Genomic DNA, 115,343 nt, shown 5'->3' with positions numbered 1-115,343 from the left:
TTTTTCAATTGCAACGCCTGCTTTCATTGTTATTTTTAATTTATTGAAAGCTTCACCGTCTTTGACTTTTAAAAGCTGTTCCCAACTGAATTCTCCTGTCATGTATTCGGGAAGCAAAACACGGTTATAAAACGGATTCATTTCATTAGAAAAAACAATAATTTCATCAGTTGAATTGAATTCGCGATAGTTCTGAATGAATCGGAAAGAAGCCGCGCCAGCACCAACAATGGCAATTTTCTGAAATGGTTTTACGTATTTTTTAATCGAAACGGTTGTGAACTTAAAATCAGGTTCTTTTGAAATTGGATCGACAACAGTATTCGTTAAATTGTTGGTTCTATTTAAATCATTTTCAAGCTGTTTCCCCCAATGCATGGGTAGAAAAACGACCTTTTCTTTGATCGAATCGGTTACTTTTGCTTTTACGCGAACTTCTCCGTTTTTGCTTGAAACCACCACAATATCTCCATTTTTAATATCGTTTTTAAAAGCATCAATCGGATTTATTTCTAAAACAGGACTTGGAATATGCGTTAACAAACGAGAGACTTTCCCAGTTTTGGTCATCGTATGCCATTGATCGCGAATTCTTCCCGTCGTTAAAATAAAAGGAAATTCGTCGTTTGGCTGCACCGAAGTATTTTCGATTGAAACGGGAAGATTAAAAATCGCTTTTCCTGAAGGCGTATAGAATTTTTTATCGGTAAATAATCGTGGAGTTCCCGGATGATTATAATCTGGAACGGGCCACTGAAAAGTTCCTTCGTTTTTTAAACGATTATAATTTAAAAATGAAATATCAATATTCGTGTTTTTGGTAAGTGCACAATGTTCTTTGTAAACTTCTTCGGCGCTGTTGAAATTGAATCCGTTAAAATTCATTTTTTTAGCAAAGCGAATTAAGATTTCAATATCTGGAAGTGCTTCTCCAGGAGCATTGATTCCTTTTGGCAGATATGAAATACGGCGCTCCGAATTGGTCATTGTTCCTTCTTTTTCTAACCAACCCGCAGCAGGCAATAATAAATCGGCAAATTTGGCTGTATCAGCATTATGCGAAATATCTTGAACAACTACGAATTTTGCATTTTTAAGCGCTTTTTCGGCTCTTCTAGAGTCAGGTAAACTCACAAGCGGATTGGTGCAGATAATCCAAACAGCTTTCATTTTACCAGATTCTAAGGCTTCAAACATTTCTGTTGCCGTTAAACCTGGTTTGTCTGAAATTTCGTCAACGCCCCAAAAATCAGCAACTTCCTTACGATGTGTTGGATTGGCAATGTCTTTATGCGCTGCCAAAAGTGTTGCCATTCCGCCAACTTCGCGTCCGCCCATTGCGTTGGGCTGACCTGTTAATGAAAATGGCCCAGAACCTGGTTTTCCAACTTGTCCAGTTAACAAAGATAAGTTCAGCAATGCCGTATTTTTATCAACGCCAACAGCACTTTGATTTAATCCCATCGCCCAAAGCGAAATAAAACCTTTTGCTTTTCCGATAATATCGGCAGCAAGTTTAATATCGTTTACAGAAATTCCGCAAAGCTTTGAAGCTTTTTCAAGAGAAGTTCCTAAAACAAGGTCTTTATATTGTTTGAAATTTTCGGCGTGATTTTTAACGAAATCATTATCGACGTGACCTTTTTCGATAATGCGTTTGGCAATGGCATGATATAAAATAATATCTGAACCTGGAATAATCTGCAAATGTAAATCGGCAAAAGCAGCTGTATCGGTTCTTCTAGGATCGATACAAATTATTTTGGTTTTCGGATTTTTCTCTTTGTGTTTTTCTAATCTTCTAAAAAGAATAGGGTGGCACCAAGCAGGATTTGCTCCTGTAATTAAAAAAGTGTCCGCCAACTCAATATCATCATAAGCAATTGGAACAGAATCTTCTCCAAAAGTTTTTTTATAACCCACAACCGCAGAACTCATACAAAGTCTGGAGTTGGTGTCTATATTGTTGGTTTTTAGAAACCCTTTTACAAGTTTATTAACTAAGTAATATTCCTCAGTTAGACATTGTCCAGAAATATAAAATCCAACACTATCTGGTCCGTGTTTTTTTATAATAGAAGAAAAAACTGCAGCAGCGCGGTCAAGAGCGGTATCCCAACTGACGCGTTCCAATGGATAGGATTTACTTCCGCGCATTTCAGGGTACAAAATTCTGTCAGAGGTATCATTAACTACGTAGTGCAAGTTCATCCCTTTAGAACATAACATTCCTTTGTTTACAGGATGATCTTTGTCGCCTTCGACCATTACTCCATTTTTTGCATCGTTGGTCACAATTATACCACAGCCAACGCCACAGTAGGAACAGGTAGTTTTGATCTTCGTAGTTTGCATTAGAGTTCTATTTAGAGATACTATTTTTATTGATTGATCTGACTTTAGAAAAGTACTTACGCAAAAATAAGTATTTTTACGTATTAATACGTATTTTTTAGATTTATTTTTTTAATTTTGGTAAAAATAAATGAGGAACAACAAATTAGTTTTTAATGTGCTAAAATTTATGACTCATGAAAGAAGAGCAAACCGTTTGTTATTCCTGCGTCAATGAAAATTGTTTTATCAAGAAACATCTGCATTTAGAACAGATGGCAGGTTATGTTTCTAAAAAACAAAGTATTACTTGTAAAAAAACAGATCAGTTTATTACAGAAGGTGCGCCGTTGCAAGGTCTTTATTTTATTTGCAAAGGAAAGGCTAAAACAGTAAAAACCGGAATTAACGGTCGTGAACAAATTGTTCGTTTAACCGCAAATGGTGACATTATTGGTTTCCGTGGATTTGGAACGAGCAAACGTTATCTCATTGGTGCTTATGCGCTGGAAGATACGGTTTTGTGTAACTTCAGCAACGAAACTATGCAGGAAATTTTACAGCAAGTTCCTGAATTTACTTATGCTTTGATGCTGTTTTATGCGGAAGAATTGAACAAAAGCGAAAACAATATCCGCAAGATTGCACACATGAATGTTCGCGAACGTGTAATTGATTTGTTGCTTTACATTCATCGCAAATTCGGACAAACGAATGGTTTGATTGATATCGAGCTTTCGCGAAAAGAAATTGCAGATTTTGCAGGAACTACAGAAGAACAAGCAATACGTATTTTATCAAGCCTTAAAAAAGAAGCATTGATTAAAACAGAAGGAAAGCGTGTTGGGATTTTAGAAGTTTTAGAGTTGAGATCTGAAATTATGGAGCATAAGTATTTTTAATCTAAGTTGCTAAGATTCTAAGATGCTAAGGTTTTATGTTGATGTAAAAATTTTGATTTTTTTTTTGTAGAGACGCACTGCAGTGCGTCTTTACCGCATGCGTCTCTACCGTCGAGTGTGATTTATTTTTTTCTGCCAATAAATCGAATTACAGAGCCAGTTCCGTTATGGAATAAGCCTTCGTTGAGTTCAATTTCTTTTTCTTCTAATTCAATGATTTCATAATTAGGGAAATCAGCTTTGATTTCTTCTAGTGAAAATAAAGATTCGATATCTTTTGGTCCGCCAACTTTTTCGTTTTTGGTAACGTATTCTAAATGCTTTTTACTGAAAGCTTCAAAAATTAGAATCCCATCTTTTCGTAAAAGTTTGTCAAGTTGTTTATGAATTTCAGATTTTATGGTAGCGGGAAAATGTGCATAGATTAAAGCAATCGCATCAAATTGTCCCTCCTGAAAATCTAAAGTTTCCAGTTCGCCAACTTGATAATCAAGAGAAACATTATTGTTTTCTGCCAAACGAAGCGCTTTGTTTCTGCCTTCTTCGCTAATATCAAAAGCGGCAACTTCCCAGCCTAATTTCGCTGCAAAAATGGCATTTCTTCCTTCGCCTTCAGCAGGAAAAAGAATAGTGCCTGTTTCTAATTTTTCAATTTGTTCTTTTAAATAATTGTTGGGTTCTTCGCCGTATGCGAATTCTTCGCTTTTATAACGGTCATCCCAACGCTGAGTCCAAGTGTTGTTCATTTATTAAATTAAATTTAAAGTTTATTTTTAAGAAACCCACGTTTCTTCAATTTTATCTATTATCCACTTTTGATCTGTTTTTTTTATATAAATTCTAAATCCCTGTCCACAAAGCCTTCCGCATGCAAATCCACCATTTAAAACACCAAATTTTTTATTTTGATCAAATTGTATTCTCGAAAAGAAAATAGCACCTGAAAAATTGAAGTTGTATTTAGTCAGCCAAATTATGCCTCTTTCTTTTGGGAACTGATTTATATGTCGTAGTTCAAATCTGTTATTGAGTTTGATTTTTTGAAAGTCAAGGATGTATTCATTGTAAATTTTTTCTTTTGGAACAAATGCTTTGGTATTTTTAAAGTGTTTTTCAAGATATTCTTTTAAATCTTCGTTGCTATATTCAATTATAGGATTAAATGCTATTATGATTTTAGAAGTGTCCTTTTTAATTTTTTCAGTATTAATTTTCCATTCCAATAATTTTTGTTTTTGCTCTTTTGTTGCTTTTGTGCTGTCAACACCAATATAATGCCCTGTTTTATCAAATATTGATTCACCATACTCAGGAGGAAAGTTAGTAAATAGCCTTGTATCCATGCAAGTTGAATCAATTAAGCTCGGAAAAATTTCGGTCATTACTTTTTTTTCAAATTCCAGATCTGAAATTTCCTTTTTACAGCTTGTAAATAGTATAATAGAAATAATAAATAGTAAGGCTGCGAGTTTCTTCATTATTGTATTATTGATTTGATGTTCAGACATATTTTAAATTAAAGGTCTCAAATTATAAAGTAAATTTAACGATTAAAGGTTTGTGGTCGCTGTACAAAGTCCAGTCTTTATAAGAACCAACTTCCACGCTTTCTAAAGTTTCCATAAAATCATTTGAAGCAAAGCAATAATCAAGATGATAGGGTTTATTTTCATGACGATACAAATACCAAGTTGGATGTTCTTCTTTGCCTTGAATCTGATTGAAGTATTTATGATAAGTGCTAAAAATATTCTTTTCGGCCAATTTATTTACAACTGTTGTATGATTTCCTTCTCTTCGAGGTTTGTCCCAAATCGTATTGCTGTTGAAATCGCCAATTAGTATGGTTTTATTTTCTTTGATTAAATCTTCATAAAAATGAATTGCTTTCCAAATTTGATTTATATAAGCGCCCTCTTTATCTGCGGGATTATTGGCCCAAATAGCAAATAAAGTGAAGTCAATTTTTCCGCCTGTTACGGCAATTGGAAGAATGTTTTTGAAAGTTGGATTATGACATCCTAACAATTGAAATCTATAATCTCCGAATGAAAAAACGCCAATTCCTTTATTAGGATTTGCACCGTACCAAAGAATATCCGAAGGTAATTTTATCCCATCTGGAAATTTGAGTTTTTCAGGATTTTCACACTCAGAAATTACAGCAATATCAGGATTTAAAGCTTGAATATATTGAGCTTTTTTTCTGAATGCCATATTGCAGTTCCAAGCGATGAGTTTCATTATTGTTATGGATTTAAATTGATTTTATAATCCTACTTTTTGCTTTTTTTCAATTTCATTTTTCCATTGTTCTCTGTTCGTTACAACAAATTGTTCTTTTAAACCATTTTCGGTTCTTATTAATAATCCGTTGTTGACCATTCCTAAAGTTTTTTCAAATTCTATTAAAGTAACATCCTTTAAATTAATTATACATTCGTGTTTTTGTATAAAATTAAGGATGTTGGTTTGAAAGATTAGTTGATTATCTGTTAAGTATAGATTACCACCAACTGCAATTCCATTTAAGTAATGATTTGCTCTTCCAGAATAGATTATATTTTTTAATTCTTGAAAATTAATTTCTTTATTGTTTATGTGGGCAAAGATCTTAAAATAAGATATTATTGTAATAAAAATAAACATAAAGACAGCAGTGAAAAGTATAACATTAAAATTATATTCTCCTTTGTGACTAATATAAAGGGTTAAAAAGATACTTGTGCTTAATCCTAATACTAACGAATATTTTAGTCTTTTCACAGTTTTTTGCTTTCAGATTGATTAATAAAGAAAAGTTTTTGTTGCTAACGAAAGTACAAATTATAGCATAATGTTGCTTTCATAATTTCGTCAAAAAAATACCCTTTTCCAAAACTGAAAAAGGGTAAGATATACTATGTTTTAAGTATACTTTTATGAGATTAGCCAACAAATTTAGTTTCGCCACTATTTACATCAATTTCAGCAAAATTATGTTTTCCGATAACGATAAGCAGTTTGTCTGAATTATAACCAACATATCTAATTTCAGGTTCTCCTTTTTTTGGTTTTCCGCAAACAGAAATTACATTGGTTTGCCATTTCAATTTGCTTCTTTTGTAGGCAGAAATGGTTTGTAAATCGTTCTCAACATAATAAACAATGTTGTTTTTCTTGATTCCTCTTTTTTGCGTTTTGGCAAAATTTATTTCAGAATTTTTAGAAATTAAGGCATCATTGTACTTTTGAGCAATGCCTGTTTGCGTGACAATAAAAGTCACCAGTGACAATTTTAGAAATGGTTTCATTAGGATAGAATTGGGGGTTCATAATCGCTTCAAATATAAATAATTAAAACAAATAATGAAGTTTTTGAGGATGAAAAAAAATCCCTTTTTCCGAAATGGGAAAAAGGGATTTTTTATGGGTTAATTTTAAAGAAAAATTATTTTTTCCAACTAAAAATTTTCGGATTCACAGAAACCATTAACCATGCCCAATTGTTGGTATGGCCAGCGTCTCCAGTTTTAATAAACTCCATAGTTTTTGATCCGAACATTTGAGAATAACCGCCTGTAACTGTAATATCTTTTTTGAAATTATATCCAAAAGTTGCATCAATCTCAGTTCCTAAGTAAGAATCTAATTTTTCATTTAATGGCGTAACAACATCAGCAGCAGCTAGAAAAACGTGCGGAATCAAAGCAAATTGCCATTTGTTGACATTGTAATTCAATTTGATAAAAGCATCTTGCAAACCAACATTGTTTAAGTGATTTCCAACATAAAAATAATCCATGTAACCGTTGAATCCGTGGTTGGTTCCAAAAATTGGGTTGAAGGATTTGATTACAGTACTTCCATCATTTGTTGCTTTTCCTGATAAAAACTCATAGCCTAAACCAGCTTTAAAAGAATCAGTTATGTTATAATTAAAATTTGCGGCAGCATTCCAAGCGCTTACTTGCAAATCGGTACTTTTTCCTGTTTGCCCGTATACCCAAAAGTTACTATCGATTTTACTTGTTTTATAAGTCAAATAAGGACCAAAAGTCTGTTTGTAATCAACTAATAGTTTTGCATCGGCATTTGCGTATTCGTAACCTGTGTTAAGCAATAAAAAGCTTGCGCCTAATTTTTCATTAAATTGGTTATGATACCAAGCGTATTGCATTGCTTTATAATTGGCAACGGTATATGGAGTTTGTACAACATTCTCTGCTGTTGAATTGTAAGCACCTCCAAAATCTAATTTTTGAGTTTCATCATGAAAAGAAACCGTTAACGCATCGTGGCTTTGACCTTGCTGCGCCCAATCCATTTCACCCAAAATACGCTGATTATCATAAGAAAGAACCTGACGTCCTATTCTTGCACTCCATTTTTCAGTGAAATTATATTGTGCCCAAGCTTCGAAAACAGCCACTCCATTTTTATCGGCAACCGTTGCAGGAGGAACATCTCCCCATGTTCTTGTGTTTTGGAAAGTTAATTTTACAATTAAATCGTCTTGTTTGAAATTGATTCCTAAACGAGAACGCTGCGAAATTTGAGAAGTTCCTTTTTGTCCTTCTTGTAAAAGTTGTTTGTAACCGTTACGATATTCAAAACGTGGCCTAATTTGCAGATTTACATCTAATTCTTGAGCTTGGATTTCAAAACTTAATCCTACGATAAGTATTAAAATTAGTTTAAGTTTTTTCATAAAATTCTTGTATTTATATCGAAGGTAAATTTATAAGAAAATGCCGTCATAAACTATGATTAAGATCATGTTTCTAATTTTTTTTTAATCTTAGTCTAATAAGCAGGCTCTAATTTTGCTTTACTTATTTTAACTTCTTTTCCCTTAGATAGTTGTGTAATAGTGTAATGCATCCAAACTAAGCAGACAGTTGAGAAGATTAAAATAAAAATCCATGAACTTGACCAGATTCCTGTTGCAGTTAATAAGTATCCGAAGATAATTGGTCCAAAGAATCCGCCTAAACCGCCAATCATTCCAACCATTCCGCCCACAACACCAACTTCATTTGGGAAGTATTCTGGAATATGTTTGTAAACCGCTGCTTTTCCGATTCCCCAAGAAATTCCAATTAGAATTACTAAAATTAAAAACACCCACATATTAGCATCAAATTTAATAACGGTAACTCCTTTGGCTATCAGTTCTTTTTTAGCTACACTTTGATTATGTGTTACTACAACATCTTGCCAGCTTGTAGAAGTGGGAAAAATAGCATTTTCATTACCATTGGCTGTTTTTTGCGCAATTGGATACTCTTTATCTCCAATTTTTACGGTTTTGTCGCTGATTACGTTTACAACGCCTTTTTTTGCTGCTAAGATTCCAGGTCCAGAAGTGGTTATTTCCATTTTAGGAATCGACAATAAAGCACTCAAAATTACTGAAGAGCCCAAAACCCAATACATTACTTTTCTAGCTCCGAATTTATCAGATAAATAACCTCCGAAAGCTCTGATTACTCCAGATGGTAAACTGAACATTGTTGCAAACAATCCTCCCATAACCAAACTCGTTTGGTAAACATTCATGAAATTTGGCAACAACCATTGAGAATAGGCCACAAAACATCCGAAAACTAAGAAGTAATAGGCTCCAAAGCGCCAAACTCTTTGCGATTTTAACGGGGTAAGCATTTGTGAAATAGTTTTACCGTTGCTTTCTATTTTCTTGTTTTGAGCGAAAATTAAAAACGCAACCCCAATTACAACCAAGGAAATAGCGTAAATAATTGGAAGAAGTTTCCAGCCATTTTGTGGATCATCAATAGAGAAATGGTTTAACAGAGAAGGCGCTAAAAAAGTGGTAATTGCTGCGCCTGCATTTCCCATTCCGAATATTCCTAAAGCGCGTCCTTGCCATTCTTTTGGATACCAGATAGACGTGTAGCCAATTCCAACTGCAAAACTGGTTCCGACCATTCCGAAGAAGAAACTAAGCACGGCAAACATGAAAAAACTGTCGGCGTAGGGAAGGAGGAATAACGGAATTGAGCTTAGAAGCAGTAAAAGTGAAAAAACATATTTTCCGCCAAATTTATCAGTTAAAATTCCGATTGGAAGACGCATGATTGAACCTGTTAAAATTGGAATGCCCAGAAGCCATCCAACTTGTATAACATCCCAATGGAAAATTCCGTTATCGACTAAGAAGGTTACCAGAACCCCGTTTAATGTCCAGCAGGCAAAACACACTGTAAATGCCAATGTGTTCAAAAATAAAATTTTGTGTGATTGCGATAGTGAGTTTGTATTTTTCATAGCACTTATATTTTTATGTAAAAATAAGTACTATAACTTAGTTAAAACCTGCTAAAACGCAGTTTTTGAAAAATAATTACGTATTTATACGTATTTTTAAATTAAAGAATACTCAGTCGCTTTATTTGAAAGTTCCATTAGGTTTTTTACTTTCAGTTTTTTCATCAAGTTGAAACGGTGCACTTCGGCAGTTCTTTTACTGATGTCAAGCGCTTCGGCGATTTCTTTGTTTCCTTTTCCTGATAAAAGAAGCGTCAAGATTTCTTTTTCTCTTTTTGTTATCATCATTTCTTCACCCAAGGTTTGCTTAGGTTCTAAAGATGGCGATGAATTAGTGAGTTGACTGATTAAAATGGAAGAAATATCACCGCTGAAATATTTGCCTCCACCAGCAACACTGTGTAAAGCTTTTAGGAATTCTTCTTTGCTCGAACCTTTCAGTAAATAACCATCGGCGCCAGCTTTTATCGATTTCAATACATATTCTTCTGATTCATGCATAGAAAGCATGATGATTTTTACGTTGTTATTCTCGCTTCTAAGTTTTTCTACTACCTCGATACCCGTTAAGTTGGGCATACGAATATCTACTATAAGTAAGTCTGGCTGCGTTTTTGCAACTACTTCCAGAGCGTCTGCACCATCGATTGCTTCACCTACAACCTCGATGTTTGCTTCATTTTCCAGTAAGGATTTGATTCCATCTCTAACAAAAACATGGTCATCTGCCAATACTACTCGAATGATATTGCTCATAGTTTACTTAATTTTGATTCTCGATTTTTACGTATATTCATCTAAAAAGAAGATGCTAATATACGTACTTTTTTTATTTAAAATTCCAAATTTTTGAAATTCCAAACTCCAACATTAAAAAATCATTAGAAAATTAATTCCAATATCAAAATTCCAAATTCCAAATCCCAATTGTACGCAGTACTGTCAGGCTGAGCGGAGTCGAAGCCCGCGCAAAGAAATTCTACAATCTAAATCACTAATTTTTGCACGCAGATTCCGCAGGTTTAAGCAGATTTTTTTGTTCTAAAACTGTTAAATGATTTTTAAATATTGTGGATTTAGATTGCGGAGTTTCTAGTGCGATCCTTCGTTCATCAGGAGGACAAAAAATGCTGGAAAGATCTTGTGTTAAACTTAAATCATCTTTTGAAAAACAACTGCCCGCGAGAGGGATAGGAGCAAGCTACCGAAGTAGCGCGGATAGCCCGACAGCATCCCGATAAGAGGGCGAATAAACACACAGCAATTTTAGCCCTCTTATCGGGATGGTGGCTCGCCCAAATTAAGGAGAAATGAGATGATTAGACAATGATTTTGTCGATTTACTTTGCGGTGGCTTCGACTCCGCTCAGCCTGACAAATGGAAGTTCGACTTTTAGGTAAAATTATCTAATTATCAAATTGCCACATTATTTTAGTATCGGAATATTAAAAGTAATTCTCGTTCCTTCGCCTGGAATAGAGTTCATGAAAACACGGCCGTTGATGTATTGGATTCTTTCTTTCATGAATAAAAGTCCCATTCCAGATTCGCTGTTGCGTTTTTTGTCAACTGAATTCACATCGAAACCTTTTCCGTTATCGTCTACGATGATGCTTAAAAGTGTTTCGCTGTGCGAAAGCTGTACAATAATATGTGACGATTCTGCATATTTAATCGCGTTGTTGATCGCTTCCTGTGTGAGACGGTAAATGTTGATTTCGATTAAGGAATCTAAACGCTGGTCAAAATCGGTTTTGTTGTAAAATAGGATTTCTTTTCCGGTTAGTTTTGAAAGTTCTTGAGTGAGTTTTGCTAAAGAAGAAACGATTCCATGATCACTTAATTCTGGTGGCATTAGGTTGAAAGTTGCCGTGCGCACACCTTTGATAATATCTAGCGAAAGTTTCTTTAAATACTCAATTTTTTGTTCTGATTTTTCTCTGTCATCTAAATTGATGCTTTCTAAACTAAATTTTAAACCTGTAAGCATTTGACCAATTCCGTCGTGAATTTCTTTGGCGATTCGGTTTTGTTCGTTTTCCTGATTTTCAACAATTTTGCTTGAAATAATCTTTTGCTGATTGATTTTTTCAGTTGTATTTTCAAGGTTTAAGCGTTCTACTTCGCGCTGTGCTTTTTTACGTTCAGTGATATTGAAACAAACAATCAAAAGTTCCAATTCGTCTTTTTTGATCATTACGGGAACCATCGACAAATCGAGCCAGATTTCTTTTTCGTCTTTATTTATAATTTTGATTTCGCCTTGCCAGCCACTGCGTTGTTTTTCGAAAATTAAACGGTCAAAATTAACCTGTTCTTTTTCATCTTCGGTCAGTACTTCGGAGAATTTTTTGTTAGATAAAAACTTAGTATAATTTAAAAGTTTGGCAAATTTTTCTCCGATATGAATGATGGAGCCGTCTGGTGAAATTCGGCAATACAGCAAAGTATTTTCCATTGCGTAATTGAGCGATTTTAATTCTTTTACCGAATTTTCTTTGATTTCACTAATGATTTCGGTGTCGTATGCGAGTTTTAAGGCTTTCTTTTCAGAAGATAAAAGTTGGGCAATTAACCTTTCGATTTTCTTGTTGGTTGGTTTGAAAATGAAGAAGAATTCTAGAAGAAGAACTAAAAGTGTAAAACCAAAAATCCAATATTCGATTCGGCGCTGTTCGGTTACTTTTTCGTGCGCTTCAAGATCGTATTGGGTTACAATTTGATTCATTTTTGAAAGGAAAACGCCTTCGTTTTCTAAAATAATCTGAACCAATTTTTGATTTTCAGAAGCCGATTTTTTCTGTTGCAGATTTAATAAAAAAGAATCTGTAGTTTGCGCAATTTTATTGAAAATCGGATTGATTTCAAGATATAATATAGAAAGTGTTTCTGATTTTTCTTTTGGAAAAGCTAAACTGTCACTGCCGTTTTTCAGTGCGTTTTGGTTCTTTTTCCAAATTTCTAGAACTTCTTTTAAATGCGAAGTTTTTTTGGCTGTAGCCGAATCAGAAACGTAATGTAAAATGAGAACTTCTTTTACAATTTTCTGGCTTAGCATTCTTTGTTTACCAGAAAAATTGATAATCTTAGAATCGCTTAACTGCTGATTCAGATTGTATTGTACTAAAAACTGACTTATGATTATAGTTAAGGCAATAGTAAGAAGCGCAAAAAAATACAGACGGCGTAAATTTTTGAAAGTGATTTTTTCTGCAGCTTCCTGATTGCTTTTTTTCATTCGAAGATAATATTTGTCTTTCTATAGGAAAATGGAATTCGCTTTAGCTCATTTCATATTTTTTTTACAATCCTAAAGAAGCTTTTATTAGGTTTAAATTTTCTTCAGAATAATTGATTTTTAAAGCTTCCTGATGCCCTTTGTCCGACATTTTATCCCAAGTTTTCTTGATGATATTTTTTAGCTTTTCTTCATCATGTTTGTGGACGAAAGGTTCTAAATAATATTCTAAAAATACCAAACAAATTACATCTTCCAGCAATTGGGTTTCGGCATCTTTTTTAAGTAGTTTTTTTTCAATTAAGAACGATACACGATCTATGAAAGTCTGATCATATCCAGCTTTTTCGAGAATTTCAGCAGTAGTTTTTGCATGGAATTTTTTCAGTTCTTCTCTCCATTTTAAATAACCTACGCGATCTATTGGGTACGATTCTCGGGCCACTTTCCATCGGCAGATGTGCTGTGCTTTTGATGCAATCTGGATTTCTTCGGATGCATTGGGTTCAAACTGCATTAGTCTTTCGTACATCCTGTTTGAATACAATAATTCTTTTGGATATTCTTTGTTTTGGTCTAATTCGATGTTTGGATCTTGTGCGTTTTCAGCATCAATCCATTCGCTTGCTTTTTGAAAAGGTGTAGTCATTTTTTGGTTTGATAATAGAATTTCAAAGATACGGAATTATGTTTTTTTTCGTCACGAATTTCACGAATTAGCACGAATTATTGTTTTTGTTTTTTTGCCACAGATTAAAGGATTTTTTGGATTTAACTTGGTGTTTATTTTTTTTCCGCCACGAATTCACGAATGAAAACGAATTATATTAGTGAAATTAATGACACAAATTGTACACAAAGATTCGTGAATTCGTGGCGGAAGAAAATATCCATTTAATCTACAAATCCAACAAAAACTTCATCTTCGACAATCTTAATAGGATAAGTGGCAATGCTGTATTCTTCGCCGTTTAAATTTGAACCATCAACTAATGAGAAAGTCTTTTTATGCATTGGGCAGGCGATTTTCGGAATATCATCTGCAGATCCTGTCATTCCTCTTGAAAGCACCATTTCCATTTTGTGCGGACAAGCATTTTGACAAGCGTACCATTCGTTGCGACGTGTAAAATTAAAAATCGCAATTTGTTTGTTTTTGTATTTTATACAGCCTCCTCGGTTGGTTGGAAAATCTTCTACTTTACCAGCTTTGAACCAAATTGTTGCATCGCTTGCGTGAACTGTTTCGTATTGATTTAAGATTTCTTCCATTTTGATTGAGTTTTTGTTTCCTGTTTCTTAGCCCTCTTTTTACAATCAAGAGAGATTTGATGGCGCAGTAAAAAAGAGGGTAAGAAGGACAGCAAACGTTAAATGATTTTTTTTCTTTTTTTGGAGCTTTTGGTGTTTTGCCGCGAAGTCGCAAAGGCGCAAAGTTTTTTCTTTAAGTTTTTATAATTTGACTTCGTGACTTTGAGTCTTTGTGGCAAGATATTTTTTTAAGTCCAAGCTTTTGGCATTTTTTGATCTCTTAACGGAACAAAAGCGATGTTATCGTCTTTCTCGTCTGAATTCACAAAATGATTGAAGCGTTTTAATAATCTTGGTTTTTCCAACACTTGTTTCCATTCGCACTCGAAAGTGTTTACTAAAGTCTGCATTTCAGCTTCAAGAGTTTCACAGATTCCTAAACTGTCTTCGATGATTACTTGTTTTAGATAGTCTAAACCTCCGTCCAGTTTTTCTAACCAAGTTGAAGTTCTAATTAGCGGGCCAGCGGTGCGGATGTAATACATTAAGAATCTATCCATATATTTGATTACTGTTTCTTTATCGATTTTTTCGGCTAATAAAACCGCATGTTTTGGATTGGCACCACCATTTCCTGCGATGTATAAATTCCATCCACCTTCAACGGCAATTAATCCGAAATCTTTTCCGCGGGCTTCGGCGCATTCGCGAATGCAGGCTGAAACGCCACCTTTTAGTTTATGCGGAGAACGGATTCCTTTATATCTGTTTTCTAATTCTATTGCAAATCCAGCGCTGTCGTCCATTCCGTAACGACACCAAGCATTTCCAACACAGCTTTTTACAGCACGAAGTGATTTTCCGTAAGCGTGGCCGCTTTCAAAACCATTATCAATTAAGATTTTCCAGATTTTTGGAAGATCACTTAAATGCGCTCCGAATAAATCAACTCTTTGTGCTCCGGTAATTTTAGTGTACAAATCAAATTGTTTTGCTACTTCGCCAATTACGATTAGTTTTTCTGCTGTAATTTCGCCTCCTGCAACTCTTGGAACAACAGAATACGTTCCGTTTCTTTGAATATTTGCTAAAAATCTATCGTTTGTATCTTGAGTAGTCACGTGCTTGTTCGCAGTATCATTATAAATACTAGAGAAAATTGAAGCAACAACTGGTTTGCAAATTTCGCAGCCGTCACCTTTTCCGTGATGGTCTAAAACGTCGTAGAAATTCTCGTATTTGTTGATTTTTACCAAATCGAATAATTCCTGACGTGTGTAGCTAAAATGCTCGCAAATAACTTCTTTTACTTCTTTTCCTAAAGATTTTTGAGTCGCTTTTACCAAATCAGAAACCATTGGTTTACAGCCTCCACAGCCAGAAGTTGCTTTTGTTGCTTTGACAACATCTGAAAGTGTAGCACAAGATTCGTCTAGAATTTTACAGCAAATAGAACCTTTCGTTACGTTTTCGCAAGAACAGATTACAGCTGTATCCGGCAAATCCATTACACTTCCTAAAGAAGAACCTTCAGAACCATCGCGAGAACCTAAAATCAAATCTTCAGGATTTTTTGGCAATGCCATTTCGTTGATATAAATCTGGAAAAGTGAATTATAATCGCTGGAATCACCGACTAAAATTCCGCCTAATAATTTTTTAGAATCTTTGGTAACGTTGATTCTTTTATAAACACCGCTTAATTTATTTTCATAAATAATAGCTGTAACGTCATTGTTTTCAACAAAAGGATCACCAAAACTCGCAACTTCAACACCAATTAATTTCAATTGTGTTGACATATCGATGGTTTCTCTCATGGTTTTATCACCATTTAAGATTTGCTCAGCAGCTACATCGGCCATTTCGTAACCTGGAGCAACAAGTCCGTAAATGTTATGGTTGTAAAGGGCGGCTTCACCAATCGCAAAAATAGAAGGGTCTGATGTTCGCATTTGATTGTTTACCACAATTCCGCCTCTTACGCCAACTTCAAGTCCAGAAACTCTTGCCAGTTCGTCGCGAGGTTTAATTCCAGCAGATATAACCAACATGTCTACTTTTAACAATTCGTCGTTTGCAAACATCATTCCTGTTATACTTTCCTTTCCGTCAATATATTGCGTTGCTTTGTTAAGATGGATTCTAATGTTTAATTCTTCGATTTTTGACTGAAGCATATCACTTGCGCCTTGATCTAATTGTCTTGGCATCAAACGCGGAGCAAATTCCACCACATGCGGATTCAATCCTAAATCACGAACTGCTTTTGCAGCTTCAAGTCCTAATAAACCGCCACCTAAAACAGCTGCTTCGGTTGCGCCTTTTTGTTTTATTTTTTTGGCGTAGGCCATAATAGCGTCAAGATCTTCGATAGTTCTGTATACAAAAACACCTTCTTTTTCGACACCTTCAATTGGCGGAACAAAAGCCGAAGAACCTGTTGCTAAAACTAAGTAGTCGTACGTATGTGTTTTGCCTAAATGTGTATGTATTGTTTTTACATCACGATTAATATCTGTAATTAGTTCAGATGTGTTTAGAATAATATTGTTTTCTGCGTACCATTGGCTTGTTGAAAGTGATAGATCGTCTGCTGTCTTTCCGCCAAAGTACTCGCTTAAGTGAACGCGATCGTAGGCGCGTCGTGGTTCTTCTCCAAATACTGTGATTTGATACTTTTCTTGTCCTGATTTTGCAACAAACTTTTCGCAAAATTTATAACCAACCATGCCGTTTCCAACTACTATTACTCTAATCATGATTTCTTTAATTAAGTATTACTACGCAAATATAAGTATTTATACTTATGAAAATACGTAAACAAAATATTTTTTAAGTAGTAAGTAGGTTCGGTTTACTACGTATTTTGTCTTAATCTTTTACGTGGTGCGGGTTTTGAACAATTTGTTCCTTACTTAGTTTTTTTAAATTTGAAAGGATTCTAAATAAGCGTTTCGAAAAAATATCGTAAATTCATAAGAATTTTATAGATGTTTTATAAAAAGAATATTTTTTAAACTAAGATCTTATGAAAAAATTACTTTCAATATTGTTATTAGCAGCTTTAATAATCGGCTGTAAAACGACTGCAAACAAAGAATCTGGCACAACATCTTCTGTAAGTTCTACAGAAGAAGATCTAAAATATTATTTTAAAGGGACTGGAAATGAGCCATTTTGGGGAATCAAAATGGGGAATGAAGAAATCGTTTTTACGTCATTAATTCCTGGAAAGGAAAAAATCACTTTTCCAGCAGTAGATGCAATTAGGGCTATGGATGCCAATGTGAAAATGTATCAAGTAAATAATGAAAATACTTCGGCAACCATTACGATTCAGCAATTGGATTGTCAGGATTCTATGTCTGGAGCGATTTCTCCTTACAGCGTAAAAGTCGAAATCAGAAATAATTTGGAATTAGAAACGAAGAAATTAAGCGGTTGCGGAAAATATCTCACCGATTATAGACTTCACGATATTTGGGTTTTGGAAGAATTGAATGGCTATAAAGTTTTTGCAACCGATTTTCAAAAAGAATTTCCGAGACTTGAAATTAATTCTGCCGAAAATAGATTCTCCGGCTTTGGAGGCTGTAATTCAATAACGGGACAAATCTTTTTTGAAAAAGATGTTTTGCGTTTCACTAAAGTGATTTCAACTTTAATGGCTTGTCCGCAAGGAAATAAAGAAGGTGAGTTTTTAAAAGCTTTACAAAGCACAACAACATATTCTATTGGAAATAATCAATTGACTTTGTCGAATCCTTCTGCGAAATTGGCTGTTTTTAAGAAGGTAGATTAGAGTTTTAAAATGTCCTATTGTATCTAAAAAAAAGCCTATTCGGCTCTTGTTTATATTAGCACTAAAATATTTTTGTAAAATAAAACTTATAATATTTATTTTACATGAAAAGGATTTTAATGTTATTAATTGCAATGGTGTTAGTTTGCAGTTGTAAATCGACTAAAGAAACGAAAACAACAACTTCTGCTAGTCAAGATTTAGTGGAAAAGAAATTACAGCAAACTTGGATTTTGGAAAACTTAAACGGGAAAGTTATTACTGATAAAGAATTTTCAAGTTCTCCGAAAATTGTAATTACGTCCTCTGCATTTTCTGGATCGACAGGATGTAATGCTTTAAAGGGTAATCTAGTTTCAAAAGGTGATGGAAAAATTCAATTTTTAAACTTCACAACAGAAACTAAAAAATGTGATGCAAAAAAAGAAGGTGAATTCACGCAGTTGTTAAAAACGACATCTGGTTATTCTATTAAGGATAATAAACTTTTCCTTTCAAACCAATTTGGACTTACAATGTCTTTCAAAAAGGGGTAATTAAAAATGAAAGGCTTCGATTTATTTCGAAGCCTTTTTTTATGTTTTGTTTGTCATTCCGAGGAACGAGGAATCTCCGTAAGAAACTCGACAAAGATTTTATACCTTTCTGTACGGAACTACTTGTGGAGATTCCTCGTTCCTCGGAATGACAAAATTGCGCTGATTTATTCTAATTCCTTTGGGTCTTCATTTTCTGATTCTTCTTCAATAAAATCCAATTCCAAAGCTCTTACGCTTTGAACCGCATTTCCAGCAATACCACGAATTGAACCGTACATTCCTAAAGTATTATGAACTACTTTTTCGATTTGTTTTTCGCGCTGTTTCCAAATTCTCTGCATTGCTCTTTTTTCAGAATCCAGATCGCTTTGCATTTGAGTAAAACCTTCTACAATTCCTTCAATCTGCAAGCGAAATTCGTTACTTGTAAGGAAATCATATAACATAGACATTTTATCGCCTTTATTTTCCTGTGCCTGAACCGCTTGATTGATCTGAATTAAAGATTGACGCAACACAGCGCTTAAGCCTTTAAATTCTTCATAGGTACAAATCCAGATCCCGTCGCGCATTCCCATTCGGTCCATTCCCGAAGGCATAATTTCAGTAACCAAAACCCCAATATTGGCTCTTTTGGTTCTAATATCATTTTTAAATTTCTCGATCCAAGAAGGCTGAAACGCTTTTGTTCTTTTACTTTCGTAATAAATAGAACCGCAATTTTGATGTTCTCTTGTGTTTACAACTTGAAGACAATCGGCGCCGTTTGCACCTTTCTTAATTTCATCAATACTATCAAGAGGGAAATTATTGGCAAGCCATTCTTCAATCGCCAATTCCATTACTTCGCCCTGCAATTGCATAGAACCTTGTTCTTGCTTACGTTTCATTTCTTCAGTCAGCTTTTTTTGTTCTTCAAGCTGTTTCTGAAGTTCTTTGAATTTTAATTCGTTTTTATCGTCTTCTTGTTTTCTGATTTTTTCGCGTTCCAGAGTCAATTGAACATTCAATTGTTTTTCGGCTTCGGCCTGAATGGCATCTTTCATTTCCAGTTTTTCACGCTGTAATTTTGCGATTTCACCTTCCATTTTATTTAATTCCCTGATTTTTTCCGATTTTTCAGAGAGTTCTTTTTCCATTAAAAGCAAACGATCTTTGTTTTCTTCTTCAAGTTTCGCTTTTAGTTTTTCTGAAATTTCTTTTTCGGCCGTTTTTTTCTCGCGCTCCAAACGTTCAGCAAAAAGTTCGTTTTCCTGTTTTTTCTTCGCTTCAAATTCGGACTTGGCTTTTTCCAATTGTTCGTTTTTAAGCTCTAATTCACGGTTTTGAACATTTGCTTTTTGCTGAAATTCTTTACGGATGCTGTCTTCCAACTGATGTTTTAAAACATCATTGACATCGATAGGAGTTCCGCAGTTTGGACACTGAATTGAAGATTGCTCGGCCATTTTATATTGAAATTTTATTGTAGAATTTGAATTTGCTAAGATATTTAAAAGTTCTCTTTTTGTGGTGTGGATTTCTGTACTAAATTGTAACGATTTTTTGTTATAGCCACAAGGGCGCTAAGACACAAAGTTTCTTATGATTTAATCTCGCAAAGTCGCAGAGGCGCAAAGTTTTTTGCCACAGATTAAAGGATTAAAAGGATTTATTGAATTGCCTCCAGCTAAAGCTGGAGGCAACTTATAAATAAAAGCTTTGCGACTTCGCGACTTTGCGAGATTAAAAAAAAAATTGCGTCTTAGCGCCTTTGCGGCAACAAAAACTCAACCGCAGATCGAGTAATCTCAGATTCATCTTCTTTTGCGGTGATAATTGAAACATTCGTATATAAATTCACTTTTTTCAATTCAATAAAACCAATTTCAGGATCTTGATTGTTTTTGGCAATGTTTGACGGAACAATTGAAATTCCCAATCCGTTTTTGACCAATTGTACGATGGAGTTGATGTTATTCGCTTCATGAATAATTTTTGGCGTAAAGCCATAAAAAGCACAAAGCTCCAATAAGACTTCGTGGTAATGCGGTGCATAATCTTTATTGAAAAAGACGAATGTTTCGTCTTTAAGTTTTAAAATATCATTTTCTGATTTTATCTGAAAAGAACTTTTATTATAAACCAACGAAAACCCATCTTTAAACCATAAATGTGATTTTATTTTTGCAGAATGAATGGGCGATCTAATTATTCCCATTTCAATTTTTCCTTGCTCTAAAGCATCAATTTGTTTTGTGGTGGAAATCTCGAAAAGTTTGAAATTGACATACGGAAATTGTGCTTTCAAATGTTTTATCAAATCTGAAATGACAGAAGAATAAATCGAACTGATGTAGGCAATTCTAAATTCGCCTGAGACGTTTTCTGCAATCTTTTTTGTTTTGATTGAAATGCGTTCCAGATTCTGAAAAAGTCCTGTTACTTCTTCTTTAAAATATTTTCCTGCTTCGGTAAATTCTACTTTTTTATTGTTTCTGATGAAAAGTTTTGCCTGAAGTTCATCTTCTAGCTCTGCTATTTGTCGGCTTAATGGTGGCTGCGAAATAAAGAGTTTTTCTGAGGCTTTGGTAAAGTTCAGTTCTTCAGCGACAGCTAAGAAATATTTTAAGTGACGTAATTCCATGATACCTTTAAAGTATTATTAATTGATAAAAATAGTATTTTTAAAGTATTTATGAAAGAGGTAGTTTTGGTTTTAAGTTAAATGTTAGAAGTGAAACGTTAAAAGTGGGAGAGCTGTAACGAATAATTCATAACAGTAAACTTGTAACTTTTAAGATAAATTAAACTCTCGCAGATAGGGCAGATGTGGCAGATTGTTAGTTTTAGATAAATCATCTTAATCATAATAATATCCCGATCATATAATAGCAAAAAGATTCGCTCCATTTGTTTAATCTGCGAGAAAAAAAACAAGGGCTATGAATAAATCAACTATTGAAGAAATCAAAGAACGATTTGACAATGATGTCGAACGATTTTCAAACTTAGAAACAGGACAAGTGGCCACAATCGATGCTACTATTTCTTTAGAATTAATAACCGAAGCTTCAAAACGAATTGTTCCAAATGCTACAACTGTTTTAGATGTTGGCTGTGGAGCGGGAAATTACACGTTAATGATGTTATCTAAACTACCGAATTTAAATTGCACTTTGGTCGATTTGAGTTTGCCGATGTTGGATCGCGCTTTCGAAAGAGTTTCGGCAGTAACAAATGGAAAAGTAGAAATTAAACAAGGAGATATTCGAGAAGCAGCTTTAGAAGAAAATAGTTTTGACATTATTTTGGCTGGTGCTGTTTTACATCATTTGCGTGATGATAACGATTGGGAAACGACTTTCACTAAATTATTCAAATTATTGAAACCAGGCGGTTGTTTGATGATTTCTGATTTGATCACGCAAGACACCGAATTATTGAATGAATATACTTGGCAACGTTATGGCGAATATTTAGAAGAAATAGGAGGGGCAGAGTATCGTCAGAAAGTTTTGGATTATATCGAAAAGGAAGATTCGCCAAGATCTATGAATTATCAGTTAGATTTAATGAAAAAAGTGGGTTTTTCAAAAGTCGAAATCTTACATAAAAACATGTGTTTCGGAGCTTTTGGCGGTATTAAATAAGATTCTATTCGCCACGAATTCACGAATTAGTTTAAAAATCTTTGCGTATAGATTAAAAAAATAAATTCGTGAATTCGTGGCAGAAAACCTTTATAGAATCTGAGCAGTTTTGTAAACCTGAATCGGAGTTGAAACTAGACTTTCGGTTTTTTTGATGAACTCTTGTAAATAAGATTGATTGTTGTGCAGGTCTAATCCTGGCTGATCTTTCCATTCTTCCCAAAGAATAAAAACATTTTCGGAAGTGTGTAAATCGTAACGAATACAGGCTGCTTCTTTTCTAGTTTCAGAAACTAGATTTGTCAGCAGGTTTTGAACTTCATTTAAATGCTCTGGTTTACTTTTTAAAATTGCTGTAATCGAAATCATAATTATAAGTTTTTAAAAGTTTGCTCTAAATGTTCGGTGTATTGTTTTTTAAAGATAATAATATTTTCTGGTGTTGCGCCTTTTTCTACATCATGAAAATGGAAGCCGTTTATTTTTTCCATTCCTGTAAATTTGTTCATTTTGTGGAAGCCAAACATTACGCCATCATCAACAGAAGTTTCTTCGAAGAATTCTCCTGGAAGTGTAAAAGCGGTTGCAGGTGCATTCCAGCTTGTAGTAAGCATGTATTTGCGTCCGTGTAGAAGTCCGCCCGTTCCATAATTGATGTCTGGGTTTACACGGCTTCTTCCGTCGCTTTTATAAATTCCGTTGTTGTGTCCTTGTGTAAAAACGTCATCGATATATTTTTTGAACAGATTCGGAATTTGAAACCACCAAACAGGTGTATGATAAATGATTAAATCTGCCCAAACGAATTTTTCTACTTCTTTTTGAAGATCTATTTCGTCTTCAATGTGAGTTGTTTTTATTTCGTAATCGTTGTTTTTAGAAAGAAATTCAACTGTCCAGTCTTGAACTGTTTTGTTGAATTGTCCTCCTGAATGAGCGAATTTTTGCCCGCCGTTAATTATAAATATCTTTTTCATTTTACTTTATGTTGTTATGGATACGTGACGCGTGAGGGATTGAGGCGGTATCCTTTTGCGTAATGAAATGGAGCAAAAGATATAGCCGAAAGCCCGACCCGGAGGGACACGCCCAAATTCTAATTATTTAATTTTGAGATTTTTTTAAACACATAGAAACATAGGTTTTTCTTTCTTGGAAAAGAGAACGGAAAGAAACTAGTTTCTAACACATAGTAAAGTTTGTCATTTCGAGGAACGAGAAATCACACTCGTTGCTCGCCAAAGATTGGCGACTTAGTTTGCGGAGTTTCTAGTGTGATTTCTCGTTCCTCGAAATGACAAATTACGTTGACTATGTTTGTTAATGTAAGTGAAACGCCTTTATAGACAAAGTAAAACTATGTTTCTATGTGTTTAAAAAGAGAATTATTTTATTTTAGCAATTGCCTGATTGATAAATTCCAATTCTGAAGCTGATAGATCGAAATTCATTGTTTTGGCGTTTGAAATGGCTTGTTCTGCGTTTCTTGCTCCCGCTAAAACAATTGCAATTCCTTTTTGTAAAGATGTCCAGCGTAAAACTAATTGCGATAAGCTTGCTTCTTTTGCATGTGCTAAAGAAGTTAATTCTTCAACTAAAGTTTTTACTTTTTGAAGATCAAACTGATTGAAATAACCGTTTCTATGGTCGTTTTCTTTTAATTTGCTGTCTGTGAAATATTTTCCAGTCAACAAACCTCTTTCCATTGGACTGTAAGCAATGATTCCGATGTTTTCTGCAACTGTAAAAGGAATTAATTCTTCTTCAATTTTACGGTTCAGCATGCTGTAGGCTACTTGATTTGAAGACACTTGAATCGTTTTTTGTGCTTCCTTAATTTGTGCAACATTGTAATTGCTTACTCCAAAAGCTCTGATTTTTCCTTGCTGAATTAAGCTTTCTGCGGTTTCCATTGTTTCAGAAATTGGAGTTGTTGAATCTGGCCAGTGAATTTGCAGTAAATCGATATAATCGGTTTGAAGGCGTTTTAAGCTTTCTTCAACTTCTTTAATTACGTTTGCTTTTGATGAATATTTGTAAATCGGAACTTTTTTTCCATTATCGTCTGCGTCAAAAAAGAAATCGCCTTTTCCGTTGTTGCTTCCGTCCCAAACCAAACCGAATTTTGTAAGTAACTGAACTTTAGAACGATCTTGACTTTTAATAGCTTCTCCGATCATTTCTTCGCTTAAACCAAATCCGTAAAAAGGAGCGGTGTCGATTGTTGTAACTCCATGATCGATTGAAGCGTGGATAGAATCGATTGAATCTTTCTTTTCTGTTCCGCCCCACATGGTTCCGCCAATAGCAAATGCACCATACGTAATAGCTGATAATTCAAGTTCTGAGTTGCCTAATTTTCTATATTCCATGATTGTGATTTTTTGTATTTAAAATTGATGAGGCAAAATTATACTGTTTTTATCATTCTTATTTGGTATATATTTGTCTTTTTTAGGTATATTTGCATCTTCAAATAAATAGAATTATGAAAAAAGAAAACTTATATGAACCTTTTACGGTTTCTTTTGAAACGCTGAATGAATATCCAGATGTAGGAGATCGTCATAATTTTTTCGAACTGGTTTACATTTTGAAAGGAACAGGAAGACAGTGTATTAATAAGAATATTTTTGAGTATGATCCAGGACATTTGTTTTTATTAACGCCCGAGGATTGTCATAATTTTACAATTGAAACCGAAACGAAATTTTTCTTTTTAAGGTTTAATGATATTTATTTGAAAAATTCTAGTCTGCAGAATGAAAATATTCAGCGATTGGAATATATTCTTCAAAACGCCAATCACCAGCCAGGCTGTATTTTAAAAAATGATCCTGACAAATGTTTGGTAAAGGTTATGATTGAAGCCATTTGCCGTGAGCATCAGGATAAAGACGTTTACAATCAGGAACTGATTCAGCAGTTGGTGAATACGCTGATTATTATCGTGGCGAGAAATATTGCGAAATATCTTCCAGAACAAATAACGATAAATACGGAAGCAAAAGCGATGGATATTCTGCAATATATTCAGAATAATATTTACTATCCTGAAAAGATTAAAGCGGAATCTATAAGCGATTATTTTGGGATTTCGAATACGTATTTAGGACGTTATTTTAAAAAACATGCCAGTGAAACGATGCAACAGTATATAAGTAATTACAAAACAAAACTGATTGAACATCGTTTGCAATTTAGCGATAAGCGTATTAACGAAATTGCGTATGAGTTTGGTTTTACGGATGAAAGCCATTTTAATAAGTTTTTTAGAAAACAGAAAGGATATAGTCCGTCTGAGTTTAGAAAAACGATTAGATTGAGTGCTTAATGTTTGTTCGCCACGAATTCACGAATTTGCACTAATTTTTTTTGGCCACAGATTAAAGTGATTAAAAAGATTTTTTTTGTTTCGCACAGATTTTAAATGGATTTTTAAAATAAATCTGCTTAATCTGCGAGAAAAAAAATCCGTGTAAATCCGTGTTTTCGCAAAGTGAATCAGTTTTATCCGCATGCTTTAGTGCTTTAATCTTCTTTTCCAATAATAAAATCAAAATGCTCCGTTTTACCTGCTCTTAGATTGCGGATTTCATTTTGAACTAGTTCTTCTAAAGAATCAGCTACGATGTTTCTGTCCCAAGATTCATTTTGGAGCTCTATAATCTGTCCAAATTTTCCTTTTGAAGCGGGATCTGTATCGTAAAGCAAATAATCGCCATTTCTTCCTGTAGCAAACGGAATCCATTTTGGGTTAGCATAATTATTGGTTTGTATTTTTTCGAAATCTATTTCTTGTTCTGGTAAGTCTTCTTCGTCAAATTGCAAATCTTGAATTGAATTCCATTCTTCTGCAATATCTTCAAACGGAATTAAATCATAGCTCCAATTGTTTACTCCAAACTGAAAAACAGCCGTTACTGGGTCATAATCTACATTTTTAACTTTATAAAAATTTACAAGAGCTGGCGGTATAGTAATATTATCTTCAAGCTCCACATGTTCTTGAATATCTTCTTCAGAAATTCCTTGTGTAAGATTGTAATAATCGTTTTTTGTTGAAACAATTTTATTGATTTCCGAAATCCATTCCTGCCATAAGGGCTCAAATAATTTGAATTCGGGGTCAATAGCTGCAGTGATTTTCTTTTCTTTTTCTTCGGAAGCGGAAATGCTCAAAGACGTAATTTTGCCATCTTCTTTATCAAACCAAACACTTATTCCGTTAAGGATAAAGGCACCGCTTCGGTCTCCTTTAAAAAGCTTTACAAGCTGATTTTTGTTGTCTTCGTAGTATTGAAATAATTCTTGTCCGTCAAAAATAAATTCTCCTGCAAAGATGCTTTTTGCGCAATAATCATATTCTCTAACTTCAAATTCAATGGCCAAACTTTCGACTTTGTTTCCTTCTTTAGAAAACGCCATAATGCCAAGTTCATCCCAAGTATAGATATGATTGTATTGTTTTTTTAGATATCTGTAATCTCCTAAAGCTTGTTTTAAAACTGTGATATCAATTGGGAATTCGATGTTTAGGTTATTAATCTGAAAGCCTGTTTTGGATAATTCAAGTTTTGTCATTTTGCTTTTTTGAGGGTTAGATAATCTTTTTGATTACGCGTAGTTTATGGGTGTGTTTGTTTAATTCTGGATTATAGATTCCAGTATGGTCCAAACGGTCAATACGAACTTTTCCACTTGCGTGAATGATGTAATTGTTGTCCATAATGATTCCGACATGGGTAATGTTTCCTTCGTCATTATCAAAGAAAGCCAAATCGCCTGGTTCGCATTCTTCAATAAAGCTTAAAGGATCTCCTTCAAGCGCTTGTTGAGAAGCGTCACGATGAATTTTATAGCCGTTCAATTTATAAACCATTTGAGTAAAACCAGAACAATCAATACCAAAAGGGGTTTTTCCTCCCCATAAATAGGGAGCATTCAAATACATAAAAGCCGTTTTTATTAAAGCGCTTTTAGGTTTGATGCCGCTGGTTTTGGTTCCTTCGAAATCGAAGTTTGAAATATTGATTTCGCTGTTGTTTAAAAAAGATAATGAAGCTCCAAGCGGAATTGGAAGCAATAGATTATTTGGTGCAGTGATATAATCAATTAAATCTGCATTTAAAATAATCGACTCTTTGCTCAAAAGATCAAATTGCTCTTTGGTAATTTCCTGATATTGCTTAGAATCTACCCAGCCTTCATAATCATCAAACTGAATCTTAATTCGTGCCCATTGATTTTTGCGTTCTAAAATTTCGATATGCTCGCCAAACAAAAGTTGTGTGACAATTTCACTTCTGTCGCTGGCTTCAGCTCGAACGGGTACTATGGCTAAATTGCAAATTCCAAACATTTAAGGAAATTTATAAGTTGAAAAATCAGGAGTTGTATTTACTCCTGATTTTTTGTGATATTGTTTTAAGCTCTTTCGATAACAATTGCCGATGCGCCACCGCCGCCGTTGCAAATTGCAGCTGCTCCAGTTTTTGCATTGTTTTGTTCTAAAACATTCAGTAAAGTTACGATTATACGTGCTCCAGAAGCTCCAAGAGGATGCCCTAATGAAACAGCTCCACCGTTTACGTTTACTTTATTGTTATCAAGGTCTAATATTTTTGCATTGGCTAATCCAACAACAGAGAAAGCTTCGTTAAACTCGAAATAATCAACATCTGAGATTGAAATTCCTGCTTTGTCTAAAGCTTTTGGTAATGCTTTTGCTGGACTTGTTGTAAACCATTTTGGTTCTTGTGCAGCATCTGCATAGCCTTTTATGTAAGCTAGAGGTTTTAATCCTAATGCGTTTGCTTTTTCTCCAGACATTAAAACCAAAGCGGCAGCTCCGTCATTAATTGTTGAAGCGTTTGCAGCAGTTACAGTTCCGTCTTTTGTGAAAACTGGTGCTAAAGATGGAATTTTATCTAATTTCACGTTAGTATATTCCTCATCTTTTGAAAATATAACAGGTTCGCCGCGTCTTTGCGGTACTTCAACAGGAACAACTTCATTGTCGAATTTTCCAGCGTCCCACGCTTTTGCACTTCTTTCGTAAGATTGAATTGCAAATGCATCTTGTTCTTCACGGCTGATTTTGTATTCAGATGCACATAAATCAGCACAAACTCCCATTGCGTTGTTGTCGTAAGCATCTGTTAAACCATCTTTCTGCATTCCGTCCAACATAGTTGCAGGACCAAATTTATTTCCGGCACGCATTTGAACGTAGTGAGGAATCAAGCTCATGCTTTCCATTCCGCCCGCAACGACAATTTCGGCGTCACCGCATGCAATTGCTTGCGCAGCAAACATTACAGCTTTCATTCCAGATGCACATACTTTGTTTACCGTTGTAGCAGCAACTTCTTCAGATAATCCGGCAAATAATGCAGCCTGGCGCGCTGGTGCTTGTCCAACTCCGGCCTGGATTACATTCCCCATGAAAACTTCATCGACTAATTTTGGGTCAAGATTAATTTTTGAAAGCGCTCCTTTTATGGCAGCAGCTCCTAATTTTGGTGCAGGTACACTAGATAACCCGCCCATGAAACTTCCGATAGGTGTTCTAACGGCAGAAACGATAACAACTCTTTTGTTCATTTTCTGTTTAATAATAGTTAGTAAGCAAATTTAACGTTTATTTGAATAAATTCAAATTTTGTATTGAATAGGGTTGATTTTAAATTTAAGGTCAAATTTTTGTTAATTCTATTTGTTTGATTGTTAAGTGGTTTTGAAAAAAGATGAAAAAAAACTAAAAAAACTCAAAAAAAAGCTTGTGAGAAAAGGAATGTTGTTATACATTTGCACTCGCAAAACGGAAGCAATTCCACTAGCAAGGAGAGGTGCCAGAGCGGTAATGGAGCAGATTGCTAATCTGTCGACGGGTAACCGTCGCCAGGGTTCGAGTCCCTGTCTCTCCGCTTAAATTTTGCCTCGGGGTGTAGCGTAGCCCGGTTATCGCGCCTGCTTTGGGAGCAGGAGGCCGCAGGTTCGAATCCTGCCACCCCGACTACAATTGAAATAATGGTCGCATAGCTCAGCTGGATAGAGCACCTGCCTTCTAAGCAGGCGGTCGAAGGTTCGAATCCTTCTGCGATCACAAAAAGCTACTCAATCGAGTAGCTTTTTTGTTTTATGTAGATAGTTTTGATTTCTATTCGTAGAAATTTTAAAATAATGGTTCCATAGCTCAGCTGGATAGAGCAACGCACTTCTAATGCGTAGGTCGAAGGTTCGAATCCTTCTGGGATCACAAAAGCCACTCCAATCGAGTGGTTTTTTTGTTTTTGATCCTATTTTGTCTATTTTTAGTTGTTGATGATAAAAAACAAAATGACATGAGAATAGCAATACTAGGAGCTCATTTGGTTGGTAAAACAACATTGGCAGAAAAACTACATGAATCTTTTCCTGATTATGAGTTTTATCCAGAGCCTTATTTTGAACTACAGGAAATGGGCTTTGCTTTTTCTGAAATACCCACTGAAGAAGATTATATGATACAGCTAGAGCATTCTTTAAAGCAAATTGTAAGAAGTAATAGAAACGCTATTTTTGATCGTTCTCCAATTGATCTTTTAGCTTATGCGCTTGCGGTTGACAATACACTAAATTTTTCATCAGTATTTACTAAAATACAAAATGCAATTAAAGAAATTGACGTTTTTGTATGGGTTCCTATTGAAGAACCGGATAGAATTTCTTGTTCAGACTCCAATTTGCCCGAACTGAGATATGAGGTAAATGATCTTCTTGGCGAATTAATTGATGATTTTGAGGTAGAAGTAATTAGAGTTAAAGGAAGTTTATCTGAAAGATTAAATCAAATTCAAAATAAAATAGAAGAGTTAAAGAGATAAAATAAATAAAGACCAAACATTCTTGAACGCTTGGTCTTTTTTCGTTTATAAGATTTGTTTTTAATGCAAATTACTGTTTATCAATAATTGTCAAATTCTTTACGTTTGTAAAAAGTATCATCATTACTTTCAGAAGCAAGGCGCGATTCTTCAGTTGGATAATAAGAATTCAATACTCTTCTTTCGTACTCCCTATCAAAATCATTTTGCCAGTTATATCTGCTTGTTTTTCTAAACGTATCATATCCAATATTGTTTGCCATGACAATTTTAGTGTCTTTATTTATGCTGACAGAACCAATTGGTATAATAATATGGCTGTCTCCATCTTTGTATATAAATTCCTTTCCGTTTTCATTCGCAATTGCATCATGCACTTCATTACGACTGTCTTCTATTAATCCTTTATCAAGATTAACGTCAAGATAAACAACACGTTGCATATCTTTATTAACCCAAAGATTATCAATTTTTCCTATTGTGCGGTTGTCTGCGTCTACAATTTTCCAACCTCTTACGTCTGAATAGTTTGAGGCAACTTTATAATCAGAAAGCTCATCTAATCTGTATAAATTTCTATCTTTATTTTCCATAGTTTCTTAATAATTTGCTGTGCTGTCTACACTAGAATTGTTTTCGATTTCCATTTTGTTTTCATTTCGCACTTGATCATCTCTCAAAAAGACATAATATACAAGAGCTGAGATTAATAGGACTGCTACAATCCACGGCCAAATTGGCTTCTTTTTCTCAATTTTAATTTCTGCCATAACCTTTATTTTTTTTATGAATATTTAATTTTATAATAAAGGTACAAATGGAGATCGCGTTTGAAAGTATTTAATTTCGGATAGAAGTTATACAATTCCCAGTCGTCTAGAAAATTGATTTATAATGTTTTGCAAGCTTAGTTGCTTTAAATGTGTTTTTTGAAACAAGTTTTTCTTACTCTAATTAACCCAATGTTTATGGGAGTTTCTTGCATTCTTAAATTATTTTGAAGTAAATTGCTTGTTCCTTTTTAATTCTAATAACAAACGAAAAAAATTTACTACGCCCCATGAATGAAGAAATAAAATTATACCGAAACGCTAAGAAAACCAGAAACTTACTTTTATATGCTAGCGGAATCAGTATTTTAATAGCAATTATGCTTTTATATGGTATAGGAACTTTTGACGGAGTATTTAAAATAAAACTTTCCATTGCTTCTGGTGCGATTCTTTTAATAATGCTTGTTTTAATATTTAAAATTCTTGCAAGCATAAAAGATAAGTCTCCCTTAATTCAAATAGATTCAAATGGTTTTTCTGGAAGAACCACTCCAGTGGCCAAAGCTTTTGGAAGAATAGAGTGGCAAGATGTTACCGATTTGCAATTGAATAAAGTGGGAGGTGATACTTTGGTTGCTGTTACAATTGATAATGTAACCAAGTATGACGGCCGCGCTTCTAAGTTTCTTTGGAAACTGGCTTTTGATGAACAAAATTCGAAATTGAATATAATGTACTCGGCTTCAGAAATTGATATGAATGAAAAAGCTCTTTATGACTTGTTTGTAAGTAATTGGAAAAAATAAAATCTTAGAAAAATTATTATTAGTGATGGGGTTTATTATTTTTTTTAATTATTAAAATAGCTTAACTTAGTGTAAATGACATCAAATAACTTCAAATTTACACGTTTAATGCATTTTAAATATTTATCAATATTCCTGATTTTAATATCTTTTAAATCCAATTCTCAAATTGTTGAAGAAAAAAAGAATTTTCGAGCAGCAGATTCTTTATTGAAAGAAAATAGTTTTTCGGTTCATAAAGATAATTACTTTTTGACAGGAATTCCTTTAGATGAGCCTATAACCAGAAACTCTGCAGACGTAAAGTATCAAGTTAGTTTCAAACTAAGATTAAATTCTAAGCCTTTATGGGGCGGATTTTTCCCCTACTTAATGTATACCCAAAAAGCTTTTTGGGATATATATGCGAGCTCGAAGCCTTTCTCAGAAATTAACTTTAATCCGGGAGTTGCGATTGTTCGGCCTTTTTATTTAAAAGGAGGGAGATTAACATACGGTTCGATTTCAGTTGAACACGAGTCAAATGGTAGAGACTCCATCTATTCCCGAACATGGAATATGATCGCTTTTTCATTAAAATCTCAAGTTTCGCCAAGATGGATTGTTGGAATAAGAGGCTGGATTCCTATTGTTGATAAAGATGATAATCCAGGATTAACCCAATATGTTGGTTATGGAGAAGCCAGTGCAACTTATCAGATAAAACCGGGACGTTGGAGCGCAGATGTTCTCTTTAGGAAAGGCAGTGGGCTTATTAATTACGGATCTCTGCAGACACAACTTAATTGGCGACCTTATAAAAATGAAAATTATTACGTCACTCTTCAATGGTTTATTGGTTACACGGAAAGTTTAATAGATTATCAGGAACATACTAATATGGTGCGTATAGGTTTTACAATTAAGCCAGAAGGAATGGGCATCTTTTAAATTGCTGTAAATTATTTATTTGAATTTTTTGAGCTGATCAAAACACTGAGAATGGATCGTTTTACCTTGATGGTATTGCTCCAAAGTCATTCCGTATAATTTAATAGAACGATTATATTGGCCATTTTCAATATCTTTTTTTGACTGAAGTGTCTTTTTGCTTTTATTGTTCGTAGAAGACATAATATTGTTGTTAGGATTTATTTGATTTTCCAGATCTTAAATTTATTGAGACGTTAAAAGTTTTATTTTTTCAATTGCTTGTTTGTTTTCATATGCAACTTCTACCAATGCTAATAAAATATCATTTCTAAGTATTGTTTTGTTTCGTACATTTCTAATTAATGCTTTGCTTGGAGCAGGATGCCCTTTTTTGATAATACAAGAGATGGTAAGATCAACATACGTTACAGGTAAATGCTTATCTATAAATTCATAAGCTTTTTTATTGTGAGAATTATCTTCTTTAAAATTGCTATTATTGATTAATTTTGACATATATTTGCTAATTATTAACGGCATGGTTGTTAGTCTGTGTAAATGTAAGAATATTATTATATTTTGTATTCTTTTTAATGTTAAAAAATATATTTTAACTATATTTTGTTTGAATTTTAATGATGATGTATCACGAGAAACTAAGTAAATTCTTTAGGGATAAAGGATTAAAGCAGAAGGAAGTCGGGGCAATTTTAGGATTTAGCCCTGCAATGATTGGAAGGTATTTACATGGAACGGCTAATATAGGTTCTGAATTTATTCTTAGCTTAAGTAAAAACTTTCCAGATGTAGATTTGAATGATCTTTTTGCTCCAGATGAGCAAAATTTGGTTAATGAAGCTGGAGCAGTTTATGAAAAGCAAACTATTTTAAATGATTTACAAGAAATAGAAGGCCGTATTCATGACATTAGACTGCGATTAGCAAACAAAAAGTTTGAGGAATAGTAAATGGTTTCCCAAAAATATCTAACAATTCTAGATTTTACAGTATTAATTTAACCACTCTTTTTAGAGTGGTTTTTTGTTGTGAAATACTTGATTTTTAGTTGAATGTATTCTAAGAGGTTAAGTTTTTTTTTATTAAATTTGGTTAACAATTTCTAGCAGTAACCAATATGGAAAAATTAAAACGACCGGTTTATGTTAAACCAGGAACAGATGATTTTTTTAAAAAGATGCGTTTAGAAGTGAATGAAACGGTCTTAAAAAACTCGTCTTTATATGTATTAAATGTTGTAAAGTCCCTGGGACTTTTAGCAGTATTTTTTTTATTCTATGCCTGTATTTTAATTTTCGGCAACCAGACTCCCTTACTATTTCTTTTTTACATTTTGGCTGGTATTACAATGATTGTTTTATTTATAAATGCTTTTCATGATGCCGCACATGGAGCTTTGTTCAAAAAGCCAAAGCATAATGAATGGTTTTTGTATGTTTTAGAACTCTTTGGGAGTAATCATTGGCTTTGGATGCGACGCCATATAAGTTTGCATCATGCTTATCCAAACGTACCCGATTGGGATGTCGATATCAAACAAAGTGATATTATTAGAATATTCCCAAATAGTCCGTTGTTTAATTACCACAAGTATCAGCACATTTACATGTGGTTTATTTATCCTCTTTATAGCTTAAACTGGCTTTATATTAGAGATTTTAAAGACTTTTTTGGCACGAAGGATAATTATGTAAAAAGAGTAGTCGACAAGATTCCGAGACAAGAAGTTTACAGAATGTTTGCGGCCAAGATTATTAATTTAACTTACCTGCTTTTTGTTCCCATGTTGCTTTTAAGCCAGCCTTGGTATACCGTTCTTTTTGCTTGGCTGTCTATGCATTTATGCGGAAGTGCCATTGGGGTTGTGGCGCTGGTTTCGACCCACGTTGATGAAGATGCTCATTTTCCGGGTACAGATGAAGACGGAAATCTTTCTGATACTTGGGTGGTACATCAAATGATTGTAACTAAAGATTTTAGTACAGAAAGCAAATTGGCTAATTTTTTATATGGCGGATTTACGCATCACGTGGCGCACCATCTTTTCCCGGCGGTTGGCCACACGTATTATCCTTATATTACGCCAATTATAAAACGATATGCAGCAGAATATAATTTGCCTTATACTTCGTACCCATTCTATCATGCCGTTCGTTCTCATTTTAGAATGTTGAAAAACAAAGGGGTAAAAGAAAATATTTTAGTAACAGGAGAGATATAGTTATTGCAAGCTATTTTATAAAAAAAGTCTGGTTCATTATTGAACCAGACTTTTTTTTTGAATTTGCTCCAGAGAAGCGATACTTTTTTAACGTTATGCTTATTTTTTATTTATGATATTTTCCTTTTTAATGTTCAAGTCTTTTAAAAGGTTGCCTTTAATTTCAATGACAAAATTATCTTCTTTAAATACCGTTAGTTTTGATTCGGCAAATTTGTAGACATTAATTTTATTGTTTTTAACATCAATGTACAAATCGTACGAATAATTGCTGCAGTCGTGCTGTTTGCATCCCCAAGCGTGCAATATATTATCTTGTTTTTCAAAAGGAGTTTCGGTATTCCAGTTTGCTACCATTTGATCATAGTCGGTTCCTAATAGTTTTTTTAATCTTGGGGCCAACTTGCTTTTGGTCAAAAACTGAGTTCCGATGACACTTTTATCAGCTAAAGCGTATAAAGAATCATTTGGATTTAAAACGATGCTGTCTTCTTTTAACGCTTCTGTTTTTATTGAAGTAGAATCTGTTTTGGGAATACTTTTAAAGCTTTCTTTTTTGCACGAAACAAAGAGTAAACTGCTCAATATAACTGTCGAAATGTATGTGGCTCTGTAATTCATATAACTGATTTTTTTGAATTAATAATTTAATATACAAAGTCATAATAGTCTAATTTTCATAAAGATATTAAAAATATTTTTTGTTTTAAAAGTAATTTAGGATGGATTTCGGACTCAAAAAACTAATTTTTAGCTTTAAAGAGGAACCATAAGAATCGATTTTTAATATTTTTTGTTTAATTTCAATTTTTTAAATTATTAGGTAATGAATCACACTTTGAAAATTTTAGTTTTTTTTCTTTTCGGAATTAGCTCTTTACAAGCACAAAATGAAGCCTATGTATCTTCATCTGAAACTAAAATCTCAGATACGACTTTTGTAAACCTAAGAGATTATAGCAATGATTTTGTCTATGATATGAAATATGCTACAGAAGATAATTTTCTAAAAACTAAAGTATACGACTGTCCAGAATGTATGCTTCGTTTAAAGACGGTAAAAGCTTTAATTGCGGCCAATAATGATTTTTTGAAGAAAGGATACAGAATCAAATTATTTGACTGTTACAGACCTTTAGATATTCAGAAAAAAATGTGGGAGATTGTGTCGAATCCGACTTATGTCGCAGATCCAAAAAAAGGCTCCATCCACAATAGAGGAGGAGCCGTAGATATTTCTTTGGTTGATATCACAGGAAAAGAAGTGGATATGGGAACTTCTTTTGATTTTTTTGGAATTATGGCCAGTCATAATTTTAAACAGCTTTCAGAAGAAATTCTTTCAAAAAGAGCGTATTTAAAAAATACAATGATTAAAAATGGCTTCAATTCATTTGATTCTGAGTGGTGGCACTATAATTTAAAAGCTGGTTTAAAAGATAAAGTTTCCAATCAAAAATGGAAATGCGATTGATTTTATTTTGAAATAATAAACTAATCAGCAATATTAAAATTATATCTTTCATCTTCTCTTGGATCATTAATTTCATGAAATTGATCTACTTTTAGCAATGAAAACAAAAAGCCATGATTTGGATTTGGATATTTTAATTGCTTTTTTTTTGAAAAGCCTTTAATTGATAAAAGATATTTTCCAGAAGGAACATTGTATTTTAATCCAGAATATAATGTTTCTCCATCTAACGTTTCATATGAAACTTCTTCACCTAAAAATTTATCTTTGTCAAATTGATAAAAACTTCCAATATCTGTAATCCACAATGAACTTCTAATTTCAATATTGAAATTATCATAGTGAATTTTTTGTTGCCATTCGCTATCAAAAGATTCTCCGGAATTTTCTAGTTTGATAAGATATTCTATAGAATCTATTGGTATAAATGGTAACCATATTCCATTCTTAAGCAAAGCTAAATATCTGTTATGGTTATCTTGAAAGTTTTTTAAAAGCTTCTTTGATTTTACTTTTTCATTCTTTAAAAAATCTTCTAAAATATCTATTGAAAACAAACAAATTCCATAACTTGAGATGTCTAAACTTCTATTCATTACCTAATGTTTAATAATTAATAACGTGTTATTATTCGTACGTTTTAACTTTAAAATTAGGCTTTTATTGTTTATAAAATTATTTTAGATTGCGATTGATTACTCAACGCATCTAATATTTTGCATGAAATAAGTATTCGGATTGGTAACCTTTCCTGTTAACTCAGATGTTAACTCTCGTTTTACAACATAATCCTCTATGTTGGTCAAGTATTTTATTCGCATTATAGAAATTGGAGATTTTTTAAGTTCTTCGTAATTGTCTTTCATGAACATAAAAATTCCTGTGTTTACACGATTGTTAAAACCTTTGTCATCACGAATTAAAGTTCCGCAATTTTCTTGATTGATATGCATTAAGGTTACAATTTTTCCGTTTTCTAATTGTAAAAAGATTTTTGAATTTTTATCAAAACAGTTTGCCTTAATAAAATCTTTACTTTTTTGAATAGCCTGAAGATTTAAAGTTGGCAATCCGTCGGTTTGTGCTAATGAAAAGAAAATGTAATCAAAGTTTCCTCCAAAATATTTTTCGCTCATTAAATACTCATTGGTTACTTTATAGCTTCCAATTGAGTCATTTACATTTACACTGTATTCACATGGTTTTTGTGCAAATGCGGCAATAGTCAATAAAAAAAGAGTTAGTGTAATTAGTTGTTTCATTGTATTAGTTTATTTTGGTGCAAATTAAAACTATTTTGTTAGCTTTTACATCAGTTGTAAAAAAACAATACAAATTACCGCCATTTTTTATTTTCCACTTTTTTCTAATATTTTCTACCGTTTCGGGGAAATTGCGAGTCGTAATATTCGCCTGCTGATTTGCAAGCTCACTCTTCATTTCATTTTTGTTGTATGGAATAACTTTTTGAATCTCAAATTTTCTTCCAGGAAAATCTATTAAATCCTCAGAAGTGTATAAATGAGAATGTTTATGAAGTTTATCCATTTGAAAAGTGACGCTTACTTCATCAAAACCACCAGATTTCATAATCGCGGCATTGGGTTCGTAAAGATATTTCTTTGGAAAATCAAAGGATGGATACGAGATTTCATCGCCTAAAATAAACTCAAAAACTTCTGTTTTTTCTTTTAGAATATTAGCAGTTTTTAAAGTTACGTTGCCAGAATAATCTTTATGAATTTCAAAAAGCAGTTCCTTAACTTCGTTTTCGAGCGCTATAATATGAATGTTCTTTACGTTTTTTAATTCTGACAATCCCGCTGAAATATCTAATAACGGCGCTGTTTTAATTAAAATATGATCCGATTTTTCGAAATAAAAATCCAGCAGTTCTGGAACATTTGGAAGACAATCTTTCAGCATAAAAACTTTGCCTTTTCTATCATTTCTTCGGGAAGGATCAATATAAATCCAGTCAAATTTCTGATTGTTTTCTTCTAATAAATGAAGAGAATCTCCAGCATGAAAAGTGCAATTTTCAACTTTTAACTGTTTAAAATTGTGTGAAACAACGGCAGATAATTCTTCGTTTATTTCGCAATGTATTATTGATTTAAAATTTTTCGAAAAATAATAATCATCGACACCAAAACCTCCAGTTAAATCAATTAAAGATTCGCCAGAAATTAAAGAAGCTTTGTAAGCCGCTGTTTTTTCTGAAGAAGTTTGTTCTACAGATATTTTGCTCGGATAAATTATATTTTCCGTAGCAAACCAAGTCGGCAGTTTTTCTTTGGCCTTTGTTCGGGCTTCAATCTGATTTAAAATTAAAATCCAATCCAGCTGTGGAAACGGATTTTTTTGCAATGCCAATTTTGTTACATCTGCACCAGTATTTTGGATTATAAATTCCTGTATTTCTTGATGCAAAATAGAAGTGTTCAATGCTAAATTCTTTCGGTTAATACGGAGACAATTTTATTATTAGGAAAAAATTCTTTTAAAATTACTTTGATCATGGTAAAAACAGGAATGGCTATAATCATACCCACAATTCCAAATGTAATACCGCTGATTAAGATAACCAAGAATATTTCTAATGGGTGCGAATTTACACTTTTTGATGAAATTATAGGCTGGCTAACATTATTGTCGATGGCCTGAACCACTAAAAAGCCAATAATTACATAAATGGTTGTAGGAAGAATTTCTGATTGAAAATCTTTCCCGATCATACTTATCATGGTTAATAGCCCTGCCAAAGTGGTTCCGATAATTGGCCCCAAATACGGTATTATATTTAAAATGGCACATAAGAAGGCGATTACAAAAGCATTTTTATTTCCAAAGATCAGTAACACAATTAAATAAAGAATAAAAACAACGATCAATTGCAATAATAAACCAACAAAATAGCGAGTCAGTAAATGGTTTATTTTAGTAATAGAACTTAAAATTTTATCCTCATTTGAATCTGGTAATATTCTTCTTGCCTGATCTTTAAAGATATCTTGATCTTTAATAAAAAAGAAAGTAATAAAAAAGACAGAAACCAATCCCATTCCCATATTGGCCATAAAATTGATTATCGAATTGATAAATCCTGTAAAATAACTGAAATCTAAAACAGAAGTAAGTTTAGAGTCTTTTATCACTTTATTTAAATCAATATGCTGAATATTAAAGTATTCCTCAAGATGTCTTTCTGCCTCTATAAAATTGGTTTGAAGATGTGCAGTATCTAGCAATGCTAAATTATTGGCTTGCGAAATAATTAAAGGAACAAACAAAAGGATGAAACCTACAATTAGAAATATAAAAAGGATGATGGTGGTGGTGGCCGCCAACGAATTGCTGAATTTTAATTTATTCTTTAAAAATAAAACTAACGGATTCGCAATTAAACATAGTATTAAAGAAATGCACAAGTAAACAATAACAGTTTGTATTTCATATAAAAAATATAAAACGATGCCAATTATTAAGATTGTGGCTAATGCCCTTAAAATTCCGTTTGAAATAGTTTTTGACGTGATCATGCTTAAAATTTAGATTATAAATATAAGGAAAAGCATTTATATTTCTAATCTTCGGGAGTTCTAAAATAATTGGCAAAAAAAAAGGCGAGATGATTTCATCTCGCCTTTAATTAAGTTTTTTTATTATGGTTGTGCAAAAGAGGCTCTAGCTCCTCCAGTCGTAAAAATAGCTGAAATTCTGTTTTTCTGACCTGTTGAAAACATGTACATTGCTGCATCATCAACATAATCCATGTAGTTCATTGTCATTTCTACAGGTGTTCCAGAGCAAGTACTGTAGTGTGGATATGCAGGAACGCCATAGTTTTCCTCATTGTGAGTAGGAGTGTCAGCAACAAGATCGCTTCCGCAAGTTGCATCTCCCCAAATGTGACGTAAATTCATCCAGTGGCCTACTTCGTGTGTGGCAGTTCGTCCTAAATTGAATGGTGCGTTTGCTGCACCAGATAAACCGAAATAACGAGGATCAATTACCACTCCGTCAGTTGCAGAAGAACCTCCAGGAAATTGAGCATATCCTAAAATTCCGCCTCCAATGTTGCAAGACCACATGTTTAATTTTGTAGTTGGAGAAGTAGGAGCAATTCCTCCTTGAGCAGTTTTTTTCATTGCATCATTTGTTCCCCAAGAAGTTTTAGTTGTAGATTTTCTAATAACTTGGTCTAAAACAAAAGTGATTCCAATGTTAGCTTTAACTCCTGAGAATAATGCTGGTACATTATTGTAATCTGAGTTTAAAGCATTAAAATCTTTGTTTAAAACATCAATTTGTGATTGAATTTGTGCGTCCGAAATGTTTTGTGCAGCAGTTCTGTAAAGAACATTCACTACAACTGGGATTTCGATTTTTCCATTTACCAAACGGCCTGTAAAATTTGAACCTGCATGTGTTGCAGTAAAAGTTTCAATTTCGTTCATTCTAATAGCCAATGATGGATCAGCTTTTAATTGCGCTTCTAAAACGTCTTGTGTTGCGCATCCTCTTCTAGAAGCAACACTCGCATCTGGATTAGCAGATTCTGATGATTGGTCATTTTGACAAGCAAATAGCATTAAGGCTACAAATGTGGTAATAATAACTTTTTTCATAATAATTTGGGTTTTTTGTTATAAAATTGTTGATTAGTTAAACATTGCAGCAATTTTATAACAAAAAAATATTGTAGAAAAATATTACAAAGAATATTTTGTCAGAAATTTTACGAACCCTTACAAACACTGATTCCTACAAAATTTAGGTAAAAAATATTAATAAGTTTTTTCTTTCTTTTGTGTTTTTGAAATGCATTTCGTCGTGATTATCTGTCGTTTAACGATAATTTTAAGAAGCAGAAATTTTTGAAAAATCAAAATAATGGTTTCAAAATGAGTTTTTTGAGTTCAAATTTATTTTTTCTTACTCTGTTTTAAATCTTTTTTTGCAGTATAAATATCAAAAGCAATATCTGCTCCATCAATTTCGATGATTCTATCTTTATGAGTCATAATACCTAGAGCATGTTCAGAATCCCAAGAACATGAAAAAAGAAATCCTATATATGGAACATCATCTTTGTATACAGAAGTTATATAAAACGTTGACAACGATAATAAATCAGCAAATCCTTTAATGTCCTTTAAATTTGGCATAAAGTCTTTTTTGTCTTCTTCTGAATAATCGTATATCTCTTGTAATGATGTATATTTCTCTAAAAGAGCAGTTAAAATATTTTCTAAAATTTGTATTTGATTGTCTTTTAAATAATTTATACCATTTAAATGTTTTTTATTGGGCTTACGATAAGTTTCAAAGTCATTTTTTAAAATTTCAAAATAGACTTCTTCATTTTCTTCATTAAAAAATTTTTTCCATTGCTCCAATTCAATGAATAAGCCTTGATCATCATCTTCCTTTTCGTCTTGATTTTGATCTAAATGGCGTGGATTTTCCAAATGCTGATTAAAGAATTCATAACAAAAAGGTGCTCTAGTAAAAATGTAATCTGGATTTTCTGAATAAGATAAATTTAAGTACTCAAGTGCTTTTTCTTCATTTTCACATTCTAAACAACATTGCCCTTTATAATAATTTCTTATATAAACTGGATTTGTTTTAGATGAGGAATGTAAATCGCCAATATTGAGCCATTTCATCATATTTTCAAAATCTTTCGCCCACTTATATTCGTTAGTCATCCTTCCGATTATTATGTAACCTTGATGTATATTATATTTTTCATCATCAGCTTCTTTCCATTTTTCTTCAATAAACTTAATTAGGTCTTGTTTAGTAAGTTTATTGGTTTTTAATAAAAACTTGTCCAAGAAAATACTTATCTCTTCTATTATTCTTACTGCATTTGGCATTTTACTTTTTGCTTTTAAGTTATTAATATGCAAAATTAAAGTAAAGATTTATTGTAGTAAAATATTTACAGTTAAAATATTATAACGAGGTAATCTCATAAAGCGCAATACTCGCAGCTTGAACCACATTCATACTGCTGTTTTTGCCAAACATATTGATATGCACGATTTGATGAGAAAGTTTTAGAAGTTCTTCGGATATTCCGTTGATTTCGCTTCCTATTAAAAGCGCTATTTTTTTATTTTTCGGAATAGAAACTTCTTTTAAAGGTTTGCTATTAGAAGCTATTTCTAGAGCGATAATTTCAAAATCATTATCCAATAGAAAAGATTGAAGTGCAGTAAAATCTTCAATAACAGAATGTGCTACATGAAGATGCGTGCTTCGTGAAGTTTTATTGATTTTACGAGGTGTCAGCGGAATATCTTTTCCGAAAAAGATAATATTTTCAACTCCAAAAGCTTCAGAAATTCGGAACAAAGAACCAATATTCTGCTGAAAGTAAATATGATCGCAAACTAATGTAATGGGAAATGTTTTTCTCTCAAATTGATTTTCTTCGTGAGTCAGCTGCACCTTCTAAAATTTAATTAGTAAAAATATAATTGATAATGTTTGCGCCCATTTTTAAGGCTTTGTCTCTTACGTTTGCAGGGTCATTATGAACTTCGGGATCTTCCCAGCCGTCTCCTAAATCACATTCGTAAGTATAAAGTAAAACAAGCTTATTGTCTATGAAAATTCCAAATGCCTGGGGACGCGTTCCGTCGTGTTCGTGAATTTTCGGCAATCCGTTTGGAAAAGGAAAAGGCTTTTGAAAAATAGGATGATTTGCTGGAATTTCGACTAAACTATTATTTGGGAATATCTTTTTGATTTCTTTTCTAATAAATTGATCCATTCCGTAATTGTCATCAATATGCAGAAAACCGCCAGCAGTAAGATAATTTCTCAAATTTGTTACGTCGGCATCGCTAAAAACTACATTTCCGTGTCCTGTCATGTGTACAAACGGATACGAAAATAAATCTGGATTGCTTGGTTCAACCGTCGAAGGTTTATTTTTGATGCGGGTATTAATATTAGCATTGCAAAAGCTAATTAGGTTAGGCAAAGAAGTAGGATTTGCATACCAATCGCCACCACCGCTGTATTTAAGCAATGCAATTTCTTGTGAAAAAGAAGAGATTGAAAAAAGGAATAATAGGTAAAATATTTTTTTCATGTAAGTTTTAAATATCTTGTTTTCGCATTTTTTGTCATTTCGATGAAGGAGAAATCTTCGCAAGTAACTCCGTAAAGTAAGTTGCCAATCTTTGTCGAGCTTTTAACGAAGATTTCTCCTTCGTCGAAATGATAAGATTGAGGGGATAATTAAACCTCATTAAAAAAAACAACACTATGACAAGCCACAACAGCTGCCGTTTCTGTTCTTAAACGTGTATTTCCTAAAGCTACGGGCTTGTAATTGTTTTCTAATGCCAATGCAATTTCTTTTTCAGAAAAATCGCCTTCGGGACCAATTAAGATCGTAACATCTTCGTTGGGTTTTAAAACCTCTTTCAGCGATTTTTTGTCGGTTTCTTCGCAATGTGCAATTAACTGTAAGCCATTTTGCTTTTGCTTAATGAATTCTTTCAACGAAATAGCTTCATTTAATTTCGGAAGAAATGTTTCGTTGCATTGTTTCATTGCCGAAAGAATGATCTTTTCGAAACGATCACGGTTAATCACTTTTCTTTCAGAACGATCACAGAAAATAGGCGTGATTTCCTGAATTCCAATTTCGGTAGCTTTTTCCAGAAACCATTCAAAACGATCGTTCATTTTAGTTGGCGCAACAGCCAAGTGCAAATGAAGCTTTGGTTTTTCGGCATTCGTAATGTTAAGGACTTCAACAATACATTTATTGTCTGAAGCCAATGTAATCTGAGTTTCAAACAATAGCCCAGAACCATTTGTAACATGCAGAATATCTGCATCTTTTTTTCTAAGGACTTTTATAATATGACGGCTTTCTTCCTTGTCAAAAGAAAAGCTTTCGGTTGTTTCGTCTATATTCGGATTAAAAAATAACTGCATGATTTAAAATTCGATTCTTGCTTTAGAAACTACAGCAGAAGTTTCAAAACGATTAGATAAGTATTTTTGGTATCCTACAATTCCAATCATTGCAGCATTGTCTGTTGTATATTCAAATTTCGGAATAAAAGTTTTCCAGCCGTATTTGCTTTCGGTCTCTTTCAGCGTATTTCTAATTCCTGAATTTGCCGAAACTCCACCGCCAATTGCAATTTGTGTAATTCCGGTTTCTTTTACAGCCAATTTTATTTTATCCATTAAGATTTCAATAATCGTATGCTGAATAGAAGCACAAATATCGTTTAGATTTTCTTCAATAAAATTCGGATTCTGCTGTTTGTTCTTTTGAATGAAATATAAAATAGCTGTTTTTAATCCAGAAAAGCTAAAATCTAATCCCGGAACTTTAGGTTTTGTAAAAGGAAAAGCTTTCGGATTTCCTTCTTTCGCATATTTATCAATCAAAGGTCCGCCAGGATAGGGAAGTCCAAGAATTTTAGCGCTTTTGTCAAATGCTTCGCCTACAGCGTCGTCTGTGGTTTCTCCAATAATTTCCATATCAAAAAAACTATTCACTTTTACAATCTGCGTATGTCCTCCGCTAATGGTTAAAGCTAAAAAAGGAAATTCTGGTTTATCATATCCTTCTTCATCAATAAAATGAGCTAAGATATGAGCATGCATATGATTTACAGCAATTAGCGGCACATTTAAAGCCAATGACAATGATTTACTGAAGGAAGTCCCCACCAATAAAGAGCCCATTAATCCTGGTCCTTGCGTAAACGCGATTGCGCTTAACTGTTCTTTTTGTACATTTGCTTTACGAAGTGCAGCATCTATTACAGGGACAATATTCTGCTGATGTGCTCGGGAAGCCAATTCAGGAACAACACCTCCGTATTGATTATGAATTAATTGATTGGCAACAACATTTGACAATACTTTGTCGTTATGTAAAACCGCGGCAGCAGTATCATCGCATGAACTTTCGATGGCTAGAATAAAAACCTCTGGATTTTGCATATAAAGGCACAAATTTTGAATTATATTTGACAAATCAAACGATTATATTTCTTTGATTTAAGCAGTGCCCCAAAATTAAAGAATTTTTATCAAAAACAGCCGTACTTTGTCTGTTCAAAATAAATTAAAAGAAAACTAAAATTAAAGAAGCTATCAAAAAAGTAAAAAAAATAATATCACGAATCCTAATGGGGTTGCTTTTACTTTTGTTAGCGCTCGCTATCATACTATCTCTTCCTGTCGTTCAGACACAGATTGCCAATTATGTGACCAACTCATTAAACGAAGATTACAAGGTTAATATTAATGTTGAAAAAACGGCAATCAATATTTTTGGCGGAGTAAAATTGAAGAATGTAACGATTTTAGATCATCATAAAAAAACGATGATTTATTCGGATATCATTACTACTGATATTGCCAGTTTTAGCAGACTGTTAGACGGAGATTTAATTTTTGGAGATTTGCGTTTAACAGGTTTGATTTTTAATCTGAAAACCTACAAGGGAGAAGACGAGAACAACATCAATAAGTTTATACAGGCTTTTGAGGTAGAAAATACGCCAAAGAAAAAATCAACAAAACATTTTCTTTTAACTGCTAAAAACGCTTACATCGAAAAAGGAAGGTTTTCTGTTGTCGATGAAAATAAAACTACACCTCAATTTCTGGATTTTACAAAGCTAAATGCCTATATCAGTGAGTTTAAATTGTATGGGCCAGATGTAAATACAAACATTCACCGGTTTTCTTTTATGGATCACCGCGGTTTGTATGTTTCTAATTTTGCGGGAAAATTTAGTTATACTAAAAAACAGATTAAGGTTGAAAATTTGGCTATTAAAACCAAAAGATCTTCTATTTACGGTTTAGCTATTTTAAATTATAAACCGTCAGATTTTCTTGATTTTACAGATAAAGTTCGATTTAATGTTGTGATAGATTCGTCTTCTATTGCAACAAACGATATCCGTTATTTTTATGATGGTTTGGGAAAAAATCAGCATTTTAAACTGAAAACAAAATTAGATGGTCCGTTGAATAATATGACGCTTACCAAGTTAAGATTGAGCGATACAAACGGATCAAAAATTAACGGGACAATCAATTTTAGAAATCTTTTAGGCAGCAAAGAGCAGAAGTTTTCTATGGATGGAAAATTTGATAAACTGCTTTCTAGTTATGATGATTTGGTGATTTTGCTTCCAGGAGTTTTAGGTAAAAAACTTCCGATCGAAATGAAGAAAATTGGTAAGTTTAATATTGTTGGAAAAGCAAAAGTAACGACCACAGAACTAGAAACAGCTTTTAAAATTGCTACCGATATCGGGAACGGACAGGTTGATCTTCATATGAATAATATGGACTTTATTGATCGCGCTTCTTATTCTGGGAATATCATTTTGACGAATTTTGATGTTGGAACTGTTTTAAGCAGAAAAGATATTGGCAGAACTACATTGAATCTTGATGTGGATGGAGTTGGTTTTACCGAAAAATATTTGAATACGGTTATTAAAGGAGATATTGCGAAACTGGATTACAATAAATACACCTACAATAATATAGTAGTAAATGGAAACTTTAAGCTTCCTTATTATAAAGGGCAAATTGCGATAAACGATCCAAACCTGAATTTAAGTTTTGATGGTTTGCTAGATTTGAGCAAAAAAGAGAATCGTTATGATTTTCATATCAACGTTGAAAATTCTGATTTGCGAAAACTTAAGTTGGTCAAAGATTCGATTTCGCGTTTTAAAGGAGATGTTGTCGTTCAATTAACTGGAAATTCTATCGAAAATCTGCAAGGAGACATTTTTATTAATGATGCAGAATACGAAAACCCAAAATCGACTTATGTTTTTGATCAAGTGAATCTGAACTCCAGTTTTGATGCCGATCGTTTGAGAACCATCACGATTAGTTCGAATGATGTGGTTGACGGAAAAATTGTTGGTAAATTCAGATTTGATCAATTGGATAAATTGGTTATGAATTCTGTGGGTAGTTTATATACCAATTACAAGCCTTATAAAGTTAGAAAAGGGCAGTTTTTACGATTTAATTTCCGTGTTTACGATAAAGTGGTTGAAATGCTTTATCCGCAAATTAATATTGATTCCTCTACCGTTGTGCGCGGAAAGATAGATTCGGATTTGCAAGAATTTAAATTTCGTTTCAGATCTAAAAAAATTACCGCAGACAAAAACACCTTTGATAATATCCGTATTAATATAGATAATAAGAACCCGCTTTATAATGCTTATGTCGAATTAGATAGTATTAAGACGCCTTATTATAAAATACGTGATTTCAATTTGATTAATGTTACGGCAAATGATACTCTTTATGTGCGTTCGGAGTTTAAAGGAGGAAATCAGGGTGAGGATTACTTCAATCTAGATTTATACCATACTATAGATAAGAGTAAAAATAATATTATCGGGATCAAGAAATCTGAAATGAAGTTTAAGGATTATATCTGGTACTTAAATGAAGATGCTGAAAAAGATAATCAGATTATAATTGATCAATTTTTTAAAAATTTCACATTTGATAATATCGTTTTATCTCACGAAAACCAAAAAATTGATTTAAATGGAGTTATTAAAGGAACAGATTATAAAGATCTCCAACTGACTTTTGAAGATGTTGATATTAATAAAATTACACCTGTAAATTCCAAATTTGTATTTGATGGTAATTTGAATGGAAATGTTAATTATAAGCAGAATAAAAATGTTTATCAGCCCACGGCATCCATAAAAATCGATCATTTGGTTATGAATAAGACAGAATTGGGTACACTTAATTTTGATATTTCTGGAGATGAAAGCTTTAAAAAGTTTACGGTTAATTCATCGATTCAAAATGGTTTTACGGAATCATTTAGGGCAAACGGAACTTTTGCTGTAGAGAATAAAGAAACAATTATGGATATGAGCCTGAAACTTGAAGGTTTCAATTTGGCTACATTAGGAACTATCGGTGGAGATGTTTTATCGAACGTTCGTGGTTCTGTTTCTGGAAATGCGGCTGTGATTGGGAATTTGAAAAAACCGGAAATTAACGGTCGTTTGTATGTAGAAAAAGCAGGAATGACCATTCCGTACCTCAATACAGATTACGAACTTAGCGATAGAACGGTAATTGATTTAACAAACGAGAAATTCTTGTTCAGGAATAATCAGTTGACAGATACTAAATACAACACAAAAGGTTTGCTGAACGGAAGTATTGAGCATAATAATTTTGGAGATTGGAAATTAGATTTGAATATTACTTCTAAACGATTAGTAGCGCTCGACACAAAGGATAGTGATGATGCGGCCTATTTTGGTACGGCATTTATAAACGGATCGGCCAGCATAAAAGGTCCTGTTGATGCTCTGTTTATTAAGGTAGACGCAAAATCTGAAAAAGGAACCGAGGTTAAGATACCTATTAATAACACGCAAAGTGTTGGAGAAAGCAGCTGGATTCATTTTGTAACACCAAAAGAAAAGTATAATCTAGCCAATGGAATTATAGAAAAAACCAGAGATTATAATGGACTTGAACTAGAATTTGATTTTGATATTACTCCAGATGCCGAAGTAGAAGTTATTCTAGATCGAAATTCTGGTCATGGTATGAAAGGAAAAGGATATGGATCGCTTTTGTTTAAAATTAATACTTTGGGTAAATTTAATATGTGGGGGGATTTCCAGGCATACGAAGGAACTTATAACTTTAAATATGGTGGACTTATCGATAAAAAGTTTACGGTTAAAAAAGGAGGTTCTATTATTTGGGAAGGAAACCCAATGCGTGCCCAACTGAATTTGGAAGCTGTTTATAAAACGCAGGCCAATCCAGCGGTGCTTTTAGATAATACTTCTTCATTCAATAAAAAAGTTCCTGTAGAGGTTGTTATTGGGTTGAGAGGAGATTTGGCTAGTCCAGAACCAAATTTTGACATTCAGTTTCCATCAGTAAGTAATGTTTTAAAATCTGAGATACAGTATAAATTGGATGATAAGGATATTCGTCAGACACAAGCACTTTATTTATTGTCAACGGGTTCGTTTATGAGTACCGATGGATTCAGTCAAGGAGATTTTTCTGGTACATTAACAGAAACGGCTTCGAGTCTACTGGGTGGAATTATCAAATCGGATAATGATAAAGTAAACATCGATTTGAATTATATTGCGGCAGATAGAAGAACAGGACAGGAGGTTGATGGTCAGTTTGTAGCCAATATATCGTCTCAGGTAAATGAACGAATTACTATCAATGGTAAATTGGGAGTTCCTGTTGGAGGTGTAAACGAATCGGCTATTGTGGGAGATATTGAGATTTTGTATCGTGTAAATGAAGATGGCACGATGAACCTTCGCTTATTCAATAAAGAAAATGATATTAATTATATAGGGCAAGGAATTGGTTATACGCAAGGAGTCGGTATTTCGTACGAAGTAGATTTTGATACCTTTAGCGAGCTTGTCAATAAGCTGTTTAAAAGCCATAAAATTGAAAAAGCAGTAAAAGGTTCTTCTGCCGATCAAATGCAGGATTCTTATTTAAATCCGGATTATATGAATTTTACAAGTAAAAAAGATTCGGAGAAAAATAAAAAGAAAGCAAAAGAAGACGAGGAGAAAAGAAAGAAAGAAGAAGAAAAGAAGAAAAAGGAACAGTCGCAAACACAAACTCCAAATAATAACAATCAGGGGCTGATTCCAGACAACGATTATTAACACTTTGTTAAAAATAGACATTTATAAAACCATTATTCTCGATAATGGTTTTTTTTGTGCTAAATTTAGGCGCTCTAATAGAATTTTCCAAGTGAGCGGGAAATTCTGATTTTTATAACACTTCATCAGGGTATTGTTAATTTTGACGATTTAATTAAAAAAATACGGTTTTATTATTTTTAATGAAATTTTTTCCTAGAAAAAACTTATTAACGAAAACGTTTGAATTTAACAGATTTTATTAATTTATGATAATCGTAACCCGAAAAGTGCTGAATGTTTGCTAATTTTACACTTTAATACTTAAATAATGCCAAAAACAATAAAAAAAGTAGGTGTTCTTACCTCAGGAGGAGATTCACCTGGAATGAATGCTGCAATACGATCAGTTGTTCGAACTTGCGCATACCATAATATAGAATGCATCGGAATTTATAGAGGGTATCAAGGAATGATTGAAGGAGACTTCAAGGAGATGGGACCACGAAGCGTAAATAATATTGTAAACAAAGGTGGAACGATCTTAAAATCGGCTCGTTCAGTTGAGTTTAGAACCCCTGAAGGTAGAAAGAAGGCACACGAAAACCTAGTTAAGGCTGGTGTAGATGCTTTAGTTGTTATTGGCGGTGATGGTAGTTTTACTGGAGGATTAATTTTTAATTCAGAATTCGATTTCCCAATAATGGGAATTCCTGGTACAATTGACAATGATATTTATGGTACAAGTTTTACTTTAGGGTACGACACGGCTTTAAATACTGTTGTAGACTGTATCGATAAAATTAGAGATACTGCGAGTTCTCATAACCGTCTTTTCTTTGTAGAGGTTATGGGTAGAGATGCGGGTCATATTGCTCTTAACGCTGGTATTGGTGCAGGAGCAGAAGAAATTCTTATTCCTGAAGAAGATTTAGGTTTAGATCGTCTTTTAGATTCACTTCAAAAAAGTAAAGCATCAGGAAAATCATCTAGTATTGTTGTAATTGCTGAAGGAGATAAAATTGGTAAAAACGTATTCGAATTAAAAGATTATGTTGAAGCTAATTTACCAGAATATGATGTACGTGTTTCTGTATTAGGACACATGCAGCGTGGTGGTTCGCCATCTTGTTTTGACCGTGTTTTGGCAAGCCGTTTAGGAGTTAAAGCAGTTGAATCTTTAATTGAAGGAAAATCGAACTATATGGTTGGACTTCGTGAAGATAAAGTGATCTTAACGCCGCTTGAGCAAGCTATCAAAGGTAAATCAGAAATTGATAGAGAATTATTAAGAGTGTCTGACATCATGTCGACATAACCAATATAAAGTTTAAAAAAAGAGAGAGAAGTTTATTGTGAGGAAATTAGACTTTGAATTAGTGTAATAAAAACAAAAGCAAAAAATTTAGTAAAATGTCAAAAGTAAAATTAGGAATAAACGGATTTGGACGTATCGGAAGAATCGTTTTTAGAGAGTCTTTCAATAGAGATAATGTAGAAGTTGTTGCAATCAATGACTTGTTAGACGTAGACCACTTAGCTTATTTATTAAAATATGATTCAGTTCACGGTCGTTTCAACGGAACTGTAGAAGTTAAAGAAGGAAAACTATATGTAAACGGAAGAAACATCCGTATCACTGCAGAAAGAAATCCTGCTGACTTAAAATGGAACGAAGTTGATGTAGATGTAGTAGCTGAATGTACTGGTATCTTCACAACTATCGAAACTGCAAGCGAGCACTTAAAAGGTGGAGCTAAGAAAGTTATCATTTCTGCTCCTTCTGCTGATGCTCCAATGTTTGTAATGGGAGTAAACCACGAAACTGCAAAAGCTTCTGATTTAGTTGTTTCTAACGCTTCTTGTACTACAAACTGTTTAGCTCCATTAGCTAAAGTTATCCACGATAATTTCGAAATCGTTGAAGGTTTAATGACTACTGTTCACGCAACTACTTCAACTCAAATGACAGCTGACGGACCTTCTAGAAAAGACTGGAGAGGTGGACGTGCTGCTGCAATCAACATCATTCCTTCTTCAACAGGTGCTGCTAAAGCGGTTGGAAAAGTTATCCCATCTTTGAATGGAAAATTAACTGGAATGTCTTTCCGTGTACCTACTGCTGACGTTTCTGTTGTAGATTTAACTGTAAAAGTGGCTAAAGAAACTACTTACGAAGAAATCTTAGCTGTATTGAAAAAAGCTTCAGAAAACGAAATGAAAGGTATCTTAGGATATACTGAGGATGCAGTTGTTTCTCAAGATTTTATCTCAGATAAAAGAACTTCTATCGTTGATGCTGGTGCAGGAATCGGTTTAAATTCGACTTTCTTCAAATTAGTTTCTTGGTATGACAATGAGTACGGATACTCAAGCAAATTAATCGATTTATCTGTACATATTGCAGGTTTAAAATAATAATATATATTTTTGCAAAATCCCGTTACTTTACAATAACGGGATTTTCTTATTTTGTTACTTCTATAATTAATGTAAAAAGTACACTTTTGAATTAAGAATAGAGAAACCTAATTCCAAAAACTAAACAAATGAAATTAATAGTTGACAGTGGATCTACTAAAGCCGATTGGATTGCGATAGATGATAATGGAAAAGTATTATTCACAACACAAACTTTAGGATTAAATCCTGAAATTCTAGACGAGCCAGAAATTATCGAAAGATTAAATGACCGTTTTGATATCTTACAAAATAAAAAAAATGCTACACATTTATTCTTTTATGGTGCCGGATGTGGTACAGATAGAATGAAAGAGTGGTTAAAAAGAATTTTTCAAGAATATTTTTCTAACGCCATTGTAGACGTTCAAGAAGATACTTATGCAGCTGTTTACGCAACAACTCCAAAAGGAGAAGAGGCAATAGTTTCAATCTTAGGAACAGGTTCTAACTGCAGTTATTTTGATGGAAAAGTATTGCATCAAAAAGTACAATCATTAGGATACATTGTTATGGATGATTGTAGTGGTAATGTTTTTGGAAAAGAATTAATTAGAAAATACTATTTTAATAAAATGCCTAAAGAATTGGCTGTTGAACTTGAAAAAGAGTACGACGTTGATCCAGATTTTATTAAAAACAAATTATATAAAGAACCAAACCCGAATGCTTATTTAGCTACTTACGCTAAATTTTTAATTAAGCATAAAGACACTGAGTTCTGCAGAAAAATCATCTTCAAAGGAATGAAGTCTTTCGTTAAGAATTACATCAAACAATTTGATAACTGCAAAGAAGTTCCAGTACATTTTGTTGGTTCTATCGCATTTTACTTGAAAGACGAATTGCAAGAGACATTTAATAAATATGAACTTCAATTAGGTAATGTTTTAAGAAGACCTATTGATGGATTAATTGCTTACCATGTCGCTAATCAATAGTTCTGGTTTTATGGAAATTGCCATTATTGCTCATGATGGAAAAAAAGCGGATTTAATTGATTTCTTAATCAAAAATGAAGCTGTTTTGCATAATGAAAAGATAAGGCTTATTGGTACTGGTACTACGGGAGGAAAAGCAGAAGCTGCGGGATTTAAAACTCAAAGAATGCTATCTGGACCTCTTGGAGGCGATGCGCAAATTGCAGGAAGAGTAGCAGAAGGAATTACGCAGATGGTTTTCTTTTTTAAAGATCCTTTATCGAGCCATCCGCATGAAGCAGATATTAATATGCTAATTCGTGTTTGCGATGTGCATAATGTGCCGCTGGCAACCAATGAAGCAACGGCACAATTATTATTAGATGCTATTGCACAGCGATTATAGAAATTTCTACATTAACATTTTTTGGCAAACAAGCCACTTGAACCGTTTCACGAGCTGGAGCGGTTTTTTCGTTAAAATAAGAACCGTAAACCGTGTTTATTGCTCCAAAGTTATTCATGTCCATGATGAAAATAGTTGACTTAACAACATTTTCAAATGTCATACCTGCAGCTTCAAGAATAGCGGCAATGTTTTGCATCACTTGATGTGTTTCATCATTAATATTGTCTGTAATCAATTCTCCTGACTCAGGATTGATTGCAATTTGTCCAGAAGCATAAAGTGTGTTTCCAGATAAAACGGCTTGATTATAAGGCCCGATTGGAGCCGGAGCTTTCTCGGTGAAAATGATCTTTTTCATAATAAAATTATTTTGATTCGAAAGTATTTTATCTATTTGAAACGCTTCGTTTGTTCCATTTGATATCGCTAAGCATACCAGATTTAATTCCGATGAAGAAGTTCCAGTTAGAGTTTGTACCCAAAGGCTGCCAGTTAAAGGCCATTCTCCAGCTTAATAAATCTCTTTCAAAACGGAATTGTGTAAAGGTAACTCCTTTTTGTACAAAATCGTATCCTGTAGAAACTCCAGCTTTCCATTTAGGGGTAAGATCGGTATTGATGGAAATCATAAGAGAGTTTCCAGAAATAGTGCTTTCTCGTTTGATGTTTGAATAGGTTAACGAATAGGCAAGTGTCATGTCCCACGGAACTTTCGAATTGAAGAATTCTGTGATTACATCATCTTTTTCGGGTTCATTGGCAAACTGACTGTTACGGCTGTCATTTAAGTCGGTATTGGTACCAAATAAGTCATCGCTTCGACCTCCGTTTCGTTGACTCTGTGTGTTTTGTTCTTTTTCTTTTCCGCTTCCTTTATTCGAGAATGAGTAGTTTACAGTTACGTTTGCACTTGTCATTCTGAATAAACTTCCGCCATTGTCAATGTTGAATTTGTCAATTTTGTTACCACCATTATCAATCGCGTAAGGATCTAATGTTGCACCAAAGTTCATATTCATTTTATTGTCAAAAAATTGTGTTCCACCACTAACTAATACAGGCTGCCATCCAAATGTTGATTTTCCGTCAGCATTAAAATTATAGCTTGTGCTAAAGTTTAAGTTGTTTAACAGCATTATTTTTTTAGGTTCTGTTTTTGTGCTGTCTCGATCTCTTACTTTAGCTTCAAAAGTATTACTCAAAGCAAAACCAACAATGTTTGAATTGTCTTTTCCTGGCGATCCATATATTCCGCTTTCAAATCGCGTGTACTCAGAAGTAATTCTACCAGAAGCATCGACAGCATACGTATCGTAGTATTTTTCAAAACTAGGAGTATAGGCATAAGTTACACTCGGACGCATTACGTGTCGAATAGATTGGATTCTTTTATCGTCTCCAAAATTAAAAGTTCCGTAAATCGTCGTACCTAAATTAGTGCTGAAATTGTATGTTCTAAACGAGTCAAAACCATTTACGGTTTTGTTAACTGTTTGTCCTTCTGTAGGGTCGTAAACTTTTTGAATCGTTTTATTGACCCATGTTTCTTGATAAGTTGTAGAAGCTCCAGCACTAAAATATTTGAAGATTTTAAAGTTGGTGCTTAACGGAATAGTCTGTTGTAAACCTAATTGTGCATCGTCAAACATTTGTGGTTTGAAAAACAGCGAATCTTTGGTTTTGAAATAGTTTTTACCGCTTACATTGTACTGTAAGTTGATATTTTTGATTAATCCTTTTTTAACCCCATTTTTTCCAACAAAAGGATAGATACGGTCAATACTTCCTTGTAAAGACGGAAGTGTCATAATAATGTCTTCTGTTTGTGTATTTTGACTATGAGTTGCAGATAGCGCAATACGGGAACCTGGGATCGTATTAAATGTTTTATTATACGAAATAGATGAGCTTAATGTGTTATTTAAGTTCGATCCAATATTGGCTTGGTTGATAGACTGTTTGAAGTACTTACTACTACCCATGTTGACAGAAGCAGAGAAAGTAGAATTAGGGTTCGATTTTGTGTCTTTAGAATGTGACCACTGAATATTGTAGATGCTTTGTTTTGAATAATCAGGATAACCGCGTTCGCTGCTAATTAAATTTTCAAAACGAATGTTCACATTTCCTCGATACTTATATCTTGTCGCATATGCAGATTCAAATCGCATGGCGTAACTTCCGTTGGTATAATAATCACCAAGTACGGTTAAATCGTAATTATCACTTAAAGCAAAGTAGTAACCTCCATTTTGCAATGAAAATCCACGTGTATTAGAATCGTTGTAACTCGGGATGATAATACCCGATACGCTTTTTTCCTTGCTTAAAGGGAAAAAACCGTAAGGTAATGCAAGTGGAGTAGGAACATCGGCAATTACCATTTGCGTTAAGCCTGCAACAATTTTTTTACCAGGTACAAACTTAATTCTACTCGTTTGGAAATAGTATTCAGGATGGTCAATATCTTGAGCAGTTGTAATACGTGCACCTTTTAAAAAGTATACAGAGTCGTTTTCTTTTTTAGTTACAGAAGCCTTAATGTTTAATTCGCCTTGTTTTGTTCTTGAATTATAAATTAAAGCCTTTTTTGTTTTAAAATTAAAGCGAATAGAATCTGGTTGCACTTCGCTTGATCCCTGTTTAAAGTTAGGATATTGAGTTAATACTCCAGCAGAATCTTTAATTCTTCCGGCATAAACTTCGTCTTTTTCATAATTAAGAACAATTATACCCGATTTTAATTCGACATCTTTGTAGTATAATTCCGCTTCATTATATAAGGTGATCAGCTTTTTTTTCTGATCAATTTTAGCATAGTCTTTTGCTTTGTATCTTACTTTTCCATCCAAAAAAGTCTTTTTTGGTTTAACTGTATCTAGTTTTATGGTGTCTGTAATGGCAGGATTTTCTTTATCTGTTTGTTTTACAGCAGGTAAAGGCTTTTTTTTGTTTTTTATTTCTTGCGAGTATAAATTACCACAACCTATAGTTAGGAAAAATGATATTAAAACGATATTAAATAAGTTTGTGTGCAAAGGTTTAAATGCTATTTTTGTAAAATTATGGCTTGTTTTTTGACATGTCAAACTTACATATAATTTTTTGGCAAAAATAATCAATTCTAAAAATTATAACAGCTGCATTTTATTAAAATTAACTTTTAGATTTATGAATAGAATTAACAAATTTAAGGTAATATTTACTTTATTTCTAATAATATCGTCCTTTTATGCTCACAGTCAGTCAAATGTGTTTAAGGTAACACTTGACGCGGGGCACGGAGATCATGACTTCGGAGCGGTTTATAGCGGACGAATTGAAAAGAATATTGCTTTAGCTATTGTTTTGAAAGTGGGGAAGATTTTAGAGCTTAATCCTAATGTTAATGTAATTTATACTCGTAAAACAGATGTTTTTATAGATTTAGTTGAAAGAGCTAATATCGCTAACCGTGCAAATTCGAACATTTTTGTTTCTATTCACTGTAATGCAAATAAAAATACGGCTGCCGACGGAACAGAAACTTATGTAATGGGTTTAAGTAAAGTAGCCTCAAACCTTGAAGCGGCGAAAAAAGAGAACTCTGTAATTACATTAGAGAAAGACTACAAGCGTAAATATGAAGGTTTCGATCCTAACTCGCCAGAGTCCATGATTGGTATGACTTTGATGCAGGAAGAATATTTAGATAATAGTATTACACTTGCGACTAAAATCGAGGAAAATTTTGAAAAATTAGGAAAAAAACTTCGTCACGGAGGAGTGAAGCAAGCTCCTTTTATGGTACTTCATAAAGCTTATATGCCAAGAGTTTTGGTTGAAACAGGATTTGTGTCGAACCCAACAGAAGGAAATATCCTGAATTCTGAAGAAGGCCAAGATGATATTGCAAGAGCAATTGCAGAAGCTATTTTAAGTTATAAACGTGAATATTTTGGGACAGGAGCGGAAGCTCCTGAGAGTCGGCCCGTAAGAGATACTACGCCTGCAAAACCAAAAACAACTACTCCGGTTGCAGTAGCAAAGAATGCTCCAAAAGGAACATTTTTTAAAGTACAGCTTATTGCAAGTATCAAAAAAACACCTTTAGAGCCTAAAAATTTTAAAGGATTGAAAAATGTAACAATGGTGTACGAAAATAATATTTATAAATATTTCTACGAAGAAACTCCAAGTTACGAAACCGCTCAAAAATATCTGCAAGAAGCTAAAGGTAAAGGATATGGCGCAGCATTTTTAGTGGCAACTAAAGATGGAGAAAAAATCAGTATTCAGGACGCGATTAAATAATAAGCGCAAGTTCGAATATTTATATTAATTTTGTACAAACACTTAGAATTTTGAAACTAACAAGAGAAATTAAAACGGCTATTTTAGTCATCGTATCTATTTTATTATTTATCTGGGGATATAGTTTTTTAAAAGGTAGAGATCTTTTTACTAATTATACTGTCTTATATGCTGAATATGATAATGTTGAGGATTTATCACCATCAGCTCCAGTAACACTAAATGGACTTGCAATTGGTAAAGTAAGTAAAATTACAATTGATGAAGTAACAGGTAAATTACTAGTTGAACTTCAGCTTAAAACAGATTTCCCAATTACTAAAAGCAGTACAGCGGCAATTTATTCTCCAAGTTTAATTGCAGGAAAACAAATTAAAATCATTCCGAATTTTGCTGACAAAGAATTGGCTGAAGACGGACAGAAATTAACTTCTACTGTTGAATTAGGTTTGACAGAATCATTAGGAGGAAAAATTGAACCAATTCAGCAAAAGCTTGATAAAATGCTTTTGAATATTGATAATTTGGTTACAGGATTAAACAATACTTTAGATAAGAATACTCAAGAAAATCTAAAGAAAACAATTGCTGAATTAAGTCAGACAATGCAACAATTTCATAAAGCATCTGGAAGTCTTAACAATATCTTGGATACAAATAAAGGACAGATTAATGGAATGGTTACAAACTTCAATAAAATGTCTGGTAACTTCAATAAGATTTCAGATTCATTAAATAAAGCAGATTTAGGTAAAACAGTTCGCAATTTGAACCAAACTTTAGCTAAAGTTGATGTTTTAATGAACAACTTGAATTCTGGAAAAGGTACAGCAGGAAAAATACTTAACGATGAGGCTTTGTATAATAACCTGACTAAAACTTCAAAAGAGCTTGAATTGTTATTGCAAGATCTTCGTCTTTATCCAACCCGTTACGTAAACGTTTCTCTTTTTGGAAAGAAAAATAAACCATACGTAGCGCCAACAGAAGAAACAAACTCAACAGATAAAAAATAATTATAAATGAGTTATTTAGATAATATTTTATTCGCAGTACTTCTTATAGTAGGTTTCGGTTTTTTTGCAGCGAGCGTAAAAAAAATCATCCGAAATATTAATTTGGGAGTCGATGTAGATCGAAAAGATAATCCTAAAGCTCGTTGGAAAAACATGGCATTGATTGCTCTTGGGCAATCAAAAATGGTGAGACGCCCTGTTGCAGGAATCCTTCATATTTTTGTATATGTAGGTTTCATAATAATTAATATCGAATTATTAGAGATTATTATTGATGGACTTTTTGGAACACATAGAGTTTTTGCGCCTTATTTAGGTGTGGTCTATGATGTTTTAATTGCTTCATTTGAAATATTGGCAATACTTGTAATTTTTGCTGTTACGGTATTTTGGCTAAGAAGAAACTTTATTAGATTAAAGCGTTTTATACATTCTGATTTAACTGGTTTTCCAAAAAGTGATGCCAATTACATCTTGTACTTTGAAACTGTTTTAATGATTTTGTTTTTATTGATGAATGCTTCAGATTTGCATTTGCAAAATGTTCCAGGCGGATATTCTCATTTTCATAAAGCAGGAAGTTATCCAATAAGTCAATTTATTGCGCCAATTTTTAATGGTACATCTAATGAAACAGTTGGATTGTTATTTGAAGTTTTCTGGTGGTTGCATATTGCGGGTATTTTAGTTTTTATGAACTATTTATACTTTTCAAAACACTTGCATATTCTTTTGGCTTTCCCGAATACGTATTTTGCAAACTTAAAACCAGAAGGGCAATTTGACAATTTAGCTTCTGTTACAAAAGAGGTGAAATTAATGATGGATCCAAATGCTGATCCGTTTGCGGCAGCTCCGGTTGATGAAAACGCTGCTCCGAGTAAATTTGGTGCAAGCGATGTTCAGGATTTAAACTGGGTTCAGTTATTAAATGCTTATACATGTACAGAATGCGGGCGTTGTACTTCTTCTTGTCCTGCAAATCAAACCGGTAAAAAATTGTCTCCACGTAAAATTATGATGGATACAAGAGATCGTTTGACTGAAGTTGGTAAAAATATTGATGCTAATAAAGGTGTCTTTGTTCCAGATAACAAAACATTATTAAACGATTATATCACGCCAGAAGAATTATGGGCTTGTACTTCTTGTAATGCTTGTGTTGAGGAATGTCCTGTAAATATTAGTCCGTTGTCTATTATTATGGATATGCGTCGTTATTTGGTGATGGAACAAAGTGCTGCTCCAATGTCATTGAATGCAATGATGACTAATATTGAAAATAACGGTGCACCTTGGCAATACAGCCAGCAAGACCGTTTAAATTGGAAAAACGAGAATTAAAATTTATTGTTTAATCGGTTAGTTCTTTAACCGTTTAATCGATTTTAAAATAATATTTCGGTTTTACAGAATTGTCATTTCGCTTTTAGCGATTAAACAATTTCACGATTAACCGATTAAACAAAAGTGAGAGAAATGTCAGAAAATTTAGTAGTACCAACAATGGCAGAAATGCTTGCCGAAGGAAAACAGCCAGAGGTTTTGTTTTGGGTAGGTTGCGCAGGAAGTTTTGATGATAGAGCAAAAAAAATTACTAAAGCATTTGTACGAATCTTAAATCGTACCAATGTTTCTTTTGCAGTTTTAGGTACAGAAGAGAGTTGTACTGGAGATCCTGCAAAAAGAGCTGGAAATGAATTTTTGTTTCAAATGCAAGCCATGATGAATATCGAGGTTTTGAATGCTTATGAAGCTAAAAAAATCGTTACGGCTTGTCCGCATTGTTTTAATACATTGAAAAATGAATATCCAGAATTAGGAGGTAATTACGAAGTTATTCATCACACAGAATTCTTAAAATCATTAATTGATGACGGAAGATTAACTGTTGAAGGCGGACAATTTAAAGGTAAAAAAATTACGTTCCACGATCCTTGTTATTTAGGTAGAGCCAATAAAGTTTACGAAGCACCGAGAGATTTAATTCAGAAATTGGACGTAGAATTAGTTGAAATGAAACGTTCTAAAGCAAATGGATTATGCTGTGGAGCAGGTGGAGCACAAATGTTTAAAGATGCTGAACCTGGAAATAAAGAAGTAAATGTTCTTCGTACAGAAGATGCATTAGAAGTAAAACCAGACATTATTGCTGCGGGTTGTCCGTTCTGTAATACAATGTTAACGGATGGAATTAAACATGCTCATAAAGAGGGTGAGGTAAAAGTTATGGACGTTGCTGAGTTAATTGCAAATGCACAGGATTTGTAATCTGAGGTTCTAAGTTACTAAGATGCTAAGATTCTAAGATTCTAAGATTGAATCTTAAAAATCTAAAATCAACAATCTAAAATCTAAAATTAAAAATGTATATACCTTTTGAAAATTTACCAGGTGAGTCTAGAGTTTGGATTTACCAGTCGAACAGAAAATTTTCTGAGGAAGAGTTTTCTGAAATCGAAACAGATTTAAAAGCTTTTGTAGAACAATGGGCTGCACACGGCACAAGTCTAGAAGCTTCGTTTTTATTAAAATACAACCGATTTATTATATTGGCAGTAAATCAAGATGTTCAAGCCGCTACAGGTTGTTCTATTGATAGTTCTGTTGAATTTATTCAAAGTCTAGAGAAAAAGTACAACGTTGATTTATTGGATAAAATGAATGTTACTTTTAAACTTGGAGAGCATATTGCACATAAACCATTAATTGATTTCAAGAAAATGGTAAAAGATAAATCAGTTTCTGAGAATACAATTGTTTTCAATAATTTGGTAAACAATATCGAAGAGTTTAATGAGTCGTGGGAAGTTCCTGCAGCCGATAGCTGGCACAGCAGATTTTTCTAAGAGAAAATATTGATAATAGAAAAGGCGTAAAATTTATATTTTACGCCTTTCTTTTTTATAGGATTATAAATGTTAATTCATTATTATTGTTTGTGTAAATTCTAAAAGTATAATTTAAATTTTATGAAAGAAGAAATTAAGGTTGTTGCGGGTATTTCGGCTAAATCAAGTTTGAAATGGTTAGTTATAATGATAATCGGAAATTTGTTTACGTTGATCCTTTTTTTAATCATTCTTTTTCAAAATGCTGATTTTGCTGGCGGCGGACATGGAAATGCTTACGCTTTTTTGTCGGGATTATTTTTAAATAATATTTACGGATTTATTTTACTTGCTGGAGCTCCAGTTTTTGCTATTTTGTATTTTTTGATTGCAAATAAAGCTGCGATTCAGCAGATGATTTATCTGACTTGGAAAAATAAAGTATTTGCCAGTTATATAGATTCTAAAGTTGTCTTTCTGGTTGATAAATTAACAGCTTCAAACAATTGGTCGAGCGCGGTTTCTAATAAAGCGTTGTTGAAAATGCAACTTTTAGAAGCAAACAGAAATGATAAAGAAAGTTCTAAAATCAAAAAGAAAGTGATTAATTATTTGTTTCAAAAGATAAATCTGGATGATGTTGATTTTAGCGACAAAGATTTAAAACTATCTGAAGTAGTTTCGGTAAAATTAAATCAATTTATTTCTGAAACTGTTGAACCTTCATTATTGTTTTTTTGGCTGTTATTATTAATTCAAATCGTTTTGTTTGTTGCTGCGCAGTTTTAAAACGGTGTTTTGAAAACAAAAGGTCTAATCTAGCCCCGATGGGAGTGATATACTTTTATGCCGGTGTTCGGCATAAAAGATATAACGGACAGCGGGAGTGTGGTTCTTTTAACCGATATTGTGCTGCTCCTAAAAATATTTATCAACCAGTATTAATCTAATTTTGTCAAAAATCTAACAATTTAAACGGTTAATTAAACGCTATTTTTGAGTATTTTCGTAGAATTAAATTTTATACATGAAAATAGCAATTGTCTGTTATCCTACTTTTGGAGGTAGTGGTGTAGTAGCTACTGAGTTAGGTCTCGAATTGGCCAGAAGAGGACACGAAATACATTTTATTACATATAGCCAGCCAGTGAGATTGGCACTTTTGAATCCGAATGTTCATTATCACGAAGTAAACGTTCCGGAATATCCTTTGTTTCATTATCAGCCCTACGAATTAGCGTTGTCTAGTAAATTGGTTGATATGGTGAAATTGTACAAAATTGAGCTTCTGCACGTGCATTATGCCATTCCGCATGCTTATGCAGGTTATATGGCAAAACAAATGCTTAAGAATGAAGGAATTAATCTCCCGATGATTACAACACTTCACGGTACCGATATTACGCTTGTTGGAAATCATCCTTTTTATAAGCCTGCGGTGACTTTTAGTATTAATAAATCAGATTATGTGACTTCGGTTTCGCAGAGTTTGAAAGATGATACGTTGAAATTGTTCAAAATCAAAAATAAAATTAAGGTGATTCCGAATTTTATTGAATTGGACAAAGTCAAAAAAGATCCAAATGCGCCTTGTCACCGTTATGTAATGGCGAATGAGAATGAGCGTATTATTACTCATATTAGTAACTTTAGAAAAGTAAAACGTATTCCAGATATTATTAAGATTTTCTATAACGTTCAGAAAGAAATTCCAGCTAAATTGATGATGGTTGGAGATGGCCCTGAGAAGGAAAAAGCTGAGATTTTATGTCAGGAATTGGGGATTTTAGACAAAGTGATTTTCTTTGGGAATAGCCATGAAATTGATAAAATCTTATGCATGACGGATTTATTTTTACTGCCTTCAGAAACTGAAAGTTTTGGTTTGGCGGCTTTGGAAGCAATGGCATGTGGTGTTCCGGTAATTTCAAGTAATTCTGGAGGTTTGCCTGAAGTAAATTTTGATGGTTTTTCTGGATACTTAAGCAATGTCGGAAACGTTGAAGAAATGGCACAAAATGCATTGAAGATCTTAAAAGACGATGCGGTTTTAAGTCAGTTTAAGGCAAATGCTCTAGAAGTGGCTAGAAAATTTGACATTAAAAACATTTTGCCTAAATATGAAGCTTTATATCAGAAAGCAGTTGATGATTACAAATTGGAGAAGCACTAATTTAAAAGAATAAGATGAAAAAAGTAATTTCTGTTTTAGCGATTTTTGTTTTGATTTCGTGCGGAGTAAAGAAGGTTGGAAGTTCAAATGCGGCATTGTACGAAGTTTTAACAACTCAATCTGATGGCGGTGGAAATATCAAGTTTTTTGAAATTTTGACCGAGCCAAATGAAATCAAAATGCTTGAAAATGATCCGCTTTTGGCGCATAAGATGAAGGATCCCGATATTCAGGATTACAATTATGTGATTCTAAATATGGGCGAAAAAAATACAAGCGGTTATTCTATTGATGTTGAAAAAGTAGAAGAAACAGATAAAAATATCATTATCACTGTAAAAGAAAATAGTCCAGCAAAAGATGCCATGACTATGCAGGTGATTTCATATCCTTATACGGTGGTGAAAATTCATTCTAAAAAAGAGATTATTATTAAGTAAAATATGTAAGGTCTGGGCTTCGACTCCGCTCAGCCTGACATTGATTGTTTCTTAGGAAGCGATTTCAAAGTTTGTCAGGCTGAGCGGAGTCGAAGCCTTTTTTTAGGCTAGAACTCTTCGATACAGTCTCAAACAAAAAAATAAAAAAAAACCTGTCGCTTTTAAACGACAGGTTTCTTCTTACAATTATTTTTTAATTTTAATTTAGAATCTAAATTTAACGCCTAAACCAACGTCAAATCCAAAATTGTCATCATCATAGTAACCTGAACCAATTTCTGGTCTTGCGTCCAATGATAGGGTAAGTGGCACTTCTTTAAATCTATATTCTATACCGATATCTCCAGCTGCAAAAACATAAGTTCCGCTATCACTGTATCTGTAATTGTTGTTGTAGTAATCGTGATCCCAAGCAGCTAGTCCTCCTCCGACACCAGCATACCAGTTAAAACCTCCGTCGATGTTCCAAACCCATTGGTAAAGGGCAACTCCTTTTATGGCGTCTACATCACTGCTGTTTCTCCATCCTAAATCGAATTCAAGTCTGTTTTTTTGATTTAATCCTAATTGGTACGATATTTCTCCTCCAAATCCGTTGTTGTCTCCCAGACGTAATCCTAAAGCGTGTTTCGAAATTTCTTGTGATTGAGCCGTAAATGCTAAACCAAGAAGCATAAGGGCAGATAAAAGTATCTTTTTCATAAAAATGGTTAATTAATTTTTTTCAAATGTATTATATCAGTCAAATAGAGAACGTATAATATTTTTGAAAATTGTTATATAATTTTCATTTTTAGGAATTCCGACCGTTAAAATTCTTAAAAAACTGCTTCTGAGGTCTTTATTTAAGGATTATTGAAGAAATGAGCTGAGAAGTGATTAGATCTTCCATTTCTAAAAGATTTTCTTCTTCAGCAAAATTACTAGCCTTGTAAGAGAACAGTTTCCAGCGTTTTTTATGGTATTCCAGAGCCGTTAAGTTTTCTACCCAATCACCAGAATTTAGGTATAAAGTAGAACCGTATTTATTTTCTTTGGTCATTATTTTTGGTTCATGAATATGTCCGCAGATAACATAATCGTAATTCTTTTCAATGGCTAGATCGGTTGCTGTGGTTTCAAAATCAGAAATAAATTTTACTGCTTTTTTAACGCTGGCTTTTATTTTTTTAGAAAAAGAATAAGGTTCGCGTCCTAATTTTGCCAGACACCAATTTGCAAATCGATTTGTTAGAATTAGATAATCGTAACCCAATCCGCCTAATTTTGCAATCCATTTTGAATGCTGAACCGAGGCGTCAAACACGTCTCCGTGAAAAATCCAGGCTTTTTTGTCGTCTAATTCTAAAACTAATTTATCAACTAGAGCAAAATTTCCCATGTTCATATCACTGAATTTTCGAAGGATCTCGTCGTGATTTCCAGTAATATAGTAAACTTTTGTTCCTTTAGAAGCCATTCCTATAATGCGCTGAATCACTCGTAAATGTGCTTTTGGGAAATACGATTTACGAAACTGCCAAGCATCAATTATATCGCCGTTTAAAACTAAAGTTTTGGGTTTAATGCTTGAAAGATAGTTGTTTAGTTCTTTAGCGTGACTTCCGTAAGTTCCTAAATGGACATCAGAAAGAATGACCAATTCGACATTTCTTTTTTTCAATTTTTCTTGATTTGAAGTTTTACAAATGAAAGAAAATTTGTGAAATTTAATTTTATTAAAAGGTTACCAAAAAGAGGGTAATTTTACCAAATTGTGATTTTTATCCCATTTAATGTTTCGTTAATAATACCAGTTTTAAATTTTTTAATTTAATTCATAAAACTTACATTTGCTCAAAACAAAACACAATGGCAGGAAATAGCTTCGGCACACTATATAAAGTAACTACATTTGGAGAATCTCACGGTGAAGCTTTAGGCGGAATTATTGACGGATGTCCTCCGGGAATACAATTAGATTTTGAAGCAATTGAATTAGATATGGCTCGTAGAAAACCAGGTCAATCGGCAATTGTTACACAAAGAAAAGAGCCAGATGCGGTTCAGTTTCTATCAGGAATATTTGAAGGAAAAACGACTGGAACTCCAATCGGTTTCATTATTCCAAACACCAATCAAAAATCAGACGATTACTCTCATATAAAAGATAATTACAGACCAAGCCATGCTGATTATGTTTACGATCAGAAATATGGTTTCCGCGATTATCGTGGTGGCGGAAGAAGTTCTGCAAGAGAAACAGCAAGTAGAGTAGTAGCAGGTGCAATTGCAAAGCAAATGTTGCCAGAAATTAAAATCAATGCCTATGTTTCTTCTGTTGGTCCAATTCACTTAGAAACACCATACCAAGAATTAGATTTTTCAAAAATTGAAAGCAATCCAGTACGTTGTCCAGATGAAAAATCTGCAGCGACTATGGAAGAATATATTCGAGAGATCCGCAAACAGGGAGACACTGTTGGAGGTGTTGTGAGTTGTGTAATTCAAAATGTTCCAGTTGGTTTAGGAGAACCAGTATTTGATAAACTTCATGCAGAATTAGGAAAGGCAATGCTTTCTATTAATGCAGTAAAAGGTTTTGAGTACGGAAGTGGTTTTTCTGGATCTGAAATGAAAGGAAGCGAGCATAACGATTTATACAATCCTGACGGAACTACAAAAACAAATTTATCAGGCGGAATTCAAGGTGGTATAAGCAACGGAATGGATATTTATTTCAGAGTTGCCTTTAAGCCAGTTGCAACTATTATGCAGACTCAAGATTCTTTAGATAATAAAGGAAACATTACACCAATGACTGGAAAAGGACGTCATGATCCATGTGTAGTGCCTCGCGCAGTGCCAATTGTTGAAGCGATGGCCGCAATTGTTTTGGCTGATTTTTATTTAATCAACAAAACATATTAATAAAAGGTAAGACAGTGAGGGTCTTATTATTTTAATAATTAAAAAATAAATTAATGCAAGAAGTTACAGAAACTAAAAAACAATCATTTCTTTCGGGATTAACAGGGCAAATTATAATTGCAATGGTTCTTGGAGCCATTTTAGGAATTATATTGCACAACACCATTTCGCCAGAATCAGCGCAGGCATTTAGCAGTAAAATTAAAATGCTGGCAACCGTCTTTATTCGTTTGGTGCAAATGATTATTTCTCCATTGGTTTTTACGACTTTGGTAGTAGGAATTGCGAAATTGGGTGATATTAAAACCGTAGGAAGAATTGGAGGAAAAGCTATTGGGTGGTTTTTTACAGCTTCATTTATTTCTCTTTTAATTGGATTGTTTTACGTAAATATTTTGCAGCCAGGTGTTGGTCTAAAACTAGATCACGTTGATATGGCAGCAGCTTCTGAGGTTACAGGTAAAACACAAAATCTGTCTTTTGATAATTTTGTTGAGCATATCGTGCCAAAAAGTATTGTTGAAGCGATGGCTACCAATGAAATTCTTCAGATTGTAGTTTTCTCTATTTTCTTCGGATTAGCAGCAGCTTCTTTAGGGTCGACAGTAAAGCCAATTATTAGTGCTTTTGATAAACTATCGCACATTGTTTTGAAAATGGTAAACTATGTAATGAAGTTTGCTCCAATTGGAGTTTTTGGAGCCATTGCAGGTGTGTTTGCTATTCGAGATGCAGAAGAATTGGTTATTACGTACTTCAAATTTTTCGGTTCGTTTTTAATTGGTATCGGTACGCTTTGGGCAATTTTAATTGTGATAGGATATATTTTCCTAAAAGGAAGAATGACAGAATTGCTAAGACGTATTACAGGGCCTCTAGCAATCGCTTTTGGAACTACAAGTAGTGAAGCCGTATTTCCTAAATTAACAGAAGAATTAGAAGGTTTTGGAGTAAAAGATAAAATCGTTTCTTTCATGCTGCCGCTTGGATATTCCTTTAACCTTGACGGAAGTATGATGTACATGACTTTTGCGAGCATCTTTATTGCCCAATTCTATAATGTGCATTTAGATTTAGGAACGCAAATGGCAATGCTTTTAGTTTTAATGCTTACCAGTAAAGGTATTGCAGGTGTTCCACGTGCCAGTTTGGTTGTCGTTGCGGCGACGTGTGGTATGTTTGATATTCCGATTGAAGGAATTGCATTAATTCTTCCAATTGACCACTTCTGCGACATGTTTAGAAGTGCAACAAATGTATTAGGAAATGCATTGGCGACTTCTGTTGTTGGACAATGGGAAAACAATAAAGAATAATAAAAAAGCTGAGATTTTAATTTTTTTATCTTAGTTGTTGAAAATAATTTTTGAAAAGCTGTATTTTTTTATGAAATACAGCTTTTTTTTATTTTAAAGTGTATATTTGATCAAACTAGCCGATTGATGCCCCAAAAACGGATTTTTTTACTTTTACTTCTGATTCTGAATTGCTTTGCCAATTCGGCAATCGCGCAATCTAATTGTAATCTAGATCCTAAAATTGATAAGACTGTAAAGAAAGCACTTTTAAATTTTAGAGAATCTAATTTCGAAAAATCACTTATCTATTCTAGGGCAGCCTTAAATGCGGCAACAGTGCTAAAAGATTACTGTCTTACTGCTCGTTCCTATAATATTATCGCGGCCAATTATAATGAATTGGCAGAGTTTGATAAAGCGATTTTCTTCTACAAAAAGGGGCTGTATTATGCCAATAAAACCGATAACGATTCTATAAAATGTCTTCTCTATAATAATTTAGGGAATATGTATTGTTTCGAAAAGAAACAGTTTGATGAAGGAATCCGTAATTACAAAAAAGCAGTTGCTTATGCTTTGAAAATTAATGATTTGAAAGAGGTTTATTTTACCAATGTCAATATTGCTTGGGCTTATTTTGATATTGGAAACTTCAATCAAGGGTATCTTTTTTTAAAATATGTTAATAGCACGAAATTAAAATATAATGACGGATCGACAGAAGTAATAGTTGATATGCTGAATGGTATTTATGCTAGCCATAAAAATGATTACAAGGCTGCAAATGCCTATTTTTTGAGTGCTATTGAATCTGGAAAAAAATGTCAAGAAAAAACAGATTTGGCACATGCTTATTTAGAATATGCTCATTTCTTAAATAAAATTGATAAGCACAAAGAAGCTTATGAAGCGCTTGTTGATCATTATAATCTTTCCGATAATTTATATGATGTCAAAAAACTAAAAAAAGCTTCTCAAGCTGGTCTAAGTCTAGAATTGGACGAATATAAAAGGCAGATTGATAAAGTTGAGGGGGAAAAAGTAGAGCAATCTCAAAGTTTAAGAAAGTCAAAAATCATTGTAATCCTTTTTATTTTGATTTCGCTTATTCTTTTAATTTTAATTATCACACTGATAAAGAATATAAGATACAAGAAAAAACACAATTTAGAGCTTCTTAAAGCGAAAGAAATCGCAGAAGAAGCCTCTTTGCTCAAAACGCAATTTATATCGACTATAAGCCACGAATTGCGTACTCCGCTTTATGGAGTGGTCGGCATCACTAATATGCTGCTCGAAGAACATAAAGAAATTTCGAGAAGCCAGCATTTAAGTTCTTTGAAGTTTTCTGCGAGATATCTATTGTCTCTTGTAAATGATATTTTGCAGATCAACAAAATTGAAGAGAATAAAATTGTACTGGAGAATCTGACTTTTAATATTTCTGATGAAATTACGGTAATTAAGAATTCGCTTTCTTTTCTTTCGCAGAAGAATAATAACAGCATTTCTATTGATATTGATTCTCATATTCCAGAATATTTAATTGGTGATAAATTGCGTTTGGCTCAGATTTTAATGAATTTGGTCAGCAATGCCTTGAAATTTACCAAAGACGGACAAGTTGAAATTATAGTAAAACTGAATAAAGTAGAAGGAAAGCTCCATTATTTAGATTTTTTGATAAAAGACAACGGAATAGGAATCGCGGCTGTAGATCAGAATAAGATTTTTGAAAAGTTTGTTCAAGTTGGCCGTAAAGACGAAGATTATCAAGGTACAGGATTGGGACTTAGTATTGTAAAAAGGCTTTTAGGGCTTTTTGGAAGCACTATTACTTTGGACAGCGATTTAGGAAAAGGAACTTCATTTTCGTTTACTATTGCTTTTGAGCATGATTTAGCCAAAACGAAAAGTATTATTGATGAGATTGAAGTTGATTTGACTTCAAGTGAAGTTTACAAAATTCTAGTGGTTGAAGATAATTTGATTAATCAGCTGGTTACCAAAAAGATTATCGAAAAAAACAATTATTCCTGTAAAGTTGTCGATGATGGTTTTGCAGCTCTTAAAGCGTTAGAAAACGATACGTTCGATCTAATTTTAATGGATATTAATATGCCTTTAATGAACGGATTTGAAACCACCAAACGAATACGTCTTCAAGGTATAGAAACTCCTATTGTCGCTTTGACGGCTTTTGATAAAGATGAAATTACAGATGAGGCGATTTCATCTGGGATGAATGATATTATTATTAAACCTTTTGAACCGGTTAAATTATTTAAAATAATCAATTTCCTTATAAAAGAAAAAAACGCTGTTTAGTACCAGCGTTTTTTGTTTTTCTTAGCGTTTGTTGACTTTCTCGATTTGTGAGCTCCGCCACTTCTGTTTGAGCTTTTAGGTTTTTCTCCAGCTTCTTGACTTCCAGAATGCCATTGATACGGATGGTCAGCAATCGTTTTTACGTCAACTTTTATTAATTTTTGAATGTCTTTCCAATATGGGAGTTCATCTTTTCCGCAGAAAGAAATTGCGATTCCGCCATTTCCTGCACGACCTGTACGGCCAATTCGGTGAACGTAAGTTTCTGGAATATTCGGTAAATCAAAATTGATTACATAAGGCAATTGCTCAATGTCAATTCCTCGTGCTGCAATATCGGTTGCAACCAAAACTCCAACTTCTTTGTTTTTGAAGGCATCTAGAACTCTTTGTCTTGCGTTTTGCGATTTATCTCCGTGAATAGCTTCTGCAGGAATATCTTTTTTACGAAGTGCTTTTACCACATTATCGGCACCGTGTTTTGTTCTCGAGAAAACAAGCACATTTGATAAATTTTCTTCTTTAATTAAATTGTATAGCAAGTTTCTTTTTTCTGTTTTATCAACAAAATAAATGCGCTGTTCGACATTTTCCGCTGTAGAAGAAACGGGAGAAACTTCAACTTTTTCTGGATCTTGAAGAAACATTTCTGCAAGTTCGCGAATTGCAATTGGCATTGTTGCAGAGAAAAGTAACGTTTGTCTGTTTTTAGGAGTCAGTTTTACGATTTTTTTGACATCGTTTATAAAACCCATATCCAGCATCTGATCGGCTTCATCTAGTACTAAAGTGTGCAAATGATTTAAATCAAGAAAACCTTGCTTATGAAGGTCTAATAAACGTCCTGGAGTGGCAACTAAAATATCAACTCCATTTTTTAAAGCATCTACTTGCGGATTTTGAGAAACTCCTCCGAAAATAGTCAGCTGCGTTAAGTTGGTATATTTTGCATAAGTGTCAAAACTTTGACCGATCTGTACTGCTAGTTCGCGAGTAGGCGTAACCACAAGCGCACGAATCACTTTTGCTTTTTTTGATGAACCGACAATTCGGTGTAATTGATGTATGATTGGAATAGCAAATGCTGCCGTTTTTCCTGTTCCTGTCTGCGCACAGCCAATTAAATCACGGCCTTCTAATACAATCGGAATTGATTTTTCCTGAATTGGAGTCGGATTTAAGTAGCCTTCTTCAAATACGGCTTTTTGTATACTTTTTGAAAGTGATAGATCTTCGAATAACATATCTTTGGTATTTAGTATTTCAGTTTTAATAACTAAAATGCTGTGCAAAGATATGTTTATTCGTTCAATCGTTTGTTTGAATTTGCTTTTATTTGGCAAATAGGCCTTATGGCATAACCCAATAGGGTATTTAAAATCAAGCGGGTTCGATGTTTGCTTTGATAAAATCGGTAACTAAATAACCAATCAATTTACCGATTAAATTATTGTTTGGAGAATTATCTAAATCTGGCGCTCCTTCGCAGATATGCAGATATGCAGCATGCTTATGTTCGCCAAAGAAAGAAACAAACTGTCTTAATTCTTCAACAGAGAAACCGCTGATAGTCATGGCGCTGCTGGCAATATTTGGAATCGCATCAAGATCAATTTCAATTCCGAAAGCATCACTTTTAATAAAATCCAAAGCGGTAATCATTTCGCGATTAAAATCTTTTTCTTTTCTAATGTTGACACTGTCGTAAGTATTGTATCGAACGCGGTCTTCCAATTTTTTTATAATATCTAAAACGCTTTTTGACGTATAATTTTCGTGAAGGCCAAAAATGAAATATTTCTTTAAGAAACCTTCTTCGTAAGCATATGAAAATCCGTTTCCGCTATGGCGGCCTTCTAAAATTCTAAAATCAGAGTGCGCATCAAAATTGATTGCATTTATTGGTTTTCCTTTCGCAAGAGCGGCACCTTTAATATTTCCGTAAGCATTGTTGTGGCCTCCACCAATAATAATTGGAGTTTTTCCAGCTTTGATTATAGTAAAAATAGTATGAGAGACTTCTTTGTCTATTTTTTCAACCAGCTGACTTAATTTTGAACGATCGTCAATGTCGTTAAAATCTAAGTTTTCAACCTGACGCATTTCGTCACTAACATTAATGTGTCCTAAAATAATAATGTTACTCCCTTTAGAAAAACGATTGTGCTGAATATTGGCAATGCTTTTTATCGCAGATTGCCATGCAGAAGCGGCTCCAGGCCTTCCGTAATTGGCGCGCACACCAATATCTTCGGGAATTCCTAGAAGCACATACTTAGCTTCACTTTCTTTAATAAAATTAATCTTATCAATTCCTGGCGGAATGACAATCATTTTTTCTCCGAACTTTATTTCACCACTTCTGTGATTTGTGATTTTAGCTAAATCATTTATAGTGAATGGGATTAATTTTTCCATGAAAAAAATTTATTTTCCAAAAATAATATAATTGTAGAAACTTACGTTATTACCTTATATTAATTCTTAAATTTGTTATTAAAGAAAATTATTTAAATATGGAAAACCCAAAGAACAACAATTCAAGTCTAAAGGCGGTAATCGCAGTTTTAGCAGTCCTACTGATCGGTAGCTTAGTGTATATTTTTAAATTATCTTCTGATACAGAGGTGGTTAAGACTGAACTTACAACAACCTTGACTGAGAAAGAGTCTGTAATGAAAGATTTACAGGAGTTAAAAGCGACTTATGATGCTGCAATTGCTGAAAACACTTCTATGTCTGACGAATTAATCCAAGAAAGAGACAAAGTTGTGGCTTTAATGGATGATTTGAACAAGTCTAAAGGAGATGTTTCTAAATACAGATCTCAAGTTCAAGCAATGCAAAGTAAAATGAAAACTTTAGTTGCTGAAAACGATGAGTTGAAAAAACAGAATGGTGTTTTAACAACTCAAAGAGATAGTACTATTGTAGTTTTAGGAGAGTCTAAAAAGTATAATGAAGTATTAGTTGGCCAAAATGAAGAGTTAGCTAAAACTGTAGAAAAAGGATCTAAATTATCTGTTTTAAATACTAAAACTTCAGCTTACAAATTGAAAAGCTCTGGAAAACAAATCGAAACTGATAAAGCAAGTCGTGCTGATGTTTTGAAAGTTAGTTTTACAATTGCTGAAAATCAAATTGCAAAATCTGGAGACAAAACGTATTATGTTCAAGTTATCGACGCTAAAAACAATGTTTTAGGCGAAAAGAAAACTGAAAGTTTTGGAGAAAACACATTAACTTACAGTTTTAAAACTACAGTAAAATACGAAAATAAAACTGTACAAGTAAGTGAAGATCTTCCAGGAAAAGATTTTGCTAAAGGAACTTATTTTATCAATGTTTTTGATAATGATGAGTTAGTTTCTAAAACTAGTTTTAGTTTAAGATAAGGAGCCTTAGGGATACAATACCACTTAAGATATTAAAGGTCTGTGATTTTTCACAGGCCTTTTTTTATGGGATAATGTGTGGTGATTTTTTCAATTTAATCTGCAGATATCTGCCTAAATCTTTTTAAATCTGCGTGAAACATTTTACGTATAGATTTTTTCACGCAGATTTAAATGATTTTAGCAGATAAAATTAAATTTTAATTATTGAATTGAACTGTTTGTTTATTTGGACAAACGATTTATTTTAAAATTTTGCCCTCAAGAAAAACTGATTCAATAAGATTGCTTCCAAAAGCGTAAGGGATTTGGTAATAAGAAGAAATAGGTTTTGTTAGAATCAGATTGGCTTTCTTGCCTTTTGTGATACTTCCATGTGTTTCTGAAAGTCCCATTGCGTAGGCGCCGTTTATTGTTGCGGCATTAATCGCTTCTTCTGGCGTCATTTTCATTTTGATGCAAGCTGTTGCTACGACAAAATTCATATTTCCTGATGGAGTAGAGCCAGGGTTGAAATCTGTTGCTAACGCTAAAGGTAAACCTGCTTTTATCATTTCTCGAGCAGGAGTGTACGGAATGCTTAAAAAATAAGAACAAGAAGGTAAAGCAACAGGCATTGTTTCAGTGTCTTTTAAGGCTTCAATATCTTCTGGATTCATAATTTCAAGATGATCTACAGAAAGTGCATTAAATTTAACGCCAGCCTGAATTCCGCCAATAGAATTAAATTGATTGACATGGATTTTTGGTTTCAAGCCAAATGCTAAACCTGCTTCCATTATTTTTTCGGTTTCTTCTACAGAAAAATAACCGCTTTCGCAGAAAACATCTACATAATCAGCAAGCTTATTTTTGGAAATTTCTGGCAGCATTTCGTTAATCATTTCGTCAAGATAGCCAGCTTTATCCTCTTTGTAATGTAAAGGAAAAGCATGTGCGCCTAGAAATGTCGCTTTGATGGCGATAGGATAGTTTTCTGCCAGTTTTTTAATTACACGAAGCATTTTTAATTCTCCATCAACCGTTAATCCATAACCCGATTTAATTTCTACAGCACCGGTTCCTAAATGCATTATTTCTTCTAAACGAATTTTAGATTGCTCATAAATTTCTTCTTCAGAAGTTTCGTTTAGTTTTTTAGCCGAATTTAAAATTCCGCCGCCGCGATTGGCTATTTCTTCATAAGAAAGACCATTTATACGATCAACAAATTCCTGCTCGCGATTTCCTGCATAAACAATATGCGTGTGGCTGTCGCACCAAGACGGAAGAACAACTTTTCCAGTTGCATCAATAGTTTTGTCGGCTTTGATTTCTGGAAGATTATCCATTGAACCGAAATCTTCAATTAAATTGTCTTTTAATACTAAAAAAGCATTTTTAATTGTTGGAAGTTTTGCCATTTCCGCACCCGAAACTTTGGTAATAGAACTTTCGCGAACTTGTAATAACTCTTGTATGTTTACGATTAATGTTGTCATTGTGGATATTGTTATAAAACACAAATTTCACGAATTTTCACTAATGAATTGTGAAAACTCGTGAAATTTGTGTCAGATAGGAATTAGGAATTTTAAAAATTCAATATTATTGTTTTTTAATCAGAAACGGTAATTTCGAACATTTTGCTCCAGTTTTTACCCGTTACAAAAATGGTTTTAGTTCTAGGATTGTATGCAATACCGTTTAAAACATCATCTTTTGTAATATCTGTCATTGTTTTTCTTAAATCAGATAAATTTAAAATGGCTTCAACAGCTCCTGAATTTGGATTTACTACAGCAATAGCATCTTTGAACCATACGTTTGCATAGATTTTCCCATTGATCCATTCAATTTCATTAACGGCTTTAATTTTAGATTCTCCCGAATAAACGTTGATGTAGTCAATCATTTTTTGAGTAGCAGGGTCAACTTTCCAAATTTTTTCAGTTCCATCAGTTTGATAAATGTGCTTTCCGTCATTTGTCATTCCCCAACCTTCAATATCTTTTTCATAATCAAAGGTTTTTTCAAGTTTTAAAGTCTTTGCGTCGTAAATAAAACCTTTTTTGTTTTTGTACGTTAGTTGGAATAATTTATCATTTATAAATGTAATTCCCTCTCCAAAATACTGTTGGCCTAGATCAATTTGTTTGTAAACTTTTCCTGTTTTGTAATCGTATTTTTTTACAAAAGAAGCTCCTTCTTGTCCAGTGCTTTCGTATAAAGTATCTTTATAAAACTCTAAACCTTCTGTAAAAGCTTTTTTGTCGTGAGGAAAAGTATTTACCACTTTATATTTTAATAATTTAGGCTCAATGTCTGAAACGACTTCAATTCTAGCACTTGCGTCTGAAGAATCTCCGCCAAAATAAACTTTAGCTTTTAAGTATTGGTATCCTAATTTTTGATCTATTAATTCAAATCTAAAATTTGCAGCACCTTTTGTACCTCCAACTCTTTGGTCGTTTACGAAGTAGGCAACGCTGTCAATTTCTTTAGATTTCGGGTTTAAAATTCCAATATTAAGCGCTTCTTTTTGCGTAAGATGAGCAGGAAAAGCAGAATCATCGATAGTAAATAAAGAATTTTCACCTTTATTTTTTTCTCCACATCCAACCAATGTGATTCCTAATAAAATGACAGCTAGGAAGTTATATTTTTTCATAGTTTAAAATTTCAATAAGCCAATATACGACGATATTTTTATTGTTACAAAGGTCTTGCAAAAATATAAAAAGGTTGTATATTTGCACCGGCAAGTCCTACACGACCAGCTCCTGCAGACTCCCCCAGGATGGGAACATAGCAAGGGTACGTGGTTGAGCGGTGCGATGTAGGTCGCTTGCCATTTTTTTAGAATTTAATAGTTTTGTAATCTTCCTTTTAGGAGGATTTTTTTATTTTTGACCCTATCTGAAGTTAAATGTTATTGGTTAGAAGTTCAACATTGACTGCTTTATGTGGTTCAAAATAAACCCAATTCCAAAAACTTATAACTCATAACCCATAACTTATAACTAAAAAATGAGCAAAGTCGTTTTAATTACCGGAGGATCATCAGGAATTGGAAAATCTATTGGTGAATTTTTGCACCAGAAAGGTTTTGTCGTGTACGGAACAAGCAGAAATCCTGAGAAAGTTTTAAATTCAGTTTTTCCATTAGTTGCTTTAGATGTTCGAAATTCTGATTCTATTAAAACAGCGGTAAATAAAATTATCGAAACTTCTGGAAGATTGGATATTGTAATTAATAACGCTGGAGTTGGAATTACAGGACCTTTAGAAGAAATTCCGACTGAGGAAATTCGAAATAATTTTGAGACTAACTTTTTTGGTCCAATTGAAGTTATGAAAGCAGCATTGCCACAAATGCGTAAGCAAAATTCTGGACTTATTATTAATATTACTTCGATTGCTGGTTATATGGGACTTCCGTATAGAAGTGTTTATTCTGCATCAAAAGGAGCTTTAGAATTGATTACTGAAGCTTTGAGAATGGAAGTGAAAGCTTTTGGTGTCGAAATCACGAACGTTGCGCCTGGAGATTTTGCTACCAATATTGCTGCCGGACGTTATCACGCGCCAGTTATTAAAAATTCTGCTTACGAAAAGGTTTATGGCGATGTTCTAGCCACAATGAATGATCACGTTGATGCAGGAAGTAATCCAAATGAAATGGCAGAAGCAGTTTATAAAATTATTCAAACTAAAAAACCAAACGTACATTATAAAGTGGGGGCTTTTATGCAGAAGTTTTCGATTGTTTTAAAACGTGCGCTTCCAGATAAAATGTATGAGAAAATGCTTATGAATCATTATAAGTTATAGAAAAATGTAAAAAATACACTTATTTATAACATATAATTTTAAAATGGTTTTAATTTTAAAATCTTTATTGGTATTGATTTTGTAATTTTGCAGCTAGATTTCTTTAAAAGAATTTATTTGAAAAGAAATTTATAAATACAAACAAACCATTTTTAATTAAACAAATTATGAAATTTTTTATAGACACAGCTAATTTAGCTCAAATTAAAGAAGCACAAGCTTTAGGTGTTTTGGATGGTGTAACAACTAATCCGTCATTAATGGCAAAAGAAGGAATCACTGGAAAAAACAATATCCTTAAGCATTATGTTGACATTTGCAATCTTGTTGATGGTGATGTAAGTGCAGAGGTTAACGCTCTTGACTTTGAAGGTATGGTTAAAGAAGGTGAGGAGTTAGCTGAATTACATGAGCAGATTGTTGTAAAACTTCCTATGACTAAGGAAGGTGTTATGGCTGCAAAATACTTTTCTGATAAAGGAATTAAAACTAACGTAACTCTTGTTTTCTCTGTAGGACAAGCACTTTTAGCTGCAAAAGCTGGAGCAACTTTTGTTTCTCCATTCGTTGGGCGTTTAGATGATATTTCTACTGATGGATTGAATTTGATTCAAGAAATTAGAGAGGTTTATGATAACTACGGTTACGAAACTCAAATTTTAGCAGCTTCTGTACGCCACACTATGCATATTGTAAACTGTGCTAAAATTGGTGCAGACGTTATGACTGGACCTCTTTCTGCAATTTACGGTTTGTTGAAACACCCATTGACAGATATCGGTTTAGCTCAGTTTGTAGCTGACTTTGAAAAAGGAAATAAATAATCCTTAGATACTTACAAAATTAAAATCGTCTTTTTTCTAACGAGAAGAGACGATTTTTTTTACTTTTATATTGAATCTTAAATAGTTAAATATGAAAGTAATCTTATTTATGTTGTCTTTTTTTGTAGCGAGTTTTTCTATAAACGCTCAAGCCGCTAAAGTTATTACTTCGGTAAATGAAGCGGGCGATGTGGCTACTTACGAGTTAGATTGCTCGGTTAAATTTCAAACTCTCGCCAAAGGTCTTCGATATAATATTACGAGGCATGAGTTTAAAGGTTCGGAATTAAAAAATTCATATCGTCTTTTGCTGGTAATGGATGGATTTTATTCGAAAACATTAAATAGCGAAATGACGATTTCGGCAATCTTAAGTGACGGAACAAAAATAGAAGCTAGAAAAACTATAGAAGATGACGGCTTTTTTGATGGAGCCTGCACCTTGAAGATAAAAGATCCTCAAGCGCTTTTAAATGCCGATATAGATAAAGTAATTGTTCATGCGGACAGAGATGTGGTTTATCCTTTAACGGTTCAAAATAAGGCTCTTTTCAAGAAGAACTTGAGTAATATTATTAATGCCAAATAAAAGTTGCTAAGATTCTGAGATGCTAAGCTTCTAAGTTTTTTTCTTCTTTAAATAAAAAAATCCAAATTCCAGTTTTAAAATGGAATTTGGATTTTTATATATTGGAGTTTTTTACTTTTTAGTGTCCACCACCAGCACTTTCTATATGGCTAATACCTTGTCTTTTTAAAATTTTAGGACAGTAGAAACCGTAGAATCCTAAATATGCAAAACCAAGTAGCGGTATAATGTAAGAGAAGTGAGTGTATGTGATACCGAAAATTCCATTTGGATTTGTTGCATCTAAATCACAGATACTTCCTTGTACCAATGGAATAACTCCACCACCAAGAATCATCATGATTAAGAAAGAAGATGCTTTTCCTGTGTTTTTCCCTAATCCTGCAATCGCTAAATCGAAGATTGAAGGCCACATAATAGATAAGAATAATCCACCAGAGATAAAGAAGAATTTAGCAATTTCTGGATCTGGCCATGCTAATCCTAATGCCATCATAGTTAATCCTGAAATTCCGAAAAGCATTAATGTTTTTCCAGCATTTTTACCACCAATAAAACTTACTGCAATAAATAGTAAAATCCAGAATGGGTAAATGTAGAATGAAGAAACATCGTGAGCAGCAAAAATATTTGCTCCAATGATTACTCCAAATGCCGCAGCAGGAACGATAAATTTAAGTGCCGTATTTACTAAGTTTGAAGTATTAAATACGTTTGCTCCACCATTCCAACGGCCAATCATTAAACTTCCCCAGTAAAGCGCAATAAACGGTGCTACAGCGTCTTCTAAGATGTTTCCGAATTCGTTAGTGTGTAATAAAGCAGGTAAATTACTAATGATAGTTACCTCAGTTCCTACATAAATAAAAATTCCTAACATACCCAAGTATAATTGTGGATAGTCAAGAATGTTGAATTTACTGTGTTTTTCTTTGATTATTGCTTCTTCCTCTTTTACAGGATCTTCGATTTTTGAGAAATTCATAAATACCGCAACCGCAATAAAAGCAAGACCTAAAATGATGAAAGGCAATTTAATATCTTCTAATGAAAGAGCTGTTTTTTTGTTATCTCCCATTCCGAATAAAGCGATACCTAATAAAATAGCTCCGATTGTTGTTCCGAAAGAGTTAATTCCTCCAGCAAGAGTTAAACGGTGCGCTCCAGTTTCTGGACTTCCCATTTTAATAGCTAACGGATTTGCAACAATCTGTTGGATAGAGAATCCTAAACCTACTGTGAATAAAGCCGTTAAGAAGAAAGGGAAACTTTGAATTGTAGCTGCTGGAATGAATAGGAATGAACCTACTGCTGATAAAACTAATCCTGCAGATAGTGTTTTTTTGTAGCCGTATTTTTGCAAAACGTCTACTTTTAAAGAAACGATAAAGAATATAATTGATCCAACAAAATATGCAGCGTAGAAAGCCCATGCTACTAATTGAGATTGTACTTGCGATAACGTAAATACTTTTTTGAATACTGGAATCAGGATATCATTGGCTGAACCAACAAAACCCCAAAAGAAGAAGACGATTATCAAAGAGATAAATTGCCCCCATTTGGTTTGCACATTTTCTGAACTCATAATAATAAGGTTAATTTTTTATTTTATTGTTTTTTGAAGACCGTAAATATATTTGTTAGGATTATCAAAAAAAAATAAAAAGGTATAAATAATGTTAAATTTAAACCAACGGCTATGTTTTTTCAACAAAGTGTTAATTTTAACCTACTTAGAAAATGTAATTCGTAATTATATTTTATTCCAATATCTTGTTTTTAACTTCTTTACTGTAGTTTCTGCCTATCGGAATGTTGTAAGATTGTATTTGAACGCGGTTTCCTTCTATAGATTTCACCTTATTTAGCGCAATTACATAAGATTTATGTATTCTTAGGAAGCGATCTGCGGGCAATTCTTCAGATAAGGATGTAAGAGATTTATGTGTAATATAGGTTTTATCGGGAGTGACAACTTTTATATATTCCTTCATTCCTTCGACAAATAGAATTTCTTCAATATTAATTTTCATCATTTTTTTATCTACTTTGATAAAAATATGAGAATCTCCTTTTGCGGTTTCAATCTTGATATTGTTTTTAAGATTGTATTCGGTAGTGATTTTATTGATGCATTTTATAAATCTTGGCAACGGAATTGGTTTTACCAAATAATCTAACACATCCAAATCATAACTTTCGGCAGCAAATTCTCTAAATGCAGTGGTAATAATAACTTTGGTTTTGTTTTCGATCAGACTAATAAGTTCAAAACCCGTCATCATAGGCATGTTAATATCTAAAAAGACAGCATCAACAGGAGTACTGTTGATAAAATCGAGCGCTTCTAGAGAGTTATTGAATGTCGCAACAACTTCAAAATCGGTAAAATTGGTAAAATAATTTTGCAAGACTTTAATAGCTAAAGGCTCATCATCAATTAACACGCATTTAATCTTCATTCTGAGTTGGTATTTGCAATCTGATTATGTAGAAATTTAGTTTGGTTTGCTGTTTTAGGCTAAAATTGTTTTTGTAAATTAGCTTTAGCCTCTTTTTTGTATTAACGAGACCAATTCCTTTTTTTTGATTATGATTTTGTGAAATTACGAAATTATTTAAGATTTCAAAATCGAGTACTTTGTTGTCTATAACTTTGCAATTGATTTTTATTTTTAAATTTTTGTTGTTTAATCCACCGTGTTTAAAAGCATTTTCTACCAAAGAAATAAAGATTAAAGGCGGTACAACAACATCTTCTATATTAGATTCTAAATTTATGGTCACTTCAACATTTTCAAAACGAAGTTTTTCGATTTCGATATAGTTCTGAATATAATCTATTTCTTTTATAAGCGGAACAAATTTGGTTCCTTTTACATCATACAAAACATACTCCATCAAATTAGAAAGTTTGATGATTACATCTGGAACTTTCTTTGATGATTCTAAAGATAAAGCATATAGATTATTTAATGTATTAAAGAAAAAATGAGGCTGAATCTGATTTTCGAGATATTTTAATTTTATTTTAAATTGATTTTCTCTCAACGATCTATTTCTTTCACGCTCTCTTAACCAGGTTAAAGTAAGATACACAGAGGAGGCCATTGCTAGAACATACAATTCTCCTATACACACAGCAACAATGTGATTGATCTCAAAAGGATGGTATTCGCGATTTGCTTCTGGCCAGATATTTTCTGATATAATATAATAGGTTAGGGCCGTTTTGAGCAAATACATAACAAACAAACTTACTAGAAGCAAAAAAGTATACAGTATGTATTTTTGTTTTAGTACATACTTGGGAACTAAAACAAATAAATTTAAATACACTAACGGAATAACTAGTGAGAATTCAATTACATTAGATTTGAATGCATAAGGGTAATCATTAAAGTAAGCTCCCCATCTTAAAAAGTTTAAAGTAAAATATACTCCCCAAAACCAGATATGATTTTGCAGTTTAATATCAAATTTAACTTTTCGTATTTCTTTCAACTGGTTTTAAGTTATTTGCGTTTTTTTTTGGTTTTTCTTAACAATATTGAAATATTGTGCAACTTTAAACAATTAACTGCAAAGAGCCAATTTTTTTGAATAAAATTTTGCAAAAAAAGGATATTTGTGCTTATTTTTTCTATTAGAACGTTTTCGTAAAGCGTATTATTGAATGTTTTATGTCGTTCGTTTAAATTTTATTGCTGTTGGTTTAATTTATTTTTTTTAACAATGCCTTAAGAATAATTTTACATCATAACTAACAAAATAAAATAAACATGAAAAAAATTTTCTTAATCTTTATGATTGTTTTTACGGCGCAAGTTTCGCTTGCACAAGTAAAAAATGTCAAGGGTGTGATTACAGATTCTGATGGTATGCCATTACCTGGAGCTTCTGTTGCTGTACAAGGAGGTCAAAAAGGAACTACTACCGATTTTGACGGATTGTACACTATTGAAGTTCAAAAAGGTCAAAGTTTAGTTTTTACTTACGTAGGACTAGAGACTCAGACGATAGTTGTAGGAGATGCTGCTACAATTAATGTGAAGATGGTTCAAGCGGCTTCAAATGCATTAAATGAGGTTGTAGTAACTTCTTTAGGTGTTAAGAAAACAAGAAAATCTTTAACATACGCCGCTCAAGAGCTTAAAGGAGAAGAGTTGACTCGTGTAAAAGATGCCAACGTTATTAATACTATTGCAGGTAAAATTGCGGGTGTTGCTGTAACAAAAAGTTCTGGAGGTACTGGAGGATCTACAAAAGTTGTAATTCGTGGTAACTCTTCGATCATGAATAGCCAGCCACTTTACGTTATTGATGGTATTCCTATGTATAATGGTACTTCAAATCAGCAAGGTAATACAAATGCGTCAAATGATTCATTTGGTAGCACTGCTGGAGGTAACCGTGACGGAGGAGATGTTATTTCTTTGATTAATCCAGACGATTACGAAGGAATGACTGTACTTAAAGGTGCAGCAGCTTCTGTATTATACGGATCACAAGGAGCAAATGGGGTTATTTTATTATCTTCTAAAAAAGTTAAAGAAAATACAGGAAATTTAGCTGTATCTTCTGTTACTACTTTTGAATCTGTTCATTCATTACCAGAATTTCAGTATGAATATGGAACAGCGGATGCACAAAAATCTTGGGGAGGAAAAGTACAGTCGAATGATTTTGTAAAAGACTTCTTTAACACAGGAGTTACTCAAATTACTTCTGCTGCTTTTACAACAGGATCTGATATTTCTTCAACAAGTATATCTTATGCTAATACTACAGCTTCAGGAGTTATTGAAGGTAATGGCTTAAAGAAAAACAATTTTGGAATCCGTCAGACAGGTAAATTTTTCAACAATAAATTAACTGTTTCTGCTGATGCAAAATATACATCGCAAACAATTAATAACAGACCTGTAAACGGACTTTACTCAAACCCATTAACGGGAGTTTATTTGTTCCAAAGAGGAAATGACTTTAATTATTACAAAGATAATTTCGAAACATTTATTCCTTCTAGAAACCTATACGGCCAAAACTTTTACAGCGCACCAAATGCTGATATTTATGTTCAGAATCCTTATTGGTTAATTAACAGAAATAAATCTGTTGATAAAGATAATTTCTTCAACGGAAATTTAGCTTTAGAATACAAAGCAAACAATTGGTTAAGCATTGCTGCAAGATATAGCTATAATAGAGTTGAAAATGATTATGATAAAAAGATTTATGCTACGACCAATACTTCTTTATCTAATATAAACGGTAGATATATAAACGTTGCTAATTTAAGCACACAGCGTTATGGAGATTTGATTGCTAAAATTAATACTAATTTCAACGAAGATTTTAGCTTTAATGCTATTGTAGGAGCAAGTATCAATAATACATTAGCAAATCAACAGACTACGTTAGATTCTGGTATTGTTGGCGGGCTTGTAAATGCTAACTTGTTTACTTTGGGGAATTTTGCAAGCGCAAGTGGTTTAGATAACTTAAGCCTTCAGGCTACAGGTTCTTCAAGAGAGGTTCAATCAATTTTTGCTTCTGCAACTTTTGGTTATAAAAACATGTTGTACTTAGATGTTACAGGACGTAATGATTGGTCTTCTACTTTAGTAAATACTGATACTTCATCTTATTTTTATCCTTCTGTAGGGGTTACTGCTCTTATTAGTGAAATGGCAACAATGCCAGAATGGATTAACTTCGGAAAAGTGAGAGGAACTTATGCTCAAGTAGGTAATGATGTTTCTGCTTTTGTGACTTCTCCAAAATCGACTATTCAAGGTGGTAATATTATTCCTCCTGTAGTAGGCCCAAGACCAGGTGAAGGATTGAAACCTGAATTGAAATCAGAATTTGAATTTGGTACTGAGTGGAGAATGTTCAACAATAGATTAGGTTTTGAAATTTCTTACTACAACTCAGAAACTAAAAATCAATACATTCAAGTTCCGGCTCCGGCAACAAACCCTTACGGTTATACTTTCTACGGAATAAATGCTGGTAGTATAGAAAATAAAGGACTTGAAATTGTTGTTAGCGGTAAAATTATTGAAGGGCAAAAATTTTCATGGGAAACTATGGTGAATTATTCTCACAATAAAAATAAAGTAAAAGAAATTCCAGAAGAATTAGGAGGTAAAATTCCATTAACTCCTGTAAATAATATTAACTACAGATACTCTTTAACAGAAGGAAGACCATTTGGTGTGATTGAAGGAAAAGGTATTGTTAGAAATGATAATGGAGAAATTGTTTTAGATGATAAAGGAAATTTAGCAGTTGAAGCTGATTTCCATGAAGTTGGTAATGCAAACCCTGATTTTATGTTAGGTTGGTCAAACACATTCAAATTTGGTTCTTTTACAGCTAACTTCTTGATCGATGGTCGTTTTGGAGGAGATGTAATGAGTATTACTGAAGGTATGAATGATTTTTATGGGGTATCAAAAAGATCTGCAGATGCTAGAAATGCTGGTGGTGTTGCTGTAAATGCAGTTATGCCTGATGGTACCAAAGTGACTAAAATAGATGCTCAAAAATACTATGAAGCTGTAGGTGGTCTTAACGGTGCTACTGCTGAGTATGTTTATGATGCAACAAATGTAAGTTTAAGAGAGGTTTCGCTTGGATATACCTTCAATAAAAAAGCAATTCCATTTGTTAATACAGCAACTTTATCATTAATCGCAAGAAACTTATTCTTCTTTTATAAAGATGCACCATTCGATCCAAACATTGCTTTAAGTACAGGTCAGGGCTTGCAAGGTGTTGATATTTATGGTTTACCATCAACAAGAAGTATTGGTCTTAATTTAAATGTAACTTTCTAATTAAAACATCATGAAAACAAATAATATAAAAAAATCACTAGTTGGTCTTAGTCTTTTGGCCTTAGTTGGTTGTACATCGAATTTTGACGAGATTAATAGTAATCCTGATGGTTTTACACAAGAAGAACTAACGCAAGACTTTAATCATATTAAAGGGCCCTTTACTACAATGTTTGACAATGTGATGGTAAATGTGCCAGGGTGGAAGTATCAGGTGGCTATTGACTTATCTGGTAATACTTGGGGAGGTTATACTACAGCACCAGGTTTTGACGGTAATAATAACCTTTCTTATGCACTTTCTGATAACTGGAACCTTTGGGGATGGGAAGCTATCTATACACAGGTTATGGCAAATTACTTAAAAGTTGAAGCTGCATCTAAAGGAAAATATGATGAGTTTTATGCTTTAGCAACTATAGTAAAAGTACAGACTTTACATAAAGCGGCAGATTCATGGGGACCAATAGTTTATTCTAAATTAGGTACTACAGATGCAGCAATTGGTTATGATTCTCAAGAAGAAGCTTATGGCTTAATGTTTAAAGATTTAGATTTTGCTGTTGCGGAATTAACAAAAAGAATTGATGCAGGAGAAACAAGTTCTTTTACAAAAATCGATCGTTCGACTTATAAAGGAGACTATACAAAATGGGTTAGATATGCAAACTCTTTACGTTTAAGATTAGCAATGCGTATTGTAAAAGCAAATCCAACATTAGCTAAAGCGGAAGCCGAAAAAGCAATTAGCCAAAAATTTGGTGTAATGACAGTAAATGCAGACAGCTTTATTGTGAATAAAGATGTTTCGCAACACCCACTTAGAGTTGCTGCTTACGAATATAATGATAGCCGTATGTCTGCAGATATGGAGTCTATCATGGGAGGTTACAATGATCCTAGAATAAGTGTTTATTTTAAAACTTCAGAAGAGTTTCCTGGAGAATATAAAGGAATCCGTACAGGTGGTATTCTTGGTGATAAGTCAAAACACATTAATTTTTCGAATTTTGGTAAGATAATAGATGAAGACAAACAAGTTGTTTGGTTAAATGCAGCTGAGATTTACTTCTTAAGAGCAGAAGGAGCTTTAAGAGGTTGGAATATGGGCGGTGACGCTGCAACATTCTACAAAGCAGGTATTACGGCTTCTTTTGAACAGCTTTCTGTAGGTGGTGCTGCTGATTATATTGCAAATAATGTAAAAACAGCTAAAGATTATGTAGATCCAGTTGCTCCATTCAATAGTGGTTTAGCTGTGAATAAAGTAACTGTTGCTTGGGATGATGCTGCAAGCAACGAAGTAAAATTACAAAAAATCATTACTCAAAAATGGATTGCTAATTTCCCTGACGGTATGGAAGCTTGGGCTGAACACCGTAGAACAGGTTACCCAAAATTATTACCAATTCTTAACAACCAAAGTGCTGGTGCAATTACAACTGAATATGGTGTAAGAAGAATCAACTTTGTTTCAACTGAAAAAGACGGAAACCCAGAAGGTCTTAAAACAGGTATTGCAAAACTTAACGGTCCTGACAATGGTGGAACAAGAACTTGGTGGGATGTTAACGCTCCAAATTTCTAAAAAAAACGAGAATATTAAGTTTGGTTAGTAGTATGGTATAGATGGCGAAAGCGATCTATACCATTCTTAAAACCAAAATGGTAATTACTACAAAAAAGAAAAGAAATGAAAAGTGCTTTAGAAATAAAACCTGATATTAGTTACAAAAGCGCGGGAAAATTTGAAGAAACTCGATTTGAGAAAATTCATATTGAAATCTTTAAAGGCTCGATTGATGCTTCTGTAATTGTAGCCCAGGAAATTGCGCAGCTAATTAGGTCTAAGCAGGAGAAAAATAAATCTTGTGTTTTAGGTCTAGCAACAGGTTCTTCTCCTATTAAAGTTTATGAGGAACTAGTGAGAATGCACAGAGAAGAAGGACTTAGTTTTAGCAATGTTATCACCTTTAATTTGGATGAATATTATCCAATGACTAAGGAGAACAATCAGAGCTATCATTATTTCATGCATGAGCATCTTTTTAATCACATTGATATCAAACCTGAAAATATTAATATTCCTGACGGTACAGTAGCAATTGAGGAAATCAATCAATATTGTATCGATTATGAAATGAATATTAAAAATGCAGGTGGACTTGATTTTCAATTGCTTGGAATTGGTAGAACGGGTCACGTTGGATTTAACGAGCCAGGTTCGCATATCAATTCAGGAACAAGAATTATTACCTTAGATCACATCACTAGAGTCGATGCTTCATCTGCTTTTAATGGTATAGATAATGTGCCGAAACGTGCCATAACAATGGGGGTTTCAACCATCATGAGGTCAAAACGTATTGTTTTGATGGCTTGGGGGCAAAATAAAGCAGATATTATAAAAAGAACAGTTCAAGGCGATATCAGTTCAGAAATTCCAGCAACATTTTTACAGAATCATCCAAACGCAACTTTTGTTTTAGATCAGTCGGCAGCTTCAGAATTAACCCGTTTCAAAACGCCTTGGTTAGTTGGAGAATGTCTTTGGACTCCTGAATTAAAAAGTAAAGCGATTGTTTGGTTATGTCAAAAAACAAAACAATCTATTCTGAAATTGACAGACCGTGATTATAATAATAACGGAATGTCTGATCTTTTGGCTCAAGAAGGTTCTGCTTATGATATGAATATTAATATGTTCAATATTTTGCAGCACACTATTACCGGATGGCCAGGAGGAAAACCAAACACAGATGATTCATTTCGTCCAGAAAGGGCAAATCCGGCAAAAAAGAGAATTATTCTTTTTAGTCCACACCCAGACGATGATGTGATTTCTATGGGAGGAACATTTTCGAAATTAATCAAACAAGGACACGATGTTCACGTAGTATATCAGACTTCAGGAAACATTGCTGTTTCAGATGATGAAGCTTTAAAATTTGCAGAAGTTGCGAGTGATTTTATCGGAAATGAAAAATCAGATATCAATTTCAAATCAGTAATCGAATTTCTAAATAATAAATCTGAAAATCAGATCGATTCTTTGGAAGTGCGAAAATTAAAAGGATTGATTAGAAGAAGAGAATCTTACGGAGCAACAAGATATATTGGACTGAAAGATGAAAATACACACTTTTTAGATCTTCCTTTTTATGAAACGGGACAAGTTAAAAAGAATCCGTTAGGGCCAGAAGATATTGCTATTGTAAAAAATATTATTGCAAAAATAAAACCGCATCAAGTTTTTGCTGCTGGAGATCTTGCAGATCCGCACGGAACACATGAGGTTTGTTTAAATGCCATTTTTGCCGCTTTAAAAGAACTTAAACCAGAACCGTACATGGATGACTGTTGGTTATGGCTGTATAGAGGAGCTTGGCACGAATGGGATATTCACGAAATTGATATGGCAGTTCCATTAAGCCCATCAGAGGTTTTGTTGAAACGCCATGCTATTTTACACCATCAGTCTCAAAAAGACAGGGTGATGTTTCAAGGTAATGACTCTCGTGAATTTTGGGTTAGGGCAGAAGATCGAAATAAAAATACAGCCATTTTGTATGATGAATTAGGTTTGGCTGAATATGAAGCGATCGAAGCTTTTAAACGTTTTGATTACTAAAAAATTTTTCCGATTCATTTTAGAATGAATCAAATAGCAAAATTCAGATTGATCTCATAGCAAAGTGAGGTAAAAGCTGAAATCATTCTGAGTTTTGTTTTTTTATAAATTTAGGATACTTATAAAAAGCTATCCAACCAAAAAAAAGAAAAATGAAATATCTATTTGTACTATTATTTGCAGGTTTAACAGCAGGTGCTCAAGTCCAGAAGAAGCAGCTAAATCTTATGCCTTGGCCTCAGAATGTTGTTATTAATGAAGGTAATTTTAATTTAACTAAAAATTTTAAAGTAAACATTACAGGAAATCCAAATGCTAGAATATTTGGAGGAGTAACTCGTTTTTTGCGCCGCTTAGATGGTAGAACAGGTATATTTTTCGAACAAGGTTTTATTGAAAAACTAAATGAAGTTCCAAATGCAGAATTGCAGATCAATTGCACTAAAAGCGGTAAAATTGGTTTGTACGAAGACGAAAGTTATCATTTAGATATTACTTCTAATAAAATAACAATAAACGCTTCAAGCGATTTAGGAGCTTTACATGGTTTGGAGACATTGTTGCAGATGCTTCAAAACAACTCAAAATCTTTTTATTTTCCAGTTTCAAAAATTTCAGATTTCCCAAGATTTACATGGAGAGGTTTAATGATTGATGTTTCAAGACATTTTCAGCCAATTGACGTAATTAAAAGAAATATTGATGCATTGGCAGCTGTGAAAATGAATGTTTTTCACTGGCATTTGGTTGATGATCAAGGTTGGAGAATCGAAATGAAAAAACATCCAAAGTTTACTCAATTAGCTTCGGATGGAATGTATTATACACAAGAGGAAATTAAAAATATCGTAAAATATGCAGATGAGCGCGGTATTTTAATTGTTCCAGAAATAGATGTTCCAGGTCACGGATCTGCAATTTTAACGGCTTATCCAGAAATTGGCAGTAAAGTAATCACGCTGACAGGAGGAACATCCGAAAAAAATATTCAAGGTACAGCAATTGCTACCTATGGAATTGAAAGAAATGCGGGTATTTTTTCGCCAACATTAGATCCTTCAAATCCTAAAACATATCAATTATTAAGTGAAGTTTTTGATGAGGTTTGTCCATTATTTCCAGGCGCTTATTTCCATATTGGAGGAGATGAAAACGAAGGAAAAGATTGGGATGCAAATCCGAAGATTCAAGAATTCAAAAAGAAGCATAATTTAAAAACCAACCACGAATTGCAAACTTATTTTACCATGCAATTGGCACCGATGTTAAAGAAACACGGAAAACAATTGATGGGTTGGGAAGAAATCTTGACAAAAGATTTATCTAAAGAAGCTATTGTACATTCTTGGAGAGGTCCAAATGAAGGAATGCCAGCAGGACAATCTTTAGTAGATGCAGTTAAAAAAGGATACAAAACCGTTCTTTCAAATGGCTATTATATCGATTTAATGTACCCAATAGCAAGCCATTATTTAAATGATCCGATGCCAAAAGGAGCGAATTTAACTAGCGATGAAAAAGCAAGAATCTTGGGTGGAGAAGCTACAATGTGGACAGAATTGGCTACACCAACCACGATAGATTCTAGAGTTTGGCCAAGAACAGCTGCTATTGCTGAAAGATTGTGGTCTGCAGAAGATGTAGTGGATGTAGAAAATATGCGCAAACGTTTAGAGCAGATCTCTTTCAGATTAGAAGAATTAGGCATTACGCACATTCGCAACAAAGATGTTATTTTAAGAAATATTGCCAACAATCAAAACATTCAGTCGCTTGAAGAATTTTCTAAAGTTAGCGAGCCTTTAAAAGGATATACTCGTAACAAAGGAGGAACAGAGTACCAGATGTATTCTCCGTTTACCTTATTTGCAGATGCATGCGGACCAGACGCAAAAGATGCACTTGCGTTTGATGCTGCAGTAAATCAATATTTAGCAAATAAATCGGCTGATAATAAAGCAAAAGTAACAGCATTTTTTAATAAATGGATTACTGTAAATAAAGACTTAACAGCGCTAAGTGCCAATGCGCCATTAGTGCAGCCAATTTTGCCTTTGTCAAAAAAATTAAGTGATGCATCGCAAGAATTATTGCTTGTATTAGATAATAAATCGACTTTAAAACCAGCAGATTTAAAAAGTCTAATAGACAAATGCAATACAAAAGATCATGCTGACGTAGAATTGTCAGTTTATGAGAGTTTAAAGAAACTAATATAAATTTTGGTTGAGTTAGTGTTTTAGAGTTACATTAATCAGGCTTTTAATTATCTCTGCCGGAGTTCCACGGTAGAGATAGTTATAGCCAAGATTTCAGAAGTAAGCAGCACTTAACTTAATTCAATATTAAAAATATAAGCCATGAGGGCTAGTATTAACCTTTAAAAACCAAATAGAAGAATTAGAATACCAGAAAACATGACAAAAAACGAGAGTATAGATTGATGATTAGTCCCAAATTTATCATTTGTATTTAAGATTAATTTTTAGAATTATAAATAAATATCAATCACTGCTATTTACTAATGATTATGAATGAATCAGTAATAGTAATATTTATCTATAGAATGTAATTTGAGTTTATTTCCAATCGACCGCGGGGTTCCAATCTGCAGTTGAGCGAAACCCAGAAGATTTTAAAAACTTCTGTGACCCAATTATTTATTTTCTATTAACTAATATTTATTAACTATGAAACATTATTACAGATTGCTCTTTTTGTTATTGTTTCCCTCACTAGCGTTGGCTCAACCAGCTCACGGAAAAAAAGTAGTGGGGTATTTTGCGCAATGGTCTATCTATGCTAGGGATTTTAATGTTCCTAAAATTGATGGAAGTAAAATAACGCATTTAAATTATTCTTTTTATGGCACAACTTATGATCCTGCCCATCCAGAGAATACCAAATTAAAATGTTTAGACACTTATGCTGATTATGAGCATATGGAAGGCGGCATTCCGTGGGATGCGCCAGTAAAAGGAAACTTTTATGATTTAATGAAATTAAAAGAAAAGTATCCGCATTTAAAAATTCTAATTTCTGTTGGAGGCTGGACAAAAGGACAAGATCTTTCTCCAATTGCTGCAAGTCCTGTAGCAAGAGCAGCTTTAGCGGCAGATATGGCAAACTTTATTACTACGTATCCTTTTATCGACGGTTTTGATATCGATTGGGAATATCCTCTTTCGGGCGGGACTGACGGTACAGAAATAGTAAATGGTGCGCCTGTTCCTCCGCAAAAATACAGTCCAGACGACAATAAAAATTTAGTGCTTTTATTGAAAGCAATGCGTCAGGCAATGCCAAATAAATTGGTTACCATTGCTGCTGGAAACAATGTTAGAAACGTTGCTAAACAGTATTTAGGGCCAAACAACAGAGCGCAGTATGGCATGAGCGAAGATATTTCGACTTACTGTGATTATATTACCTATTTCGGATATGATTTTGGAGGAAATTGGTATGATAAAACCTGCTATAATGCTCCTTTATATGCAAGCGGGAACACTAATGATCCGTTGTATGGCGCAACGCAATCAGAATCATTAGACGAATTAACCAATCAATATCTAAACGTAATTGGTTTTCCTGCGAATAAATTAATCATGGGATTGCCTTTCTACGGAAAAAAATTCGATAACGTTGCGGCAAATTCAACAAACGGATTATTTGTTTCAGCACCAAGATATATCGTTCCTGGATGTACAAATCCTCAAAATCCAACCGGTACATGGGATGGTTCAGGAGCTTGTGAAAAATCTGGAAGTATCGAAATCTGTGATTTAGTTGGAAATCCAGTTACCAATTCGCATGCTTATTTAGACCCAAATACAATGCAAGTTACACCAAGTGCAGCTTCGGCAGGATGGGTAAGATATTTTGATAATACTACAAAAGTTCCTTATTTATATAATGCTACTAGAAAAGAGTTTATTTCTTATGAAGATAAACAGTCAATGGACTTAAAAGTGCAGTATATAAAATCGAAAAACTTAGCAGGAGGTATGATTTGGGAATTATCTCAAGATACCAGAGGTGCAATTCCGAATTCATTATTAAACCAAGTTGACGCTTCTTTCGGCAGTGTTGTTCCAGGAACAGTAAGTATTTCTGGTTCTGTAAAAAACGGATCGGCTTTGATTACCAATGTTACAGTTGAATTACGTAACGCAAGCAATGCGGTAATTCAGACAGTAGTTTCTCAAACAGGAAACTTTGCATTCAATAATCTAACTTCAGGACAAAACTATACACTTACAGCTTTAAAAGCGAGTTATACCTTTGTTCCAGTATCGTTAAACAATGTAACGGTAAATCAGACAACAGTTGTAATTAATGGAACGCAGCCAACCTATACTGTAAGTGGAACAATTGTAGACGGAAGTGGTCCAGTTTCTGGTGTAACCGTTTCAGCAGTTTCTGGAAGCACAACTTTAACAGCAGTTTCAAATGCAAGTGGCGCTTATAGCATTGCAGGTTTAACAGCAGGTTTAAACTTCACCGTTACAGCTGCAAAATCTGGATTTTCTTATACTCCAGCTTCAACAGTTTACAATGCAATTGATGCCAACAAGACGTTGAATTTCACTCAAGGCGCAGCAGTGGTAACATACACAGTAAGCGGAACAGTTCTTAACGGAAGTACTGCAGTTTCTGGCGTAACCGTTACGGCGGCTTCTACAGCAGGAAATGTTACGGCAACAACTAATTCAACTGGGGCATATTCATTGACTTTAGCTTCTGGCGGAAATTATACTGTAACTGCAGCTTTAACAGGACAGACATTTACACCAGCGTCGACAGTTTATTCTAATTTGAATGCCAATAAAACATTAAACTTTGCTCAGGATGTTGTAACGACTTCAAGTAAAATTAGCGGAACAGTTAAAAACGGAACAACTCCAGTTTCAGGAGCCAAAGTAGAATTGGTTTTACCTTGGACAGATAATGCACATCCGTGGAAAAGTGTTCTGGCAACAACAGATGCACAAGGAAAATACAGTTTTGATAATTCTGTTATAGACGGTTATACAACCATTACAAGTTTAAAACTAAATACTTGGTCAAACGGAGAGGTAAATTATTATCCAAATAATCTAGCCAACTTTGCAGTTCCTGCAAGTCCAACAACGTACAACTTCAATACAAGTTCAACGGCTAGAGTAGCATTAGCGGCAGCGACAAACTTAATCAGCGGAACGGTGAAAAACGGTTCAACACCTGTAGCAAATGCAAAAGTGGAAATTGTTTTACCATGGACAGATAACACGCACAACTGGAAAAGCGTTCTAGCAACAACAGATGCATCAGGAAATTACGCTTTTGATGATTCAGTTGTAGCGGGTTATACACAAATTTTAAGTTTAAAATTAAATTCATGGCAAAATGGAGAAGTAGCTTATTATCCAAATAATCTAGCAAACTTTGCTGTTCCAACAGCGCCAACAGTTTATAATTTCAATACACAAACGACAGTTGTGACTAAGCCAGTTGTTGCTATTACAGCACCAACAGCTTCGGCGATTGCTATAAATTTAGGTTCAGCAATTAATTTTGTTGCAAGTGTTGGATTAAGCGCTACAGATGCCACTACAATTTCATCTGTTGTATTTAGTTTAGACGGACAAAACTTAAGCGCTACCAATTCTTCAGGAACTTATACAGCGGTTTGGACACCAGTAGCAAATCAGTTTGGAGTTTCTCATACATTAACTGTTACAGCTACGGCTTCAAACGGAACAACAGATTCAAAAACATATAGTTTTACATTAACATGTTCAGGTGCAAATTGTCCAAATTCACTACCTGTAGTCACTTGGAATTCACCATCAAATACTACGGTATACCAAAGCTCTTTCCAAGCTGTGCCAATTTCAGTTACGGCTGTCGATAGTGACGGAACAGTTTCTGGTGTTACGATTACCATAAATGGAGGCACGTTTAACATGACAGCTGGTACAAATAATACGTATACGTATAATTTTACGCCAACTGCATATCAAGATTATCCAATTGTAATTAAAGCAACCGATAATAAAGCTGCGGTAACTACATTAAACAATACTATTAAAATTGCTACAATAAGTGGTAATAGATTTATTCCGCTTCCATCTAAAATTATTTTAGGATACGCACATTCTTGGGAAAATACTGCTGCTCCATTTTTATATTTTTCTCAAATGGTGGGAAGTAAATTTAACGTAGTGGATTATTCTTTCGTAGAAACCGTTAATCGCGATGGTTATACACCAATATTGACAACAAACGACGCGAGATATTTGACCAATGGCGTTTTCAATAAGCAATTGTTGAAAAACGATATAAAAGCCTTAAGAGATAGTGGTGTTCCTGTTATTGTTTCTATTGGAGGTCAAAATGGTCATGTTGTTTTAGATAATGTAACTCAGAAAAATATTTTTGTTAATGGTCTAAAAGCCATTATTGACGAGTATCAATTTGATGGAGTTGATATTGATTTTGAAGGTGGATCGATGAATTTTAGCGCAGGAGGTTTAAGAGATATCTCTTACGCTGGTATTTCGGCTTATCCAAGATTGAAAAACGTAGTAGATGCTTTCAAAGAATTAAAAGCGTACTATGGCCCTGGATTTTTATTGACTGCAGCTCCAGAAACACAATATGTACAAGGAGGATATACTACTTACACAGATACTTTTGGTTCGTTCTTGCCAATTATTCAAAACTTACGCAACGAGTTAGATTTGTTAGCGGTACAATTGTATAATACAGGAGGAGAAAACGGATTAGATGGCCAGTATTATGGTACAGCTAAGAAAGCCAACATGGTTACAGCCTTAACCGATATGATCATAAAAGGGTATAACATTGCTTCAACAGGAATGCGTTTTGATGGTTTGCCAGCCTCAAAAGTTCTTATTGCATTACCAGCTTGTCCGAGTGCAGCAGGTAGCGGTTATTTAACTCCAACAGAAGGAATTAATGCTATGGATTATTTAAGAAACGGAACCAATTTCTCGGGTAGAACATACACTATGCAGCCAGGCGGACCATATCCTTCTTTAAGAGGTTTAATGACTTGGTCTGTAAATTGGGATGCCTCTTCTTGTGGTAATTCATCTGAATTATCTAAAGCATATGCAGCTTATTTTGCATCTCAAGCCACAGCAAAAACATTAGTTCTTGAAGATATTTCAGCAGAAAGCAATACGACTGTTGCCTATTTTAGAAACAATACCTTATCGGTATCTAATGAAACAGAAGACATTGCTCAGGTTGATGTATTCAATACAATAGGACAAACGGTTACAAGTTCTAGAAATATTCAAAACAACAAAGAAGTATTGCTTCATAGTCCAAGTTTTGCTAGTAGACAAATTTTTGTCGTGATCGTAACAGATAAATCTGGACACAAAAAGTCATTGAAAGTAATGAACTTTTTAAACTAAAAAAGAATTGAAAATTTAGAAATAAAAAACGGGACGGTTAAAATTGAGTTTGGTTATTTATGTTTTAATCTATTTTATTTCTAAAAAATGCCACTTTAGGTAATTTGTTATTTGGTTTTTGCCTAAAGATGCGCATTATGAACCTGGTAGTTTTACTGCCAGGTTTTTTTTATGACTTTCGATAAATGGACTAATAACTCAATGTAGTACACGGATGAGGCGGATTTACTTCGTAAAGACGCGGATAAAAAACGGATTTTTTTACTTGTTTTTTAGATAGATTAATAAAAAATCTGCTAAATCTGCGAGAAACCCTTTGCGAACTTTGCGCATACCTTCGCGTCTTTGCGGTTAAAAAACTTTCACTATTTTTGAAATCAAATACAATTGTTTCAGAATCCATGCAGAAATTCATTAGCTTAATTGCACTACTCTTTATTTTTACAATAAGTACAGCTCAAAATAAATTCGGAAATCCAGAAATTGATCCCCTACAAATTCAGAAAACGTACGAGCAATGGTCGGTTTATAATAAAGGAATTATGCTTTCGAGAGATTTCACTGCACTTGATTCATCTTCAAAAGAAATCTCAAAAGAAGCTTTTTTAGATCAGCTGGCAAATGGAAATTTCATTCCAGTTCGATTGAAATCAGAAGCGAATATGTATGTTTATAAACTATTCAAAATTCAGCCAAAAACAGATTCAAGCATAAAAGCCACCATCAATCAAATTGGTTTTGATGCTTATAAAAACTACAAAATGGAAGGAACCGCTTTTCCAAAATTTTCATTTAAAGATTTAAACGGAAATCTCGTAACAAACGAATCCATGAAAGGAAAAATCATTGTAATCAAATGCTGGTACATTCACTGCACGCCTTGCATTAGAGAATTTCCTCAGGTAAATAAATTAGTTTCAGAATACAAAGATCGAAACGATATTGTTTTTATGAGTTTAGCCGAAGATTCAGTAGAGCAATTAAAAACTTTCTTGGCAAGAAAACCATTGTCTTATTCTGTAATTCCAGATATGAAGGAATATATGAATGAATCGTTACAATTGAATTCATTCCCAACACATTTTATCCTAAACAAAGAAGGAATGATTGCTAAAGTGCTTCCTAATTTTGAGAGTCTTGAAGTGGCTTTGGCGAAGGAAAGTAAATTGTAAGTTTTAATTAATCTCGCAAAGTCGCGAAGTCACAAAGTTATATGGCAAAGTAACCTCATTTTTGTCATTTCGACTGAAAGGAGAAATCATACTAGTTAATCGACAAAGTAACCTCATTTTTTGTCATTTCGAGGAACGAGAAATCTCCACAAGAAACTCTACAAAGATTGGTTTTTTGTTGCGGAGCTACTCGCAAAGATTTCTCGTTCCTCGAAATGACAAGATTACGTAGTAATCAATTTGGTGAAACAAAACTCTGCGCCTTAGCGACTCTGCGAGAACCTCTCAGCAACAGCAAAAAAACTTAGTCCCTTTGCACCTTTGCAACTCTGAACCTTTTTCCGTACTTTTGCACCAAATTAATTAAAAAGACATTCATGTTAACAGTCAATAATTTATCAGTTCAATTTGGCAAACGAATTTTGTTTGACGAAGTAAATACCACATTCACTCACGGAAATATTTACGGCGTTATTGGAGCCAATGGTGCTGGAAAATCTACATTTCTAAAAATTATTTCAGGCGATATGGACCCAACTTCTGGGCATATTCATTTAGAACCGGGAAAACGTATGTCGGTTTTAAACCAGAACCACAACATGTTCGATGAGCATACTGTTTTGGAAACCGTTTTAATGGGAAATAAAGTTTTGTATGCTGTTAAAAAAGAAATGGATGAACTTTATTTAGATTATAATGATGCTAATGCAGACAGAATAGGGGAGCTTCAAGTTCAGTTTGAAGAAATGAACGGATGGAATGCCGATTCTGATGCTGCGTCTATGTTGTCTAACTTAGGAATCTCTGAAGCAGATCATTATACTTTAATGGCAGATATGGAAGGAAAGATGAAAGTACGTGTGCTTTTGGCGCAGGCACTTTTTGGAAATCCAGATGTATTGATTATGGATGAGCCTACCAACGATTTGGATTTCGAGACAATCGCTTGGTTAGAAAACTTCTTAGCAAACTACGAAAACACTGTAATTGTGGTATCTCACGACCGTCACTTTTTGGATGCGGTTTGTACACATATTTCTGATATTGATTTCGGAAAAATCAATCACTACTCAGGAAACTATACGTTCTGGTACGAGTCTAGCCAATTAGCAGCAAAACAGCGTGCACAGCAAAACAAAAAAGCAGAAGAGAAGAAACAAGAGTTGGAAGAATTTATTCGTCGTTTTAGTGCAAACGTGGCGAAATCAAAACAAGCAACTTCTCGTAAAAAAATGATTTCGAAATTAAATATTTCGGAAATTAAACCATCTAGCCGTCGTTATCCTGCGATTATTTTTGATCAGGATCGTGAAGCTGGAGATCAGATCTTGAATGTAGAAGGTTTAGCAGCTTCTGTAGATGGAGAAGTTTTATTCAAAGACATTAACCTGAATATGGCAAAAGGCGATAAAATCGTTCTTTTCTCTAAAGATTCACGTGCTACAACTGCTTTCTACGAAATCTTAAACAACGAACAAAAAGCAGATTCTGGAACTTTCGATTGGGGAATTACAACAAACCAAGCATATTTGCCAGCTGAAAATCATAAATACTTTGAAAATGATTTAACTTTAGTTGACTGGTTACGTCAGTACGCTAAAACGGAAGAAGAGCGTGATGAGGTATTTATTAGAGGTTTCTTAGGAAAAATGATTTTCTCTGGAGAAGAAGCTCTTAAAACATCTAGAGTTTTATCTGGAGGAGAAAAAGTTCGTTGTATGTTGTCTAGAATGATGATGGAGCGTGCTAACGTTTTAATGCTTGACGAACCGACAAACCACTTAGATTTGGAGTCCATTACGGCTTTCAACAACTCATTGAAAAACTTTAAAGGTTCTGTAATTTTCACAACGCATGACCACGAGTTCGCGCAAACTGTTGGTAACAGAATCGTAGAATTGACACCAAACGGAGTTATCGACCGTTACATGACATTTGACGAATATCTTGATGATGAAAAAATTCAAGAACAAAGAAAGAAGATGTACAATCTTTAATTTTTAAAATTCCAAATTCCAATCTTTGACTTTACAACTCTGTCAAAGTTTTAAACTTTGACAGAGTTCGATACTAATAAAAAATCCCAAACTCCAAGTTTAATCTGGAATTTGGGATTTTTTTGTCTTAATAATTTTTCGTGTGAATTTTCATTCAATTATAAGTTGCTATATTTGTGTAAGAAAAATATATTTATTTTAAAAAAAAGCAAGTGAGCATGAAGATCATTCAAAAAGGGATAAAAGTACTATTATTGATAGCTACATTCCATGTAGGCATAGCACAAGAATATAATAAAATTAATTCGTCATCGATTTCATATGTAAACAATGGCTTCCTTTCGGATAATTTTATAAGTATAGAAAATGCAAATAAAACTAAACTCAAAAATGGTTTTTATGAAATGAATCTTGATGGCAGGAAAATGCAATTTTATATTAACGAAAAAGGAAATGTAGACGGAACTTTTAAAGAATACAATTCAAACGGGACTTTAGGAATACAAACATTGCTTAATAATGGCAAGTTAATAAGTACGACTGCACTTGATTCAAATGGAAAAACTATAGAGAGTTTAAATGTTGGAAAGGATGCGAAAAGTGGGCATCAATTTCTGAATAGAAAAAAGTATGATTCTTTGGGAACGTTAGTTGAGCAAATCGATTATAATTGGGATAAAAAAGAAATAAAAACGTCTAATTATGAAAATAAGAAACTTGTTTCAGAAACTATCATTTTTGATGAATATAAGATTTGGAATTCAAATGGAGATATAACTGAAGCCAAGTTAACTCATCCGAAAAATACAAGCTATAAAATAGAAAAGAAATACTATCCAAATGGAAAATTGAAAAGTTCTAGATTTACAGACAGTCAATCTATTGAAGGAGAATTGAAAGAATATACAGAAGCCGGCGTTTTGATAAAAAGTAAAAAGACCTCTACAGACAAAATTAACAATGAAAAAATATATAAATTAGAAGAGGCTGAGGTAAAACCAAGCTATCCATCAGGAATAGATTCATTCTATAAATTTTTCTATAAAAACTTTGTAAAGCCCAATCAAGAAGGACTTCAAGGAACAATTTATATGGATTTTGTTGTTGAAAAAGACGGTTCTTTATCAGCTTTTCGCTGTTTTAAAGATATTGGATATGCAACAGGAGCCGAAGCAATTCGGGTTTTGAAACTATCTCCTAAATGGAATCCCGCCAAGATAAGCGGTAAAAAAGTCAGATGTGTTTATGTGTTAAAAGTTCCAATTAAATAAACAATAAAAAAATCCCAAACGCCAAGTTTTAATTTGGAATTTGGGATTTTTTTATTGTTTATTTTACCACTATTTGCTTCCGAACATTTTTGCAAAAATCCAGATAATAATCGCAATGATAAAGATTACGATAAAAATCCCGAATCCCATTCCGGCTTTAAAAATGTCTCCAATAACTTCACAGCTTGTAAATGAAAACAGTATTACAAATACCATTAACAATCTTAGTATTTTATTTTGCATGATTCTGATGTTTTAAATTGATACTTAAAATTACTTCACGAATCAGGAAAATGTGTTATAGAATTTTTGAGAAATGTTTTAGGATTTGGATTTTATGATTTTTATTTCTAATGTGGACAAGCCCAATAATTACTACTATTTCTGCCAGTAAGTAAATAATGCCAAAAATAGAAATGCTTTCATAATTGAAGATTAATATACCAAATGTTAGTATACAATAAAGAATGTTCGCGGTGCAAATTATTTTTAAAAACGATTTCCAATTTTGCTTCACTAAAAAATAACAATTAATAGAGTAAATGAAAAATATGAATGCTATAATAGAAAGGTATTCGAAAATATCTTTAGATAATCCAAAAAAGTCATTGAAATTTCTAAGTGTAAAAAAGAGTAAAATGGAAGTAATCAATGCTCCAAAACTATCTAATAGAAATATGTTTTTGGGTTTTTTAATGGCTCTCATTTATTTTACTCAAATATTTTTTCCAGATATTTTTGTCAACTATATATGAATATTGATAACCAGTTTCAAATATTCTTACCTTATTTTTTAATTGAGTTGTATCAACATGATAAAGAGCAAAATATTCTTTTTCTTCATTTTGATAAAAGTTGATAGAATAGTTAATATCAGGACAACAACAATAATCAGTACGTTTTCCATTTGCAAATACTTTTTCAAAATCAAGTATTTGATTTTTATTTGTAACTTCACATAGTTTATCTACTACAGGAAATGTTGTTCCTGAATCAGTTTCTAATTTTTTATGAAGTTCAATAGTAATTTTTGTGCTGCGTTTAACGGTTTCAGTAAGAGGATATTCGTTTATATAGGTTTCTGATTTCTTACAATTTATAGTCATAACTGAAATGAGAAATAAAAAAATATATCTTGTATTACTGTTTAAATATTTTTGATTCATAATTATGAATTTACTATTTTATTGTAAAGCTCAAATATATTTTAAAATCAATTCAGAATAAAAAAAGTATTGCTGTCAATTAAAATAATTATGAAAATTATTAGGAAATAAAATTTTCCTCAAAAAAACATTTCCACGCCCAACACCCCAACAAATAAAATCAGATTCCGTATATTTGCGCAACCAAACATTACAATCACTTATGAGTCAAAAAGTATTACTTAATTCGAAAGAAGTTACTATCATACTCCATCGTTTGGCTTGTCAGTTAATCGAAAAACATCTTGATTTCTCTGAAACTATTTTAGTTGGAATTCAGCCAAGAGGCGTTTTTTTAGCTGAACGTTTAAAACAAATATTAGAAAACGAATACAAGGTTCCTGAGATTTCTTTAGGATATCTGGACATCACTTTTTTTAGAGATGATTTCCGTCGTACTGATAAACCGCTTGAAGCCAATAAAACCCAAATCAATTTTATAGTCGAAGACAAAAAAGTCATTTTTATTGATGACGTTTTGTTTACCGGAAGAAGCATTCGTTCGGCGCTAACTGCCATTCAATCTTTCGGAAGACCTTCAGAAATTGAATTATTGGTTTTAATAGACAGACGTTTCAGCCGACATTTGCCAATTCAGCCCGATTATAGAGGCCGTCAGGTAGATGCTATTAATGGTGAAAAAGTAATTGTAAGCTGGAAAGAAAATGATGGTGAAGATGTTGTTCACCTTGTGACGAATTAAGTTTAATCGGTTAACCGGTTAATTGTTTAATCGGTAATAACACCGATTAAGCGATTTGAAAAAAACGATTAAACAATTCAACGATTAAACATATAAACACACACAATGAAAGAATTAAGCGTAGATCATTTATTAGGAATCAAATATATCAACGAGAATGATATTAACCTGATTTTTGAAACGGCAGATCATTTTAAAGAAGTCATTAATAGACCGATTAAAAAAGTTCCTTCATTACGAGATATTACTATTGCCAATATTTTCTTCGAAAACAGTACCAGAACCAAACTCTCTTTCGAATTAGCGCAGAAACGTTTGTCTGCAGATGTAATCAGTTTTTCGGCAGCTCAGTCATCGGTTAAAAAAGGAGAGACCTTGATTGATACTGTAAATAATATCCTTTCGATGAAAGTAGATATGGTTGTAATGCGCCACTCCAATCCCGGAGCGGCTTATTTTTTATCTAAAAATGTCAAAGCCAGTATCGTAAACGCCGGAGACGGAGCGCACGAGCATCCAACTCAGGCTTTGTTAGACAGTTATTCGATCAGAGAAAAATTGGGTGATGTTGCTGGAAAAAAAGTAGTTATTGTAGGCGATATTCTGCATTCGAGAGTAGCCTTATCAAATATATATGCTTTGCAGATGCAAGGCGCAGAAGTAAAAGTTTGCGGACCAAAAACGCTGATTCCGAGATATATTGAATCACTTGGTGTTACAGTGGAACCGAATTTGCGTAAAGCGCTAGAATGGTGTGACGTTGCGAATATGCTTCGTGTACAAAACGAACGTATGGATGTGAATTTCTTCCCATCGACGCGCGAGTACGCACAACAATATGGAGTGGATAAACCGCTTTTGGATTCGCTAGGAAAAGAAATCGTAATCATGCACCCAGGACCAATCAATAGAGGAGTAGAAATTACTTCTGAAGTGGCAGATTCTGATCATTCGGTGATCTTGAATCAGGTGGAGAATGGTGTTGCAATTAGAATGGCGGTTATTTATTTGCTGGCTTCTAAGATACAGTAGGTTTTTTTTGGTGTTCAGTTTTTTAGTAATTAGTGTTCAGTTTTAGTATTCAGTCGCGGTCGCGGTTTTCAGTTTTGAAATGAGTGTCGAATTGAATGAAGTTTTTTTTTAACGAAATGTGCTTTGCAAACTTGGGCTTCGACTCCGCTCAGCCTGACAAAACTTGAAACTTGAAACCTCAAACTTTAAACCTGAAACTTGAAACAACAAAAAAACTTACTAAATTAGCATCATAAAATACAAGCCTCACAAATTATAAAAATGAAAGTAGATCAAAAAGGACATACCGTTACGATTAAAGATACTCAAGGAGATGTAAACGCTTTCTTGGAAAAAGTGACGCAACAGTTTAAAACCTTTGAAAAACAAAATATTATAATCGATTTATCAGCTGATGTAGCAATTACAGAAAAAGATTTGAAAGCTTTTTTACCACTTTCTAAGCTTCATAAAAAAGCAAAAAAATCTTTTGTTATAGTTGCAACCGATCTTGATTTTAATGCTATTTCAGATAAATTAGCGGTGGTTCCTTCACTTTTGGAAGCGCATGATATTATCGAAATGGAAGAAATCGAAAGAGACCTGGGGTTTTAATTTTAGATTTCTGATTTCAGATTTTAGATTTTTGAATGCTAAATCTAAAATGTTTTGTCAATCTAAAATCTACATTCTAAAATCTAAAATCAAAAATGAAACTTACTATACTTGGCTGTTATGCCGCAACTCCGAGAACACTTACTAATCCGACTTCGCAGGTTCTAGAAATTAAAAACCGATTGTTTTTAATTGATTGTGGAGAGGGAACTCAAGTTCAGCTTCGAAAGAACAAGATTAAATTCTCAAAAATCAATCATATTTTTATTTCCCATCTTCACGGCGATCATTTGTATGGATTGATTGGGACGATTTCTACTTTTTCTCTTTTGGGAAGAACAACCGATTTGCATATTTATGGTCCAAAAGGAATTAAAGAATTAATTCTTCTTCAATTAAAATTGACGGAATCTTGGACAACTTATTCTTTGTTTTTTCACGAATTAGAATCAAAAGAAAGTGAAGTTATTTTTGAAGATAAAAAGGTTATTGTAAAAACGATTCCGTTAAAGCATCGTGTTTATACCAATGGCTTTTTGTTTCAAGAAAAACCAGATGAAAGAAAACTAGATATTGAAGCAGTTCAGCGTTATGATATTCATGTGGCTTATTATCAGAAAATTAAAAATGGAAGTGATATCACACTTGATGATGGAACTGTAGTTGAAAATAAAAAATTGACTTTTGACCCACCGCCAACAAAAAGTTATGCCTTCTGTTCTGATACGGTTTACAACGAAGAGATCATTCCGATTATAGAGAATACGGATATTTTATATCACGAGTCTACGTTTCTGGAATCTGAAGCAAGACTGGCAGAAAAAACACTGCATTCAACAGCAAAAGAAGCGGCCAATATTGCATTGAAAGCCAATGTAAAACAATTAATTTTAGGTCATTATTCAACACGTTACGACGGAATTGAGCGTTTTAAAGAAGAAGCCGAAACGGTTTTCCCAAATGTACTTTTGGGAGATGATGGACGTAGTTTTGAGTTTTAATTTAAGGTTCTAAGGTTCTGAGATGCTGAGGTTCTGAGGTACCAAGTTTGTATGTGGTTTGTTTTAGGTTTAATATTTCACGTTTGTCAGGCTGAGCGAAGTCGAAGCCCACGTTTGCAAATCAAGTTCTATTTATAAAAGCACTTCGACTTCGCTCAGTGTGACAGTAAAATATTCAGATTCCATGAACCTGAAACCTGAAACTTGAAACAATAATCTAAAATCTAAAATCAACAATCTAAAATCATAAATCATAAGTCATGAACGATTTAAGTAATTATAGAAAATCTTACGAGAAAAGCGAATTATTAGAAAGTACCATTCCCGAAGATCCAATTAATCTTTTTAACCGATGGTTTCATGAGGTGGAAGATTTTGGCGGAAGCGGGGAGGTGAATGCCATGACAGTTTCGACAATTGGATTGGATGGTTTTCCAAAATCGCGTGTGGTTTTATTGAAGAAATTTTCGGAAGAAGGATTTATCTTTTATACCAATTACAATTCCGAAAAAGGAAAAGCAATAGAAGCAAACCCAAATGTTTGTCTGTCTTTTTTTTGGCAGGAAGCAGAACGTCAGGTAATTATTAAGGGAATAGCTCAGAAAACATCTGAGATTATTTCAGATAATTATTTTGATTCTCGTCCTGATGGAAGTAAGCTTGGAGCGATTGTTTCGAAGCAAAGTGAAGTGATTCCGTCCAGAACTTTTTTAGAAGAAAACTTAAAAAAACTAGAAACTGAATTTGAAGGGAAAGTAATTCCGAGACCTGAAAATTGGGGTGGCTATATTGTGACTCCCTTACAAGTTGAATTTTGGCAGGGAAGACCCAACAGGCTTCATGATAGAATTCGCTACACTAGCCAGTCAGATTTTTCTTGGAAGATTGAAAGATTGTCTTCTTAAAAGTAGTTTTACGTAAGAATTTTATATAATAAATTAAAAAATAAATGCATTTCATCGATTAATTTTGCACTTTAACGGTAAAATGAATACGTTTGGTATACAATAATACGAACGAATTTATTCAAAGATAAATTTAAAGGATTTGCCCCAACATTTACTTTAAACCGCTAAAATGCTGATGATTATGAAAAAGATTATGCGCACCATGTTGTTCATTGCGATTCTTGTCGCAATGAACGCATGTTCTGCTGATTCCGCTGAAGCTGGCTTGGAAACTACTACTCCAACAGAAACACTTGTTGCAAATTACACATACAACGATACCGAAATAGAGACAATGAGATTACTAAACGAATACCGTTTGAGTATTGGTTTAAATTCTCTGGAAAGAATTAATCACATCTCTTATAAATGTGAAGAGCATAATAAATATATGATTCAGAATAATGTTGTAGATCATAACGATTTTGTTGCTAGGTCTACTAATATGACTAATGTATTGGGAGCTAAAAGAGTTGGAGAGAATGTTGCCTACAACTATAAAACTCCTGAGGCCGCTGTAAGAGCTTGGCTTGATAGTCCAGGGCACAAAGAAAATATAGTTGGCGATTATACTCATTTTGGGTTATCTGTAACCACAGATCCAGCTACAGGAAAAAAATATTACACTAACATATTTGTGAAGCTTTAAAAATATATTGAACAGGTTGGTTTTTTAGAAAACGTTGTGATTCATAGAATTGCAACGACTTTTTAAATTAGAAAAAGCTGCCATAGAGGCAGCTTTTTTTGTTTATCTGTTTTTTTAGTTTATAAAGCCATAATAATAAATTCGCTTCGTCTGTTAGCCTGATGTTCTGCTTCAGTACATGGAACACCATCTGCGCATTTATTTACAAGTTCAGTTTCGCCGTAGCCTTTTCCAGTTAATCGATTAGGGGCTATTCCGTTTTTAATCAGCCACTGAATGGTCGATTTGGCTCTTCTATCCGATAAAGCTTCGTTGTACTGGTGCGATGCTCTGCTGTCTGTATGCGAGCGGATATCCAGCTTCATGCTTGGATTATCGTTTAAAACAACGAGTATTTTTTCTAGATCCAACGCCGCTTCTGTTCTAATATTAGATTTATCCAAATCAAAATAAATCATTTTGATTCCGAAACATTTTCCTAAATCATCGCCCACAGTAACCTTACAGGTTGATTTTTCAAGTGCAATCGGAAGATTGGTCTTGCCGCTTGTTTTATCTATAGTTATATTTACTTCTTTTGTAGCGAATTCAGGTTTTTCTGCTCTTACGAAATAGGTTTTTCCGCATTCGACATCAAAAGTGTATAATCCGGAACCGTCTGCAACGGCAGAGTTTTTAATGTTCATCTGGTCATCATACAAAGTGACTTTTGCTCCCGGAAGCGCAAGCCCTGTTTCTGCATCCGATATTATTCCGTACAGCTGCTGGATGCATTTGAGCCTTCTTGTTTCTAAGAACCTGTAGATGTCATCAGAACCCTGTCCGCCATCTTTGTTGGAAGTGAAAAATCCTCTTCTGGTTTCAGGATCAATAATGTATGCAAAGTCATCTTTTGGAGAATTGACATCTGCTCCAACATTCTGAATGTTGCCCACTTTTCCGCTATTGTCAATATTGGCCACAAAAACATCCAATCCTCCCAGACCCGGATGTCCGTCAGACGCAAAATAGATCTCGTTTTCAGAAGTTAAGTAAGGATACGTTTCTTTTCCTTCCGTATTAATCGTGTTTCCAAGATTTTGCGGAGGGCCAAAGCCGCCATTTGAATTTATAGTTACTTTATACAGATCAGACTCTCCAAAAGATCCCGGCATATCGGAAGCAAAATACAGCGTTTTTTCGTCTGGGCTCAAAGCCGGATGGCCTGTGCTGTAATTATTGCTGTTGAATGGAAGCTCGGCAATGTTGGTCCATTTGCGGTCTTTTCCCAGTTCCGCTTTATAAAGCTTGATTAAAGTGACTTTACTTTCGTCCTTGCCTTTCTTGCCGCCAATATAGTTGTTTCTGGTAAAATAGACTGTTTTTCCGTCTTTGGTGAAAACAGGAGAAGCTTCGTGAAATTTGGTATTAATAGCCGATTTAAACTTATTTACTTTTGATGCGGTTCCCGTTGCGGGATCCAGATCAGCATTATAAATATTGGTGAAATATTCTCCTGTCCATTTGTGTTTGCGCTGTATAAAATTTCCCGTATCCCTCGCAGATGCAAAGTAAATTTTGTTGTTGTAGACAAATGACCCGTAATCGGAGTATCTGCTGTTAATGCCCGCGTCTTCTATCTGATACCTCCCAGAATTTGCTTTAATCTGGTCCAGATAGTTTATGTCTTCTCTGTAGAGCTTTCCTCTGCTGTCATTTTTTGAAATGGCATTGAATTCTTCCAAAAGCCTATTGGCTTTGGCGATATCTCCAGCCGATTTTAATGATTGCGCGTATCTAAAAAAGTATTCTGGCTCCGGGTTTGGATTCATGGCAAATAATTCGCCGTACCATTTTGCCGCGTTCTGGAAATCTGAGTTGAAATAATAGGCATTTCCCAGTTTTTTAAACATGTCTTCAGATCTGTAGCCTTTGGCCGCAACTTTTTCATAAGTCTTTATTGCATCGACATAAGCGTAGCTGTCATATTTTTTGTCTGCAGCATTTATTTTTGCCTGCTGGGCATAACAGCCAAATGAAAAAGCGCCTATGATTGTAGCGAAAAGTAGTGTATAGTTTTTCATGATGCCTTATTTTTAGAAGAAACGAGGGGTTGTCATTTTGCCTTTGTTTGAGAAGAATTCATAGCGCAGGAAGATCTCATGCGAGCCTGAATTGTAATTGTTCAATTTGGTGGTTTCCCGATCGTAGCCATAGCCCAAATAAAGTCCGTCTGTGATCTGAAACCCAACCATAGCGCTTAAAGAAGCGCTCCATCTGTAGGCCGCGCCTATCATAAATTTATCATAGAACATAAAATTCGCAGAGACATCTACCTGCAATGGCGCGCCTTGAACCATTTTGGCTAGAATGGCGGGCTTGAATTTTATATACTGGTATTTGTCAAGATCAAATACGTAGCCTCCAATTAAGTAGTAATTGATTCTGTCTTTATAAATTGCCACATCATTGTCGTCGTAACGATTTGTTTCAATAAAGTTTGGAACAGACAAACCAATGTATGCTTTGTCAGAATGCCAGTAGACTCCAGCTCCAACGTTTGGAGAGAACTTGCTGTTTAAATCCTGAAATTGGGGATCGCCCTGATCTGCAGGATTTAATTTGTTTACATCTAAATTGAAGATATTTGCCGTTCCTTTGATTCCAAATGAAAGCTTAAAATCTGCAGAGGTCTGAATGGTGTAAGACAGATCCACTGAGATGTTGTTTTCATTTGTAGGGCCAATTTTGTCATTGACCAATGAAGCTCCGATGCCTAATCTGCTGTTGTTTATTGGCGTATTGATTGAGAAGCTGCTGGTCTCTGGCGCTCCATCAAGACCGACCCATTGGGTGCGGTAAAGGCCAAATACGCTAAATACTCCACGGGAACCCGCATAGGCAGGATTTATGGCTATTGTATTGTACATATACTGTGTGTACTGCGCATCTTGCTGCGCATAACCTGAACATGTAACTAACAGAATGACGAAGAAAAATAATTTTGTTCTCATAGTAGATTTTATTAATTTAATAATTACTATTGACTATTTAAATCATTGTTTTTTAATACGCTGCAAATATTTATTTGCAGCGTATTCTAATTGCTATCTAGATAAATATAAATACCCATCTAGTTTATGATCTTGAACATTGTTGTTTCCATCTAGAGATTTATATGTAATAATGTAAAAATAGGTTCCAGTTGGTAGTCCGTCAGATTGCTTAACAGTTGTTCTTCCTCGTGAAGTTCCATCAAAAGCATTTGTTGTATTGTTGTAATTTGTAGTTTCAAAAACTAAAATTCCCCAGCGATTATATATTTCAACAGTATTGCCTGGATAACAAGTTAGTTCATCAATATTGTCAATTTTGAAGAAATCGTTCATGTTATCACCATTAGGAGAGAAAGCATTATGCACTAACACATCACCACAAGCTAAGACTTTGCAATCATCATTGATTTCCATGTTTAAAACTATGCTTCTTGGACAGTTTTGATCTGCTATTACATATTCAAAAACGTAATTGCCTAATGCCAAACCAAACGGATTAAGAATGCCTCCTTGTAACGCATTGGTATTGTTTCTATCTTGCCAAACTCCTGTTGTAGGGCTTCCTTCAGGAAGTAGGCTGCTTAAGTTAACCAATGTTGAATCATCGTTACATGCTGTCGATCTGGTTTCAGTAACACCATTTGGAACTACTATAATAGTAATCGTTGCGGTGTCACAATTTTCAGAACTTAATTTATCACATATTCTATAGCTATAAGTATAAGTACCGGCAGGTGTTAGGCTGGATACATTTACATTTCCAGAATTGTCAATAGTAATGTTTGGATCTGTTTTAGTATTGTTACCTTCTGTAAGAAGTGTAAAGTTTACTAATTCAAGTGATGCGCGAGTTATTCCTTTTACATCATTACTCAATACATTGCCTACTAATCCAAAAGAATTACATCCAATATTATTGAAGTTGTCATCATTCGCTACTACTGGAGTAGGTGGTGCTGGCGGATCAAGAACGACTACTGTTACAATTGCGGTATCACAATTTCCAAAATCAGCTTTTTCGCAGATTTGATAAGTCAAAGTGTAAGTGCCACCTGGTGTGTTTGGTGCAACACTTGTAGTTCCATCAGGGTTAATAGATATTGAACCTTTTGGATCTGGAATAGTTGTGGTTAGTGTTACATCATTTATATTTACTGGGCTACCATTTAATGTATCGTTAGTTAAAACGTTGCCTACAGTAGTTTGCGTTGCACTTGCTGTTATTGGTGCAGGAGTATCATCATTAGCCACTATTGCAAATGTTGGTCTTGCAGTACAATAAGGATCTGCAGGCGGATAACTAATTGTAATAGTCTCACTTGGATTAACAGTGAAAGTTACATTGGTAGTTGGACGTAATTTCTCAAATCCATCTGCTCCTTCAATCCATCTGTTGTTTTCAAAAATCCAGCCTGGCCAATCGATTCCTTTTCCTTGCTCGTCTACAACCGCTCCTGGCCACAATACACGACCACTTAATGGTAAATTGTTCATTGTTGTTACGACATTATTATTGCTGTCTGCCCAAGCAATGGTTACACCATTTACAGGAGTGAAGTTTACGGCTGTTACTACATAATCAATATATGGAACATCATTAACACATATTGAAGTTGCGGTAACGGTCATTACTGGAGCTTCAATTGTAACTGTAACCGTTGCAGTGTCGCAGTTATCTGTCTGATCGGCTTCGCAAATTTGATATACCATTGTTAGTGTTCCTACAGGAGCATTTGGTAGTACATCAACAGAACCATCAGGATTTAATTGTAAAAACTCGTTTGGCGTTACAGTTGTAATAATAACATCAGATGCAGTTATGGCATTTCCTTCTAAAGTATCATTTGGCAATACATTTAATACATTAGTTGTAGTATGGTTTACACCTGCAATTGGACCAGCATTATCATCATTGGCAACAATATCTTTGTAATCTTTACAGCTTACACCAAAGTCGGCATCTAAATGAACCAAATCTTCTGGAGTTACCGTTACGACATAACCACTCTCTGTTGTTGTTTTACAAACGGTATGCAATTGCATTTTACCTGTTTTAGCAGTTATGTTTTTACCAGATATTGAAGGAAGAACTTTTACTAAACCAGTTGCTCCTAAAGCAGCAGCCACGGTATCAAAGTTGGCATCTCTAACCAATTTGATTGTATAGTCTCCATAAGGATTTGCTGTCTCTGGACGATCTCTCCAGAATCCTTCGATACCTACTATAACTTCTTCATGATATCCGTTTGGACCATCGATTATTACATTGGCACTTAACGCATTTCCAAAACCTGCGGCATTTAATTCGCCATTGTTTTGTGGGCCAGTATAGCTTCCGTCTCCGTTAAGGTCAATCCATTCCCATTGGCTATAGTCAATAGAACCATTTGAATCTGGAATGTTTTTGGTCACCACTCCATCATTATTGGCATCGTACCATTCATCTTGAATTCCGTTATTGTTAAGATCATACCAAACATAATCTCCAAGAACTGGAAGGTTTGATTTTCCGTATTCAAAGTTATGAACTTGGAAAGCACATTCTTCAAGAGTAGTAAAGAACAAGCTTGAATCAACAGGATATAGCTGATGTGCGCTATTTAAATTAGCATCTTGAACTTGTACCAAATAGCTTCCGGCAGGCATTCCTGTAAAACTGTACATTCCATCGGCACCAGTAATACGCATTTGTATTGGACCAGTAGTTGTTCCTTGCGGAATCAATGTCACAGGTACATTGGCAATTGGAGCATTCGTATCTACATTTATGATTTGTCCAGATATTTTAACTCTATAATCTGGTTCTGTAATTACAACCGTTGCAGTTGCTGTACAAGTTTGGTTCTCGCCATTTACTACAGATGTTGCAGTAAGTGTATATGTTCCAGCTGGTAAATTAGTATTTCCAACTACTTCGTTATTTTGATTTGTAATCACTACAGTAGCTCCAGGACTGCTAGTAACTGCTATCGAACCGTTGCTTTCTCCTTTACAGCTTACATTGGTAGCTATACCGCTCACAGAAACTTTATTTTCAACTGTAAAGGTTTGTACCAATTCAGTTTTATTTCCTGCACAATCTGTTAGCGTATAAGTTCTGGTTAAAATGTAAGATTCTCCATTACATCCCGTTCCTCCATTGTTAGTGTCGTTTACAGTAATATTTACAGTTCCACTACAGTTATCAGCCGCATCTTTTATGTCTTCTGGGCTTCCTGCTGGAATGTCTGCAGCATTTTGCAGATTAGCAACATCTGCTGGTGCAGTACCTGTCGGAGGCGTTGTATCTCTTACTGTAATAATTTGAGTATAAGAAATTGAATTTCCTCCACAATCACTTGTAGACCAGTTGCGAGTTAAGGTATATTCTGTACCGCATTCGTTTTTAATATCGCTTTTTGTTTCGCTGAAAACAATTGGCAAGTCTCCGTTACAATTATCAGAAGCTTCCATATTAAATGGCTCTGGAACTGCATCACAAGAAACTGTAATATCTGAAGGCAATTCGCCAACAAAAGCTGGTTTTGTAGTATCCTGAATTGTAATTGTCTGAGTAAAAGTTTCAGAAGTATTTCCGCAATCGTCTTTTACAGTCCAAGTGTTGGTGTAAGTTCCTGCATTTCCACAGTTTTCAGATGCTACAAATTGTCCGCTGACTTTAGTAATGTTAGAAACATCAGTATCGCATAAGTCAGAAGCTATTGGGAATTGAGCCTGAGCAGCAGCAAGTCCTTCTGTATCGCTGCACTCTAAAGTTGCGTTTAAAGTGCCAGCTTGAGTAGTCCATGTTGGCGCAGTTGTATCCTGAATTGTAATTATCTGAGTGAAAGTTTCAGAAGTATTTCCACAATCGTCTTTTACAGTCCAAGTGTTGGTGTAAGTTCCTGCATTTCCACAGTTTTCAGATGCTACAAATTGTCCGCTGATTTTAGTAATGTTAGAAACATCAGTATCGCATAAGTCAGAAGCTATTGGGAATTGAGCCTGAGCAGCAGCAAGTCCTTCTGTGTTACTGCACTCTAAAGTTGCATTTAAAGTGCCAGCTTGAGTAGTCCATGTTGGCGCAGTTGTATCCTGAATTGTAATTATCTGAGTAAAAGTTTCAGAAGTATTTCCGCAGTCGTCTTTTACAGTCCAAGTATTGGTGTAAGTTCCTGCATTTTCACATCCTTCAGAAGCTACAAACTGTCCGCTTACTTTAGTGATATTAGAAACATCAGTATCGCATAAGTCAGAAGCAATTGGGAATTGAGCCTGAGCAGCAGCAAGTCCTTCTGTATCGCTACACTCTAAAGTTGCGTTTAAAGTGCCAGCTTGGGTAGCCCATGTTGGCGCAGTAGTATCCTGAATTGTAATTATTTGAGTAA

At 33.8% G+C, this 115,343-nt stretch carries 97 protein-coding genes, 4 tRNA genes and 1 other RNA gene (2 of these 102 running past the window's edge); 50 read left to right on the top strand and 52 right to left on the bottom strand.

The genetic code is table 11. The features are described 5' to 3' along the window. Nucleotides 1-2,355, bottom strand: the 5' portion of a protein-coding gene (locus AC3Y25_RS08765) for a molybdopterin-dependent oxidoreductase (RefSeq protein ID WP_489902472.1). It extends 1,164 nt beyond the left edge of the window; the window shows 2,355 of its 3,519 coding nt (coding positions 1-2,355); its start codon is at nucleotides 2,353-2,355; the stop codon falls past the left edge of the window. 176 nt (nucleotides 2,356-2,531) lie between these two features. Here AC3Y25_RS08765 and AC3Y25_RS08760 point away from each other — a divergent pair, with 176 nt between their 5' ends. Beyond that, nucleotides 2,532-3,236 (top strand): Crp/Fnr family transcriptional regulator, encoded by a 705-nt coding sequence (locus AC3Y25_RS08760; RefSeq protein ID WP_489902471.1) that lies wholly within the window; start codon nucleotides 2,532-2,534, stop codon nucleotides 3,234-3,236. A gap of 122 nt (nucleotides 3,237-3,358) precedes the next feature. Here AC3Y25_RS08760 and AC3Y25_RS08755 read toward each other — a convergent pair whose 3' ends face one another. The 12 genes from AC3Y25_RS08755 to nirB all read right to left on the bottom strand — a co-directional run bounded on the left by AC3Y25_RS08755 (nucleotide 3,359) and on the right by nirB (nucleotide 16,758). Continuing rightward, complete coding sequence (locus AC3Y25_RS08755) at nucleotides 3,359-3,982, bottom strand: class I SAM-dependent methyltransferase (protein ID WP_489902470.1); 624 nt, start codon at nucleotides 3,980-3,982, stop codon at nucleotides 3,359-3,361. Between the two features lie 27 nt (nucleotides 3,983-4,009). Continuing rightward, nucleotides 4,010-4,714 carry a hypothetical protein gene (locus tag AC3Y25_RS08750; RefSeq protein ID WP_489902469.1) on the bottom strand — a complete coding sequence of 235 codons (705 nt, stop codon included), beginning with the start codon at nucleotides 4,712-4,714 and terminating at the stop codon, nucleotides 4,010-4,012. 52 nt (nucleotides 4,715-4,766) lie between these two features. After that, nucleotides 4,767-5,480, bottom strand: a complete 714-nt coding sequence (locus AC3Y25_RS08745) for an endonuclease/exonuclease/phosphatase family protein (protein WP_489902468.1) — start codon at nucleotides 5,478-5,480, stop codon at nucleotides 4,767-4,769. A gap of 24 nt (nucleotides 5,481-5,504) precedes the next feature. Next, on the bottom strand, nucleotides 5,505-6,002 hold the full coding sequence (locus AC3Y25_RS08740) for a GRAM domain-containing protein (protein WP_489902467.1): 498 nt from the start codon (nucleotides 6,000-6,002) through the stop codon (nucleotides 5,505-5,507). A 161-nt stretch (nucleotides 6,003-6,163) separates the two neighbouring features. Then, nucleotides 6,164-6,529, bottom strand: a complete 366-nt coding sequence (locus AC3Y25_RS08735; RefSeq protein ID WP_095930462.1) for a hypothetical protein — start codon at nucleotides 6,527-6,529, stop codon at nucleotides 6,164-6,166. A gap of 137 nt (nucleotides 6,530-6,666) precedes the next feature. Then, entirely contained in the window at nucleotides 6,667-7,926 is a 1,260-nt protein-coding gene (locus AC3Y25_RS08730) for an alginate export family protein (RefSeq protein WP_489902466.1), read from the bottom strand. A 95-nt stretch (nucleotides 7,927-8,021) separates the two neighbouring features. Then, a complete protein-coding gene (locus AC3Y25_RS08725) occupies nucleotides 8,022-9,506 on the bottom strand; it encodes an MFS transporter (protein ID WP_489902465.1) in 1,485 nt (494 codons plus the stop codon). Nucleotides 9,507-9,602: 96 nt separating this feature from the next. Continuing rightward, nucleotides 9,603-10,262, bottom strand: coding sequence for a response regulator (locus AC3Y25_RS08720; RefSeq protein ID WP_489902464.1), 660 nt, complete (start codon nucleotides 10,260-10,262; stop codon nucleotides 9,603-9,605). Nucleotides 10,263-10,933: 671 nt separating this feature from the next. Continuing rightward, a complete protein-coding gene (locus tag AC3Y25_RS08715) occupies nucleotides 10,934-12,745 on the bottom strand; it encodes an ATP-binding protein (RefSeq protein ID WP_427874614.1) in 1,812 nt (603 codons plus the stop codon). 64 nt (nucleotides 12,746-12,809) lie between these two features. Then, nucleotides 12,810-13,394 (bottom strand): DUF4202 domain-containing protein, encoded by a 585-nt coding sequence (locus AC3Y25_RS08710; RefSeq protein ID WP_489902463.1) that lies wholly within the window; start codon nucleotides 13,392-13,394, stop codon nucleotides 12,810-12,812. A gap of 245 nt (nucleotides 13,395-13,639) precedes the next feature. Continuing rightward, on the bottom strand, nucleotides 13,640-14,017 hold the full coding sequence (gene nirD / locus AC3Y25_RS08705; protein WP_008468748.1) for a nitrite reductase small subunit NirD: 378 nt from the start codon (nucleotides 14,015-14,017) through the stop codon (nucleotides 13,640-13,642). A gap of 227 nt (nucleotides 14,018-14,244) precedes the next feature. After that, nucleotides 14,245-16,758 (bottom strand): nitrite reductase large subunit NirB, encoded by a 2,514-nt coding sequence (gene nirB / locus AC3Y25_RS08700; protein WP_489902462.1) that lies wholly within the window; start codon nucleotides 16,756-16,758, stop codon nucleotides 14,245-14,247. A gap of 269 nt (nucleotides 16,759-17,027) precedes the next feature. On the opposite strand from nirB, the gene AC3Y25_RS08695 reads away from it, so the two are divergent. Together AC3Y25_RS08695 and AC3Y25_RS08690 are read left to right on the top strand one after the other, a co-directional pair. Then, nucleotides 17,028-17,801 carry an META domain-containing protein gene (locus tag AC3Y25_RS08695; RefSeq protein ID WP_489902461.1) on the top strand — a complete coding sequence of 258 codons (774 nt, stop codon included), beginning with the start codon at nucleotides 17,028-17,030 and terminating at the stop codon, nucleotides 17,799-17,801. Between the two features lie 104 nt (nucleotides 17,802-17,905). Continuing rightward, nucleotides 17,906-18,337, top strand: coding sequence for an META domain-containing protein (locus tag AC3Y25_RS08690; protein WP_489902460.1), 432 nt, complete (start codon nucleotides 17,906-17,908; stop codon nucleotides 18,335-18,337). A gap of 167 nt (nucleotides 18,338-18,504) precedes the next feature. On the opposite strand, the gene AC3Y25_RS08685 is transcribed toward AC3Y25_RS08690, so the two are convergent. Both AC3Y25_RS08685 and AC3Y25_RS08680 read right to left on the bottom strand, forming a co-directional pair. Continuing rightward, entirely contained in the window at nucleotides 18,505-19,788 is a 1,284-nt protein-coding gene (locus AC3Y25_RS08685) for a DUF2130 domain-containing protein (protein ID WP_489902459.1), read from the bottom strand. A 296-nt stretch (nucleotides 19,789-20,084) separates the two neighbouring features. Then, nucleotides 20,085-20,966 (bottom strand): LysR family transcriptional regulator, encoded by an 882-nt coding sequence (locus tag AC3Y25_RS08680; protein ID WP_489902458.1) that lies wholly within the window; start codon nucleotides 20,964-20,966, stop codon nucleotides 20,085-20,087. A 298-nt stretch (nucleotides 20,967-21,264) separates the two neighbouring features. On the opposite strand from AC3Y25_RS08680, the gene AC3Y25_RS08675 reads away from it, so the two are divergent. Further along, nucleotides 21,265-21,972 (top strand): class I SAM-dependent methyltransferase, encoded by a 708-nt coding sequence (locus AC3Y25_RS08675; protein WP_489902457.1) that lies wholly within the window; start codon nucleotides 21,265-21,267, stop codon nucleotides 21,970-21,972. A 90-nt stretch (nucleotides 21,973-22,062) separates the two neighbouring features. Here AC3Y25_RS08675 and AC3Y25_RS08670 read toward each other — a convergent pair whose 3' ends face one another. From AC3Y25_RS08670 to AC3Y25_RS08660, 3 genes are all read right to left on the bottom strand, one after another. After that, complete coding sequence (locus AC3Y25_RS08670; RefSeq protein ID WP_379795327.1) at nucleotides 22,063-22,341, bottom strand: putative quinol monooxygenase; 279 nt, start codon at nucleotides 22,339-22,341, stop codon at nucleotides 22,063-22,065. Between the two features lie 2 nt (nucleotides 22,342-22,343). Continuing rightward, the gene (locus tag AC3Y25_RS08665) at nucleotides 22,344-22,949 is read right to left on the bottom strand and encodes an NAD(P)H-dependent oxidoreductase (RefSeq protein WP_489902456.1); all 606 of its coding nucleotides are present in this window, start codon (nucleotides 22,947-22,949) and stop codon (nucleotides 22,344-22,346) included. Nucleotides 22,950-23,357: 408 nt separating this feature from the next. Continuing rightward, nucleotides 23,358-24,344, bottom strand: a complete 987-nt coding sequence (locus AC3Y25_RS08660; protein WP_489902455.1) for an aldo/keto reductase — start codon at nucleotides 24,342-24,344, stop codon at nucleotides 23,358-23,360. A 116-nt stretch (nucleotides 24,345-24,460) separates the two neighbouring features. Here AC3Y25_RS08660 and AC3Y25_RS08655 point away from each other — a divergent pair, with 116 nt between their 5' ends. Then, the gene (locus tag AC3Y25_RS08655; protein WP_489902454.1) at nucleotides 24,461-25,306 is read left to right on the top strand and encodes an AraC family transcriptional regulator; all 846 of its coding nucleotides are present in this window, start codon (nucleotides 24,461-24,463) and stop codon (nucleotides 25,304-25,306) included. Between the two features lie 197 nt (nucleotides 25,307-25,503). Here AC3Y25_RS08655 and AC3Y25_RS08650 read toward each other — a convergent pair whose 3' ends face one another. The 3 genes from AC3Y25_RS08650 to AC3Y25_RS08640 all read right to left on the bottom strand — a co-directional run bounded on the left by AC3Y25_RS08650 (nucleotide 25,504) and on the right by AC3Y25_RS08640 (nucleotide 28,578). After that, nucleotides 25,504-26,556, bottom strand: a complete 1,053-nt coding sequence (locus AC3Y25_RS08650) for an SMI1/KNR4 family protein (RefSeq protein ID WP_489902453.1) — start codon at nucleotides 26,554-26,556, stop codon at nucleotides 25,504-25,506. 16 nt (nucleotides 26,557-26,572) lie between these two features. After that, nucleotides 26,573-27,334 carry a C40 family peptidase gene (locus AC3Y25_RS08645; RefSeq protein WP_250836760.1) on the bottom strand — a complete coding sequence of 254 codons (762 nt, stop codon included), beginning with the start codon at nucleotides 27,332-27,334 and terminating at the stop codon, nucleotides 26,573-26,575. Between the two features lie 65 nt (nucleotides 27,335-27,399). After that, nucleotides 27,400-28,578 carry an acetyl-CoA C-acyltransferase gene (locus tag AC3Y25_RS08640; protein ID WP_489902452.1) on the bottom strand — a complete coding sequence of 393 codons (1,179 nt, stop codon included), beginning with the start codon at nucleotides 28,576-28,578 and terminating at the stop codon, nucleotides 27,400-27,402. A 239-nt stretch (nucleotides 28,579-28,817) separates the two neighbouring features. On the opposite strand from AC3Y25_RS08640, the gene AC3Y25_RS08635 reads away from it, so the two are divergent. The 5 genes from AC3Y25_RS08635 to AC3Y25_RS08615 all read left to right on the top strand — a co-directional run bounded on the left by AC3Y25_RS08635 (nucleotide 28,818) and on the right by AC3Y25_RS08615 (nucleotide 29,840). After that, a tRNA-Ser gene (locus AC3Y25_RS08635) sits at nucleotides 28,818-28,901 on the top strand. 14 nt (nucleotides 28,902-28,915) lie between these two features. Beyond that, nucleotides 28,916-28,990: transfer RNA gene (locus tag AC3Y25_RS08630), tRNA-Pro, on the top strand. Between the two features lie 16 nt (nucleotides 28,991-29,006). Continuing rightward, nucleotides 29,007-29,080, top strand: a tRNA-Arg gene (locus tag AC3Y25_RS08625). A 79-nt stretch (nucleotides 29,081-29,159) separates the two neighbouring features. After that, nucleotides 29,160-29,233 (top strand) — tRNA-Arg (locus tag AC3Y25_RS08620). A gap of 85 nt (nucleotides 29,234-29,318) precedes the next feature. After that, entirely contained in the window at nucleotides 29,319-29,840 is a 522-nt protein-coding gene (locus tag AC3Y25_RS08615; protein WP_489902451.1) for an ATP/GTP-binding protein, read from the top strand. A gap of 80 nt (nucleotides 29,841-29,920) precedes the next feature. On the opposite strand, the gene AC3Y25_RS08610 is transcribed toward AC3Y25_RS08615, so the two are convergent. Continuing rightward, nucleotides 29,921-30,433, bottom strand: a complete 513-nt coding sequence (locus tag AC3Y25_RS08610) for a PRC-barrel domain-containing protein (protein WP_489902450.1) — start codon at nucleotides 30,431-30,433, stop codon at nucleotides 29,921-29,923. Between the two features lie 6 nt (nucleotides 30,434-30,439). Then, nucleotides 30,440-30,610 carry a hypothetical protein gene (locus AC3Y25_RS08605; RefSeq protein ID WP_172426921.1) on the bottom strand — a complete coding sequence of 57 codons (171 nt, stop codon included), beginning with the start codon at nucleotides 30,608-30,610 and terminating at the stop codon, nucleotides 30,440-30,442. A gap of 290 nt (nucleotides 30,611-30,900) precedes the next feature. On the opposite strand from AC3Y25_RS08605, the gene AC3Y25_RS08600 reads away from it, so the two are divergent. Together AC3Y25_RS08600 and AC3Y25_RS08595 are read left to right on the top strand one after the other, a co-directional pair. Continuing rightward, nucleotides 30,901-31,419, top strand: a complete 519-nt coding sequence (locus tag AC3Y25_RS08600; protein WP_489902449.1) for an STM3941 family protein — start codon at nucleotides 30,901-30,903, stop codon at nucleotides 31,417-31,419. A gap of 75 nt (nucleotides 31,420-31,494) precedes the next feature. Beyond that, nucleotides 31,495-32,349, top strand: a complete 855-nt coding sequence (locus AC3Y25_RS08595) for a phospholipase A (protein ID WP_250836756.1) — start codon at nucleotides 31,495-31,497, stop codon at nucleotides 32,347-32,349. 15 nt (nucleotides 32,350-32,364) lie between these two features. Here the strand turns inward: AC3Y25_RS08595 and AC3Y25_RS08590 are convergent, their stop codons facing one another. Both AC3Y25_RS08590 and AC3Y25_RS08585 read right to left on the bottom strand, forming a co-directional pair. Then, nucleotides 32,365-32,532, bottom strand: coding sequence for a hypothetical protein (locus AC3Y25_RS08590; protein WP_379795352.1), 168 nt, complete (start codon nucleotides 32,530-32,532; stop codon nucleotides 32,365-32,367). 42 nt (nucleotides 32,533-32,574) lie between these two features. After that, the gene (locus tag AC3Y25_RS08585) at nucleotides 32,575-32,847 is read right to left on the bottom strand and encodes a hypothetical protein (protein ID WP_427874597.1); all 273 of its coding nucleotides are present in this window, start codon (nucleotides 32,845-32,847) and stop codon (nucleotides 32,575-32,577) included. Between the two features lie 119 nt (nucleotides 32,848-32,966). On the opposite strand from AC3Y25_RS08585, the gene AC3Y25_RS08580 reads away from it, so the two are divergent. After that, nucleotides 32,967-33,296: a helix-turn-helix domain-containing protein gene (locus AC3Y25_RS08580; RefSeq protein ID WP_320492029.1), complete on the top strand. Its 330-nt coding sequence runs from the start codon at nucleotides 32,967-32,969 to the stop codon at nucleotides 33,294-33,296. Nucleotides 33,297-33,466: 170 nt separating this feature from the next. Further along, nucleotides 33,467-34,570, top strand: coding sequence for a fatty acid desaturase family protein (locus AC3Y25_RS08575; protein WP_427874595.1), 1,104 nt, complete (start codon nucleotides 33,467-33,469; stop codon nucleotides 34,568-34,570). Nucleotides 34,571-34,669: 99 nt separating this feature from the next. On the opposite strand, the gene AC3Y25_RS08570 is transcribed toward AC3Y25_RS08575, so the two are convergent. Next, the gene (locus AC3Y25_RS08570) at nucleotides 34,670-35,191 is read right to left on the bottom strand and encodes an Ivy family c-type lysozyme inhibitor (RefSeq protein ID WP_427874594.1); all 522 of its coding nucleotides are present in this window, start codon (nucleotides 35,189-35,191) and stop codon (nucleotides 34,670-34,672) included. A gap of 205 nt (nucleotides 35,192-35,396) precedes the next feature. Between AC3Y25_RS08570 and AC3Y25_RS08565 the strand changes: the two genes are divergently transcribed. After that, nucleotides 35,397-36,044: a M15 family metallopeptidase gene (locus tag AC3Y25_RS08565; RefSeq protein ID WP_489902448.1), complete on the top strand. Its 648-nt coding sequence runs from the start codon at nucleotides 35,397-35,399 to the stop codon at nucleotides 36,042-36,044. 20 nt (nucleotides 36,045-36,064) lie between these two features. Here the strand turns inward: AC3Y25_RS08565 and AC3Y25_RS08560 are convergent, their stop codons facing one another. From AC3Y25_RS08560 to tsaD, 10 genes are all read right to left on the bottom strand, one after another. Continuing rightward, the gene (locus AC3Y25_RS08560) at nucleotides 36,065-36,640 is read right to left on the bottom strand and encodes a hypothetical protein (RefSeq protein ID WP_489902447.1); all 576 of its coding nucleotides are present in this window, start codon (nucleotides 36,638-36,640) and stop codon (nucleotides 36,065-36,067) included. Between the two features lie 99 nt (nucleotides 36,641-36,739). Continuing rightward, complete coding sequence (locus AC3Y25_RS08555; RefSeq protein ID WP_489902446.1) at nucleotides 36,740-37,306, bottom strand: hypothetical protein; 567 nt, start codon at nucleotides 37,304-37,306, stop codon at nucleotides 36,740-36,742. A 4-nt stretch (nucleotides 37,307-37,310) separates the two neighbouring features. Beyond that, nucleotides 37,311-38,492, bottom strand: coding sequence for a THUMP-like domain-containing protein (locus AC3Y25_RS08550; protein WP_489902445.1), 1,182 nt, complete (start codon nucleotides 38,490-38,492; stop codon nucleotides 37,311-37,313). A 2-nt stretch (nucleotides 38,493-38,494) separates the two neighbouring features. Continuing rightward, the gene (locus AC3Y25_RS08545; protein ID WP_489902444.1) at nucleotides 38,495-39,586 is read right to left on the bottom strand and encodes an AI-2E family transporter; all 1,092 of its coding nucleotides are present in this window, start codon (nucleotides 39,584-39,586) and stop codon (nucleotides 38,495-38,497) included. Nucleotides 39,587-39,709: 123 nt separating this feature from the next. Next, complete coding sequence (locus tag AC3Y25_RS08540; RefSeq protein WP_489902443.1) at nucleotides 39,710-40,675, bottom strand: zinc metalloprotease; 966 nt, start codon at nucleotides 40,673-40,675, stop codon at nucleotides 39,710-39,712. A 297-nt stretch (nucleotides 40,676-40,972) separates the two neighbouring features. Next, nucleotides 40,973-41,932 (bottom strand): DUF6985 domain-containing protein, encoded by a 960-nt coding sequence (locus AC3Y25_RS08535; RefSeq protein WP_489902442.1) that lies wholly within the window; start codon nucleotides 41,930-41,932, stop codon nucleotides 40,973-40,975. Nucleotides 41,933-42,011: 79 nt separating this feature from the next. Beyond that, nucleotides 42,012-42,509: a TrmH family RNA methyltransferase gene (locus AC3Y25_RS08530; RefSeq protein WP_489902441.1), complete on the bottom strand. Its 498-nt coding sequence runs from the start codon at nucleotides 42,507-42,509 to the stop codon at nucleotides 42,012-42,014. A 10-nt stretch (nucleotides 42,510-42,519) separates the two neighbouring features. Next, nucleotides 42,520-43,158, bottom strand: a complete 639-nt coding sequence (locus tag AC3Y25_RS08525; RefSeq protein WP_248727527.1) for a DUF4159 domain-containing protein — start codon at nucleotides 43,156-43,158, stop codon at nucleotides 42,520-42,522. Between the two features lie 149 nt (nucleotides 43,159-43,307). Beyond that, the gene (locus tag AC3Y25_RS08520; protein ID WP_489902440.1) at nucleotides 43,308-44,015 is read right to left on the bottom strand and encodes a 16S rRNA (uracil(1498)-N(3))-methyltransferase; all 708 of its coding nucleotides are present in this window, start codon (nucleotides 44,013-44,015) and stop codon (nucleotides 43,308-43,310) included. Nucleotides 44,016-44,018: 3 nt separating this feature from the next. Further along, nucleotides 44,019-45,041, bottom strand: coding sequence for a tRNA (adenosine(37)-N6)-threonylcarbamoyltransferase complex transferase subunit TsaD (gene tsaD / locus AC3Y25_RS08515; RefSeq protein WP_129745714.1), 1,023 nt, complete (start codon nucleotides 45,039-45,041; stop codon nucleotides 44,019-44,021). Between the two features lie 188 nt (nucleotides 45,042-45,229). Between tsaD and AC3Y25_RS08510 the strand changes: the two genes are divergently transcribed. The 5 genes from AC3Y25_RS08510 to AC3Y25_RS08490 all read left to right on the top strand — a co-directional run bounded on the left by AC3Y25_RS08510 (nucleotide 45,230) and on the right by AC3Y25_RS08490 (nucleotide 53,548). Further along, nucleotides 45,230-49,783 carry a translocation/assembly module TamB domain-containing protein gene (locus AC3Y25_RS08510; RefSeq protein ID WP_489902439.1) on the top strand — a complete coding sequence of 1,518 codons (4,554 nt, stop codon included), beginning with the start codon at nucleotides 45,230-45,232 and terminating at the stop codon, nucleotides 49,781-49,783. A gap of 310 nt (nucleotides 49,784-50,093) precedes the next feature. Beyond that, nucleotides 50,094-51,080, top strand: a complete 987-nt coding sequence (gene pfkA, locus AC3Y25_RS08505) for a 6-phosphofructokinase (protein ID WP_095930499.1) — start codon at nucleotides 50,094-50,096, stop codon at nucleotides 51,078-51,080. A 95-nt stretch (nucleotides 51,081-51,175) separates the two neighbouring features. Then, nucleotides 51,176-52,180, top strand: coding sequence for a type I glyceraldehyde-3-phosphate dehydrogenase (gap, locus tag AC3Y25_RS08500; protein ID WP_012026555.1), 1,005 nt, complete (start codon nucleotides 51,176-51,178; stop codon nucleotides 52,178-52,180). Between the two features lie 131 nt (nucleotides 52,181-52,311). Beyond that, nucleotides 52,312-53,163, top strand: a complete 852-nt coding sequence (locus tag AC3Y25_RS08495; RefSeq protein WP_095930500.1) for an N-acetylglucosamine kinase — start codon at nucleotides 52,312-52,314, stop codon at nucleotides 53,161-53,163. 10 nt (nucleotides 53,164-53,173) lie between these two features. Next, the gene (locus AC3Y25_RS08490) at nucleotides 53,174-53,548 is read left to right on the top strand and encodes a methylglyoxal synthase (protein ID WP_095930559.1); all 375 of its coding nucleotides are present in this window, start codon (nucleotides 53,174-53,176) and stop codon (nucleotides 53,546-53,548) included. On the opposite strand, the gene AC3Y25_RS08485 is transcribed toward AC3Y25_RS08490, so the two are convergent. Together AC3Y25_RS08485 and AC3Y25_RS08480 are read right to left on the bottom strand one after the other, a co-directional pair. Beyond that, the gene (locus AC3Y25_RS08485; RefSeq protein ID WP_095930501.1) at nucleotides 53,529-53,909 is read right to left on the bottom strand and encodes a RidA family protein; all 381 of its coding nucleotides are present in this window, start codon (nucleotides 53,907-53,909) and stop codon (nucleotides 53,529-53,531) included. The two genes, AC3Y25_RS08490 and AC3Y25_RS08485, sit on opposite strands and share 20 nt — an antisense overlap. Before the next feature lie 28 nt (nucleotides 53,910-53,937). Beyond that, on the bottom strand, nucleotides 53,938-56,640 hold the full coding sequence (locus AC3Y25_RS08480; protein WP_172426924.1) for a putative LPS assembly protein LptD: 2,703 nt from the start codon (nucleotides 56,638-56,640) through the stop codon (nucleotides 53,938-53,940). An 82-nt stretch (nucleotides 56,641-56,722) separates the two neighbouring features. Between AC3Y25_RS08480 and AC3Y25_RS08475 the strand changes: the two genes are divergently transcribed. From AC3Y25_RS08475 to AC3Y25_RS08440, 8 genes are all read left to right on the top strand, one after another. Continuing rightward, nucleotides 56,723-57,844, top strand: a complete 1,122-nt coding sequence (locus tag AC3Y25_RS08475) for an N-acetylmuramoyl-L-alanine amidase family protein (protein ID WP_320492021.1) — start codon at nucleotides 56,723-56,725, stop codon at nucleotides 57,842-57,844. Nucleotides 57,845-57,894: 50 nt separating this feature from the next. Continuing rightward, entirely contained in the window at nucleotides 57,895-58,860 is a 966-nt protein-coding gene (locus AC3Y25_RS08470) for an MlaD family protein (RefSeq protein ID WP_095930503.1), read from the top strand. 6 nt (nucleotides 58,861-58,866) lie between these two features. After that, nucleotides 58,867-60,204: a 4Fe-4S dicluster domain-containing protein gene (locus tag AC3Y25_RS08465; protein WP_489902438.1), complete on the top strand. Its 1,338-nt coding sequence runs from the start codon at nucleotides 58,867-58,869 to the stop codon at nucleotides 60,202-60,204. Between the two features lie 135 nt (nucleotides 60,205-60,339). After that, complete coding sequence (locus AC3Y25_RS08460; RefSeq protein ID WP_250836736.1) at nucleotides 60,340-61,131, top strand: (Fe-S)-binding protein; 792 nt, start codon at nucleotides 60,340-60,342, stop codon at nucleotides 61,129-61,131. Between the two features lie 95 nt (nucleotides 61,132-61,226). Then, nucleotides 61,227-61,709, top strand: coding sequence for a hypothetical protein (locus AC3Y25_RS08455; protein WP_057116491.1), 483 nt, complete (start codon nucleotides 61,227-61,229; stop codon nucleotides 61,707-61,709). Nucleotides 61,710-61,832: 123 nt separating this feature from the next. Then, nucleotides 61,833-62,480: a hypothetical protein gene (locus tag AC3Y25_RS08450; RefSeq protein ID WP_489902437.1), complete on the top strand. Its 648-nt coding sequence runs from the start codon at nucleotides 61,833-61,835 to the stop codon at nucleotides 62,478-62,480. Between the two features lie 238 nt (nucleotides 62,481-62,718). After that, complete coding sequence (bshA, locus tag AC3Y25_RS08445; protein WP_095930507.1) at nucleotides 62,719-63,864, top strand: N-acetyl-alpha-D-glucosaminyl L-malate synthase BshA; 1,146 nt, start codon at nucleotides 62,719-62,721, stop codon at nucleotides 63,862-63,864. 14 nt (nucleotides 63,865-63,878) lie between these two features. Beyond that, a complete protein-coding gene (locus AC3Y25_RS08440) occupies nucleotides 63,879-64,304 on the top strand; it encodes a protease complex subunit PrcB family protein (RefSeq protein WP_250836734.1) in 426 nt (141 codons plus the stop codon). A 204-nt stretch (nucleotides 64,305-64,508) separates the two neighbouring features. On the opposite strand, the gene AC3Y25_RS08435 is transcribed toward AC3Y25_RS08440, so the two are convergent. After that, a complete protein-coding gene (locus AC3Y25_RS08435) occupies nucleotides 64,509-65,006 on the bottom strand; it encodes a hypothetical protein (RefSeq protein WP_095930509.1) in 498 nt (165 codons plus the stop codon). Between the two features lie 139 nt (nucleotides 65,007-65,145). Next, entirely contained in the window at nucleotides 65,146-65,967 is an 822-nt protein-coding gene (locus tag AC3Y25_RS08430; protein ID WP_427874577.1) for a UDP-2,3-diacylglucosamine diphosphatase, read from the bottom strand. Nucleotides 65,968-66,155: 188 nt separating this feature from the next. Here AC3Y25_RS08430 and aroC point away from each other — a divergent pair, with 188 nt between their 5' ends. The 3 genes from aroC (at nucleotide 66,156) to AC3Y25_RS08415 (ending at nucleotide 70,840) form a co-directional block, all read left to right on the top strand. After that, a complete protein-coding gene (gene aroC / locus AC3Y25_RS08425; RefSeq protein WP_250836731.1) occupies nucleotides 66,156-67,214 on the top strand; it encodes a chorismate synthase in 1,059 nt (352 codons plus the stop codon). Nucleotides 67,215-67,267: 53 nt separating this feature from the next. Further along, nucleotides 67,268-68,530, top strand: coding sequence for a dicarboxylate/amino acid:cation symporter (locus AC3Y25_RS08420; protein ID WP_427874576.1), 1,263 nt, complete (start codon nucleotides 67,268-67,270; stop codon nucleotides 68,528-68,530). 126 nt (nucleotides 68,531-68,656) lie between these two features. Then, entirely contained in the window at nucleotides 68,657-70,840 is a 2,184-nt protein-coding gene (locus tag AC3Y25_RS08415; protein ID WP_489902436.1) for a response regulator, read from the top strand. Here AC3Y25_RS08415 and AC3Y25_RS08410 read toward each other — a convergent pair. Together AC3Y25_RS08410 and AC3Y25_RS08405 are read right to left on the bottom strand one after the other, a co-directional pair. Next, complete coding sequence (locus AC3Y25_RS08410; protein WP_489902435.1) at nucleotides 70,837-72,084, bottom strand: DEAD/DEAH box helicase; 1,248 nt, start codon at nucleotides 72,082-72,084, stop codon at nucleotides 70,837-70,839. The two genes, AC3Y25_RS08415 and AC3Y25_RS08410, sit on opposite strands and share 4 nt — an antisense overlap. A 136-nt stretch (nucleotides 72,085-72,220) precedes the next feature. After that, a complete protein-coding gene (locus AC3Y25_RS08405; RefSeq protein ID WP_250836727.1) occupies nucleotides 72,221-73,258 on the bottom strand; it encodes a formimidoylglutamase in 1,038 nt (345 codons plus the stop codon). A 98-nt stretch (nucleotides 73,259-73,356) separates the two neighbouring features. On the opposite strand from AC3Y25_RS08405, the gene AC3Y25_RS08400 reads away from it, so the two are divergent. Then, nucleotides 73,357-74,235, top strand: coding sequence for a DUF8428 domain-containing protein (locus AC3Y25_RS08400; protein WP_095930515.1), 879 nt, complete (start codon nucleotides 73,357-73,359; stop codon nucleotides 74,233-74,235). A gap of 242 nt (nucleotides 74,236-74,477) precedes the next feature. Here the strand turns inward: AC3Y25_RS08400 and hutI are convergent, their stop codons facing one another. Beyond that, nucleotides 74,478-75,716, bottom strand: coding sequence for an imidazolonepropionase (gene hutI / locus AC3Y25_RS08395; protein WP_489902434.1), 1,239 nt, complete (start codon nucleotides 75,714-75,716; stop codon nucleotides 74,478-74,480). 116 nt (nucleotides 75,717-75,832) lie between these two features. Continuing rightward, nucleotides 75,833-76,885: a glutaminyl-peptide cyclotransferase gene (locus AC3Y25_RS08390; protein WP_489902433.1), complete on the bottom strand. Its 1,053-nt coding sequence runs from the start codon at nucleotides 76,883-76,885 to the stop codon at nucleotides 75,833-75,835. Between the two features lie 88 nt (nucleotides 76,886-76,973). Between AC3Y25_RS08390 and ffs the strand changes: the two genes are divergently transcribed. From ffs to AC3Y25_RS08370, 4 genes are all read left to right on the top strand, one after another. Next, nucleotides 76,974-77,071, top strand: an RNA gene (ffs, locus tag AC3Y25_RS08385) — signal recognition particle sRNA small type. A 173-nt stretch (nucleotides 77,072-77,244) separates the two neighbouring features. Next, nucleotides 77,245-78,048, top strand: a complete 804-nt coding sequence (locus tag AC3Y25_RS08380) for an SDR family oxidoreductase (protein ID WP_489902432.1) — start codon at nucleotides 77,245-77,247, stop codon at nucleotides 78,046-78,048. A gap of 167 nt (nucleotides 78,049-78,215) precedes the next feature. Then, the gene (gene fsa, locus AC3Y25_RS08375) at nucleotides 78,216-78,872 is read left to right on the top strand and encodes a fructose-6-phosphate aldolase (RefSeq protein WP_198856298.1); all 657 of its coding nucleotides are present in this window, start codon (nucleotides 78,216-78,218) and stop codon (nucleotides 78,870-78,872) included. 91 nt (nucleotides 78,873-78,963) lie between these two features. Next, the gene (locus AC3Y25_RS08370) at nucleotides 78,964-79,461 is read left to right on the top strand and encodes a hypothetical protein (RefSeq protein ID WP_489902431.1); all 498 of its coding nucleotides are present in this window, start codon (nucleotides 78,964-78,966) and stop codon (nucleotides 79,459-79,461) included. A gap of 118 nt (nucleotides 79,462-79,579) precedes the next feature. Here AC3Y25_RS08370 and AC3Y25_RS08365 read toward each other — a convergent pair whose 3' ends face one another. From AC3Y25_RS08365 to AC3Y25_RS08355, 3 genes are all read right to left on the bottom strand, one after another. Continuing rightward, nucleotides 79,580-81,049 carry an MFS transporter gene (locus AC3Y25_RS08365; RefSeq protein ID WP_489902430.1) on the bottom strand — a complete coding sequence of 490 codons (1,470 nt, stop codon included), beginning with the start codon at nucleotides 81,047-81,049 and terminating at the stop codon, nucleotides 79,580-79,582. Nucleotides 81,050-81,224: 175 nt separating this feature from the next. Then, entirely contained in the window at nucleotides 81,225-81,926 is a 702-nt protein-coding gene (locus AC3Y25_RS08360; RefSeq protein ID WP_095930523.1) for a LytR/AlgR family response regulator transcription factor, read from the bottom strand. Continuing rightward, nucleotides 81,916-82,968 carry a sensor histidine kinase gene (locus tag AC3Y25_RS08355; RefSeq protein ID WP_427874572.1) on the bottom strand — a complete coding sequence of 351 codons (1,053 nt, stop codon included), beginning with the start codon at nucleotides 82,966-82,968 and terminating at the stop codon, nucleotides 81,916-81,918. Before AC3Y25_RS08355 ends, AC3Y25_RS08360 begins: the two co-directional genes overlap by 11 nt. A gap of 278 nt (nucleotides 82,969-83,246) precedes the next feature. Between AC3Y25_RS08355 and AC3Y25_RS08350 the strand changes: the two genes are divergently transcribed. The 8 genes from AC3Y25_RS08350 (at nucleotide 83,247) to AC3Y25_RS08315 (ending at nucleotide 101,810) form a co-directional block, all read left to right on the top strand. Then, nucleotides 83,247-86,312, top strand: coding sequence for a SusC/RagA family TonB-linked outer membrane protein (locus tag AC3Y25_RS08350; RefSeq protein ID WP_489902429.1), 3,066 nt, complete (start codon nucleotides 83,247-83,249; stop codon nucleotides 86,310-86,312). A gap of 10 nt (nucleotides 86,313-86,322) precedes the next feature. Then, nucleotides 86,323-87,900 (top strand): RagB/SusD family nutrient uptake outer membrane protein, encoded by a 1,578-nt coding sequence (locus AC3Y25_RS08345; RefSeq protein WP_489902428.1) that lies wholly within the window; start codon nucleotides 86,323-86,325, stop codon nucleotides 87,898-87,900. A gap of 105 nt (nucleotides 87,901-88,005) precedes the next feature. Continuing rightward, nucleotides 88,006-89,943, top strand: coding sequence for a glucosamine-6-phosphate deaminase (gene nagB / locus AC3Y25_RS08340; protein WP_250836718.1), 1,938 nt, complete (start codon nucleotides 88,006-88,008; stop codon nucleotides 89,941-89,943). 152 nt (nucleotides 89,944-90,095) lie between these two features. Beyond that, nucleotides 90,096-92,162, top strand: a complete 2,067-nt coding sequence (locus AC3Y25_RS08335) for a beta-N-acetylhexosaminidase (protein ID WP_489902427.1) — start codon at nucleotides 90,096-90,098, stop codon at nucleotides 92,160-92,162. Between the two features lie 471 nt (nucleotides 92,163-92,633). Next, nucleotides 92,634-97,370: a T9SS-translocated chitinase ChiA gene (chiA, locus tag AC3Y25_RS08330; RefSeq protein WP_489902426.1), complete on the top strand. Its 4,737-nt coding sequence runs from the start codon at nucleotides 92,634-92,636 to the stop codon at nucleotides 97,368-97,370. 371 nt (nucleotides 97,371-97,741) lie between these two features. Then, the gene (locus AC3Y25_RS08325; RefSeq protein ID WP_489902425.1) at nucleotides 97,742-98,542 is read left to right on the top strand and encodes a TlpA family protein disulfide reductase; all 801 of its coding nucleotides are present in this window, start codon (nucleotides 97,742-97,744) and stop codon (nucleotides 98,540-98,542) included. 377 nt (nucleotides 98,543-98,919) lie between these two features. Beyond that, nucleotides 98,920-100,539: an ABC-F family ATP-binding cassette domain-containing protein gene (locus AC3Y25_RS08320; RefSeq protein WP_489902424.1), complete on the top strand. Its 1,620-nt coding sequence runs from the start codon at nucleotides 98,920-98,922 to the stop codon at nucleotides 100,537-100,539. 218 nt (nucleotides 100,540-100,757) lie between these two features. Next, entirely contained in the window at nucleotides 100,758-101,810 is a 1,053-nt protein-coding gene (locus tag AC3Y25_RS08315) for an energy transducer TonB (RefSeq protein WP_489902423.1), read from the top strand. A 69-nt stretch (nucleotides 101,811-101,879) separates the two neighbouring features. Here the strand turns inward: AC3Y25_RS08315 and AC3Y25_RS08310 are convergent, their stop codons facing one another. Both AC3Y25_RS08310 and AC3Y25_RS08305 read right to left on the bottom strand, forming a co-directional pair. Next, nucleotides 101,880-102,053: a hypothetical protein gene (locus tag AC3Y25_RS08310; protein ID WP_008468862.1), complete on the bottom strand. Its 174-nt coding sequence runs from the start codon at nucleotides 102,051-102,053 to the stop codon at nucleotides 101,880-101,882. Between the two features lie 449 nt (nucleotides 102,054-102,502). Next, the gene (locus tag AC3Y25_RS08305; protein WP_119791975.1) at nucleotides 102,503-102,976 is read right to left on the bottom strand and encodes a hypothetical protein; all 474 of its coding nucleotides are present in this window, start codon (nucleotides 102,974-102,976) and stop codon (nucleotides 102,503-102,505) included. 202 nt (nucleotides 102,977-103,178) lie between these two features. On the opposite strand from AC3Y25_RS08305, the gene pyrR reads away from it, so the two are divergent. The 6 genes from pyrR to AC3Y25_RS08275 all read left to right on the top strand — a co-directional run bounded on the left by pyrR (nucleotide 103,179) and on the right by AC3Y25_RS08275 (nucleotide 107,941). Next, complete coding sequence (pyrR, locus tag AC3Y25_RS08300) at nucleotides 103,179-103,718, top strand: bifunctional pyr operon transcriptional regulator/uracil phosphoribosyltransferase PyrR (RefSeq protein ID WP_008468864.1); 540 nt, start codon at nucleotides 103,179-103,181, stop codon at nucleotides 103,716-103,718. A gap of 105 nt (nucleotides 103,719-103,823) precedes the next feature. Next, nucleotides 103,824-104,750, top strand: coding sequence for an aspartate carbamoyltransferase catalytic subunit (locus AC3Y25_RS08295; RefSeq protein WP_057120673.1), 927 nt, complete (start codon nucleotides 103,824-103,826; stop codon nucleotides 104,748-104,750). A 261-nt stretch (nucleotides 104,751-105,011) separates the two neighbouring features. Next, nucleotides 105,012-105,344, top strand: coding sequence for a ribonuclease Z (locus AC3Y25_RS08290; protein WP_427874565.1), 333 nt, complete (start codon nucleotides 105,012-105,014; stop codon nucleotides 105,342-105,344). Between the two features lie 95 nt (nucleotides 105,345-105,439). Continuing rightward, entirely contained in the window at nucleotides 105,440-106,345 is a 906-nt protein-coding gene (locus AC3Y25_RS08285) for a ribonuclease Z (protein ID WP_489902422.1), read from the top strand. Between the two features lie 260 nt (nucleotides 106,346-106,605). Next, on the top strand, nucleotides 106,606-107,250 hold the full coding sequence (pdxH, locus tag AC3Y25_RS08280; protein ID WP_489902421.1) for a pyridoxamine 5'-phosphate oxidase: 645 nt from the start codon (nucleotides 106,606-106,608) through the stop codon (nucleotides 107,248-107,250). Between the two features lie 184 nt (nucleotides 107,251-107,434). Beyond that, nucleotides 107,435-107,941, top strand: a complete 507-nt coding sequence (locus AC3Y25_RS08275; RefSeq protein WP_489902420.1) for a CAP domain-containing protein — start codon at nucleotides 107,435-107,437, stop codon at nucleotides 107,939-107,941. A gap of 119 nt (nucleotides 107,942-108,060) precedes the next feature. Here the strand turns inward: AC3Y25_RS08275 and AC3Y25_RS08270 are convergent, their stop codons facing one another. The 3 genes from AC3Y25_RS08270 to AC3Y25_RS08260 all read right to left on the bottom strand — a co-directional run. Beyond that, a complete protein-coding gene (locus AC3Y25_RS08270; protein ID WP_489902419.1) occupies nucleotides 108,061-110,004 on the bottom strand; it encodes an OmpA family protein in 1,944 nt (647 codons plus the stop codon). Between the two features lie 12 nt (nucleotides 110,005-110,016). Then, nucleotides 110,017-110,934: a PorP/SprF family type IX secretion system membrane protein gene (locus AC3Y25_RS08265; protein WP_095931587.1), complete on the bottom strand. Its 918-nt coding sequence runs from the start codon at nucleotides 110,932-110,934 to the stop codon at nucleotides 110,017-110,019. A 93-nt stretch (nucleotides 110,935-111,027) separates the two neighbouring features. Then, nucleotides 111,028-115,343: the end of a T9SS type B sorting domain-containing protein gene (locus AC3Y25_RS08260; RefSeq protein WP_489902418.1), read on the bottom strand. 5,599 nt of this gene lie beyond the right edge of the window; 4,316 of the gene's 9,915 nt are visible here — the last part of the coding sequence; the start codon falls outside the window, past its right edge; it ends in the stop codon at nucleotides 111,028-111,030.

This window comes from Flavobacterium sp. LK-23 (genome assembly GCF_058135255.1).
This window is presented reverse-complemented; position numbering and strand designations above follow the sequence as displayed.

Coding starts and splice junctions, on each gene's coding strand:
- AC3Y25_RS08760 (WP_489902471.1), top strand. CDS start 2,532: ATGAAAGAAGAGCAAACCGTTTGTTATTCCTGCGTCAATGAAAATTGT.
- AC3Y25_RS08755 (WP_489902470.1), bottom strand. CDS start 3,982: ATGAACAACACTTGGACTCAGCGTTGGGATGACCGTTATAAAAGCGAA.
- AC3Y25_RS08750 (WP_489902469.1), bottom strand. CDS start 4,714: ATGAAGAAACTCGCAGCCTTACTATTTATTATTTCTATTATACTATTT.
- AC3Y25_RS08745 (WP_489902468.1), bottom strand. CDS start 5,480: ATGAAACTCATCGCTTGGAACTGCAATATGGCATTCAGAAAAAAAGCT.
- AC3Y25_RS08735 (WP_095930462.1), bottom strand. CDS start 6,529: ATGAAACCATTTCTAAAATTGTCACTGGTGACTTTTATTGTCACGCAA.
- AC3Y25_RS08730 (WP_489902466.1), bottom strand. CDS start 7,926: ATGAAAAAACTTAAACTAATTTTAATACTTATCGTAGGATTAAGTTTT.
- AC3Y25_RS08725 (WP_489902465.1), bottom strand. CDS start 9,506: ATGAAAAATACAAACTCACTATCGCAATCACACAAAATTTTATTTTTG.
- AC3Y25_RS08720 (WP_489902464.1), bottom strand. CDS start 10,262: ATGAGCAATATCATTCGAGTAGTATTGGCAGATGACCATGTTTTTGTT.
- AC3Y25_RS08715 (WP_427874614.1), bottom strand. CDS start 12,745: ATGAAAAAAAGCAATCAGGAAGCTGCAGAAAAAATCACTTTCAAAAAT.
- AC3Y25_RS08710 (WP_489902463.1), bottom strand. CDS start 13,394: ATGACTACACCTTTTCAAAAAGCAAGCGAATGGATTGATGCTGAAAAC.
- nirD (WP_008468748.1), bottom strand. CDS start 14,017: ATGGAAGAAATCTTAAATCAATACGAAACAGTTCACGCAAGCGATGCA.
- nirB (WP_489902462.1), bottom strand. CDS start 16,758: ATGATTAGAGTAATAGTAGTTGGAAACGGCATGGTTGGTTATAAATTT.
- AC3Y25_RS08695 (WP_489902461.1), top strand. CDS start 17,028: ATGAAAAAATTACTTTCAATATTGTTATTAGCAGCTTTAATAATCGGC.
- AC3Y25_RS08690 (WP_489902460.1), top strand. CDS start 17,906: ATGAAAAGGATTTTAATGTTATTAATTGCAATGGTGTTAGTTTGCAGT.
- AC3Y25_RS08685 (WP_489902459.1), bottom strand. CDS start 19,788: ATGGCCGAGCAATCTTCAATTCAGTGTCCAAACTGCGGAACTCCTATC.
- AC3Y25_RS08680 (WP_489902458.1), bottom strand. CDS start 20,966: ATGGAATTACGTCACTTAAAATATTTCTTAGCTGTCGCTGAAGAACTG.
- AC3Y25_RS08675 (WP_489902457.1), top strand. CDS start 21,265: ATGAATAAATCAACTATTGAAGAAATCAAAGAACGATTTGACAATGAT.
- AC3Y25_RS08670 (WP_379795327.1), bottom strand. CDS start 22,341: ATGATTTCGATTACAGCAATTTTAAAAAGTAAACCAGAGCATTTAAAT.
- AC3Y25_RS08665 (WP_489902456.1), bottom strand. CDS start 22,949: ATGAAAAAGATATTTATAATTAACGGCGGGCAAAAATTCGCTCATTCA.
- AC3Y25_RS08660 (WP_489902455.1), bottom strand. CDS start 24,344: ATGGAATATAGAAAATTAGGCAACTCAGAACTTGAATTATCAGCTATT.
- AC3Y25_RS08655 (WP_489902454.1), top strand. CDS start 24,461: ATGAAAAAAGAAAACTTATATGAACCTTTTACGGTTTCTTTTGAAACG.
- AC3Y25_RS08650 (WP_489902453.1), bottom strand. CDS start 26,556: ATGACAAAACTTGAATTATCCAAAACAGGCTTTCAGATTAATAACCTA.
- AC3Y25_RS08645 (WP_250836760.1), bottom strand. CDS start 27,334: ATGTTTGGAATTTGCAATTTAGCCATAGTACCCGTTCGAGCTGAAGCC.
- AC3Y25_RS08640 (WP_489902452.1), bottom strand. CDS start 28,578: ATGAACAAAAGAGTTGTTATCGTTTCTGCCGTTAGAACACCTATCGGA.
- AC3Y25_RS08615 (WP_489902451.1), top strand. CDS start 29,319: ATGAGAATAGCAATACTAGGAGCTCATTTGGTTGGTAAAACAACATTG.
- AC3Y25_RS08610 (WP_489902450.1), bottom strand. CDS start 30,433: ATGGAAAATAAAGATAGAAATTTATACAGATTAGATGAGCTTTCTGAT.
- AC3Y25_RS08605 (WP_172426921.1), bottom strand. CDS start 30,610: ATGGCAGAAATTAAAATTGAGAAAAAGAAGCCAATTTGGCCGTGGATT.
- AC3Y25_RS08600 (WP_489902449.1), top strand. CDS start 30,901: ATGAATGAAGAAATAAAATTATACCGAAACGCTAAGAAAACCAGAAAC.
- AC3Y25_RS08595 (WP_250836756.1), top strand. CDS start 31,495: ATGACATCAAATAACTTCAAATTTACACGTTTAATGCATTTTAAATAT.
- AC3Y25_RS08590 (WP_379795352.1), bottom strand. CDS start 32,532: ATGTCTTCTACGAACAATAAAAGCAAAAAGACACTTCAGTCAAAAAAA.
- AC3Y25_RS08585 (WP_427874597.1), bottom strand. CDS start 32,847: ATGTCAAAATTAATCAATAATAGCAATTTTAAAGAAGATAATTCTCAC.
- AC3Y25_RS08580 (WP_320492029.1), top strand. CDS start 32,967: ATGATGATGTATCACGAGAAACTAAGTAAATTCTTTAGGGATAAAGGA.
- AC3Y25_RS08575 (WP_427874595.1), top strand. CDS start 33,467: ATGGAAAAATTAAAACGACCGGTTTATGTTAAACCAGGAACAGATGAT.
- AC3Y25_RS08570 (WP_427874594.1), bottom strand. CDS start 35,191: ATGAATTACAGAGCCACATACATTTCGACAGTTATATTGAGCAGTTTA.
- AC3Y25_RS08565 (WP_489902448.1), top strand. CDS start 35,397: ATGAATCACACTTTGAAAATTTTAGTTTTTTTTCTTTTCGGAATTAGC.
- AC3Y25_RS08560 (WP_489902447.1), bottom strand. CDS start 36,640: ATGAATAGAAGTTTAGACATCTCAAGTTATGGAATTTGTTTGTTTTCA.
- AC3Y25_RS08555 (WP_489902446.1), bottom strand. CDS start 37,306: ATGAAACAACTAATTACACTAACTCTTTTTTTATTGACTATTGCCGCA.
- AC3Y25_RS08545 (WP_489902444.1), bottom strand. CDS start 39,586: ATGATCACGTCAAAAACTATTTCAAACGGAATTTTAAGGGCATTAGCC.
- AC3Y25_RS08540 (WP_489902443.1), bottom strand. CDS start 40,675: ATGAAAAAAGTTATTATTACCACATTTGTAGCCTTAATGCTATTTGCT.
- AC3Y25_RS08535 (WP_489902442.1), bottom strand. CDS start 41,932: ATGCCAAATGCAGTAAGAATAATAGAAGAGATAAGTATTTTCTTGGAC.
- AC3Y25_RS08525 (WP_248727527.1), bottom strand. CDS start 43,158: ATGAAAAAAATATTTTACCTATTATTCCTTTTTTCAATCTCTTCTTTT.
- AC3Y25_RS08520 (WP_489902440.1), bottom strand. CDS start 44,015: ATGCAGTTATTTTTTAATCCGAATATAGACGAAACAACCGAAAGCTTT.
- tsaD (WP_129745714.1), bottom strand. CDS start 45,041: ATGCAAAATCCAGAGGTTTTTATTCTAGCCATCGAAAGTTCATGCGAT.
- AC3Y25_RS08510 (WP_489902439.1), top strand. CDS start 45,230: ATGGGGTTGCTTTTACTTTTGTTAGCGCTCGCTATCATACTATCTCTT.
- pfkA (WP_095930499.1), top strand. CDS start 50,094: ATGCCAAAAACAATAAAAAAAGTAGGTGTTCTTACCTCAGGAGGAGAT.
- gap (WP_012026555.1), top strand. CDS start 51,176: ATGTCAAAAGTAAAATTAGGAATAAACGGATTTGGACGTATCGGAAGA.
- AC3Y25_RS08495 (WP_095930500.1), top strand. CDS start 52,312: ATGAAATTAATAGTTGACAGTGGATCTACTAAAGCCGATTGGATTGCG.
- AC3Y25_RS08490 (WP_095930559.1), top strand. CDS start 53,174: ATGGAAATTGCCATTATTGCTCATGATGGAAAAAAAGCGGATTTAATT.
- AC3Y25_RS08485 (WP_095930501.1), bottom strand. CDS start 53,909: ATGAAAAAGATCATTTTCACCGAGAAAGCTCCGGCTCCAATCGGGCCT.
- AC3Y25_RS08475 (WP_320492021.1), top strand. CDS start 56,723: ATGAATAGAATTAACAAATTTAAGGTAATATTTACTTTATTTCTAATA.
- AC3Y25_RS08465 (WP_489902438.1), top strand. CDS start 58,867: ATGAGTTATTTAGATAATATTTTATTCGCAGTACTTCTTATAGTAGGT.
- AC3Y25_RS08460 (WP_250836736.1), top strand. CDS start 60,340: ATGTCAGAAAATTTAGTAGTACCAACAATGGCAGAAATGCTTGCCGAA.
- AC3Y25_RS08455 (WP_057116491.1), top strand. CDS start 61,227: ATGTATATACCTTTTGAAAATTTACCAGGTGAGTCTAGAGTTTGGATT.
- AC3Y25_RS08450 (WP_489902437.1), top strand. CDS start 61,833: ATGAAAGAAGAAATTAAGGTTGTTGCGGGTATTTCGGCTAAATCAAGT.
- bshA (WP_095930507.1), top strand. CDS start 62,719: ATGAAAATAGCAATTGTCTGTTATCCTACTTTTGGAGGTAGTGGTGTA.
- AC3Y25_RS08440 (WP_250836734.1), top strand. CDS start 63,879: ATGAAAAAAGTAATTTCTGTTTTAGCGATTTTTGTTTTGATTTCGTGC.
- AC3Y25_RS08435 (WP_095930509.1), bottom strand. CDS start 65,006: ATGAAAAAGATACTTTTATCTGCCCTTATGCTTCTTGGTTTAGCATTT.
- aroC (WP_250836731.1), top strand. CDS start 66,156: ATGGCAGGAAATAGCTTCGGCACACTATATAAAGTAACTACATTTGGA.
- AC3Y25_RS08420 (WP_427874576.1), top strand. CDS start 67,268: ATGCAAGAAGTTACAGAAACTAAAAAACAATCATTTCTTTCGGGATTA.
- AC3Y25_RS08415 (WP_489902436.1), top strand. CDS start 68,657: ATGCCCCAAAAACGGATTTTTTTACTTTTACTTCTGATTCTGAATTGC.
- AC3Y25_RS08410 (WP_489902435.1), bottom strand. CDS start 72,084: ATGTTATTCGAAGATCTATCACTTTCAAAAAGTATACAAAAAGCCGTA.
- AC3Y25_RS08405 (WP_250836727.1), bottom strand. CDS start 73,258: ATGGAAAAATTAATCCCATTCACTATAAATGATTTAGCTAAAATCACA.
- AC3Y25_RS08400 (WP_095930515.1), top strand. CDS start 73,357: ATGGAAAACCCAAAGAACAACAATTCAAGTCTAAAGGCGGTAATCGCA.
- hutI (WP_489902434.1), bottom strand. CDS start 75,716: ATGACAACATTAATCGTAAACATACAAGAGTTATTACAAGTTCGCGAA.
- AC3Y25_RS08390 (WP_489902433.1), bottom strand. CDS start 76,885: ATGAAAAAATATAACTTCCTAGCTGTCATTTTATTAGGAATCACATTG.
- AC3Y25_RS08380 (WP_489902432.1), top strand. CDS start 77,245: ATGAGCAAAGTCGTTTTAATTACCGGAGGATCATCAGGAATTGGAAAA.
- fsa (WP_198856298.1), top strand. CDS start 78,216: ATGAAATTTTTTATAGACACAGCTAATTTAGCTCAAATTAAAGAAGCA.
- AC3Y25_RS08370 (WP_489902431.1), top strand. CDS start 78,964: ATGAAAGTAATCTTATTTATGTTGTCTTTTTTTGTAGCGAGTTTTTCT.
- AC3Y25_RS08365 (WP_489902430.1), bottom strand. CDS start 81,049: ATGAGTTCAGAAAATGTGCAAACCAAATGGGGGCAATTTATCTCTTTG.
- AC3Y25_RS08360 (WP_095930523.1), bottom strand. CDS start 81,926: ATGAAGATTAAATGCGTGTTAATTGATGATGAGCCTTTAGCTATTAAA.
- AC3Y25_RS08350 (WP_489902429.1), top strand. CDS start 83,247: ATGAAAAAAATTTTCTTAATCTTTATGATTGTTTTTACGGCGCAAGTT.
- AC3Y25_RS08345 (WP_489902428.1), top strand. CDS start 86,323: ATGAAAACAAATAATATAAAAAAATCACTAGTTGGTCTTAGTCTTTTG.
- nagB (WP_250836718.1), top strand. CDS start 88,006: ATGAAAAGTGCTTTAGAAATAAAACCTGATATTAGTTACAAAAGCGCG.
- AC3Y25_RS08335 (WP_489902427.1), top strand. CDS start 90,096: ATGAAATATCTATTTGTACTATTATTTGCAGGTTTAACAGCAGGTGCT.
- chiA (WP_489902426.1), top strand. CDS start 92,634: ATGAAACATTATTACAGATTGCTCTTTTTGTTATTGTTTCCCTCACTA.
- AC3Y25_RS08320 (WP_489902424.1), top strand. CDS start 98,920: ATGTTAACAGTCAATAATTTATCAGTTCAATTTGGCAAACGAATTTTG.
- AC3Y25_RS08315 (WP_489902423.1), top strand. CDS start 100,758: ATGAAGATCATTCAAAAAGGGATAAAAGTACTATTATTGATAGCTACA.
- AC3Y25_RS08310 (WP_008468862.1), bottom strand. CDS start 102,053: ATGCAAAATAAAATACTAAGATTGTTAATGGTATTTGTAATACTGTTT.
- AC3Y25_RS08305 (WP_119791975.1), bottom strand. CDS start 102,976: ATGAATCAAAAATATTTAAACAGTAATACAAGATATATTTTTTTATTT.
- pyrR (WP_008468864.1), top strand. CDS start 103,179: ATGAGTCAAAAAGTATTACTTAATTCGAAAGAAGTTACTATCATACTC.
- AC3Y25_RS08295 (WP_057120673.1), top strand. CDS start 103,824: ATGAAAGAATTAAGCGTAGATCATTTATTAGGAATCAAATATATCAAC.
- AC3Y25_RS08290 (WP_427874565.1), top strand. CDS start 105,012: ATGAAAGTAGATCAAAAAGGACATACCGTTACGATTAAAGATACTCAA.
- AC3Y25_RS08285 (WP_489902422.1), top strand. CDS start 105,440: ATGAAACTTACTATACTTGGCTGTTATGCCGCAACTCCGAGAACACTT.
- pdxH (WP_489902421.1), top strand. CDS start 106,606: ATGAACGATTTAAGTAATTATAGAAAATCTTACGAGAAAAGCGAATTA.
- AC3Y25_RS08275 (WP_489902420.1), top strand. CDS start 107,435: ATGAAAAAGATTATGCGCACCATGTTGTTCATTGCGATTCTTGTCGCA.
- AC3Y25_RS08270 (WP_489902419.1), bottom strand. CDS start 110,004: ATGAAAAACTATACACTACTTTTCGCTACAATCATAGGCGCTTTTTCA.
- AC3Y25_RS08265 (WP_095931587.1), bottom strand. CDS start 110,934: ATGAGAACAAAATTATTTTTCTTCGTCATTCTGTTAGTTACATGTTCA.